The organism is Paenibacillus sp. GCM10027629 (assembly GCF_042676425.1).
GTDB classification, from domain to species: Bacteria; Bacillota; Bacilli; order Paenibacillales; family Paenibacillaceae; genus Paenibacillus_K; species Paenibacillus_K terrigena.
The window spans coordinates 519,043-631,220 of the sequence record NZ_JBHTGZ010000005.1 but is presented as its reverse complement, the minus strand read 5'-3'; the positions used below and the strand labels follow the sequence as shown (position 1 = coordinate 631,220).

Here is a 112,178-nt window from a genome sequence, read left to right as displayed (position 1 = left end):
CCTGAGCCAGGATCAAACTCTCCAATAAAGTGTTTGACTTGCTCATTTTGAAACTGACTTGCTTGCGAGAACCGAAGTTCTCGTTATACTTTCAATCATTCGTTGTTCAGTTTTCAAAGATCAATGTCTTTCTCGCGATCACCGCGTCGTTCTCTCGGCGACAACTTTTATAATATACCACGTTTCAACTTTATATGCAAGCTTTTTTTGAAATTAATTTTTGTCAATCTCATTCATGCTTACTTGTTGTTGAAGCGATAAATAAGACTTTACCACCATCGCCCACACAATGCAACTAGTAAAAAAATACAGTTAAACTCGACGAGGCATGTTTTCAAAAAGCTTCATTATATGTGCAAAAACAGATAGAAGTATTCCACTACGTATTAATATTGTTACTGGTAACTTTTAAATGGTGGTCCATTATCCGGATTCGTACTCGCTGCAGCGTTCTTGCCACGCGTTATATTCGGACTGCATCAAGCATTGATTTCGATCCACGCCGAGTTAATCGCGCAATTCGGCTATACAGCCGAATTGCCGATCATTTCGATGGCTGGTTCTGGTCAAGTTGGTGCAGCCATTATGCGCAATCTCATTTAAGGAGTTCTTCCTTCGAATTCTTAGGGATCGGCGCTTCGATCCTCGGTTACCTACTAGGACTTGTCGTTTCTTATATCGCTGGATTCCTGCTCACTTACTTCTTTGGCTTTACAAAAGAACTGATGTTAGAGCATAATAAAGACAACTAAGCCATAAAACAATACATGAAAAATAGGGCATCTTGGAGCATACTACTCCGAAGATGTCCTATTTTCTTCATCAATGTTATTGAACAAATCGGAGGGCTTTCGCGATGATGGGAAGTATCTTGACGCAAATTCAGGCTTTGTACAATAAATTACCACAATCGGAGCAGAAAGTAGCTCGCTATATTCTTGACCATCCGGAAGATGCGGCGAAAATCAGCATTCATGAACTTGCCGTAAAATCTGAAACAAGCGGCGCATCCGTCGTCCGATTCTGTCAATCGCTGCATGTCGATGGCTTCCCCCAACTCAAAATAAGACTTTCCTTGGATATGGCGAAGAATGAGCGGCCAACCTACTACGACTTCGATCCAAGCGATAAGACGGAATCGATCATTAAGAAGACCTTATCGAATAGCGTTCAAGCGCTGCAAGATACAGCCACTTCTCTGAACAGTCAAACCATTGATCAAATCGCAGAAGCGATGTCACAAGCGCCAGCCATCTATTCGTTCGGAATTGGTGCCTCATCCGTCGTAGCCGAGGATATTGCCCAGAAGTGGATGCGTCTTGGGAAAACAGCTTTCTCATTCCATGATCTTCATGTTCTGGCTGTCAATATTGCAAATGCCCCTCCAGGTTCAGTATTCATTGGCGTATCTTATAGCGGGAAGACGAATGAAGTCGTGCAATCTACGCGACTCGCGAATAAGTACAAGCTAACCACGGTCGGGATCTCCCGTTACGGAGATCACGAACTCTCCGCGACCGCTAAATACATGTTATCTATCGCCCATGCACCCGAGGCTGTGTTCCGAAGCGCTGCAACTAGCTCACGACTGGCGCAGCTGCTTGCCGTAGATACCCTATTCTTCGCGTACGCTTCTTTACAGCATGACGCGACGATTAAACAGCTTGCGGAGACAAGCGAAGCGATACGTATTTTGTATCAACAATCATAAACAAATTCCTAAATATATCCCATTCTATCTTTTCAAAAAAGCCGAGCGTCATCGTCACCTTCCTGACGATACGCTCGGCTTATTTTGAATCCATATGATCGATTTAGCCCTCTCCGCCCATGAACACGTAACGTGCAAGAACCAAGATGAACAAAATCCACATTAACCAATGAACCTTATGATTGCTCTTCCCTGTCAAGTTACCTACAAATGCGAAGATAACATAAGAGATGATACCTAACGATATACCGTTCGCAATACTGTATGTGAAAGGCATGAATGCAATCGTCAAGAATGCAGGAATACCAATCGTCATATCTTTAAAGTCAATTTCGCTTACCGATTGAACCATTAGCACACCAACAATGATTAATGCTGCTGCTGTTGCCGATCCTGGGATCAACGCAACCGCTGGTGCTAAGAACAATGCTGCTAAGAAACAAAGACCTGTCGTTACGGAAGTTAATCCAGTACGTCCACCTGCTGCAACCCCTGCAGAACTCTCTACGAATGTCGTTACTGTACTTGTACCTACAGCCGCTCCGCCTGCAACGGCGATCGCATCGACGAACATGGCCTTTCCTACACGTTTGTTGCCTTCTTCTTTGTCCTTCATGAATCCTGCGCGTGTTGCTGTACCTACGAGTGTACCGAATGTATCGAACAATTCAACGAATGTGAACGTAACAATAATGGATACGATACCTACACCCATCATCCCGGCGAAATCGAACTGCCAGAAGTTCAACTGACTAAAATCAGGCATCCAAGTTGCTTGCGTTGTGCTGACTGCTTTGAGATGATCATAAAATAATGCCCATCCGATCAAAGACGTTCCAATGATACCGAAGAAAATCGCACCTGGTACACGTAGCACCATAAGAATACCGATTAACGCGATACCAATGAGCGCAATCATAACATCGGGGTTTGTAAAGCTGCCCATCGAGAATATCGATTCGAATCCAAGAAGCGGCGTGAATGCTCCAGCCTTGATATCCTTCGTCGATTCAACGGCAACAGACAAGATACCGCTGTTCTTCAAGCCTACAATCGTAATAAAGAAACCAATACCTACCGTAATCGCATGCTTCAGTCCATCAGGAATAGCCACTAAGAGTAACTGCCGAAGCTTGGTAACCGTTAAGATGAAGAAGATAATACCGGACATAAATACCGCTGTTAACGCGATTTGCCAAGTCACCGGATGATCACTCGATGCTGTCGAAATAATAACCGATGCAAAATATGCATTAAGACCCATACCTGGTGCAAGTGCTACTGGAAAGTTAACGAAAATCCCCATTGCGATTGTGAATACGCCCGCCGCAATTGCTGTCGCCAAAAATACGGAGTACCATTCCATGCCTGTTTTACCGAAAGCTGATAAGATGTTCGGGTTGACCGCCAAAATGTAAGCCATGGTCATAAACGTTGTGATCCCCGCCAAAACCTCAGTTCTGACATTTGTTCCGTTTTCCTTTAACTTAAAGAAACGATCCATTGTAAAGACTCCTCCTAAAAGTTTTATAAGCGCCAAGCTTATGAAATAGGGAACAACAAAAATAACCTAGGATAAAATATCTCCTAGGCTCGCATCCAAAAGAAATCGAAGCACGCCAAATCAACAGGGCACACTTCTTCTCTCTTTTCGTAGCCAGATCATTTACGGTGACCTTGTAGAGACTCTCGGGCCGATTCCCAAGATTATACGAAAAATCGCAATCAATTTTGTTATTCATCTATATTGTAGAGGATCGGGTCGAATTTTGTCAATGGAAAACGCGAATATTCTTGTGTTCAATTAAAGTTAATGTTCGGGAATCGTTAAAATTCAAAACAAAAAGACGACCAGGAACTGCCCGTAGACAACCCTGATCGTCTGTAATTCCCTATCCTTTGATTCCCGTTGTTGCAATACCTCCGACAATATAGCGCTGTGCGAAGAAGAACAAGGCAAGCGGCGGGATACAGATGAGGAACGTAACTGCCATAATCGATACCATATCGACGCCGAACATCCCTCTGAACTGCGACAAACCAAGCGTAAGCGTGTATTTGCTCTGATCATTCAAGAAGATCAATGGACCTAAGTAATCATTCCAGCTGCTTAGGAAGTGGAACACGCCGACTAGGATTAGCGCTGGAGTCATGAGTGGAACGATTAATCGAATAAAAATCTGGATCGGGTTCGCGCCGTCGATCCGTGCAGCTTCCTCCAGCTCGACCGGGATTCCCATAATAAATTGGCGCAATAGGAAAATGAAAAAGGCCGATCCGAACCACGCTGGAATAATCAGCGGTTTCAGCGTATTGATCCAACCCAGGTAGTTAAATTCCATATACTGCGGAATCATCGTCACTTCCCACGGAATCATCATTGACGCGAGCAAGATCATAAACAGCATGTCTTTTCCCTTGAACCGAAACCGTGCAAACCCATATGCTACAAGGGATGAAGAAACGAGCTGACCTACCAAGGATAACCCTGTGACGAGCAAAGAGTTCTTCAAGAAGACATTGAAAGGCTGCGATTCCCAAGCGGTAATGAAATTGTCCCAATGGAATACGGATGGGATCCACTTCGGCGGGAATACGTACAGCTCCTCCGGCGACTTCACAGCCGTCGTAATCATCCAGAAAAATGGTGCTATGAACAATAGTGAAAAGAAAATAAGAACGCCATAAATTAATATTTTTCTCATCGGTATCACCCCGTTTATACGAATCAGTCTAATCTAGTACAATGCCACCGCATACCCGTTTATTTCTTGCCTTGCTTCATTTCCCCTTCATAGTAGACCCACGCGGATGAAGACTTGAAGACAATCAGTGTTAGCGAGAGTACAATCGCAAACATGAACCAAGCATTGGCGGAGGAATAGCCCATTTTGGAATATTTAAAGGCATTCTCATACATGTACATCGCGTAGAAATAGGTAGAGTTCAGCGGTCCGCCGCCTGTCATCACAAGCGCTAGGGTCAACTGCTGGAATGCAGCAATAATGGTCGTAATCAAGTTGAACAAAATGGTCGGGCTTAACATCGGCAATGTGATACGCGTGAACTGCTTCCATTTGCCAGCACCGTCAATTGCTGACGCTTCGTACATATCCTTCGGGATATTCTTAAGTCCTGCGAGGAAGATGAGCATCATGGAGCCTTGTCCCCATAAACTTGCGATAACCATCGCAACGGGCGCCCATGTTGGACTAATGAGCCACTTCGGCCCTTCAATTCCGAACACCGAGAGAATATAGTTCAAGATCCCGTATTCGCCATCGAATACCCAGGACCAGATCATCGCGAGTGCAACACCGGAAATAACGGATGGTAAGTAGAACGCTGTCCGGAAAAACCCACTGCCCTTCACGTTCTTGTTCAGCAGCATCGCGAGCAGCAAGGCAATAATGATATTCAACGGCACGAAAAGAACAGCGAATTTCATCGTCACGCCGAGAGATTCCCAGAACAACGGATCGTTCGTGAACATCTCTTTATAGTTGGCTAACCCAATGAATGTCTTGTCTCCAACAACAGGCCATTCATAGAAGCTAATTATGAGGGAGAAAATGAGCGGTCCCAGTGTAAAGGCAAGAAAGCCAATTATCCAAGGCAACGTGAACAAATAAGGAATACTCATTTGCTTGAATCGAGCAGGCGTCCGCTTTTTAATAGATTCCATTAATATCGTTCCTTTCAGGAGATGTTCGGGAAGGCCCGTTAGACATCGTTGGTGTGGTTTCATTGTAGTCTGAATGAAAGCGCTTTTACACGGTCATCTGTTTCCCAATAGGTGGCACTTTGTTCGAGAAAAATGTGGGACTTTTCAACGTGTGGAGGGAGATTGTTCGGATGGTTTCGTTCTTTTGTTCGGCGGGAAAATATGCCCTCTACAATGCAAATTTCTAACATAGAAGTCATAGGACAAGAGCCCGCTCCCTACGTGGTGCTAGCGAGGTGCCTGGTGATAACTTTATGCTTGGCTAACATGTTGCTTGCTACTAACGTAGTGCTTGCTGCATCACTCTGCCTCTGGCTCCCCTCTCCCCCCACTTTAACGAGAAAAAACCCGGCGAGATGCTCACCGGGCTTTAGATCCTATTTTTTATCGATATATTTCTTCGCATCTTTCACAGCTGCATTCAATGCATCCTGCGCATTCTCGCCGAGCATCACGGAATCGATCGCTGTTGACAGGTAACGATTCACCAGCTTCCAATTGCGGTTCAGCAAGAACGAAGGTGTGTTGTCCGAACGCTCCAGCATGTTGTAGAACGGTAAATACAGCGGGTTCTGATCGAACTTCATCTCTTGCACGAGACTCTTGCGGATCGGCAAGTCGGAATTACTGCGCATCTTGATTACTTCATTCGAGACGAAGAATTTCGTGAACTCCCATGCAAGATCCTTCTGCTTGGATTGCTTCGCCACCGAGATTGCGCTTAGTGCTACGATACCTTTGACCGGCTTGCCAGGGAAGACAGGCATTTCAACAGTACCAAAATCCACCTTCGCCGTCTTGAAGCCTTCCAACGGCCATACGCCGCTCTCCCACATGGCGATTTTGCCCGCTTTGAATACATCGTCGCCACTCATCTGGTTCTTGCCCCCTACGAGTGCAGCAGAACCATCCTTCAGCATATCGCCGAACTGCTGGATCGCTTGCGCCGTCTCTGGGCTGTTCATTTGACCTTCAATGTCTTTGCCATCGGCGCTTACGAAGCTGCCGCCGTTACTCCAGACGATGCCTTGTAGATCGTACGGGTCATTCGAAGTACGAATGCCGAATCCATATTGCTTCTTAGCTGGGTTGGAGAGCTTCTTCGCTGCTGCCTTGAAGTCATCCCATGTCCAACCGTCTTTTGGATACGGAACACCCGCATCATCGAACATTTTCTTATTGTAATACAATGCGCGAGTCGTAAATCCGCTCGGCAGACCATAGGTCTGTCCATCGACTTTCACGTAATTGAATAGACTTTCATAGATGTCATCGAGCTTCAAGCTCGCGTCTTTTGACATGAAGGAATCCAATGGCTCCAGGTTCGTGTAGTACGTCGGGAAATCCCACATCAGCATAACATCGGGCGGGTTCCCTGCTCCGAAGGAGGCAGCTAGCTTCTGATCAAAGCCGTCTGCATACGGTTCAATTTGCACTTTGACGCCCGGGTGCTGCTTCTCGAACAATTTTGCAATATCCTGTTGTACCTTCAGACTGTCCCCTGTATCCCATGTTGCAAAACGAAGTGTTTTCTCTGTGGCTTTACTTCCTGAGCCCTCTTCGCTGCCTTGGTTCGTTGCTGATCCCCCACCGCCGCCGCAAGCACTTACCGTTAATGCAATCAGCAATAATAGCGCTGTGACCATAGAACGTTTGTTACTCATGGATGATTGCCCCCTCAAACCATTTTTTCAATAAATTGAATACTCTCACTTTAAGAAAAATAAAGCGTTTTCAAAACGGCTTTTTGTTTCACGACAGGGGTTAATTTGTCTTAAATTTTAACAGGATTCTTCTTTTTGTTCGGCCCGATATTGCGAAGGAGTCATCCCGCAGTACCGCTTAAACCATTTGCTTAAGTACTTGCCGTCCACCATGCCGATCTGCTCCGCAATGCCTTGCAGGGTCATATTCGTATTCGCCAGCAAATCCATCGCCACCCGCAGACGCATCCGGTACAGCAGTTCAATGAAATTCTCCCCGGTGACCTTCTTAAACAACGTACTGAAATGGCTTCGGCTTAAGCCGATCCGATGCGCCACGTCACTAACAGACCACGGCTCCCGCAGATCCTCCGCAACAAGGCGTATCGCATTCGTAATCGTCTCCGGCCAAGAATGGACCTTCAGCTCGAACTTCTTCTCAAGCTCAGCTTCCTGATGCAGCTTCGTCACCGCCTCAAGCCAAGCGTCCATGCCTTGCAAAGGTCCCGTCCCGCTCCAATGGAACGAAGGAATACGGCTCTTCACGTCCTTGAACAACGCCTCAAGCGCCTCACGATCCTTATAGCGTATAAAATAGAACGTTCGATCCGTTCCGCACAAAATGCTCTCGCAACCGACTTGCAGCCGGCTCTCGATGTCAGACCAAATTAAATTTTCTTCTGTTGCAAAGGACTTCGCCAAATAGACGCTGTGCGGCTCTTCCATCCACGACCAGTGCGACCCCCAACGCGCCTGCAGCTCACTTCGGAATTCGTTGCGGAAGCCGCATAACCAAGCATAGAATGAAGCATTCCAACGTGCACGATCATCGAGAACAGACATGCTGCCTGCTTGCTCCGTATCAATGTCTTCTTGGAACTTGCGCAGGTACTCATTCAATTCTTCGTCTTCGAACGCTGTCTTGAGCAGATAGCCAGAGGCCCCTAGCGAGATCCCTTGCTGGGCAAATTCGAAATCACGATGGCAGCTAAGAAGAAGGATCCGGGTCGAGGGCGCTTCCTTTTTCACCAACCGAGCGAATTCGATGCCGTTCAGCTCCGGCATGACGATATCCGTAATGATCACTTCGGGACGCAGCTCCGTAAAAGCCTCCCAGCCCTTCTGACCATTCGGCACATCCGCGACGACCTGCATGTTATAGCGCGCCCAATCGACGGTTGCAACCAGTCCTTTGCGCACGATACTCTCATCATCAGCAATCAATACTTTAATGGGTGATTTGGTTGTCATGTTCGTCCTCCTCCTTCTTCGGCCAACGTATTGTGATGACCGTACCTTGACCAACAACAGATTGAATATCCAAGCCATATAACGGTCCAAAATGAAGTTTGAATTTCTGATCGACGTTGTTCACGCCTAGACCTTTGCCCCGCTTACTGCGATACGTCCCTTGGAGCAGTTTCTGCTTATTCTCCTCCGTCATGCCTTTGCCATTGTCCGTTAATCGAAGCACGAGATCCTCGCCTTCCTCTTCAACCGTAACTCGTATTGTTCCACAGCCATCCTCGAACGCATGGAAAAAAATATTCTCAAGCAGCGGCTGTAAGCTCATCCGTGGAATGACATAGTGCATCAGCGATTCATCTACCTGCTGCTCATAATTCACTTCATGCTCATAACGAATCCGCTGTATATGGAGGAAATGATCGATAATATCCAGCTCCTTGCGTATTGTAACCAGTTCTTGCGTGATATCCAGATTGCCCTCGAGCAGCATTGCCAGATGATAGAGCATTTTACGAATATCCTCATTACCTTGCAGCCTTGCTTTCCATTGGATCGAATTGAGCGTGTTGAACAACAGGTGTGGATTGATCTGATAATGAAATGCTCGCAGCTCTGCTTCTTTCTTCAACTTCTCTGTGATTGTAATCTCCTGAACCAAATCTTGAATTTGCCCGATCATGCGATTGAAGCTGTGTGCCAGCACCCCTAATTCGTCACGATCCTGTACGGGTATTCTCGTCTGCAATCTCCCTTTCCCTGCGAGGAACATCGATTCCTTGAGCCGTTTAATCCGGCCCGTTACACGGGAGGAGAATAGGAAGCCAAGCAGCAATGCAAGCAGACCCGAGAACAACAGGCCTACGACGGTATACGAACGAATGATATTCGAAGATTGGAAAAAGGACTTGTACGGCAGTCTCGCTTCTAGTGTCCAATCATTCAGGGATAAAGATTTGGACCATACAACATCATTCTCTTGCGGCTTAAAGGCATGTGCAGACTGATAGATCAGCTGTCCCGCACTGTTCTTGATCGTAAGCATCGCCTGTGTGCTCTTCTCGAACAAATGGAATAATTCATACATTTTATCCGCATTCATCTCGATGAGAATACGGCTATCCTTCAACGCCCCCTGCTGATTGCGAATCGGTACGACGAGGCCGAGCACCTTCTCATTTTCAGTAAATTCCTTGTAATGCCTTGGCGTGTAGAACCCTGGCCAATATTCCCCGGCATAATCGGCGGGAATTGCCTTCCACCAAGCCTGCTCCTTCAAGATCGTCGTATTAATGGAATTCTCCCCGTAGAAGTAGCCGGACTTGGTAATAATGAATAACCCCCGCTGTTTCACAGTTTTAAGCGCTTTCAGAAAATCTTCTAAATCACTCTGTTCATGCAAATCTGAATACGAGCGCGGGATTTCTCGATGTATAGCGATCCGTGACGGGTTCAACAAGTATGCGTGCACATATTCGGTCACGAGCTCCATTTGACTAAGTTCCGAATCCAGCTGGTATTGCAGCTGTGTCACCGCATTGCTCCCATACTTGCCTAATTGATCCTGAAGCAGCTCCGAGGATTTCGTAAATGACAGCCAGCCGAGCGTGAAGAGCGGCAATAGTGCAGCGATAAGGAATAGTATAACGAGCTTCAGCCGGAGACTCCGACGCGGCGCAAGTAGTCGATGAAAAATCATTTGTATCCGCTGATAGTGCATAGGTTGCCTCCTGCTCTGAGCATGTTCGTACCCTAAAGTAAATGAAGTTTATCACACACCTACTTCGCTGACAATCCAGAACATCATTCCAAAAATATCCCCACAAAATGCCAAGCATAAACGACTTCGTCGTCCTCTATATGACGATAAGCGTTTAAGCGAGAAATATAAGAACAGTTTATTCGTATAAAATCTCCAAAAGCGCACGATTCCCATAAGGCTTAGAAACGTGCGCTTCTTGTTATGCGTTCACATATTCATTCGCAAGCATTAGATAGACACTGGAGGTCCAAGTAAAGGCACGATCACGGAGTCCTGTACCATGAATGGCATCGAAATTCTCTGCCATACCATGGGTGTTCGCCATCCGGCAAAAGCGCTGCGCTGCAACACCAGCCAACTCGGTATATCCCCCGCGGCTGAGCCCATCAACGAGCAGCATCATGACCGGTGCCCAAATCGGCCCGCGCCAGTATCCATCCGGTTCATAATGCGGGCTGCTCATACTCTCCGTCGCGAACCCATTGGGCGATAAGAATCGTTCCTCATCAGACAGTGCTTGAATGAGCGTATCTTGAACCTCTTGAGGCAACCGTTGACCCAGGATGATTGGCATATAATTGATTAAACTCTCGCCCGCTAACCGCTCATGCGTACCTGTTCGAACGGCTCTAAGTTCACCATTCTGCCAGAAGTGCTCCAGCATACGATCGAGTGTCCGCTGTGCCAAGGCATGCCATTCGGTGGCTTCGTGTGTCTTTCCAAGCTCCTCGGCAATCCGGCCAAGCGTCTCACATTGCAGCACCAGATAAGCACATAGATCCGGGCTCTCCACAGCGCCACGCTCATGGAAAATCGTACTGTTATCCCAGCCGCTGTCATTACCATGGTTGTATTGTGGAACACCATCCCGGTCATCATCCCGCTCGTTATACCACCAACGGGTCCAGCGTGCGAGTGGTTCATAAACTTCGCGAAGCTGTGCTTCACCAATCCAATCGGTACGATCCATCATCCACGCTAACGTCCAACCGTGAATCGGCGGCTTATTGCAGTTCCACAAGGCATATTTATCATTCATAAAATCGGGCAGCAGCCCGCTCTCATCTTGACGATCAAAGAAGATCATAAATTGATCCCATGCGAGTGCTGGGTTGGAACGAACTAGTGCCATCGCATTGAAACAATGATCCCAGCTCCAAATGTTCGTCATCCAGTTCTTCGACATATACATCGCAGGCCGTGTCAGATATCCATCCGCAGGGACAACACAAGACCATGTTATATATGAAGCCAGCTCTCTGCCTGCCGCATAGGCATCATCGGACGGCAAAGTCGACTGCCGCCACACTTCATATTCTGCAGCGACATACTGCACCCCTTCATCGAATGATGGGAACTCCCGCTCAAGCCACGTCGTGCGGTACTCTTCCACACGGAACTCGGTGATGTTCGTCGCTGTATCAGGCACAAAATGCGCCTTCACATGTGTACATTTCGTCCGCACCCATGGGGCATCCATCTCGATCTGTCCTTGAACCGAGGTGAGCATGAACCGTACTTCATTCAAGAAGCTGTTCACTTCCCAGCGGTTGTACTTCATTTGCATGGCATAATCATAATCGCCACCGGATAAGGTAAGCCGAACGCCAACCCCCTCCGCCCGGAAGCCTACCGTTCGGCCATCGAAGATACAGATCTCCGCATACCCGCTGCTCGACTCCATTCGAAGGCGTGATGGTGTTGCATGCGTCGTGTAAGGAACATCCTCTCCTTGAGCAGTCAACTCAATACGAAAAGCTGCCCCGCTCGTCATATCTCCGCCGCGTACCGTACGTAGATAGACTCCCTCTGGACGATCTCCCGAAGCACGTAAATACGATATAGTTAGAAATGAGCCGTAACGGCTGAATGGAATAGTACGAATATCATAAGTGAAAGTCATGAGCTGCTCCTCCTCTATTGCGATAGCGCTTACAAGAATTCCGATAATACACCCATTGTAGGGCATGGAACGCGGCATTGCAGTTGCACACCCGTACGGATTTGCTCGTATGTCTGTTAGAAAGGTCACGCTTTCAAGTCATTTATTCGTCTATTTGTTTGGCGCATTTCGTCTATTTGTTCGATAAGGGGTAGTTCGTGGGGTAATGGCTAATAAAACCGGGTGTTGGGAGGATATGAGGATCAAGCAAATACAAACTACTGCTTTCTAGCAGTTATTTGCGATGCATGGAGCTCATACGAACCTTTTAACTGCTTTTTAGCAGTTATTTGTACTCCTGCGCAAAATGTAGCGTCGCCGACAAAAAAACCGCCGTAAGCTTATAGCTCACGACGGCCTTGTCCATTTCGTATATTATTCTATTCCCACTCGATTGTCGCTGGTGGCTTCGAAGTCACATCATACACAATGCGATTAACGTTCTCTACTTCGTTGACGATACGAACGGAGATTTTCTCAAGCACATCCCAAGGGATACGTGCCCAGTCCGCTGTCATGCCGTCGATCGATGTTACCGCACGAATACCTACCGTGTAGGAATACGTACGTGCATCACCCATAACGCCGACACTCTTCATGCCCGGAAGCGCCGTGAAGTATTGCCAGATCTCACGGTCAAGACCTGCCTTAGCGATCTCATCACGCAGAATCGCATCGGACTCGCGAACGATCACTAATTTCTCTTCTGTCACTTCGCCTAGCACGCGGATCGCAAGACCTGGACCCGGGAACGGTTGACGATGTACGATCGCATCTGGCAAGCCGCACTCTGTTCCGACTTTACGTACTTCGTCTTTGAACAATGCTTTGAGCGGTTCAATAAGCTCGAAGTGCATGTCCTCTGGCAAACCGCCTACGTTGTGGTGCGATTTGATTGTGTGTGCCGTTGCTGTACCGCTCTCGACGATATCTGTATAGAGCGTGCCTTGCGCTAGGAAATCGAATTGACCCAATTTCTTCGACTCTTCATCGAAGCAGTAGATGAATTCGTTACCGATAATTTTACGTTTCTGTTCTGGATCCGATACACCCGCTAGTTTGCCTAAGAAACGGTCGCGTGCATCGATTTTGACCACGTGCATATCGAACTTGCCAACGAACGTCTCCATTACGCTCTCAGCTTCATCCTTACGCAACAAGCCGTGGTCGATGAACATACAAGTCAATTGATCACCGATCGCTTTGTGGAGAAGGATTGCAACAACCGAAGAATCTACGCCGCCGCTAAGTGCGCACAGAACTTTACGGTCTCCCACTTGGTTACGGATATCGCGAATCGTATCGTCGATGAACGTCTCCATACTCCAGTTGCCAGTGCAATCGCAGACATTATACAAGAAGTTGCGAATCATTTCGTTCCCGTGTACCGAGTGACGCACTTCCGGATGGAATTGAACCGCAAAGAAATTCTTCTCCGCATGAACCATCGAAGCGATTGGCGCATGCTCAGAGCTTCCAGTTGTCATGAAGCCTGTTGGAAGCGCAACGACATGGTCGCCATGGCTCATCCATACCGTCTGCTTCGCATCAAGATCTGCCACTAAGCGGAAGTCTGCTTCGAAATCCACATCTGCTTTACCGTACTCGCGTTTGTTCGCACGTTCAACTTTACCACCAAGCTGGTGCGCCATCAGCTGCATACCGTAGCAAATGCCTAGAATTGGCAGTCCCAATTCGAAGATTTCTGGATCAACTTGCGGAGAATTCTCTTCATATACACTTGTCGGTCCGCCGGAGAATACAATCCCTTTCGGAGCGATCTCACGAATGCGTGCAGCAGACGTATTGTAAGGCAATAGCTCGCTGTATACCCCTAAGTCGCGGATACGTCTTGCGATAAGCTGGTTATATTGTCCCCCGAAATCGAGAACAACAATAATTTCATTCGGTTTATCCATTAGTAACGTGCCTCCCTCAATTCATGAAGTTAATTATACGAACCGAAAATCCCACCGTCAAGGCAAGTTCGCTTCGAAATACTGCTTTCGAGGGAGCATAGCGCTTATCTGTCAACCTCGATTCTTTCCCATGCAAAATTGAATCAGTCGATTCCTCGTTAACCGATCATACTGATGGGGGTGGAATGTGATCGCTTCCATAGCAAACACCGCTTGCATCAGCGAAACCTTCTTATTGTCAGCTTTGCCATCGAGCCGCTCAATATATTCACGCATCGTTAAATCTTGCGACTTCGCCCCATACTTCTGAATCCATGTCTGCCATAAGAGCCGCGCTACACGCTCTATTCGTCTTGGATCCTCATGGGATGTACGGAAGCGGAGGACCGCCCAGTGTAATCGGATGTACAAATGATATCGAAGCCAGAGCCATACCCCTAGAACAATGAAACCGAGAATCCATCCGCCTGTTAGGATCCAGCTTGCTTTCCAGTTCTGTGCAGCATCATAGAGCTCAGACAATATCACCTTCAGCCCTTGAAACACCTGAATTAGCAAACTAGAAGCTTGCGGTTCAGAACCCGACGTTGTCGCACCATCAACCGATGGTTGGTTTGAACCCGTCTCTGTCTGTGTGGAACTTGCTAGTGCGGGTGGTGTAGGCTGTCCTGCTGCGAGCTGCTCTGATCCAATGCCCTTTTCTTCATCGCCTGGCTGAAATCCTGGAGTAGGCTCAAATGGAATCCAACCCGCTCCTGGAAAATACACTTCAACCCATGCATGGGCATCGCTCATTCGCACGGTATACACATTCGCTGTATCTTCGGATGGTTCACCCGGCGCGAATCCTTTGACCCATCTTGCTGGAATGCCTTGCGTGCGCAGCATCACAACCATGGCGGTCGAGAAATGATTACAGTAGCCTTTGAGCTGCTTGAACAGAAAGTCATCGACGAAATCTGCGCCTTTGGGCGGTACTGCTGTATTCGTTAAGGTGTAGGTATAGTACGTCCGTAAATATTGTTCAATGGCTTTCACTTGATCATAGCGATTCGTCTGGCCTGTGATGATCTGCTTAGACAGCTCTGATACTCTGTTCGGCAGCAAAGCAGGCAGCTGAAGATAGTCACGTGAAATGGATGCAGGATCGGATCCTTTGATCTGCCGGAGCTTATCAGGAGCTGCCTCAGGCATTCGCACATCAAGCATATATCCTGTTAACAGCTTCCCTTGCCCGATCGTATCTACACGTAATGCGCCATCTTCCGGATGGACCTGAATCGCTGCCTCTGATGCATTCGCTTGACGAATGGCTGAAGTGGCATCGGATCCCGACGCCTTTACATGCAATTGACCCAAACCTGTTATCTCTCCCCCTGCAAATAAAGGCCACTTCTGCATCGATATCGGGTTAGAGGAAGTAAACCGAATCGACTGCTGAATCGATGGCAAGGTGCTGTCCTCCTGATCGGGTGTTATAGGCGCAATGGGATCCCATTGCTCAAGGGGTTCCCATATATCGATCGATCCCGTCCAGCCTCGACCATCATAGACGCGCTTCGTCTCACCGCGCCAATAGGATCGAACAGGAGATGTCGCTTCGAATACGATCGAAGGATCGGATTCGAGAGCTCCTCCCAGGGTCTGATCATTCTCACTATATCCCGTCTCTCCTGAAGTCTTCGCAAGGGAAGCGGTCTGTGTCTTCGCTGTATCCAGCCAATTCATAAGATCTGTCCCGATCGTCTCCGACGCCCATTGTTCCAGTCCAGCGAATTCCTGATCCCAAGCAACAGGCTTCACATTGGCTTGTTCTGCACGCCCGGCGAAGAGATATCCACTTCCTAAGCACAACATCACCGCAACGAGTGCGCCCCCCATCCATCGTCTCGGCCAGCCGAGCAGCATGGCTTGATTCCGACTCCAGCTCTTTGCAGCACGCTTCCCTTGTTCCAGGGTAATGATACGTAGAAGCGCAATAAGCAGCAGTGATTCCGCCACCGTTCGAATCATGCCCAGGGTGGTATCCATGCCGAAGCCCCAGAGCAGAATGATTTGATAGATCAAGGTGATGCTGATGAACAGCATACTGCTCTGGCGATGAATCGCTAGCGTTTGCACCGATGTTACGAGCATGGCCCATCCGATCAATAAGAGACCTGTACGGAGCTCGCCGCTATTCACGAACCCACCGCCGCTCATCTGCAACAGTAGACTCAAATTGGTAGCGAGTGAAGAAATCATGTTCCCCAGTGCTTCTAGCCAGGAACTACCCGTGGATGCGTAGATACTGATCCAAGTTCCGATGCAGACCAGCGCATACAACGACATCCGGATCGCCTTATGAAGCGTTAGGCAGCCGATCACGAGAAAGCACGCGAGTGCTGCGAATAGCGGTGAAATCCGGTAAAAATCAATATTCTCTTGCAAGTGATACAACGGAATCAACCATTCAGCGAACAGTCCGAACAATAATAATGAGATCATCGCACTTCGCATACGTTGACTTGTCTCATGCGCTGACATCTTCCACACCTCCTCGCGGGGTTGGCAGCAGACCTTGCTTCGGCCCGATCCGATATAGTGTCACTCCGATACGCTCCATGCGTTCGAGCCACATCTGTTCGTCCGGACTCACCTGATCGCGTTCCATCACCCACACCCATTCCAAGGGATGCCCTTGCGTGAAAAGCCACTGTGCGACCTCTGCTGCTTCCTGATCCATTCGTTCCGATACAATAGCAAATACCGCTCCACGCGGCTCACGCATTGCCGTATGTCTGATAGCTGTTAATAATGATGCTTGTCCCTTCGGCCCCACCTCAGCAAAATATTGCATGATCTCCGCTGTCATAAAGTTCTTCAGCAGCCACGTTCGACGTCCATCTAGCTGATGGCTGACGAGTGAAATTTCCGTTCCCATCGATAGGAGCTGCTCCAGCCGAGCGACACTCCAAGCAATCATTATTTCGAATCGTTTCCGCTTATCTGAAGCAGTATCCAATATAAAGCACACGTAAGGTTCCCCCACACGATCCGGCAATCGGAGCTGCCATCTTCCTTGCTTTGCTGAGCTCTTCCAGTGGATTCGCTTCCAAGGATCTCCCGGAACATATTCCCGCAGTTCGGTTCCGAGCGTTGACGACTCCATTCCCGTTCGAGGCAAGTTCTGCTCCTCCGTGATGGAAGGCACGGAATATCCTGTTAACGCCTGTGGCCAACCGATCCGAGCCGGATAGATCAGAATTGATTCATCCGTCTTCACCTGTTTCTTCTTCGTGAAAAATCCAAATATATCTCCCGAACAGACCTCCATATCCGCAAAAGCATACCTCCCCCGCGCTAGCCCACCGACGCGGTAAACATACGTGATCCGCGATCGAAAACCAGGCAAGCAGAGATGGGTATGGGTAAAGATTGGTTGCGGTTGTGTACCCTCTTGAGCGGATGTATGCACTGCACGTTCCGTGAGTGTCAGCCAGAACAGTGGGATCCAAGAACGAACCGTCACATCCATCGTCACCGTAAATGACTCACCGGCATAGAGATGATTTCGTTCAAGACGTCGAACGACTCGGATCTCTCGCAGTGTAAGCATCTGAATGAGGATACCGGATCCGATAACGCACGAGAACACGGTGAACAGGAACCATTCCACCGCACCATCTCGTAAGTTCGCTATAGCAAAGACGGCACCCCATAACGCAAGTGCCGCGAGTCCCTTCCCTATCGTTCTCATGCTCTTCTCGCCCCCGAATCCGACTTGAACATCGGTACCGGTGCTTGGCTGATGAGTTGCTTAAGCAGCTCTTCACACTGCACGCCCATCATTCGCGCCTGCGGCACGGGGGCAAGCCGATGCGCAAGAACGTCGACGGCGACGAGCTTCACGTCGTCGGGCACTACATAGGCGCGCCCATGCATATACGCATGGGCTTGCGCCGCGCGCATCCACATCAGCGATGCGCGGGGGCTCACACCGAGCGCAAGGTCTGCGTGCGCTCGTGTGGACTGGGCGATCAGCACTATATAGTGCTTGATCGCCTCATCGACATGCACCGCGCGGACTTCGCGCTGCATGCGAACGATGTCTTCGGCCATCACCAGTGGCCGAAGGTCATCAATGGGGTGGAGCTGCTGCATGCGGTTCAGCAGCTCCACCTCTTCCATGGGCTCCGGGAAGCCGAGCTTAATCCGGAGCAAGAACCGATCCAGCTGTGCCTCCGGCAGCCGGTACGTGCCTTCAAAATCTTGCGGGTTCTGCGTCGCCATCAGTACGAACGGCTCGGGCAGCCGGCGCGTGACGCCATCGACCGTCACCCGCCGCTCTTCCATCGCTTCGAGCAGCGCGGACTGCGTGCGTGGCGAGGTACGATTGATCTCATCGGCAAGTACGAGATTCGCAAGTAGCGGCCCTGGGCGATATTCAAACTGCAAGGTCGCAGGATTATAGACCGAGACCCCTGTAATATCAGATGGCAGCACGTCTGGCGTGAATTGAATCCGCTGGAATGAACCGCCGATCGATTGGGCAACCGCACGCACCAGCATCGTCTTGCCCACGCCAGGGACATCTTCGATCAAAACATGTCCGCCACACATCATCGCGAGGAATGTCTTCATAATGGCATCTCGCTTGCCAATCATCACGCTCTCGACGCGTGCAATCATTTGCTCCACTATTTCAACAGGGCGTTCTTGACGTGGTAGAATCGGATTTGAATAGGACATTTTAGCGAAACCTCCATCTCTATGAGAAAAGTTCATTTCTAATAGTTTCGCCAGTTCAAGCTCGATTTAGACCTCTTAATCATCGATTATTCTGCTGTTTTATCGCCCTATTCCACGACAACCTCCCGCTTCTGCCCATCATCTACATAGCTGACAACCTTCACATTCATAATGTCCATCAAATCTCGTAAATTCAGCTGAGTGCCCCCATCTTTCATCACATAGTCAAGCGATACTTCTTTATTCTCCTCTCCTGGTCGCTTAATGATCGCTACATGCTTGATCATGTTCATTTCAGCTTGCATATCACCAACCTTCAGAATTGCGGTCTGCACCTTGCCATCCCACTGAATTTCTCCGCCCATTCGGCTCGTCATCGTCCGCAGACTGACATAGAATTGATCGCGGATCATTTGATACTCTCCAGTATTCAACTGCCAAGTAGCTGAACCATAACGTACAAATAACGGCAAGGATCGATTCATGACTTCACTCAGCGAAGCGTCTGGCCACGAGGCCGCATCCTGCATCATTATTCGATCAGCCTCCTCGGGTGTCAATACTGCCTTCACCCATTTCGACTTCTGCGCTAGTCGGAATTGGACAGGTTTCACCTCAGACGTCAGTGCTGCGAACTGATATCCATTATTTTTGTAATATTTAATGATGATCGGTAATGCCTTCACGCTCTCACTATGACCGGTACCGTCATGCATCAACACGGTTACATGTGACTTCAGCGGCCCTGATTTCACGCCCTTAATGATCTCCGCTGCAGGAACATTGCTACGTTTCGAATCCCCGCTATCCACATCCCAATCATGAATGATGAATCCGGCCTGTCCGAGGCGTTCGAAATAACTGGCATCGAAATTTCCATACGTCCCTCCCGGTGCACGCAGCAGCGCCGGTCGCTGGCCGACGATTTGGTTCAGAACATTCTCGGTCTTGATGATTTGCCGCCAGAATTCTCGAAAATCGGTATATAATGGCTTGTACGCGTGATTGTATGAATGATTGCCGAGCTGATGCCCTTCTTGGACGATTCGCTTAACGAGGTCAGGATAACTTTCTGCCTGCTGGCCTAGAACGAAGAACGTTGCCTTGATCTTTTCTTTAGCCAAAATATCCAGCACTTCTGAAGTGTTTTTGCTCGGCCCGTCGTCAAATGTTAAATAGACCGTCTTCGTCTCAGATGCCTTCGTCGACTGTTCCGCATTGGCAATTCCTGCAAACAGTGTATAGTTAAAAAGGAGAAGCAGCACCATGGCCCAGCCTCTCCGATTCCATTTCATACTAACGTTCTGACGGTTATTTCGTTGATTCTTCATTCCATACCCTCCCAAGTGTCTATGAAATCATTCATTTGCTAGAGTATATGGGAAGGTATGAAGCTCTATGACTCGGTCTACAATATTAATTGCTAAACTCATAGTGATAGAGGTACAGGGACGGCTGAAAATGATTATTAAGTTGATTCATATAGGAGGATTCGCTGGATGCACCAAATTGAGCAGTTGTTCCATGAATACGGCTATCTCGTACTTTTTTTCGGACTCCTACTTGAGTTCATCGCACTGCCATTTCCCGGAGAGACGACGATGGCCTTTGCAGGGTATTTGTCCTATATGGGCAAATTGAATTGGATGATCCTCATCATTGTCGCATTTTTCGGTACGACGATTGGGATGACCATTACTTACTTCATCGGACACGCGGTTGGGATGCCCTTCGTTCGCAAATACGGTAAGTGGTTCTTCTTAAATACAGGGAAAATTGAAAAAACAGAGAAATGGTTCGGCAAATACGGCAATGGACTTATATTTATCGGTTATTTCATCCCCGGCGTGCGTCATTTCACAGGATATTTTGCAGGCATCATTCGATTGCCTTTCAGAAAGTTCGCGATCTACGCTTATACCGGCGCTTTGTTCTGGGTCATTGTATTCATCTGGCTCGGCAAATTTTTCGGACCTCAGTGGAACAGAATCTTCAAACTCGTCGAGCACAATGCGCTGTATGTTGCCATTGGCGTTATCGTCATTTTGGTGATTTTCGTATTGATCAAATACCGCAAGCGGCTGTTTAGGAAATAATTCGGAGGGGCGGCTAACGAACCCAGCAGACCTTATTCGGCGAAAAAATGGCGATTTTCAGCTGTAACGAATCTCAGCATCGCTATTTTAAGAAAATGAGCCGCAAAACGCCCGTATTTTGTCAAATAAGCACTCTGGGATTCGTTAGCCCCCAAGTAGACCCCACTTCTTGGGTAATAAGCACTCTACGATTCGTTAGCTACAAATCTCTCGACAAAAAACAGGGTATGTCGATGACGTCGACACACCCTGTTTTCTTTGGATCATTTATGATTTCATCTGCTTCACGGTGTCCAGTACCGCTTCCACATGCCCTTTGACGCGCACTTTGCGCCATTCCGCGGCAAGTCTTCCCTCTTCATCCACTACGAACGTCGATCGGACGATGCCTTCGAACTCATGGCCGTACAGCTTCTTCCATTGCCAGACGCCGAAAAGTCGACTAACCTCATGCTCCGTATCCGCAAGCAGCAGGAATGGCAGCTCATTTTTCGCGATGAATTTCAAATGCGCCTTCGTCTCGTCGCCGCTAATCCCGATGACCACCGTATTATGCTTAGCGAACTCCCCGCTGAAGTCGCGGAACTCACACGATTCCTGCGTACAGGCCGGCGTTGAGCTTTTCGGATAAAAGTAAATCACAAGCTTCTTCCCGCGATAATCATGCAGCGATACCTGCTCTCCGTTCGATGCGGGCAGTGTAAAATCAGGAATGCGTTGTCCTATTTGCAAATCTGCCATTCTATTCCCTCCTTACTCATTTGACCATTGCTTCATCATCCGCTCCGCACCTGAATCGTACTTCCGATCGGCTGTTGTCTTCAGATTTCTTGATTGAACTGAACCTCACAAGGGTGAAATCCGATGACAAAGGCGAACGCTATCGCTTCTCCAGTACGATTTCAGCTGCTCCGCTCCGAGCTCCTGAGATGCCGTCGTCCAAATCATTTTAACCTACCATTCCTAAGACCCTGCGCCGCGGTATTTCCGCACGCCATAGTTCCAGAACAAGATCCCCCCGGTTAGGAACACGATCCCCATCACCGGCGTCAGCAGCGCGAACGACTTCGTGATCTCCTGATCGAGGAAGTACGATGCCGGATAGACGCCGACGAAAGCAAACGGTGCGATCCAGGTCAACACGACTTGAATCAGACGATTATAGATCGTAATCGGGTAACGCCCGTACCCTTGGATGTTGAACATCAACGGCAGAATGCCTGTCGGCGCATCGGAGAAGAACGAAATCGCCGTTAATGCCGTATACACGCCGGTATAGATCATGACAGAACCGATGACCATAACGATGAGCACCAGCAGTTCCACGATTCCGAACGGAATATCGAGTTGCACCCAGCAGATGCCGAGAATGACCGCACCGACGAACGATCCAATGATGGAAGGCGGATCGATATTTTCCAAAATCACCTGAAAGAGACTATGTGCGGGACGCGTCAGAACGCGGTCCATCTCCCCTTTGACAATATAGCGTTCACTAAAGCCCCATAAATTAATGAATGACATGAAGATCCCATAAGGGATCATGAAGTACCCATAGACGAACACCACTTCTGCTTCCGACCAGCCACCGAGCGAGTCGGTATGCTGGAAAATGACCAGAATAAAGATCAGATTCGTCGCTTGGAACAATAAGTCCGACAGCACCTCGACCCAGAAATCTGCACGATACGTCAGCTTCGTCTTGATATAGTTCTTCATATATTCCCAGATTAACGATGTATAGAATATCATGCTCTAACCCCCCTGTACGAACAACCGATGCCGCGCGCTGCGCCACATGAGGAAGATCGGAAGAATTAGAATCGTAAACCATAACAGTTGGATCCCTAGAACTTGCCAGATGCCCGTCCCTTGAATCCGTCCCGTAAACACCGAGCTCGGCAAGAACGTAATCGCTTGGAATGGCAGGAACTTCATGATGCCGGACAACCAACCTGGGAACAAGCTGATCGGCACGATCACGCCGGAGAACAGGTCAACCAGCACGCGTTTCATGCGCATCATACCTTCATTGTTCTCCACGAAAAATGAGAGCAGTCCCGTAAAAATATTAATTTGCGAATTAATTAAGAAGCTCATTAATAACATAAACAGAAAGGCTGTCCATGCCGCTGGATCGGTCGGCAGCTTTACGGGGAACAAGATGCATGCAATGATCATCCCCGGTCCCATGAAGAGCAATAGGCGGAACAAGCCTTCGCCAAGACCTTGCATCATTTTGACGAAGACGTAGTTATAAGGCCGTATGAACTGAATCGCGACACTGCCATCCCGAATATCGTTCGCTATCTCCCGATCCAAGTTATTGAAGTAAAATGCACGAGCCATCCAAGACACTGCGACATAGGTCGTCATCTGATCAGCGGTGAACCCACCGAGCGTCTGCTGCGACCCGTAGATCGCCTGCCAGGTGAAATAATAGACACCAATATTGAGCGTATAAATCAGTATGCCGCTATAATAATTGACGCGGTAAGCCAGCATCATGAGGAAGCGAATACGGATAAAATCGAGATAAGCGCTAAACATTCGACACCTTCTCATCACCCAGCAAATGCAGCTTCGACTCCTCTGCAGACCCTGACTTATAAATCTCGCGAACGATATCATCAGTATTCGTCTCGATAATCTTAATGTCCGTAATCTCCGTCGTACCGACGACGCGGCTCAGCACATCCGATACGTTCACTTCGAGCGGAATCCATACTTTGGCGGTATATTCGTTCTCAATGGACCAAGCTACCTCAAGCCCAGCGGTCAGGAATTGTAGCTGCTCCAATTGGAACGGTGCGGCGAATTGGAACTGAACCTCGCGTCCTTTACCCCACTTCGCCTTCAGCTCATCCAGTCCTCCATCGTAGATAATTCGCCCATCATCGAGCATAATGACGCGCGAACAGAGGGCTTCAATATCTTGTAGATCATGTGTCGTGAGCAAAATGGTCGTCTCATAGCGCTGATTCATCTGCTTCAGGAATTCCCTAATCTCCGTCTTCACGACGATGTCGAGACCAATCGTGGGCTCATCCAAGAATACGATCGATGGGTTATGCAATAAGGAAGCAACGAGCTCACAACGCATCCGCTGCCCGAGACTAAGCTTCCGTACTGGGCGATTCAGCAAGTCCTGCAACTGTAGACGCTCGACAAGCTCATCTAACCGCTTCTTGAATTCCGCTTCAGGAACGCGATAGACTTTGCGAAGCAGCTGGAACGACTCGATCACACCGATATCCCACCATAGCTGACTCCGTTGACCGAATACGACGCCGATCCCGCGTACGAACTTCTCACGCTCTTGATAAGGAACGAAGCCGTTCACCCGAATATCGCCGGAGGTCGGTACGAGGATCCCCGTCAGCATCTTAATGGTTGTCGATTTCCCTGCACCATTCTCTCCTATATAGCCGCAAATTTCGCCCTTGGGAATCTGGAAGGATATATCTTTCACCGCACGGACTTTGGTATATTCACGACGGAACAAGTCCAACATCGCGCCCTTGACGCCTTCACGGTTCTTCTGCACATTAAATTCCTTGCGCAAATCTTTTACATCTATGGCTAACACGATTCTAGCAACCTCCTGGTACAATGCCTAAAAAACGACAATTCATTTGATTTTTCTCCAAAAAAAAAACTATAATGTAATGATACTTTAAATAGATCATCTTGCAAAACCATTTATTATTCTTAAAATTCATAGAGAAGAAAGGAATGAAGGCAACATTTTATGAAAAAGATGAGCAAACGGGCAAAATGGATTACCTACTCCAGCATTACAATACTTGCTATTGTACTGATTTTTGCCGGCATCTATGCGTACCGCATGTACAAAGGTCTCGACAATATGAACAAGAACCCAGAGGACTCTATCTTTAAAAATAATACGCAAGTCGAAGAAATCAAGCCTCCGGAATGGACAGGCACGGAGCGCGTTAACATATTACTCTTAGGCGGCGATTCCAGGGGGCTCGCGAAGAATGAGGTTCCTCGTTCCGACTCCTTGATGATTGCATCTGTTGATCCCGTAACGAAAAAAGGAACGCTATTCTCCATCCTTCGGGATACGTATGTTGATATTCCAGACCATGGCAAAGAGCGGATCAATGCCGCACTAGCGATTGGCGGACCGAACCTTGCGATGAAAACCGTCAGCGATGTCATGGGAATTCCGATTCAATATTACGTCTACGTTGACTTCAAAGGCTTCATTGCGTTGATCGATGCGATTGGGGGCATTGACTTCGAGGTCGAGAAAGATATGAAATACAGCAGTAAAGCGGATAAACACGAATACGATATTGATCTGAAAAAAGGGATGCAGCATCTCGATGGGAAATCAGCTCTCCAATATGTTCGATTCCGTCACGATGCGATGTCTGACTTTACCCGAACGGAGCGTCAACGCGAGTTCTTGAAAGCCGTCGCTGCGAAAATGCAATCGACATGGTCGATTATGAAATTGCCGGATATTCTCGAGCAAGTGAATCCGTTCATCGAGACGAATCTCACGATCGATGACATGTGGAAACTCGCAGCCCTTGGTTATGATACGAAGGTCGGCAGCAGCGTGCAGATTCCTCCAATGGATATGATTGCTGAAGAAAAAGCAGGCGGCGCAGCCGTCATTGGCGTCAAAGATTTCGATAAGTTGAAGGAGTTCGTTCAAGAGACCTTCACGAAAGACAATGCACCTGAGCCGCCAGCAACGACGGACGCAGGTGGAAAAACTACAGACACAGGTACAACGACGAACGGAACAACGGAGAAGACAGATTCGAATTCCAGCACATCTAAGAAGTAACACAACACAGACACTATATATTCGAAGTCTTAAGGAGAATATGCAATGAATCGAGAACGTTCAGAACATTGGTATCAAGAAGCTTTAACCCATATCGTCGGCGGGGTGAATAGCCCTTCCAGATCCTTCAAGGCCGTTGGCGGCGGCGCTCCCGTCTTCATGGAACGCGGTCAAGGCGCATATTTCTGGGATGTGGACGGCAACAAATATATCGATTACTTGGCGGCTTATGGCCCCATTATCGTTGGTCATGCACATCCACATGTTACGGAAGCCATTACACGCGCAGCACAGAACGGTACCTTGTACGGTACACCGACGACGCTTGAGGTCGAATTCGCGAAGATGCTGAAGGATGCGATCCCTTCGCTTGATAAAGTGCGTTTCGTCAACTCAGGGACAGAAGCGGTTATGACAACCATTCGTGTGGCACGTGCTTATACGAAACGGAATAAAATCATTAAATTCGCCGGGTGTTACCATGGGCATTCCGATCTTGTGCTAGTCGCTGCAGGATCCGGCCCGTCTACGCTAGGCATTCCAGATAGCGCTGGGATTCCAGCAAGTATTGCACAAGAGGTCATCACAGTGCCGTTCAATGATCTGAACGCCTTGGAAGCTGCGCTTGAGCGCTGGGGCGACGATGTCGCAGCTGTGATGGTCGAGCCAATCGTCGGCAACTTCGGAATGGTCATGCCTGCACCAGGCTTCTTGGAAGGCCTCTGCCGCATCACGCGGCAGTTCGGCGCGCTGGTCATCTATGACGAAGTCATCAGCGCGTTCCGCTTCCATTACGGCAGCACGCAGACGTTCGCTGCGTTCGATGATTTTGCCGCGATCGAGCCGGATTTGACGGCACTCGGCAAAATCATTGGCGGCGGCCTGCCGATCGGTGCGTACGGTGGCCGCAAGCACGTCATGGAGCAGGTCGCACCGCTCGGACCTGCTTACCAAGCCGGCACGATGGCGGGCAATCCAGCCTCCATCGCTGCAGGGATTGCGTGCCTGCAAGTCCTGCAGGCACCGGGCACGTATGAGCGCATGGATTCACTTGCCAAGGCGCTCACAGTCGGTCTCGAAGACGCTGCGCGCAAGCACGGCGTACCTTTGACCATTAATCGTATTCGCGGTTCATTCTCTACGCATTTTTGCGACCATCCTGTGACAAACTATGAAGAAGCACAGCAATCCGACGGCGAGCTATTCGCTCAATTCTTCCGCGGTATGCTGTCCCAAGGCATTTGCCTCGCTCCTTCAAAATATGAAGCCTGGTTCCTGACGACCGAGCACACAGAGGATGACATCGCAAAAACGATTGAAGCTGCTAACACCGCTTTCTATCACATGTCCGTCCGATAATCCGCCAATGTAACATCAAATTGTTATCTTTGGAAGATTGAAAAATCGTGGCTTGTGTGATAGGATAGAGACAATTCAATACGTCTCCAAAGGGGAGTAGCAAGTAACAGTAAAGTCGTCATTACGGGAATCGTCTTCCCCGGCTTTATTGGCAACGATCATGTTGTTTGCGAGACCTTTGCCACCTATGGTAAAGGTCTCTTTTTTATTGTCTAGATTAGACGCCGTTACCATAGAGGGTAACGGCGTTTTTTATTATATCTTATTGGAGGAGTTGGAATTATGGATTTTTTCTCAATGGAGTTCTGGTCAGCATTACTCGCAATCGTCATGATCGACCTTGTTCTCGCAGGCGATAATGCCATCGTTATTGGTCTTGCGGCGCGTAACTTGCCAAAGGATAAACAGAAGAAAGTGATTATTTGGGGGACCGTCGGTGCAATCGCCATTCGGGCCGCAGCAACATTAGTTGTCGTCTGGTTGCTCAAAATCCCTGGCTTGCTTATTGCGGGGGGACTCGTCCTTCTCTGGATCGCCGTCAAGCTGATGGTCGAGGAGAAAGAACACAACGTCGAATCTGGTCAGAGCCTCTGGGCCGCTATTCGAACGATCATTATCGCAGATGCTGTGATGGGTCTCGATAACGTTCTCGCTGTCGCAGGCGCAGCTCATAACAGCTTCTTGCTCGTCATTCTTGGACTCGCGATTTCGGTACCGATCGTTGTCTGGGGAAGTACGATCGTCCTAAAGTTCATGGAGAAGTATCCGATTATTATTACCATCGGTTCAGCGGTCCTCGGTTGGACAGCATCGAAGATGATCGTCGGCGAATCGTTCATGAAACCATTCTTCACGAATCCCGCCGTCAAATATGGATTCGAAATACTGGTCGTAGCCGCGGTCGTCATTACTGGGCTGCTCATCAAACGTCGCAGAGCTGGCGTCAAGCCGCATACAGAACCTCAAGCATAGGATTAGAAAGGCATCTCATGCACTAGAAAGTCTAGTCATGTGGTGCCTTTATTATGTTCGCTCATCTTTCTTGGTGAAGGTAGGTTCCGAATCCAACATCATAAGTGACTTGAATCCCTTCCCCGCTGCTCGCAGCAAAGTGCTGTTCATAATACGCACACATCGCTTGAAATAAAGCACGACTACCGCCTAAACTGTCCGTTTGCTTCACCGCATTTGATGCACCGACTCGCTTCACGCTATGCAAGAACGCCATGACATCTCGATAGGTGAGGATGTACTGCTGCTGATCCCAACGAAATAAGCCCTGATCGCCAAACATCTGCTGCCAATCTGATCCGTTCGGATAGGATTGCCCATGCGGGATCATTGGAAGACCAAGCTTGGATTCAGCTGCGGCGAAGGATCGGTGTAATTCATGAAATGTCTCGCCTGCGAACGTAGCAAAAGCGAACAACCCGTCTAGGGCTAACAATTGCTGCAATGATCTACAAGTTCGCTGCGGGTCATTGAACCATTGGAAAACCGCAGACGACACAATAACATCATATGTGATTTTTTGCGAAAGGTGAGCCTTCTGGTCTTGCAACATTTGTGCGCACGCCCACTCCTCCGCATCTGCGACGATGAAAGTTACATTGGATGCATCTTCCCCTAACCGCTTCCGCGTCTCTTCGACCATACGCTCGGAGAGATCAAGCGCCGTGATCTGCGCCTGTGGGAATAACCGGCTGAGCTCTGCTGTAACAATCCCTGTTCCGCAGCCGATTTCTAGGATTCGCGACACGCTTCGTCCCTTCGCCCAGTCCGACACATAAGCAAGCAGTCGTTCTGCCATCCACCGCTGAACGACGGCGTATTGGTCATATTGCCCGGCATGGCGGTCGAAGTTGCGGCGGACTCGCTCTTTATCCATTTGTAATGTTGTTCCCATCGCAAAGTCTTCTCCTTAATGTTGTTAAAAATAAACCCCGTTGAACATGAAAAGGCATATGCCCTGCATTCGATACATATGTGACCTGTTCAGCTGGAAGATTCGACGGTACAGCACCAACCGGACATACATCATCTTGCGTGCCGTGAATCCAATATAAATTCACCCGTTGCTGCATTAACTTCATCCAGTCTTCGTGCAAATCGGTATCTAGCAAATATTGCAGCCCCGAGACCAAGCCTGCATCCGTATAATCATGCGGCATCGTAAGACGATGACCATCTTCCTGCGCGTCGATCAGCTGCGCCCGTTCCTCATCAGTAAGCAGCGAAGCTTGAAAGGCCTTCACTGTCGCCTCCGGCTCCTCTGCCATCTTCTTGCACATCCGTTCGACGACGCGTCTTGGCCACCCTTGCTCTCGGTTCGCCGTAACGAACTGAAGCGACGAGGCAACAAGGATCATCGACCCGAGTTCCCTTGCCAGTCCATTCAGATCATCATGCGCTAACGCCTCAATCCCGAGCATGCCGCCCATCGACCAGCCGATGATATGCAGATCCGCGGGCTTCGTGGATTCGAGGATACCTTGAATGTCCTCCTGCACGGCCTTACGAAAGTCCTCAACTGTATAGCAAGTTTGGAAGCTAGCAAACGAATGATTGAACTCCGTTAACTCCGATACGACATCCTTCCACACCTCCGACGAAGTTCCATAACCATGAATCCAATATACATGCTGCTTCGTCATGTCATATCAACTCCATCTGCTGGCCAAGTTCAATCATGCAATGGGCTGCCCAATCCAAGTCTTGTTCCTTATGCGTCGCCATTAACGTAAAGCGGATCCGGGATGTCCCTTGCGGCACGGTAGGCGGCCTAATCGCTACAGCTGCTATTCCCTTCGATTGCAGCGCCTCACTATAGGCGATCGCCTGAGCATTATCTCCTATCATTAGCGGTATGATCTGGCTCTCACTTGCTCCCGTATCGAACCCTGCTGCCTGCAATGCGGTGCGGAATTGCTGTGTCCGTGCCAGCAGAGCCTTGCGCCGCCAAGATTCTTGCCTAGCACGCAACCAATTCGCTCGCACGGCATAAATAACCATTGGCGGTAGTGCAGTATTGTAAATGAACGTGCGTGCACGATTGAGCAGGAATTGAATCAAGATTGCATCTCCCGCAACATAAGCACCACAGCCCCCATAGGCTTTGCTGAACGTTCCCATCTGTACTTCCACGTGATCTTGCAGCCCCATCGCATGGACCAAGCCTTGCCCTTCGCTGCCATAGATCCCGCCGCTATGGGCTTCATCCACCATCAACATGGCTCCGTAACGATCCTTCAGCGTAACAAGATCATGAAGCGGTGCAAGCGTGCCGTCCATACTGAAGATGGTATCCGTGACGATCAATTTGCGTGATTCCTTCGGCGCTTTCTTCAGCTGACTCTCCAGCTGGTTCAGATCCCGGTGACGATAACGCACATGTTCCGCACGACTTAACAGAATCCCATCCACAATACTGGCATGATTCAGCCGATCGCTGAAGACGCAGTCATGCCTTCCTACGAGGGCAGGAATAATCCCCATGTTCGCCATATACCCGCTGCTGAACAACAGACATCGCTCTGTTCCTTTGAAGGCAGCAAATTCTTGTTCGAACTGTTCATAAATCGGATCATTCCCAGTAACAAGCCGAGAGGCGCCTGCTCCAGATAGGGAATTCATATTGGATGGTTCCGATCGATCTGCCGATTCGGACGCAAGGCCCAAATAATCATTGGAAGCCAAATTGAGCATTCGCTGCCCTTGGCGTTCCAGAAAGCCTTCAGGATTGAGCTTCGTTGCCACCAACTGCCGGCTCAGATGCTCCCTTTGCAATCGATCCAGTTCCTCCTGCATCCATCCCCACTTTCCAGCATTTACAGCGCACATAACTCAATCTCAAAGCCCATATCTTCGATCATGCGATGATCGTCTGTTGCCTCTTGACCTTCTGTCGTCAAGTAATCACCGACGAAGACCGAGTTCGCGGCATACAGCGCGAGCGGCTGCAGCGATCTTAAGTTGACCTCGCGACCACCCGAAGCACGAATCTCCTTATCCGGACAAATAAACCGGAACAGCGCAAGTACTTTCAGACAGTAGCGTGGATTTAAATGTTTAAGAGATTCAAGCGGTGTTCCTGGGATCGAATTCAAGAAGTTAACCGGAATGGAATCGGCATCGAGCTCACGAAGCGCGTAAGCCACATCAACGACATCTTCCTTCGACTCGCCCATCCCAACAATACATCCCGAGCAAGGAGACATCCCGGCTGCTTTGGCACTCTCAACCGTCGTTACACGATCATCATAGGTATGTGTCTTCGTAATGCTCGAGAAATGCCCCGAACTCGTGTTCAAGTTATGATTGTAGCGATCAACCCCCGCTGTCTTCAGACGATTCGCTTGATCCTGCGACAGAATGCCTAGGCATGCACAGATCTTCATCGGCATCGTGGATTTGATCTCTTCGACAGCGGCAATAACTTGATCTAATTCACGAGGCGTCGGTCCCTTACCGCTCGCTACGATACAGTAGGTTCCTGCCTGCATCTCCATCGCTTTACGCGCACCATCGATGAGGACATCCTTCTCAAGCAGCGGATATTTCTTCACCGGTGCTGTGGAGACAATCGATTGGGAGCAATAACCGCAATCCTCTGGGCATAGCCCGCTCTTTGCATTGATGATTAGATTCAGTTTTACTTTCTTGCCGAAATAATGCTTACGCACACGGAATGCTGCATGCATAATTGCGAGCAATTCCTCATCGTCTGCGGTAAGTACTGATAATGCTTCTTCTTTTGTTAACCGTTCCCCATTTAAAGCTTTGTCGGCATATGTATTCCAATCGATTTTTGTTAGTAATTCGCTCATTTTAATTCCCTCTCCAATCCAATAAGTTGATGCAAATTCACACGTTCAGCAACCGTTGCGGCCCAAGCCATTCGCCATGCATCGTCAGCCTCTTCAGCCATCCAAGGCAAAATCCCAAGCACATGAACATCCCCGAACGCTTCAATCATCATCGCGTTGTCTTTGACATTCGCTTCTTCCCCATCTTGATATCCATTCAGAATGATGCCTGCGATCTCGACCCCCGCCTGTCTTGCATACGCAATCGTCTGCAAGGCGTGATTCACAGTACCTAACCCCGCTCTAGCTACGATCAACAAGGGAAGCGCTAAATCCTTCGCCAAATCTAACATCAGATGCTGCTTGGTTAACGGAACGCCTAATCCACCAGCCCCTTCCACCAGCCACATGCCGCCTTGTGCAAGTCTTGTCTTGCCTTCCTCAACCAAGTGGTGATAGTCCAGCGTTAAACCGCTTCTCCGCGCCGCGATCCAAGGGGCTAAAGGATCTGGCAAAGTAACCGAAACGATATCTTCTTCCTGCTGATTCCCGATCCGGCTTCCATGCCGTAATCGATAGCTATCCGCATTCTCTTCCCCGACGCTTACCCCCGTCTGCACAGGCTTCCACAGCCTCACATCGTCGATGCCGAGATGGTGCGTTAATGCCGCAGCAACGCCGTAAGCCACTTGCGTTTTACCGACGTCGGTATCGGTTCCTGTTATGAATAATCCTCTTCTGCTGTTCATCGCTAATGCACCTCATATTGTCATCTATCATATTCTAATCGTCAACCAATTATAATATATTAGGTTAACAATTAGAATAGACAAAAAACTTCCGTTCACCACACGTACCCAGTGCAATGACGGAAGTTCTTCGGAATTATGGATTAATAAATACCGTATGTGCTTTAGTCCGATTCTCAATCTGGAAGCCTAATCCGTCAGCGAGCAGACGGAGTGGAACATAGGTTTTCTGTTCTTTCCCAACCTTGAGCAGGAAGGCAGGAGCATCGACGACAAGCGGTTGACCATTCACCGATGCAGATTTCGAGCCGATCGGCAGTGTCAGGACGTGGTCGCCATAGAAAATCGTTGCGGTTGACGTTTTGTTATCCCACTTGGAGGTTGCCCCCATCGCATCGACGATGTCTTTGATGGCCACGAATGTTCGATTATTCCTTACTGTTGGCAGATTTTTTGTTACGAGTTCTTGCCCTTTCACAACAATCGTCGTCGCTCCTGTGCTGTCTGGCTTCGGTTCACGATAGGATCCCCAGATCGACTCTGCAAACGACTTCGCCATCAACTCATACCCTTTTTGCGTCGGATGAATGTCTTGTTCCATCAAGTTAGTATGCGTTAACTCACCTTCTCTGCCTTTGAACAGTTCGGCAACATGTGCGACTTTGATCTCCGTCCCTTCATCCGAGAAGGCCTTCGCCATGCCGTCAATGGTGCTTGTAAATTGGTCTGCGACAGACATCAATTTCTGATACAACGCTTCACGCTGGTATTTCGGCAAAGGCTGATATTGATCTGCGATAATAATCGTCGCCTTCGGATTCATCGCCTTGAGCATTTTTACCGTTTCCGTGACATTCGTTGTGTACTGTTCGATCAGACCATCAACCAAACCTTTAGCTTTGTCATCTGCCAAATCACTCATTTCGTTCAGTAAGGCACCAAAATCATTGCCACCGATCGTAATCGTAATGACATTGGCTTGCTCAATATCAGCCTTGGCCTGTGCAATGCCTTGCTCGATTGAAGCTGCTCGCGGATCTGCTACGACGGACTTGAGATCGGCATACTTGAACGACTGACCGGATTGAATTGCCTTCACGTAAATACGCAGTCCTTCGCTCGTTAACCCGAGAATGCCATAATTGCTTAATTTCGCTCTACCCTTGTACAATGCTTGTTCCAAGACCCGATCAACGAAGCCATAAGGAACGGGGTTCTTCTCCTTGAGCAGCTGCGGCTCGAATCCTACGGTGAGCGAATCGCCGAGTGCGACATAACGCAGCTCAGACACAGCAGCTTGAGTATCCTTCGCCTCTACTGCACTTCCCGCAGGAACGGCCGCGTAGGCACCACCCGCCCAGCTCATGCAGAGCATACACGCCATCACTGTCGCCGCGATAGCTCTACGCTTCGTTCGTGGTTGATATTTCATTACATTTCACCTCGACACCAATCTATGAATCTATCGATTTATTATATCATAATCAGGTTCTGCTTTACTTATGGTCTGCCATGTATGACGCTGCAACATAGCCAAATGTCATCGAAGGCCCCAAGGTAGCTCCCGGCCCTGGATATGTCTCTCCCATGACGGCGGCAGAACAGTTGCCTGTCGCGAATAAACCAGGGATCGGTACCCCAGCCGAATCTAGGGCACGCGCATACTCATCTGTTACGATACCGCCTTTCGTACCAATATCGCCCGGATAAATCGGTAGAGCATAAAATGGACCGTTCTCAAGTGGAGCCAAGTTTGGATTTGGGTAGGTTGGATCGCCATAATAACGGTCATAAGCACTATCGCCGCGATGGAACACTGAATCTTTGCCCTGCCGCGCATCGCGATTAAATCGTTCGAACGTTGCTGTCAGCTTTTCGGCAGGCACCCCCATCGCTTGAGCCAGCTCAGCGGGCGTATTTCCTTGCTTGATGAAGCCATTATCGAACCATTTCTTAGGGAATGGCTGACCCGGGAATAATCCTAGGAAAATATACCGGCTCTTCGTCGTCTTATCGATAATGATCCATGACGGTGTCGTTCGTGCTTCCGGCTTATCGTTCTTATACATCTGATCCACGAATTCATGATAAGGCACTGCTTCATTCAAATAACGTTCACCCGCGCCATTGACGACCATCATGTTCGGTAGTGCACGCTCTGCGACTAGGAAATACGGTGCCTGACCCGGAGGTATAACCGAAGGCGCCCCCCATACCCGATCCATGAGATCCAGCGTAGCACCAATACGTAACGATGCCTCGATCAAATCGCCTGTCTGACCTTCCGAGGCTGAAGTCCATTTCTCTGACGTCGGAAGCGGAAGATATTGCTCACGCATTTTCTGGTTGTGAGAGAATCCGCCCGAAGCTAGGATCAAGCCTTTCTTCGCTTCAATTCGCATCTTCTTGCCATCCCGCACAGCAATAAGGCCAACAACACGCCCATCGTCCATCACATAATCTTGAAAAGCCGTCTTCACCCAGACTTCTCCCTGCACATCCATTAACGATCTACGCAGTCGGCCGATCAATGCTTCACCAAGTGAAGACAGACGAGCGCCTGTCACAACGCTTCGGATTAATCGTATACCGAGTTTCAACGAGGTTTTTTTGCCCACCCTTGTTCTTGTAATCATATTTACTTTATGAAATTCAAAGGCATTCATGACAATACCATACGTTGGCAGATTGGCGCGTCGCATATTCTTCCGTTCTTCACCAAGTTTGTTCAGATCGAAGATCAGCGGTTCTACAGAACGTCCTTGCGGAAATCCACCCGGCGCTTCTGGATAATAATCGGAATAGCCCGGGATGTACTTGAAGCGAACATGCTCCGTATTATCGTGCAGATAACGCACCATCTCCGCACCTCGTTTCACATAAGCCTCTTTCCGAACCTTCGGTACACGATCTCCAACCGTAGCATCCAGATAAGCTTGTGCTTTCTCCCACGTATCGCCTAGACCCGCTGCCGCCAAATAGTGATTCGTCGGTACCCAGATGGCCCCGCCCGATAAGGAGCTAGAGCCACCGAATAAAGCGGTCTTCTCAATAACAAGTGCAGACAGTCCCTTCAGTCTTGCTGTCAACGCTGCCGCTAATCCCCCTGCTCCTGAACCTACGACGACGACATCATAGCTTGCATCCCACGTATTGCCCATCGACCGATCTCCTTTCCAATAATGTATACGCTTACAAAAAATGATGAGATTCGACAGCGTTGCTGCTGAATCCGATTGAATCGCTAATCTTGATGTGCATCAAGCAGCTTCTTATAAATGCGAAGCAATTCTTGCACTTCAGACTCCGTCAAATCTTTCATGAGGTTATCGATCATGATGGTCCGCTGCTCTTGCAATTCGAATAGCACCGCTCTACCCTTCTCCGTGATTTCGAGCATAACGACACGCCGATCATCCTCTTGCATGACACGCTTCACCAGCTCGCTCTTCACCAGTTTGTCGGTCATCACGGTGACACCGCCAGAGGTAATCGCAAGCGTGTTCGCGAGTACCGTCGCACGTTGTGGCCCTTCCAGCTCCAATATTTCAAGCGCCATAAAATGCGTGTGAGGTACATTCATGGTTGTACGCTTATTCCAATCCGTCATCCATCGCCGTCCAAGGACGTTATACATGCTGTAAATGTGATGAATATCTTGCTTCTGGATGCGGTCCACCCTCTTTCTGTGAGTCAAAAAAATATCTTACTAATAAGAATTCTACTCGTAAGATAATTCGTTGTAAACCCATATTTTTCTAAATTTGATCCCATACGCAAAAAAGGCACCCACTCCATCAACGATGGTGGAGCATGTACCTTTTATCATGGGCTAAGCTTTCATATTTACCTGTCTCCCCTTGCCTTTTCCCCCCGTCCAAATCCAGATACTGATCACGACTAACACGGCCAGATAGAGATATGGTCCATACGGCAGCAGCGTACTGCCATAATGTACTACGACAAATGGAGCGATCATTAGCAGATACGGCAGGATCCCCCAACCTGCGGCTTGCTGGGACTCTGCGATAGGTTCCGAGAACGGCAGCGACTTCGTCATAAACTTATAACACAAGCTCGTATAGACAATCGCGTTCAGAAGAACGACGAAGAGGTCCGGAACGATGCGGCCTCCGAATAGCGCGATGAAGACGAGCGCTTGCACCAAGAACACAGGCATGAACATACGGAGCAAGACCGCTTTGGTCACAGCGCGGTGGAATGCGGTGATATCTTGAACCGGGGCTACATGATAGATCCAGGCACCCTTGTGCCGACCAGAGAACCTCGCCATTGCGATACAGGTCGGAATGATCATCAAGCAGAAATATATCGTGTAATACATCGAACTCGAGCTCAATTCCGTGAGCCCCCCGCTCCGCAGCGTATTGAAGAGCAGAATAAACGGCAGAATGAAGGCGATCCCGAGCGACGGATAGACTTTGAGCTTGAATTCCCGCTCGCTCCCGATCATTCGCAGTACAAAACGGAAAAAAGCCTGCTCTTCCCGCGATGTACAGAGTACCTTCGCCAGAGCTTGCAGACCTGGACGAGAGGCGCCTTTACCGTCTCCCCCATGGTTAGTTAACTTCATTAAGTGCTGTTCGAACTTCGGAAGTTGACGGGTATATACCGCCACGGCAAGGATCGGAGCGCATACGGCAAGTATCGTCATCGCGATCAAATACGGGTCTGTCATGCCCTGCAGCAGCGCGAACGGCGCCGCATACCAAATCGGCGGAAGCAGCATATTCCACCACGCCGGTACCCATTCGAAATCGATCTGCATCAGATCGAAGGATCGAATCACAATCTGATAGCCTATGACGAGTCCGATGGACAGACCAATTTGCACATAATTGATCATATCCTTCAGCTTCTCGCCATCATACAGCCGCAGCACCCCGAAATAGACAAGCGCAGTCAGAACAAGAATCAATAAATCCAGCAGAATGATCTCCACGAGGAAAATCAATCCAAAGAGGACACCATACCGAATGATCGACACAATCCACACCGGCGCCATCAATACGGCTGTGATGATCACGAGATAATTGCCAATATGAAGCGCCTTCGCCATACTAATCGTTCGCGGGTGGACAGCCTTCGTACTCAGAATGGACTTATCCCGAACATCGAGCAGCACCGAAGAGAAGTCGGAGATCATCGAAGAGGACATCATGAACATCATCATGCTGAAGATAATACTCATCTGAATCATCGGCTGGCTGCCGAGCATCAGAAACGGAATCATCATGCACCCAATAAATCCATACACTAATAACGATTTGCCAAAATAGTTCGTCTCCGTCAGCATATCGTCCTGCTGCTTCTTCTTGGACATCATCGTGAGCACCGTCGGAATTCGCCGACGATCCATCAGAAGCTTCACTTGTAAAATTTTACGCATGACAGGATAATCAACGCCTACCTTCGCGAATAACCCTTGGCAACGATCTAAGATCTTCAACACTCTGAACTCCTGCATCGCTACACCTCTTGCACGATGGATACGAAATCCTCGGCAATCGATTTGTGCTCGTGAAAGCCTGTCAGTTCATTGAAGATCTCTTCCAAGGTTCCTTCGTGATTGCGTTCCTTCAGCTCATCGAATGTCCCGTCTGCGACGATCCTTCCGCCATTGAGCAGCACAATTCGGTGGCTAATCTTCTCAACGACGTCCATAATATGCGAGGAATAGAAGATCGTCTTCCCCTGTGCCGCCAGCTGGGCCAGAATTTCTTTGACGACCATGACACTGTTCGCATCCAATCCACTCAGAGGCTCATCTAAAAATAACAAATCCGGATTATGCAGCAGGCTTGAGATAAGCATTACCTTCTGCTTCATGCCTTTGGAGTACGATGCGATCGGCTTGTGGAAGACATCCGCCCCTAGGCCGAACTGCTCCATCAATCTGCTTGCTTTGCGATTCGCATGCTCCCATGACATCCCGTATAACTCCCCAATAAACGTTAAATACTCACTTGCCGTTAGATTATCATAGATATCAACGACCTCAGGTACATAGCCGATCCGGTTCCGATACTGCAGATCTCCATTGGCAATATCCTGACCGAACAATTGAATATCGCCCAAATACCCCGTTACAAGGCCTAACATAATCTTCACCGTCGTGCTCTTGCCTGCCCCATTCGGCCCAATATAACCAATGATCTGCCCTGGATAGACATCAAGATCAATGTTCTGGAGTACGGTTTTGGTCCCATAAGCCATATACAAATCACGAATAGATACTACTGGTTGTTCTGTGTTCATCCCCAAATCCCCTCTCACGCCGTCCTCACAGACAAAAAAGCAAAGAAACGTAAGCCTCTTTGCTCTTCTGGTGCGCTATTCTTTGTCTTTCACATATCGATCATATCGACCGTCGACTTCCTTCGCCATGCTGCGGAACTTCTTCGTCTCTTCTCGAATGGGATCCAGCTCCGTCTGAATTCGAATTTCGTATTTCGGAGATATTTGTGCGCGTTCTTGCGCTTTGCGATCAACCGCTTCCATCTCGCCTTCAGTCAACATGTCGCTCAGCTGCTGTTCTAGTTCTTGAGCCGATTGGTTTTGACGTTGTTTATCCATGTTTCAGAACCCTTCCTTTGTCTACTAAATATGCGTTGTTCTGCAGCTTACTACGCATATAGTCTTCACCGGACTAGCTCAATCGATGTGTGAAATTAACGATCTAACCCTGTTACATTGGCTTCTGCCAGCACCTGTTGCAACTCCTCATGGATATGACCATTGGTTGCCAGGACATGACGCACCCCAAGATGATACGGATTGCCTGCGGTATCCGTCACCTTGCCGCCGGATTCCTGAATGAGCAATACGCCAGCCGCCAGATCCCAAGCATTCAAATTCAACTCCCAGAATCCGCTTAAGCGTCCTGTCGCCACGTAAGCAAGGCTAAGCGCGGCAGACCCAATCGTACGAATGTTGCGAACGCGTGGTGCAACCGCTTGAATACCTGCCAAATTGAGCGGCAGCAATACATCTCGGTCTGTTGGGAAACCTGTTGCGATCAGGCTGCTCTCAAGATTCTCTTCTTGGGAGACCTTCATTCGCACGCCATGAACATATGCTCCCTTGCCCTTCTCCGCGACGAACAACTCATCACGCGCCGGATCATAGATCACGCCTACAATGACTTCCCCTTTATGCGCTAACGCAATGGATACCGAATATAGCGGTAATCCATGCACGAAGTTCGTCGTTCCGTCGATCGGATCTACGATCCACAAATAATCGGACTGCTTCACTTCATTCAATGCGGAAGTCGCTGCAGCTGCGCCGACACCCGTACTCTCTTCACCTAGAAAAGAGTGATCGGGAAAATGTGTCATGATTAAGCGGCGAATGAGTTTTTCTGCGCCTTTATCCACTTCGGTCACTAAATCATGCGACGAGGTTTTTATATCCAATTTTTCATAGTTTCCTAATTTACTCTTAATCCATTCTCCTGCCTTCGCAGCGCAATTAATGGCCACGGCGGTAAAACTTTTACTGCTAACCACATACGGCTCTTGGTTCGTTTGATTCAAGGCTATCACTCTACTTTCCTATTGAATCTCCTATCCATATACAAAGTATACGCTCTAGGGATCAGCAAGTTTCGTCACGATTACGATATGCGCGCAAAATCCAACTCATGCACATCTCAAGTGATCATTATGGTTACGGCCTGTAGCCTGAGAGCAAAAAAGTCCGTTTCTCCTAAGCGTCTCAAAGGCGCTATGTTGTAGAAACGAACTCTTGAACTTGAATGGCGAAACGCTACACGCCTACGATGTGGAACCCACCATCGACATAGATTACTTCGCCTGTAATTCCGCGGGATAACGGACTAATTAAGAACATCGCCGTATCGCCAACTTCAGCCGTTTCTGTCGTACGACGAAGTGGTGCTTTCTCTTCCACTTCACGCAGAATCGAGTTGAAATCTTTAATCCCTTTCGCAGCAAGCGTACGGATTGGACCAGCCGATACCGCATTCACGCGAATGTTGTATTGACCGAGGTCATTGGCAAGGTAACGAACGGACGCTTCAAGCGCTGCCTTCGCAACACCCATTACGTTGTAGTTCTTCATGGCACGCTCTGCACCAAGATACGTCATCGTCATGATGCTACCGCCCTCAGTCATTAACGGATACAATCGCTGCGACACCGCAACAAGAGAGTACGCGCTAATGTCATGTGCTAACGCAAATCCAGCACGGGATGTATTCACGTATAATCCTTCAAGCTCTTCCGCTTTCGCGAATGCAATACTATGTACGACACCGTGAAGAACGCCGAATTCTTCTTTTAGTTGTGTTGCGAGGATATCAATTTCCTCATCCACCGTTACGTTGCATGGAAGTATAATTGAATTCGGGATTGTAGCTGCAAGTTTACCTACCCGTTCCTGTACCCGTTCACTCTCATATGTAAATGCTAGACGTGCACCTTGCGCCGCTAAGGATTGTGCAATCGCCCATGCGATACTGCGATCGTTAGCGACACCCATGACTACAATATTTTTACCTGCTAATAATTGACTCATTTCTTCCTTTTCCTCCTCTCACCGATTCCTAGCTTGTCCATCATCGAATGTACCAGCTAACAACCAGTCCTTTGTCCAAATTACCTTATTTACAGGCGAATTTCAAGTATTTTATACGTTATATGGCTATTTTACCAAATTATTCCTCAATTTCAACACTAGCTTGATCCTTTATCGTAACGCCATCATTCGTGTATTGCTTCAGATCGTCCATAAGTTTGAATAGTGCATCATCTTTCATCTTCGCTTCAATCATCACATCCAGATGCGTCGTGAGTGGAGCAATCGCCCGCAGAAAGTTAAGCAGCGGCTCGACTTGCACATAATCGGCATGTCCTCGAAGATCTTTATCACTCTTGGGGCTGGATACATGAATTTTGGGCGGCAGCACCATATGCTCCTCACGCCATGTCGCGTGAATACGCGGCCATAGCTCTTCAGGACGTTCACCTTCATTATTTACCCATTGATGATGAATATCGAGCACCATGGGCAATCGAAGCTTCTCACTGATCTGAAGGGTCTCTACCGCATTAAATGTCTTATCATCATTTTCTAATGTCACTCGCCGCTTTAGTGTAGGGTCAAGCTTGGAGAACTGATGAATGAACCGTGCACCTGCTGTCGCTTTGTCCCCGTATGCACCGCCAATATGAATATTATTTTTCGCGCGATCATCCAATCCCATTGCATCAAGCATCCTAACATGATGCGTTAGATCGCGAATTGAATGACGAAGAACCTCTTCTCGCGGGGTACTAAATACGGTGAAATGATCGGGATGGAAAGACAGACGCATGCCTGCTTGATTCGCATAGTCGCCAATGGCCGAGAACGCTGGCTTCAGATAGGGGAAAGGATCCCAATCCTGAAGGGATTGATGTGTCGCTAAGGGGATCAGCTTCGATGACATCCTGTAGAGATGAATGTCATGCATTCGGTTATGCTTCAGCAACCGCAGCGTATTGTGCAGGTTCTCTTCTGCTATTCGTTCTAATCGACGGTAACCCGCTTCGATGTCACCCAGCTTCTCAAACTGCTTGTAGGTCATCGTCCGCGAAGGCGATGCGTTCTTGATTACCGTAGACATCGCGACGTAGCCGATCCGAACCTGCATTGCCTTTTTCACCGCGTGGGCCTCCTTATCGTACGTTGAAATTCACATACTTCTAAGTGTGCCCATATCCGGTTACTTTTTACCAGGATCACCAAAAAACATCTCGTACGCGAGCGCTGTCTGCACACGCGCTTCTTCATCATTCAACTTGCGGATTAACTCCATCTCCACCTCGGTCACTTCTTCCCCTTGGAAGTTGATCTCTGCAATGGATGCGACGATCTTCACGATCGCAATGGCTTGGTTATCCGGTGTATATGCAATGACCTTCTGGCCTGTCGGGAATACGCGGAATCCGCTCTTCACCATTTTACCGCGGCCGTATTCTAACAGCTCGTACAATTCTTGCTCTGATTTGAACTTGCACACTGAATTAAACTCCGTCTGAAATCCCATTAATCGTTCCTCCTTTATATAGTTAAAAATAGAGCAGGGAAGCGAACACCTCCCTGCTACTATAAATCCGTTTATTTTACGACATGAACCTCTTAGACAACCGTCTGTGGTTTGTTATTGCCGAAATCGATCTGCTGCTTCTCTTCAAAGCGTTCAAGCGCAAGCTGGATCAATGTATCTAGCAGTTCCTGATACGATACACCTGTCTCACGCCACATGAGCGGATACATACTGTACGGCGTAAAGCCCGGCATCGTATTCACTTCGTTAATCATGATCTGGTTATCATGTTTCTGCACGAAGAAGTCAACGCGCGATAGTCCCGAACCATCAATCGCCTGGAACGCACGAATGGCAAGTGAACGAAGTTCCTCTGTGAGTTCTGGCGAAATGTTCGCCGGAATCATCATCGAAGAATTTCCGTCCGTATATTTAGCTTGGTAATCATAGAATTCACTTGAAGACGTAATCTCGCCCGGTACCGAAGCTCTAGGCTCCTCATTCCCAAGTACGCTAACTTCAATCTCACGCGCATCAATGAACTCTTCTACAATGACTTTACGGTCGTAACGAAGCGCAAGGTCGATCGCTGCTACGAGCTCTTCCCGGTTGCGCGCTTTGGAGATACCAACACTGGAACCCAGATTCGCTGGTTTGATGAAGCAAGGATAACCTAGCGATACTTCGATCTCCATCGTATGATAGCTCGCGTCTTTCTCCCATTGCTTGCGTGTGAAGTAACGATACATACACTGCGGTAATCCCGCCTGAGCGAACAATTTCTTCATGATGACCTTATCCATACCCACCGCAGAAGCGAGAACCCCTGCGCCAACGTATGGCACATTCGCAATCTCGAACAGACCCTGAATCGTACCGTCTTCGCCAAATGTACCATGCAGCAGTGGGAAGATCACATCAATACTCTGTACGCCGCTGCTTCCTGCTGGTTGCCTTGCATCCGTGAACAAGGGCATAATTGCTGCTCCTGCCGGTTTATTCTTATCTGCTTCATACTGCAACAATCCTGAATGCTCTACCGGCGCTTGTAGGAGTGGACCATTCCGCCATTCGCCGTCTTTCGTTATATAGAAAGGCACGATCTCATATTTGTCGTAATTAAATGCCTTCATCACTGCAAGTGCTGTGGATAAAGATACTTCGTGCTCGCCTGATTTGCCTCCGTAGATAAGACCTACGCGTGTTTTCTTTATGCCGCTCATGACTTTCCTCCGCAATAGAACATGTTTTGTAGCCCGATTGGGCCCTTTATTTCATTGTTTGTTAGACATTAGAACCAATCCATAATATGAAAAAAACGATATTGTGTACGCTCCGTATGCGCATAAGAATCCCGGTAATCCCAGTAGCGATGTCTGCTATTCGTCGTATGCGCATTAACAAGCGGCATTCCGCCTGCATCGAACGCTGTGACGATCGCACTATGTTGGTATCGACCATCGCCATCCCAATCATAGCTAATGATATCGCCTAGCTGTAAATCCGACGGCCGTTCTACGGGAGCAGCTTGCAAATACGAATCGCTATGATTCAAATAGTTGTTCAGTGCATTGGCGACAGCCCAGCTGTAACTCCAAGCTTCCTGGTTGTTCACCATGCCCCGGTACCACCAACCTGTCTCTCTTTTACCAGTATAGTGGATTGGTCCCCCCCCTGCAACGAGACATTGTGATATATAATTCGTGCAATCGACTTCAAAGGCTAGAAATTCTGGGTTATTTCCGTTCCACCACTGATCCGCATATTGCACCGCACGTTCCCTCGCATAAGACTTCGCACGCCAAGATTTGGACATCCCGAGAACATCTGTATTTAAGAGAGGGATTGATGGGATATGCTCGGATGTCTGCTGTTCAGGGTGACTCACAATCTCCTCCTTCTCCGTTCTTCGTTCCTCGGGATGACGCTCAGGAATGTTCTGCTCAATGCGGGTAATAATCCACGTGTTGCCATCCTTGTTCAGCGTAATACGCTCTTGTTCTAATCGTTCTTCGACGTGGGCAATATGGCGCTTCTCATAGATTCGGCGTGTCTGGAACTCCAGATCGACGACGACCTCACCTTCACCTTCACGTGTCCGCAGCAGCTTCGTCCGCGTCTCATTGCGAAGCGGCGTTGACTCCCGCGCCTGATACCATTCCTTTAGCATATGCATGCGGTTGCTTTTGCGCATTAAATGATCTAAATCTGTCACCACAACTTGATCTGCGGGCTGTCTATAATCGATTTCTGTGCGGTTGAATTGATTCACATAGGAATAAAGGACATTTTTCCAATCTTTTCGCATACCAAAGGACCTCCCCAAAGATTTTTTACCGTAAGCAAGGTTGGTTCAGTATATGACATGCTGGGGGGAAATATGAGGATGATGATGGGTGTGTTCAAAAGAGTGGCGAGGCCTGCAGCGTTAGCGCTCTGGGGAGGGGTGGATATGGGGTTCCAGCCGCTGTTGAAATTCGTGTGAATTGGATTGGACTTTTTATAGGTCTTCACACGAATTTCAAAGGCGAGCGCTATCGCTCCTCCACCCCATATCCATCCCCTCTTCGGAGCTACGGTGTGCGGGGTGCCACTTTTCAATTGAGCACACCCATGGAGGGGGTGCTGGGGGGAGCGGCGTGTCGTAAACAACTGCATTTCTGCAGTTGTTTACGGCCATCGGGGCAGCAGAGGACGAATTAACTGCGTTTTTGCAGTTATTTCATCCACTTGAAGGCGTAACGAGCGAAATAACTGCATTTCTGCAGTTATTTCAGCCACTTGGAGACGTGACGAGCTAATTAACTGCATTTCTGCAGTTATTCAACCACTTGGGAGCGTTATGAGCCGATTAACTGCTTTTCTGCAGTTATTTACGGCCATCGGGGCCGCAGAGGGCGAATTAACTGCGTTTTCGCAGTTATTTCAGCCACTTGAGGGCGCGACGAACGAAATAACTGCATTTTTGCAGCTATTTCAGCCACTTGGAGACGTAACGAGCTAATTTTTGCAACTATTTTAGCCACTTGGAGGCGCAACTAGCCAATTAACTGCTTTTTTGCAGCTATTTTAGCCACTTGGGGCCGCGACGAGCTAATTAACTGCATTTCTGCAGTTGTTTCAGCCACTTGGAGACGTGGACGAGCTAATTAACTGCGGATATGCAGTTATTTCAGCCACTTGGGGGGCGCGACGAGTCAATTAACTGCATTTTTGCAGCTATTTCAACCACTTGGGGGGCCTGGGGGGCCGCGACGAGCTAATTGTGCTGATAAATTGAAATTGTAGAGATACTTATCGAGCTCCTCTAAATTCTGATCAATTTGCCCCATATATGGCGGTGAGATTACTGAAGGACTTCGCGATTTGATTGCGGACCCTCGATCGCGTAGAAATTGTTGTAGAGCGAGAGCATGACGATGAGGAACCCGAAAATCAACTTGAAACGAATGGACTTGAATAGAAGCTTCTCGAAGAATGGCATATCAATGTCTCCTTCCTACCGCTTTGGGAGCCTTTGCGGGGTGTGGTATTATTCCCTTCATTGTAAACATTTTCATGATCGATTCATGGTAAAATCTTCAGGAATTATCGATGTTTTATTAAAAAAATCCTAGAGGATCCCCGGTGAAAAAACCCTTTACGACGAGAGATTATGCAGGTATACTTAAGGTAAATCAATAATTTGAAATTGCGTTTCACTAGATGAAACGAATATCATTTCAAATTGGACTCTTGATCGAAGGGAACTCCTTCGAGAATAAATTTAGGAGGCGCAGCATCATGTCCAAAAAGGATCACTACTCCGTAGCCCGCGACCTGCAAGTGAACGGGAAAAGCTACCGCTACTACAGTCTTCAGGGTCTTGAAGAGCAAGGTATCGGCAGCATTAACAAGCTTCCATTCTCCATTAAAGTGTTGTTGGAAGCTGCTGTACGTCAATTCGACGGCAGAGCCATTACAAGTGAACATGTGAAGCAAATCGCGAGCTGGGCGGAAGGCCGCGACGAGAACAAAGAGATTCCGTTCATTCCTGCACGTATTGTATTGCAAGATTTTACTGGCGTTCCGGTTGTTGTTGACCTTGCAGCTATGCGCGATACGGTCAAAAAAGCTGGCGGCGATCCAAAACAAATCAATCCGCTTGTACCGGTTGACCTTGTTATCGACCACTCGGTCATGGTAGATGCATTCGGATCTCCCGACGCGCTAGAGTACAACATGAATGTCGAGTTCGAACGTAATGAAGAGCGTTACCGTTTCTTGCGCTGGGCGCAAACGGCGTTCAATAACTTCCGTGCGGTTCCTCCGGGCACAGGTATCGTTCACCAAGTGAACCTTGAGTACCTTGCATCCGTAGCTGCAACGAAAGATGTTGACGGCGTGACTGAAGTCTATCCAGACTCCCTCGTCGGTACAGACTCCCACACAACCATGATCAACGGTCTTGGCGTTGTTGGTTGGGGTGTTGGCGGTATCGAAGCAGAAGCTGGTATGCTCGGCCAACCGCTCTACTTCGTTACACCAGAAGTTATCGGTTTCAAATTAACAGGTAACTTGGCTGAAGGTGCAACAGCGACAGACCTTGCGTTAACAGTAACGCAATTGCTTCGTAAGAAAGGCGTTGTTGGCAAATTCGTAGAATTCTACGGACCAGGTCTATCCAACATCAGCCTTGCAGACCGTGCAACGGTTGCCAACATGGCACCAGAATACGGCGCAACGATTGGTTTCTTCCCAGTCGATGATGAGACATTGAACTACATGCGCAGTACAGGCCGTGAAGAAGAGCAAATCGAGCTTGTAGCAAGCTACTATAAAGAGCAAGGCATGTATCGTACAGACGCGACACCAGATCCAATCTTCTCCGATGTGATTGAGCTGGATCTAGGATCGATCGTACCAAGCTTAGCTGGACCGAAACGTCCACAAGACCGTGTCGAGCTATCGAACATGAAAGAAGCATTCAACAGCATTATTCGCACACCAATCGATAAAGGCGGCTATGGCTTGTCCGACGAGAAAATCGCACAATCCGTTCCTGTCTCCCATCCGAATGGCGAGAAGAGTGAAATGGCTGCGGGTGCAGTCGTGATCGCAGCGATTACGAGCTGTACGAATACGTCGAACCCTAGCGTTATGCTCGGTGCAGGTCTTGTTGCGAAGAAAGCTGTTGCACGCGGATTGAAGAAACCTGGTTATGTGAAGAGCAGCTTGACGCCAGGTTCCCTCGTGGTAACCGAATACTTGCAAAAGGCTGGCGTACTGGAGTCGCTAGAGGCTCTTGGCTTCCACGTAGCAGGTTATGGTTGTGCGACTTGTATCGGGAACTCCGGTCCATTGCCGGATGAAGTCGGTCAAGCTATCGCAGATAACGATATGACGGTTGCGGCAGTCCTATCCGGTAACCGGAACTTCGAAGGACGCGTTCACGCCCAAGTGAAGGCGAACTATCTTGCTTCTCCGCCGCTTGTTGTTGCATACGCACTTGCAGGTACGGTGAACATTGACCTTGCGAACGATCCGATCGGCTACGATCAGAACGATGAGCCAGTGTACCTCAAAGACATCTGGCCAACATCGCAAGAAATCAAAGAAGCGGTAGCAACCGCATTAACACCGCAAATGTTCCGTGATAAATACGAGCACGTATTCACACAGAACGAGCGTTGGAATCAAATTGCAGCGCCACAAGGCGAATTATATGAGTGGGACGAGAAATCGACTTACATTCAGAACCCGCCATTCTTCTCGAACCTAGGCACAAGCCTGAATGATATTACAGACATCAGCAGCGCGAATGTGCTTGCATTGATGGGCGATTCCGTTACGACGGACCATATCTCCCCTGCAGGTAACATCAAAGCTGACAGTCCAGCAGGTCAATATCTTATCGAGAACGGCGTGAAGAAAGAAGACTTCAACTCCTACGGTTCCCGTCGTGGTAACCATGAAGTGATGATGCGCGGTACATTCGCGAACATCCGTATTCGTAACCAAGTGGCTCCGGGTACAGAGGGCGGAGTAACAACTTACTTGCCGAACGAAGAAGTGATGTCGATCTATGATGCATCGATGAAATATCAAGATGCAGGTAAGAACCTCGTCGTTATCGCAGGTAAAGAATACGGTACAGGTAGCTCCCGTGACTGGGCAGCCAAAGGTACATTCTTGCTCGGCGTCAAAGCGGTTATCGCAGAGAGCTTCGAGCGTATCCACCGCAGTAACCTTGTTGGTATGGGCGTCCTTCCGCTTCAATTCCAAGATGGACAGAGCTGGAAGACACTTGGCATTACGGGCCGCGAGACCTTCGATATCCTTGGCTTGTCCAACGATGTACAGCCAGGACAATCGGTGAAAGTTATCGCGACTCGCGAAGATGGCAGCAGCTTTGATTTTGAGGCTATCGTGCGTCTAGACAGCATGGTGGACGTTGACTACTACCATAACGGTGGTATCTTGCAGACGGTACTTCGTCAAATGATCGCGAACCAATAAAGAACGAACTCATATCATATGTTAAGAGCTCCGAGATGTCTGATTCATAGGACATCTCGGAGCTCTTCTTCATTCTCCCAACAACTCGTGCGCTGTCACTTGTTCTTCTGACTGGCGATCCAGAAAGCAAATATAATCAGCGGGATCAGAATAAACCAAGGGATTGTAATCCCCCCAACGAATATGGCTAGTATGAAGATAAGTACGAAGCCAATGATAATGTAAAGACAACCGCGGCCGAACGTCTCCATGTATACCGTCTCCCTTCAGGAAGATTGGATGGGTGTACTTCTAGTATACAAAGGCGATGCTCAGATATATGTTAACGAATTTGCCAAAGTGTCGAAGCGTGCATGGAAAGACGAATAACCGCCCATCCTAAAGGACGAGCGGTGCGCCTGAGCTAATGACGTGTTACAGATCACATAGATCAATGAGCATGAATCGTGCATCCTGACTCGCTTCAATCTGTAGCGTCGTGATATCGGAAATCCGAGCAGAATCTCGTGTGCCAAGCTTCGCCTCACCATTTAAGGTGACATCCCCTCCGAGAACAAAGACGAAGATTTTGCGATCGGCCGTCGATGTGTGAGAAATGGATTTCCCCGCATCCAGATCAGACAAATAGATCGTCATATCTTGATGGATCTTCGCAACGTTCTCTCCACCTTCGGTTGAGACTACAGGCAGCAACTGATTGCGCATTTGGCTCACATCGAATTTCGAAGTCTCATAGGACGGGTGTAGATTCGATTCACCGGGGATGAACCACATTTGCAAAAAATTTAAGGTTTCATCGCTCGAAGCATTGAACTCTGAATGGAAGATGCCCGTCCCCGCTGACATCCGCTGGATTTCACCAAATGAAGTAATCGCGTGATTACCCAGATTATCCCGATGCTCAAGCTCCCCCGATAGCACGATAGACACAATCTCCATTTCACGGTGAGGGTGCATGCCAAATCCCTCTTGTGGCGCCACAAAGTCATCATTCAGCACGCGCATTGCACCGAAATTCAAATTACTCGGATCATAATAATCTGCAAATGAGAAGCTGAAATTGCTCTTCAGCCAACCGTGATCGGCTGTATATCGTGATGCTGCTGGATAAATGTTAATCATCATAGACTCTCCTCACTCCGATGAAATTAGTTTATCAATGTATATTGCCCGCCGCCGATCAAGGCGATACCTACAGCAACAGCAATGAGAACCAGATTATATTCGTAACCGCCTGCGGTGATCCACAATCCATTCTTACCATGAACCGTAATGATCGAGACCAGCATCGTAATGACGATGAGTGCAGCACCGATCGTTAACCATACCCCAGATGCGAATAACAACCCGCCTACAAGCTCGCCGCCGCCAGCCATAAGTGCCATCAACATCCCTGGCTTCATGCCAATGGATTCAAGCCATCCTGCTGTACCGCGTAATCCGTGTCCCCCGAACATCCCGAATAATTTCTGAGCGCCGTGACCGATAAATAAAAGACCAATCACCAAGCGAATAATAAGAATACCTCCATCTAACATGTGTAACTCTCCCCTTAATACTTATTTTTTGTTTGTTACTTACTAAAATTAATATACACCCATTAACTAACTTTTGTCAAGCAACTAAAAATATTTTTAAATAACCTATTTTTCTGACATTAGATATGTTAAAATTATGACAAGGACATTGCACATTGCATTTGCCCGGAAAAGAGGTGTTACAATGGATTACTCTAAAATGTGTCCAAAATACGAGCACGCTTCTGAGCTGCTTGGCAAGCGCTGGACAGGTCTAATCATTCGCGTACTGTTAGGCGGTCCACGAAGATTCAAAGAAATTAAAGAGCAAATTCCGGAAATGAGCGATAAAATGCTGACGGATCGGATCAAGGAGCTGGAGAACTGCGGCATTCTCGTCCGAAATGTCTATCCGGAGACCCCGGTTCGCATCGAATATGACCTAACGGACAAAGGTCGAGATCTTGAACCCGTTATTGAGAAAATTCAATCCTGGGGCGAAAAATGGATGTGAACCTTGAACGACAAAAAAGAGCCGATACCATGCAGTCTGTACTGCAGTGATATTGGCTCTTTTTTGGTACTGTTCATTCCTATTTGGCGTTCTTCCTACCGTAACATCTTCCCCATGCGCTTCGCTGCTTCAATGACAAGCGGCGCTTGATCCTGCATCGCCTGCAGCGAGAAGCGGTTCACAGGTCCTGAGACGGATAAGGCCGCCGCCAAATGATGAGATCTGTCGAATATGGGTGCAGATAGGGCTGCAGCACCAGATTCCCGCTCTTCAAAACTCGTCGCATAGCCCTGCTCCCGGATCTCCGATAGCTGACGGATATAGTGCTCCTTCTCCATCTCAGACGTCCAGTCTAATGACTGGATTAACTCTGCTTGCATGGCCTCATTGGCATATGCAATCAACACTTTACTCGATGCCCCCACCGAAAGCGGCGCACGCATGCCCACAGGAGCTACCCTGCGTATCGCATGATTACTCTGTACGGCTTGAATTCGGATCCGCTCTTTGCCATCACGCAAGTACAAGCTGATCGTCTCTCCGATCAAATCACGCAGCCGCTCCATTTCCGGCAGCAGTATACTTGCTGGATCATCCTCTTGTGACAAGTTAGCAGTCAGCTCCCATACACGCATGCCGAGTCGATACTTCTCCGTCGCTTGATTGCGCGTGACAAATCCTTTTTCCTCCAGTGTCGTTAACAACCGATGCACGGTACTCTTATGCAAGCCGATCTTGCTGGAGATTTCCGTCAAGCCCAAATCCGTATCCGATGTAAAGCAAATCAGTATATCTAAAGCCCGCTCGACGGCTCGAACCGTTAATTTACGTTCTTCCAAGAGAGGATTCCCCCTTAAAATAGTTTCATAGAATGAAACAAAGTTACATCTAGTATAACGAAAATCTACACTTTCGTAAAGCTGAGATTACCTCTGTTACAGGTAGATTACAAGGACCTTACAAATTACGACCACCCATTGACCCTAGACCTATCTCATCATACGATAGAACTACCAAAGATTTATAAAACGCTTTCATAGATCTCTTAGAGGTAGTTCAAAAAGGCATCATTTGATCACGAAGTCATTCAAGAAGCATAATCGGCATCGAATCTTGCGTTCACCTTTGAATAGCGGATGCTTACGGAGTATGTTTCCTCCGGAAACATTTCAGGTACTCATTTAGGTTTCGCCTAAACTCCGTTCCTCCTAAAAGTTTTTCGGAGAAAAACTCGCTACGGAAGCATGGCTTCAGGTTCTCGCAACCTAAGCATATGCTTACGATGCAAGTTTTCTGCGAAAACTCACAGGTGCTGAAATGCCGACTTTTTGAACACTTACTTTTAAGGGAAGTTCAAAAAAATATATTTCAATATTCTATTTACACCTAAGATTCTAGAGGAGGTATACGCAATGACGACATCCACATGGACTGAACCTGTACTTCAAGGCGAAATTCTACAGCCTACTGCACCTGCGATACCTTATCGTCGTCTGCGTCTGAGACATGTCATGATCGCACTTACTCTATCACTTGTCACACTCCTCGTCTTTGCCTTTCTAGCATTGCATGGATATATTGCATGGGTGTTGTCCAATCCAACGGTTGCGGACATCACATCCAATCCCTATCAAGCCAAACGCTTGCATTACGAGAATATTACATTCCCTGCTTTAGATAACAGTACGAATTTAGAAGGTTGGTATATCCCCGCTGCGAACTCGAAGAAGACCATCGTATTCAGTCATGGATATGGCGCGAACCGCGAAGAGCTGTGGGTACCGATGTACGATCTCGCACAATTCGCACACCGATTGAATTACAACGTCGTTATGTTCGATTACGGATTCGCCTCCAAGACCCATAAGCTTGCCGCAACGGGCGGCGCCATCGAAAGTGAACAACTGCTCGGCGCCATTCAATATGCGAAGGAACGCGGATCGCAAGAAATTGTCGTATGGGGCTTCTCTATGGGTGCTGGCACGGCCTTACAAGCTGCGCTTAAGACAGATGACATCGATGCGATGATCTTAGATAGTACGTTCCTGCTCGAGCCGGATACACTGTATCATAATATCAGCCAACATATGAAGCTGCCTCGTGATGTATCGCTGCCGATTCTAAGATCCTTATTCCCTATCATTAATGGCACGAGCTTGCAGCAAATTCCTTATGAGGCCGTGAAAAATCATAACTATGAAATGCCGATCTTCTTCATTCACGGAACGAATGATGAGAAGGCTCCTTATCCGATTGCAGAGGAACTCGCAGCGAAGCAGAGCAATCTCAACTCCGAGGTTTGGATCTCGAATGGCGCCTTGCATGAGATGATCTATCGTCAACATCCCAAAGAATATTTGAAGCGAACCGCTTCTTTCTTAAATGCCGTATCTTAATCTTAGAGTCTATCCTGACAGCATGGCATAGGCATCAACAACTTGGAATATCTTGATTAAAGATGCTCTAAGGGAGGTGCTTATGACATGCTGTTTGTATATGGTACGCTCATGCCCGCGCGCGTACTCGAAGAAATTCTGCAATGGAAACGACAAGAGAAAGATAACATGGCCTTCATTCCTTCCGTGCTACCCGCACTTGAACCGCAATATGTCAATTGGCTTAACGAATGGGAACGACTCGTGCACCGAACCATTCACTATACACAGTTCTATATCCATCCATTTCGCCATACCCATCAGCCCTATGCCCCGGAACTTCAAGAACAAGTCGATCATTTATTGAACGCTTCCCTAGCCCATTCGCTAGCATGGGTCACACAGCTTCGCGAAGTGATTGCCGCAAGCCCTGCGATTCAACGAAATATTCCAGCGCAGCAGACCCTACGCCGTATCATTGAACAAACCGAGTCTTTCATCCATACCGCGCAACCGATGGTACATCCGGGGATCACTGCACCCGCAGTTACAGAGCAGTCTCCCATCACTTCAGAGGATTACCGAATGAAAACATGGTCCGATATGCTTCCCCCAAAACAACCGGAGCCCGTTCCTATCGGTGGTCATCTACTGCCGCCTCTCGCCTACCCTTACGATGCACTTGAACCTTACATCGATGAGACAACGATGCGAATCCATCACGACAAACATCATCAAGCGTATGTTGATGGTCTTAACCATGCAGAATTAGCACTTGCCAATGCACGCGAAGACGGGAACTTCGACCTCATTAAATTTTGGGAAGGCGAATTGGCCTTTAACGGTGCTGGGCACTATCTACATACCCTCTTCTGGGAAATCATGAACCCTGAAGGCGGCGGGAAGCCTGAAGGAGACTTAGCCGAGCAAATTATCCAGGATTATGGCAGCTTCGAGAAGTTCAAGGCCCAATTCAGTGCTGCAGCAGAGAAGGTAGAAGGCGGTGGCTGGGCGATCCTCGTCTGGAGCCCTCGCAGCGGTCGTACACAGATCTTACAAGCTGAGAAGCACCAGAACTTATCACAGTGGGATAACATTCCCCTCCTCCCACTCGACGTCTGGGAGCATGCCTATTATTTGACGTACCAGAACAATCGCCGCAAATATATCGACAACTGGTGGAATGTCGCCTATTGGCCTGCGGTAGCAGCCCGCTACAAGCAAGCTAGACAATTGAGATGGCAGCCGTGGTGAACGGCATCATAACAACCCGCGCAGCTTCGCAGCCGCGCGGGTTATGTTTTGTTATAAAGAAGTGATACCTCGCACGAACCGCTGTTAACGTATAGGCTTCACGGGCCGCTGCCACCAAATATACGCTTGCAGCTTCTTCGTATACGTTGCGAGATGCGGTGAAGAAGGAAGATCGATACCATAGGGCTGAAGCAGCGAGTTCTGTTCCACGGACACCTTAGCAGTCTGGACGGACCAAGGCGAGTGTTGAATGTCGGTGATGATCAATTCACTGCTCACAGCACCTTTCGCTTGAAGCGGCACGGGATGTAGTGTATCGCTATACTGGCAGTAACGCTCTGTAAGCCATTTGGTTAATGGATTGGTGACCGCGGGATAAGGACTCGAGACCGGCGCTGCACGCAGACGCAGCTTGGTATGGTCCGAAAGACTGCAATCGATACGTTGAATCGGCGGATGGCTCAATTGCGACTTGTCCGGATGCATCGGATCGATGCGAAGATCGGCATGAATGAACGGCATATGCATAAATGTCGAAGCTCCGAACACAGCCAAGCGACTGGTGGCACCGATACGTAAGAAATAGACGCCCGGTTTGCCTTCACTGGAGCGGACATAGGTGCGAATATTGATCTGATTGAAGTTCAACACACCCGGTATGGGTGGCATGAAGCGCAGTCTAAAGTGATGTACCTGTAGAACGACGATGCTGATCCAAGCTTGGTCATGATAGGTATCCAGTTCAAGTCCTTTCGGGATGAACGGGGACAGCATTTTCGGATCTATCGCGTAATGGACGAAGGTGAGGTCACGCCATTGCTGTGACATGATCCACGGCGCTTGCGGCAGCGGCCAAGGACGCGTGGGATTCAGCTCAGATAATTGCATGAATAAGTCAGTCCCTCCAATACGCGTATGATCCAGGATGGCAGGATACACCAAGTTAAACAGTATTGGAGTGTAGGATGCGATAATTTGATAAATCTATACCGTCTATTTTATCAAATACCGGAGCGCACACTGGGAATGATACGCAGCAAGATCTCTTGCAAATTGCTGATCCGGGAAACCGCGATGCAGCAGCTTCAGACCACCCGCCGTTAATGAGATGTGGTAATAAAATCGGTAAAAAGCCATTCGGTTCGGATCAAGCGTATCATGCTTAAGATACCGATAATATTCGCCGAAACGAAGTTCAAGGAAGCTATGTTCAAGCTCGACATCATAGAATTCCGCCCCCTCTATATCGATCAAGTAAGGCTCCAATTGCTGATTCACCAATATATGATCGGGACCCAATTCACCATGGATAAATCCATAACGGTTGCGAGGTGCTATGCGTGATGCGAGCACATGCAGCATTTCGAGCAGCTGGCTATAGTGGGCCTTGATTGGCTCAATATACTGGGAGGCATACAACAACTGATTTTCGGCATCCTTCTTCTGAAGTAAGTGGCAATTCTCTCTAGCTTCTTCCCGAACATTCACCTTCCCAAAAGTCTGTCTTACGTTCCCATGCATGCCTGCCAGCATATCGCCGATCTGATAGAACAATGCATCCTGTACTCGCGTATCCGACTCGTGAAAATAGACCTCCGCTTTCTGCCCTTCCATGTATTCTACGAGTGCATAATCGAACGGATACTTCGTTTGATCCTGATTCAAGTCGTACAGAGCAGGTGTTCGAATCCCCTGTTCCTTGAAAAATCTATTATTCATCGCGAATAAATCACTACCATACGATCGATGATCCGCACCATTGCTTTCGATTTCCTCTTGAAAATAATTCATCGTCAGATCCCACACATAGAGCACACAGGAAAATCCATTGCTACAGTTCAGCCTATAGATGACCTTCTGTGCACCGCCGTGCAATCTCACCATATCCGTAACCCAATAATTCGTTCCAAACACGTTCCCTACATAAGTTTGCAAATCAGATAAATCGAGGTGTAAATTCCGTTCCATCTTAGCAACACTCCATTTCTTCGGTTATTGCCGGCACTTCAACTGTATCGGAATTTCCCCCGAAAATATAGACTGTTTCTTCACGATTTGTTATGATGTTGAATAAGGTGTCGATACAATTAATAAGCCTTTGGAGCACGTACTCCAAAGGCTTTTTTTTATAGCCATATGTATCCCAAAAGGAGGAAACATGAGTGAAAAAAACATGGATCATGTTAACTTCTGTAGTCGTTTTTTGCCTCACAATAGCAATTCTAGTAGCTTTTTTAGTAAATCGTTATGACGATTATAAAGCACATATGTATTTAATCCCCGATGGTTATGTCGGATGGGTCGAAGTAGAATATGATCAACCAGGATATCCCGAGTTAAAGCAGGAGAAAAGTGCGCTCGTCTATGAAATTCCGCCATCAGGGAAATTAATAACATCTAGTCCGAATGCCTCAGGTCCCGTCACCTACTATTATGTCCTTGCGGACGGTACCAGGAAGAGTATCCCTTTGGGTGAAAACGCCATGGTTCATCACTTTGGCACATCGTCATCAAGTACACTTCACGGCGATGGAACGACGGTCCATACCCCTCAGACGGTCAAGTTCTTTGTCGGAACCACCGAACAATTGGATGAGGCGCAGCGCAGCAAGCCATAATCATTATGCAAAGAGCTGACCACGAGGTCAGCTCTTTTTTATCACCGTACAATCGTTCCTTATCCCCTACATCATCGCCTGTGGATCTTCCTTGCGCAAGAGCTCCTTCTTCTCCCAGCTGGCGAAGCAATCCTCCCAGATCACTTGGCATCGATCTTCTTCAATGCCCATTACAATCCCAACCGTCCCGTCCGTCACGAATACGACGCGATCCCCGACCCGGAACATGGCGCTCACCCTAACCGGAAGATGATCCCGTGACCACCTTTGGGGTATTCCCATTTGATATTCTCATGCGGGCATCCAATCCGGCAGCTGCCGCACTCATGACAGCCTTCATAGCCGACATGCATCCGAATGTCTTCCCACTTATACACTTCCGCAGGACAGAAGATCGTACAGATTTTATCCGGACATTTGGTCGCGCACGTATCATAGTCCAGCACATGCAGATGCGAATTGGTGTCGGCCTTGAATCGGATCAAATATTGCTTCTCTTCAATCGATTGCCCTTTCGTTCCATCACTCATTTCATCACCCTCCAAGCTTGAAACAAGTCACGAGCAATTTTGATTTTATCCCGGGCCGTACCGATGCCTTGCCAGATCTTCCGCTGCTTCTCCCGCTTCGAGGTTCCATCGACGGTAAACATCTGGCTCGCCGCTCGATTGATCATCGGGATATATTGCTCGAAGTAGTGCGGGTATTTCTCGAAATGATGCGTTGCATCCTTATATTTCTTCAGGTCTTCCCCAACGAACGAATCCATTAATCGCTGACGATAGACATCCAGGGACTTCTCGGAGAAGTCACCTGTCGACTGCGCCTCGATAATCGTCTCGGCCGCAATGACACCGGAGGTCATCGCCATGTTGGAGCCTTCCCGATGGATGGCATTCACCATCTGCGCCGCATCGCCAACGACGAGCACGCCATCGCCGACGATCCTAGGCATGGACCGATATCCACCCTCTGGAATGAGATGTGCCAAATACTCCTGCTGCTCCGTTCCTTGAATGTAAGGACGAATCATCGGATGCGTCTTCACATATTCCAGCAGTTCATAAGGCTTCAGCTTATGCTTGATAAGCCCAGATAGCATCGTACCGACGCCGATATTGAGACTATCCTTATTCGTATACAGCCAAGCCGTGCCGAGGATCCCTTTGGTTGAGTCTCCGAAAATCTCAATCGTACAGCCCTGATCCCCTTCCAAATTGAAGCGATCCTCAATGATTTTCTTATCGAGCTTCAGTACCTCCATCACGGCAAGCGCCACCTCATCCGGCTTGAATTCCTTGTGGAACCCAAGAGACTTCGCGAGGAGCGAATTTACCCCGTCCGCAAGGACTACGACATCGGCATAAATATCGCCTTCCGGCCGATCCGTTCGAACCCCGACGACCTTGCCGTCCTTCACGATACATTCGAGCGCAACCGTCTCATTAATGAGCAGTGCGCCCTGCTCTACCGCTTTATCAGCGAACCATTGGTCGAACTTCGCACGGAGCACCGTAAAGTTGTTGTAGGGCTCCTTCCCCCACTCCATCCCCTTGTAGCTGAAGGTCGTAGCAGATTCCTTATCCAGCATCATGAACCGCTGCTCCACAATCGGCCGTTCGACAGGCGCTTCCTTATAAAAACCTGGGATGACATCCTCCATCATCTTACGATAGAGAACACCGCCCATCACATTCTTCGATCCGGGATATTCCCCCCTCTCCAAGAGTAAAACGCTTACACCTTGCTTCGCTAAAGTATATGCGCATGCGGTCCCCGCTGGACCGGCGCCAACGACAATGACATCAAATTTCTCAGCCATGTTCCACCTCTTCTCGCAGCGCTTGATCGAAGGCCTTCGTTAACATCGGCACAATCTCGAATGCATCCCCCACAATGCCATAATGACAAGCCTGAAAAATAGCCGCATTCGAATCCTTATTGATCGCGATAATTAAGCCCGAGTTCTGCATGCCGACCAAATGTTGAATCGCTCCTGAGATGCCGATCGCAAAATAAATTTTCGGTGTCACCGTGGCCCCTGTCTGTCCGACCTGTCGACTATGTTCAATCCATCCCGCTTCCACCGCATCCCGGCTTCCGCCAACCGAAGCACCGATTCGCTTCGCGAACTCGCCGATCATCTCGAAGCCAGCTCGGCCTCCAAGCCCTTTGCCGCCCGCCACGATAATATCCGCTTCATCGAGTCGAACCTTCTTTACCGTATGCCTGACAATATCCAGCACCTTCGTGCGGATATCCTCTTCACGAAGCTCTACAGGCTCTTCGATGACCTCACCTGTTCGCTCAGGGTCCCGCTCCAGCGCCTTGACTACCTTCGGCCGCACCGTGGCCATCTGCGGGCGGTCCTTCTTACAGAGAATCGTCGCCATAATATTGCCGCCGAACGCGGGTCGACTCGCCTCCAACAGCCCAGTCTCTGCGTCGACATCAAGCATCGTCGTATCCGCCGTAAGGCCTGTCGCGAGGTCTGTCGCTACGGCACTGGCCAAATCCTTGCCCGTCGACGTGGCGCCATAGAGGAAAATTTCCGGTTTATACTTCTCAACACAAGCAATAACTGCCCTCATGTACGATTCTGTGCGGTAATGGTGGAATATCGGATCATCATACACATAGACCGTCTCCGCACCATAAGTGATTGCCTCCGCTGCTAGACCCTTCACGCCATCGCCAATAAGAATCCCTGATAACGGAACACCACGTTTGTCCGCAAGCCGTCTGCCCGCGCCGAGCAATTCAAGTGAGACTGGGACAATCGCTCCATCTTTATGCTCTAGAAACACCCAAATGCCGCGATATTCTTCAATATTCATTGCACGCCGCCTCCTTCCTCTGTGGCGCCTAACTTATGGAATAGTTCCTTCTTATTCATCAAAATGCTGAATAACCGATTCACCTGCTCCTCGCTGCTCCCTTGCAGCATCTCGCCGCCCTTTGGCTTCTCCGGCGGCCATACTTTGGCGACGATCGTCGGCGAGCCTTTAAGCCCAAGCTTCGTCCGATCCACGATCCCCAAATCTTCAACTGACCAGATCACAGGTTGGTACCGTGCGGCACGCATCATATTCGGTAAGGTCGAATACGGAATTTCGTTGATTTCTTTCTCCACAGACAGCAGACATGGCAGGGTCGTCTGAATCACTTCATACCCGTCCTCCAGCTTCCGATGAACGATCGCTTGGCCTGCTTCACGATCCATCTCCACAACCTTGTTCACACTGGTTAGCGGCGGAATATCTAACCGTCTTGCAATACCGGGACCTACCTGTCCGGTATCTCCATCAATGGTCATTTTGCCGCAAATTATCAGGTCAATCGGCTCCATCGTCCCGATCTTCTCGATCGCCTTGGTGAGTGAGTAGCTGGTTGCAAGCGTATCTGCCCCAGCAAAGGCACGGTCCGTAATGAGATAGCCTTCATCGGCCCCAATCTCAATACATTTACGAATGGCTTTGACCGCTGGCGGCGGACCCATCGTTACGACAGACACCTTCCCGCCATACCTCGCTTTTAAGCGGACAGCCTCCTCCACCGCATGCGCATCGTAGGGATTGAGGATGGCAGGGGCACTGGACCGATCCATGGTGTTGGTCTTCGGGTTCATTTTAATAATTTTCGTGTCAGGTACTTGTTTGATACAAGCAACAATGTGCAGCATTTGCAGCCACTCCTTTTCACGATACATCGTCACAACTCTTCTTATCACTTTATTGTTCAACAGGCGGTTCTATACCGTTCCGGAAACAAAAAAATCGCCCGCAAAGCCTCTATGTAAGAGCTTTACGAGCGATTCTTCTACCTAACAATGATTATGATTTGATTAACGATAAAAATTCGTTGCGCAGTGTCGAGCTGCGACGGAAGCTGCCGCGGACACCGGACGTTACCGTCTTGCTGCCCGGCTTCTTCACGCCTCGCGCGCACATGCACAAATGCTCCCCTTCCACAACAACCATTACGCCGTGCGGCTTCAGCACTTCTTCCATAATATCAGCAATTTCGGATGTAATCCGTTCTTGCACCTGCAATCGACGCGTCACCGCTTCAACGAGGCGTGCGAGCTTGCTAAGACCCGCAATTTTCCCACTAGGGATATAACCAATATGGATCTTCCCGAAGAAAGGCGCCATATGATGTTCACACTGACTGTAGTAGACAATATCTTTGACAATGACAAGCTCTTCATGCTGCTCATCGAACGTCACACCGAGCACTTCACGCGGATCGACTGCATATCCAGCAAAAATCTCCTCATACATCCGAGCGACCCGAGCTGGCGTCTCTAGCAGACCTTCCCGCTCTACATCCTCACCGATCAATTTCAGGATTTGCTGTACATGATATTCAATCTTCTCGTGATTCTGCTGTACGTGTTCATTCACATAATCCTTTACTCCTGACAAGATGCACCCTACTTTCAATTACTTAAATTTACGACCGCCTTTTTGACCCTTCATCATTTGCTGCGCTTGTTGCATTTGCTTATTGTTCAAGTTATAGCCCATTTGCTTCGCCATCTTAGCAAGCATTTGCGGGTCGCTCTGCATCTTCGTCAATTGTCTGCGTAGATAGAACACGCCGATAATAAACCCAAGAATTAACCCCACGATTAATGTCACAATTGGAATAACATAACTCATTCGATTAAGTCACCTCATCTATTTAGTAACATCCCAAAGCTTACGCAGTCTAAGTGAGCCTTGATCAGATGTATATTTGCAAATATCATAGCATGTCCACTATTCACTGACAAACGGTAAATCCGTATTTTCCTGCTCGAGTGCGAGCAAGATCTGCTTCTTATCCAACCCGCCGCCATATCCGACCAGCTTGCCGTTCATCCCTATCACACGATGACAAGGTACAATCACCGATACCGGGTTCTTATTGTTCGCGCCGCCAACGGCACGTACCGCCTTCGGCTGACCGATCCATTCGGAAATTTGCTTGTAGGACCAAGTCTCTCCATAAGGCACTTCGGTTAATGCTGACCACACCTGCAGCTGGAACGGCGTTCCCTTCATGTCTAGCGGGAGATCGAACGCCTTACGCTCGCCAGCAAAAAATTGTTGCAGCTGCATCACGATATCTTTCATCGCAGCATGATTGCGGATTAGCTTAGGGTCCGAATACCACCGACTTGCCCATTCCTGAATCGATGCCTCTTGATCTGCGAATGCACCGAATTCGATGCGGCATAGCCCTTGCATCGAACGTACTACCGTTAACGGCCCGATCGGCGAGTCCATCTCGGTATACAATAATGGGGTCGTATGCTGCCCTAGCTTCGCTCTGGCTTGCCCAATCGCTGCAATCACTTCACTGTCCGCTTCGCGGTGCAGCATATCCTCTAACGCTTCCATCGATGCTTGTCCTCCGATCTTGCCGAGTGCCCAGGCCGCTGTGATGCGAAGCTCCGGTCTCGGATCTTCCTTCATGAGTGCATGCAAATGCGGTACGGCCGTGATATCCTTGAAATTCCCCAGCGCAATAATCGCATTCCGCTGAATTGGCTTCTTCCCGCGCCAGGAGGATGAGTTATCACCGAACTTCGCCTTATACTCCTTGTTGCTCATCGAGAGCAGTGGAATAAGCAGCGGCTTCACAATCTCGGGATCTGGCTGTATCTCGGGATGCTGCGTCCAGTTCTTGCCCCGATTCTCCGGGCAGACGATCTGACAAGTATCACAGCCATAGAGACGATTCCCGATCTTGGTCATAAATTCGTCGCTGAGCACACCCTTCGTCTGGGTCAGGTATGAAATACAGCGCTGTGCGTTGAGTTGCCCTGGACCTACAAGCGCATTCGTCGGGCACGCATCGATACATTTGGTACATTCCCCGCATCCTTCCGTGACTGGCGTGTCCGGCTCGAACGGAATATTCGTAATCATCTCGCCAAGATAGATCCACGATCCCAATTTGGGTGAAATAATCGAACAGTTCTTCGCACTCCACCCAATGCCGGCACGTTCCGCAACAGCCCGGTCTGAGAGTGCCCCTGTGTCGACCATGCTCTCCATGCGGGCTTCCGGCACACGCTCTGCAATAAATGCCTCTAGACGTTGGAGTCGATCGCGTAGGACATGATGGTAATCCCGTCCCCAAGACGAACGCGCCAATATCCCTCGATAGGCGCCAGGCTCCGACTTAGGCGGGTCCACCAGCTTCGAAGGATAGGCCACGGCGATCGCAATGATCGACTTCGGACGATCGAACAGTAGGGCCGGCGTCGTCCGCTTGTCCAAGTCTTTCTCTTCAAAGCCCGATTCATGCCCTTTGGCTCGATGTGCAATAAGTCGATCTTTAAGCGTCGTGAACGGATCCGCCGATGCAAAGCCGATGCTGTCGATGCCGAGGGAGGTTGCTGCTTCTAGGATGTCTGACTTGAGCTGTGCCCAGTGCTGCGCTTCTGATGGCGCATCGGTTTTACGTGAATCCGTCACTTTCTTTCACCTCGTTGATTGTTTAAGTTATGGTTAAAGAATCTCATTTCAATAAAGGTATTAAAATTTCACTTTCAGAACCGAGAAGGTTGAATGAAACTAGAGATTGAGGAAACGGAGCGTAGGGAGAGCCTACGTGAGTACCGGAAATCTCGGTTGAATTCAAGATTCGATGCCGAATAATCCCACAGTCCTGCTCCGTTATCAAAGTGAGATTTTAATACTTCCTCTAAAGCCAGGTGAATTTATTGAAGGGCCATATGATCAGATCCGCCCTCCCAATAATAAGGTCCCGCTTCACCGGACCGAACCGCCGACTATCCTTGCTCTTCTCATGATGCCGGTTATCCCCCAGCACGAAATACTCATCCTTTTCCAAAAACGTATGCAGAGGCTTATCATCTTCAATCCAAATATCCGTGTAACCCTCTGATTGAACAACGCCGTTCACCAACAGCTTACGGTCACGAATTTCGACCTCATCTCCCGGAATCGCAACAACCCGCTTCACAAGGAACTGTCTGCCCACATCTGGTGAAGGATCTTGCAGAATAACGACTTCACCGCGCTTCGGCTCTGCGAAGGCGTATACAATTTTATCGACAAATAACCGATCTTGATCATGCAGCGTGGGCTGCATCGACTCCCCTTTCACCTTTGACAAATTAAATACATACGTCTGCAGCAGTACCACGAGCACAGCCGCAATAATTAAGGCATTGAGCCAATCCCTGACCACCAGCTTCCATCTGCGCGGAGGCTCTGTCAGCGTCTTCGGCGGCTCATTTCCCGTCGGTAACGAGTTATCCATAGGCTCTTACTCCTTGGCGAAATGTTGTCTCCATGCATTGTAATACGACACCACGAGACCGTCTTGAAAGGGAGCCTTCTTATTCTGGATGCGATCTAACAGCTGCGAGAGGCCCGTGGCCACTTTTTGATCTACGATCTCAGGGTAGTGATAACTTGCCTTATGCCGCTCATATTCATCACGGTCTACAATATCTATATGCCCGCTTGCGTAAAGTACAACATCCAAATCGTAATCGATATACGTCACGACGTCTTTGGCCAGATAAGGCGGTGAGGCAATATTGCAATAATAGCGCACACCCGTCTCTTCAATTAAGGCCACAATATTGTACCACGCACCCGGGATAAAAAAAGAAACCGCGGGAACCTTGCTCATCCACTGCTTACCGTCGGCTTCCTTAATAGGCGTCTGACAATTGATTAATACGACCATACCTTCGCGCTGATGCTCAGGATCGAGGAACTCCTGGGGTACAAGCCAATTCTCTAGCCACTGCCGATGTAAATGTCCATTGTGCTTGAAACTTTTGATTAATGTAGGAGTGTACGTTAGATTCTTCATAATAATAGAAAAGCATATCTTTCCACCATTTGCAATGGCGTGGAAAGATATGCCCTATAAAGGATGATTCCCGTAATTAACCCGTTACAATACGGAGTTTCTGAAATGCTTGAAGAACATTCGTTGCGTCAAATCCCATCGATGCGAACAGCGGTAATATCGGTTCGTTATGCTCGTCCCCCGCGATGCAAATTTTGGATACGTTGCGGCCTTGGAAACGCTGCTGCATCGAGGTAATCAGCGATTTGCCGACACCTTGTCCACGGTAAGAAGGATGAACAGCCAGTCTGTAATAGCATCCCTGGTTATTATCGATCGTTCCAATAATGGCGCCCTTGATTACATCGTCTTCTTGGTGGATCAGTACAAGATCGCTATCCCAAGATAACTGCCTTGCAAAAGCCTCCATCGTCTGCTCGTAACATAAATCCGACAGCGACTCTTCAAATAGCTGAGTCACACGCATATAATCCGACAACTGAAAGGAACGAACCTGCATACTTCAATCTCCTTTATTATTAAACTGTACTGCCCCGTGCTTCCTGAAAAAACATATTGTTATAATACAACAAAATTCGCGGAAAATCTTCTATTTTCTTAACAAAATCTACAATAAACTTGATAATACTCCGTATATCTCGTGAAAGCGCTTAAACTTAAGCGCTTTCAAAATATACCAAAAACCGACCTTGGATCTAGAGCCCCAAGGGTTTCCTCTTCATCCAAGTACACTACCGCTCACGGATCGTATTTTTTTCAGTGGAAGAAGTTCACAACGCCGTCTCGACTTTACATACATAAATGTTGATTTATTATGTTAAATAGGTTTTAATAAAGAAGTGAAACTACATATTTACGGGAGGGTATTTAACGATGGCACATCAATTACCAGCACTACCTTATGCAAACAATGCACTTGAGCCACACATCGACGAAACAACAATGATGATTCACCACGATCGTCACCATAACACGTATGTAACGAACTTGAACGCAGCACTGGAGTCTGCTCCTGAGCTTCAAAGCAAGAGCGTTGAAGATCTAATTGCTGATTTGAGCAGCGTTCCTGAAGCAATCCGCACAGCAGTTCGCAACAATGGCGGCGGACATGCGAACCACTCCTTGTTCTGGGAGACAATCGCACCAAACGCTGGCGGCGCTCCAACTGGCGCACTTGCTGATGCAATCAACAATGAGCTTGGCGGTTTCGATAAGTTCAAAGAAGATTTCGCAAAAGCAGCAACAACTCGCTTCGGTAGCGGCTGGGCATTCCTTGCACTATCCAAAGAAGGCAACTTGAAAGTATACAGCTTGCCTAACCAAGACAGCCCGATCATGGATGGCGAAACACCATTACTTGGTCTTGATGTATGGGAGCATGCTTACTACTTGAAATATCAAAACAAACGTCCGGATTACATCGCAGCATTCTGGAACGTTGTGAACTGGGAAGAAGTTGGCAAACGTTACACAGCAGCGAAGTGATAGCAATTCGCACATAAAAAGCTCGACCTCTGCGCTAGCGCAAAGGTCGAGCTTTTTATCATGTGATAAGAATTTCCTTGAAGTACGCACGCAGAATACGAATGAACACATTCGGGAATGCGAGCTCATCCATATCCTTCTCTTCAATATATCGATAAGATTCAGGCAGAGAAGCGTTATCGGGCAGCTTCGATGCACAACGGTAGACTCTCAAATGCCAATGAATATGGCTGAAGATATGATCCGCTTCCATCACGAAGTCATCTGGCACCATGGCGATACCTTCCTCATGCATCGCGCCTCGCAGCATATCCATCTGCACGGGGTCGTCGGCACCGGCAAGCGCGGCTTGCTGTGGGGCAAGAATATGCGGCAGCTCCCACATCCGGGCAAGCAATCCTTCCGCAGGACGCTGACGCACGATCACTTTGCCTGCATTCGCCCCCGTCCCTTCGATAATCGCGACAGATCGATACTCAGGACGCGGCGGCTTCGCCTTTGTCTTCACGGGCAACGATTCCTCCATGCCTGCGATCCGGCCCGCGCAATGCGCCATGACAGGGCAAGTCAGACACTGCGGTGATTTCGGTGTACAGACGAGTGCACCTAACTCCATCAACGCTTGATTGAAATTCGACGCTTCCCCTTCTGGGATGAGCTCGACGACCAACCCTTCCATAAAGGCACGCGTGCTCCCTTTCATAATGTCTTCTTCGATGAGGAAATATCGCGATAACACCCGCATGACATTGCCATCGACTGCAGGCTCTGGCTGATTATAAGCAATACTGAGCACCGCTCCAGCTGTATAAGGGCCTACGCCTTTCAGGCCTGAGATTTCTTTCTTCGTGGCAGGGACCTCTCCCCCATACTGCTCCTTCACTTCACGCGCTGCGGATTGGAGATTGCGAGCACGGGAGTAATAACCAAGTCCTTCCCAGCTCTTGAGTACGTCTTCTTCCGGCGCATCCGCTAACGCTTCAATCGACGGAAACCGATCAATAAATCGGTGAAAGTAAGGAATGACGGTATCGACACGCGTCTGTTGCAGCATAATTTCGGAGACCCAAATATAATAGGGATTGCGATGGCGTCGCCAAGGCAAGTCTCTTTTGTACAAGTTATACCATGCGAGCAGCTCGCGGCTAAAATAATGTTTGGCTTCAATAGATGATTGCATAATTTCTATAAAAACTCCTTCTATACGAGGTAAATGAATTTAGATTGAACAAGTGGTGTCATTTTCCTCAGTAGGCTTGTAGGGTACTCCCTACTAACCTATACTGATTGTAAGATCTATACATGGAGGGAAACCCTGTGACATTACATAGCAAATTACGTACGATCGGTGCATCCGCCATACTCTGTACGGCTCTCCTCGTCCTCTCCGCATGCGGCGCAAGCGGTGGAACAGCGAAGAACGAAGTGGCCCTTGAAGGACCTGAAGAGACCGTTACCCTATTCAAGCAAAAATGTATGAGCTGCCATGCAGCGGACTTGACGGGACGTATGGGTGCAGATACCAACTTAACAAAGGTTGGCGCGAAAATGACCAAAGATGAGATTGTCACTCAGATTGCCGAGGGCAGCAACAAAATGCCTGCATTTAAGAAAATGCTTGAAGAGCAGGAAATTGAACAGCTGGCTGACTGGTTATCGACCAAAAAATAACTGTGTGTTATTTCGGGTTCGGGCAGGCTCTCAAGCGTAAGCTTGACTGTCCTCCCGGCGTTCGACAATCGCCATGGCCGATGCAAGCGATCGCTGATGTGTAATACTAATATGAATCGTGTAGCAGGGCTCGTCCATCCATAGTCTGCTCCACGCTTCCTGCGAGAGTGTACAGCCAGGCTTGCCGAGCGCATCCGGTAAAATCTCAATATCCGTAAAACCAACCTTTTCTCCAATCCCGCAACCCAGCGCTTTGACGACAGCTTCCTTCGCAGCGAATCGACCCGCCACGAATTCAATGATCCTGCCTCCACGCTCCAATGCCAGCTCACGCTCCGCATCCGTTAGCACCTTATGCAAGAACCGTTCCCACGAGGACCGCTCACGCATATCCGCAATCCGTTCGATTTCTAGAATATCGTGACCCATTCCAACGATCATGCTGATCCCCCTTGATTTCCGACGTAATGAACTATTACATGCGTCTCATTATAGCAGAATGCGAATTCGATGCCTATTTGCAACCAGAAACGCCCCCTTTCCATTCTCATTTCCATCCGTATCCGATGCACAAGCGATCTTGCAAAGAACCGTACAGAGGATTAAGCTTGAACATGGACTCGTCATTTGTCTTGTATCATCGGTTAGGAGGGTATAACAACATGGATTCACAATATAAGAAAGAACTGCTCGCGAAGGATCGTCAATATGTATGGCATCCGTTCACGCAAATGAAAGATTATGCCGAGCAGGATCATCTATTGATCACACGTGCACAAGGTATCGAACTCTTCGATGCCGAGGGCAAAGCTTACTACGACACGGTGTCCTCATGGTGGTGCAACGTCCACGGACACGGCAATCCGCGTATCAAAGCAGCTATCCAGCGTCAGCTCGATCAATTCGACCACATCATGTTCAGCGGTCTGACGCATCAGCCGGGCATCGAGCTTGCAGAGAAACTGGTACATATCACACCTGAAGGACTAAGTAAGGTCTTCTATTCTGACAACGGCTCGACGGCTGTCGAAGTCGCCATCAAGATGTCCTTCCAGTATTGGCAGCAAATCGGTCGTACGTCGAAGACAGGCTTCGTCTTCATGGAGAACAGCTATCACGGCGATACGATCGGTGCCGTCAGCGTCGGCGGCGTCGATCTGTACCACGCGATGTTCAAGCCGCTGCTCTTCAGCGCGCATCGCGTGCCTTCACCGGACGTGCGCGTGCTCGGCAGCGCACGAACCCCTGAGCGCGAAGCCGCCCTCGTGGCGGACGCGCTGGAAGCCGTGCGCGCGCTGTTCCAGGAGCGCGCGGACACAATCGCGGGAATCATCGTGGAACCGATGATTCAAGCAGCTGGCGGCATGGTGATCTACCCCGCCGCCTATCTTGCAGGACTGCGCGAACTCTGCGCGCAGTACGATGTCCACCTCATAGCTGATGAGGTGGCCACAGGGTTTGGGCGAACCGGCACGATGTTCGCCTGCGAGCACGCGGGCATTAGCCCCGACATCCTTTGCGTCAGCAAAGGATTGACGGCGGGCATGATGCCACTCGCGGCGACTCTGTGCCGCGAAGAGATCTATGCGGCGTTCTATGACGATTACGCCACGCAGAAGACGTTCTTCCACGGCCACAGCTTCACGGGAAATCCCGTCGCTTGTGCCGTCGCCTTGGAGAGCCTTCGCTTGTTCGAAGAAGAAGGCGTCCTCGAACAATCCCATCGGGCAGCCACTGAACTATCTTCGCAGCTCCGTGCGTTCGCGGCATTGCCGCAAGTCGCCGACGTACGCCAGATCGGCATGATTGCCGCGATGGATTTGTATAAGGATGCGGCCAGCCGCACGCCTTTCGGATCCGGGACTCGTATCGGCAATCGCATCTATCAGGCAGGGCTCGAAGAAGGCTTAATCCTCCGCCCACTCGGCGATACGATCTATTACTGGCTTCCGCTCAGTACGACGCCAGAGCAAGTTGTAGAGATTACCGAACGCACCTTGCGCGTATTCCAACGTGTGTTGGGTTCATAATTCGAATATAAATTGTCATATTGAGAGAGAGTGAGGAACCAACCCATGATTCGTCCGCTTCAATTGGGCATCATGATTAGCTTGACGATTGCCGGACTATTGCTCGCCTATTTCATGCACATTCCGTTAGCGTTTGGCTTCCTGCTCGGCCTTGGATCGCTGATCTTCTTCACGATCCAGGCCGGTACATCCTGGAGCACACTGGGGCGTAGCATCAAGTCAGGCGTTCTGCACACCAAAGAGGTGGTCTGGATTCTCCTCTTCGTCAGTCTTATCATTCCGGCTTGGACGGAGAGCGGCACCATCCCTTACCTCATCGAGCAAGGCTTGCAGTTGATTGACCCCACATACTTGGTCACACTCTCCTTCGTCTTCTGTGCGGTTGTCTCGATGATTCTAGGCACGTCAACGGGCACGCTTAGTGCTATTGGCATTCCGCTCATCGGGATGGGGGCGGTGCTTCAAATCCCGCTTCCTCTGCTCGCAGGAGCTTTGGTCTCTGGCGTATTCGTCGGCGACCGGACCTCTCCCTTTTCCAGTGCCCATCAATTGCTCGCCAGTTCGACAGGCACGACGGTCCGCAAGCAATATCCGAAGTTGATGCCAACGACGATTGCAGCTGTGCTGTGCTCGCTAGCCTTTTATTGGATCTTTGACCTACGAGGGGATTGGAATGCACAGCATGTCACCATGCCGACGACGAATTTCAGCGCCCATTTTGAGTTGTCCCCCTGGCTCTTGATCCCTGTGATCATCCTGCTCGGAGCGAATGTATTCCGTCTCAAGACGAAGTACGCGTTCCTCCTGTCTATCGCAGCCAGCATCATCGTTGGTACCTGGCTGCAGCAGGTCTCCTTCGTCGACTGGCTCCATTCCTTATGGAGTGGGTACAATCTCGCTGAACTGCCTTCCCTTCATACCAAAGGCATGCTTCAAATGCTGGACTTGGTCCTGCTGATCGCACTAGCTGGAGCGTATAACGGGATATTGGAGAAAACCGGCACGTTACAACCTTACATGGAGAAAATATTAGGCACAGCACCATCCATGGCCTCAGGTACGCTGCGAACCGGTTTGTTCGGCATCATCTTAGGCTTGCTATCCTGTACCCAAACGCTGCCAATCATGATGACCGGACGGAATCTTCTCCCGCTCTGGGAGCGGAAATTCCCACGTGAGCACCTATCCCGAGTCATCGCAGACACGGCGCTCATTGCAGCCGCTTTGATTCCTTGGAATCTGCTCGCTGTGCTGTGCGGCACCATTATCGGCATCCCAATCGCTTCGTATGTGCCCTATGCGATTTTCCTATGGAGCTTGCCGCTCCTTACGGTTATCACTTCATGCATCATCGATCTGGTCAACAAGAAACGGATTACCTCATCACGCCAAAACGAGCTATCCCAATAAAGGATAGCTCGTTCTTTTTTCTTTCTCTATCATACAAAATTACTCAGCGCTCATTCCCGTCTCGCCCTTCCGATTCGGGGCTTGGAACTTGCTGTTGCCAATGCTTAGCGCGACAAGGACACCGATCACAGCAACGCACAGACTCAGAATGAAGCCTTGATTAATCGCAGATCCCATGGAATCGCGCAAGAAGCTTAAGATGGTCGCTGGAATTTTATCTGTCGCATGCATTAACACTTCCGGATTCGCTAGCGTATTAATTTGTCCCGCTGGAATATGATTCTGGGCTGCACCCTGCTCGATAAATCCCTTGAGCTGATGATTGACGATCACCGCCATCACCGATGCGCCCATCACGCCGCCGATGTTGCGCCAGAAGCCAACGATGGATGAGCTGACTCCCATATAACGTGGATCGACGCTGTTGGCCATCGCATTCTGCCCAATACTCATCATCGGGCCAATCGCACCGAACCCAAGTAGAATCATGATCAGAATCATCTCGAAGTTACCGATCTGACGCGATGCTGTAATAAGCAGAATTGACGTCGCTACGCCAAATAACATCGAAATCGTCATCAGCGTACGATATTTGAATTTCATCATGAGCATCCCGCTCACGATCGTCCCACATATCATCGAAGCCATCATCGGGGTTAAGACGCTATTCGTATTCGCATGATTGAGCACCGCGACCGAGAAGATCGGCAAATACGTAATCGCGCCGAACATCATCACGCCTTGGCAGAAGCTGATGATACTCGTGCCGAGCACCACTCGATTCCGGAAAATTTCAAGCGGAAGGACAGGCTCCTCTGCTCTCTTCTCTACCTGAATGAATGCGATTAAACCGATCAGTCCTACACCGAATAGACCAAGAATTTGCCACGAGCTCCATGCATAATCCTTACCGCCCCATTCCATCGCGAGCATTACCGAGAGACAAGTCATGACGAGGAGAAACGTCCCTAAATAATCGACTTTCGGCTTCCGTTCCGAACGCGTCTCCTTCAGCGCGAACAATAAGACGAGGAACGATGCAATCCCGATCGGCAGATTGACATAGAAGCACCATCGCCATCCCCAATGCTCGGTAATGAAGGTGCCAAGCTGCGGTCCTGCGACGGAGGACAGACCGAAAATCCCCGCCATTACGCCGCTTAACTTCGCGCCATCCTTCGGATCTTTGAAGATCGTGAATATAATCGTAAAGCTAATCGGAAAAATCGCCCCTGCGCCAATCCCTTGAAGCGCGCGAAACCAAATCAACTGATCCATGCTCTGTGCAACGCCGCATAATGCGGAACCCAAGATGAACAAGCCGATCCCAATGAGATAGAATAGCTTTCGCCCGAATAAATCCGACATTTTCCCGAGTACCAGCATCGTGCTCGTGGTCGCTAACATATAAGCCGTGAATACCCAAGATAACTGGCTGAAGCCTCCGAAATCGTCAAGAATTTTGGCAATGCTCGCCGATACAATCGTGTTGTCGAGGGAAGACATTAATAGTCCTAACGCCATCGCCAGAATAATGAGTCCTCTTTTTTGTTTGGAAAAATCCATCGGTTCTTCCCACTCCTCTAATTCTTTTTCTACGCTTCTAATGCACGAATTTCTCGAAGCCCTTTCTTCAGGAACTGAATCGCATGGGCGAGTGACTCCATCCCATATTCCGCACATAATCGCTTCGTAGGGCTGCACAACCTTGCAAACTCCTGATACCCGCAGCTAAGCTGCTGATACTGTTGTTCCTTCTTGTCAATTTCGCGTTCAAACCACCCAATCACCACTTCCTTGTCAACAAATTCACCAAAAAACATGCGCATCAATAAATCGGAACGGAAGCTCTCGGGCTCAATCTCGCTATGCATATACTGCATGAACGCAACACGCCCCTGCGCCGTAACCGCATAGACATTCTTGTTCGGCTTCCCCTCCTGTACGACACTCTCCTTCGTGATTAGCCCATCCTTCTCCATCCGACTGAGGGTAGGATAGATGGTTCCATAACTTGCATCATAGAAATAAGAAAATACACTCTGAAATACTTGCTTCATATCGTATCCCGACATTGGGCCCTTGAGCAGCATCCCGAGAATGACATCCTGACTGTTCATTTCTGTCCCTCCGCATACATGATCTGTAATTTATTTCCTTCCTGCTGGAGATAATATATCATTTCGATATATATCAAGTCAATACATATAAAATGACACAACAAAAAAACCACCGACCTGAGGTCGATGGTTCATATGCCAATCTTATTCGTTTAAATCCCCGGAATCGCAGAGCGCTTGTGCTCGGTCTTCAAATACTGCTTCTCCAGCTTTTCGCGCGCCGCTTGCGGAATGTCCTTCCCTTCGAGGTAATCGCTGTTCTCATCATACGTGATCCCAAGCTCGCCCTCGTCTGTCTGGCCTTCCCATAGTCCTGCTGTCGGTGCTTTATCCAGTACACTCTTCGGCACACCAATGTGAGCAGCAAGCTCGCGAACTTGACGTTTGTTGAGCGTGCTCAGCGGCGTAATATCAACCGCGCCATCACCCCACTTCGTATAGAAGCCGGTAATCGCCTCCGAAGCATGATCCGTTCCAACCACGAGCAAGTTCAGGTCAAAAGCAAGCGCATATTGCACGACCATCCGTGTCCGCGCTTTAACATTGCCTTTGCCAGGAATGCTAATATGACGATGGATACTTAACGCTTTGAACGCATGCTCCGTCTCAAGCGCGATCTCATTGACGGCATCTTCAATATTCGTCTCCACCGTATGCTTCAGGTTGAATGCCTTCGCCACTTCATAGCTGTGGTCGATGTCTTCCTGTGTGCCATAAGGCTGGAATACCCCGAGGGTCATATATTCGCGCCCTGTCTCCTGGCTGAGCTCGTCTGTTGCTTGTTTACATAGTCCTGCAACCACGGCACTGTCGATCCCGCCGCTAATCGCAATCAGAAGCCCTGTTACGCCTGACTTCGTTACGTACTCCTTCAGAAAATCTACCCGTTTCCGAACTTCTTCCTCTACTCGAATGGAAGGCTTGACTCCAAGCAGTTCAATGATCTCCTGCTGCAAACTCATATCGACACCGCCTTATTCTAAGTTAAGTGTTCTTATGTACTTCATTAACCATATTAAAATCCCCGCCGTTCACGAGTAACGACGGGGAAGCATCTTATTTGCAGAAACGATCAAATGCTGCCGTCAATTCAGCCGCAATGTCATCTGCACCACGGTTCTCAATGCTATGACGTTCAACGAAATGAACCAATTCGCCATCCTTCAATAGCGCGATCGAAGGGGATGAAGGAGGATAAGGCAATAAGTACTCACGTGCTTTGGCAGTCGCTTCTTTATCTTGCCCTGCGAATACCGTGAATAAGTTATTCGGTGTTACCTCATGCTGCAACGCTTTTGCAACACCTGGTCTACATTGGCCTGCTGCGCAGCCGCATACGGAGTTAATCACGAGAAGTGTTGTACCTTTCGCAGTCGGTAATTTCTCTTCAACCGCCTCCGGTGTTGTTAATTCTTCAATTCCAACGCGAGTAAGATCGTCTCGCATCGGTTGAACCATATCTTTCATATATCGATCAAAAGACATTGACATTTGCTTTCACTCCTTACGAATTCTTAGCAACAAACTTATTATTGCTACCCTTTATTATACATTCATAAAGAATGAAAGCAAGGGAAAACCCTTGCTTCATAAGGCTGAGATACGCCAACTGGCGCTCCCTCTTCATGTGATTAGGTAGCCGGACGATTTGGGCTGTCCACGTCCGTTTTCTTATCCATTCCATCTTGGGAAGGTTTGTACGGACCTGCATTCCGATTTTTAGATTTTTCCTTATCTTTTGCCACAAAATCGGCCTCCTTTCCTTGAGCTCCCTCCTATTATGTTCCGCATCAGGAGGGATTATCCGGCTTCATCCGCCACTTCAAGTTCAGGAGCCACATACCGATCAGGGCTACGCCGACCCAGCTGTACTGGGCTTTTGTTAAGCCAATCCAGGTGGTGATCTTCCCTAGAGATCCGCCCAGATGTGGCTCCACGATGGACAGTGCCATACCGCCGATCCCAAGCCCCACAAGAAATATCGCCAGATGATTTCCTTCTCGCAATGTACTGCGCTGGAGCAGGAGCACGATCAAGAGACCGAGCGGCAGCAGAAGGCGTACCGCAATCAGGAGCGATGGATCCCAGAACCATTGCAAGGCATACGCGGAAATCCCCATCACCGCGAAACCATAGGGCAAGATATTCGCGAGGACGCGAAAAGACAGTAAGCCTCGACTCATCCCTCGATAGGTGAATGCCAGCATACAGAAGACCCCGATGACCCATCCCCCAGTCGATCCGCCGCTCATGAACAGGATAACCCGAGGACTTCGAAGCAGAATCCCTGGGTCATCGAATAAGAAACCAAATTTATAACATAGGACAACGATCATCAGATAGGTTGCGAAAATATCCAGCCATACCCGGACCTTCTCACCATCCAAGTACAGTCTCCAAAGCATGACAGCAACCCCTACGAACGTCGATATCACATACAAGAGTGTCGTTTGCGTTAGAATAAAGGGACCTAGGGACCACGCATAATTCATCTTCGATGCTTCCCTCCAATCTCTTGTTATGCAACATCTGCTTGGAAGGTAACGACGAATGTCGTCCCATGTCCCTTTACAGACTCAACGGCGATCTTGCCTTTATGCCGCTCTACGATACTCAGACACAGTGGCAGACCAAGGCCCGTACCCTTGGATTTCGTCGTATAGAACGGTTCGAACATTTTGTCCAGCGTGTCTTGCGGGATGCCTTCCCCTGTATCTTGAACAATGAGCTGAACCGCATTCTTCACCCGCTTCGTCTCAATCGTTAACGTCCCCTTGCCATTCATCGCTTCCATGCCATTACGCACTAGATTCAATATCAATTGCTTAATTTCCTTCTCATTCAAATACAAATGTGGAACATCTGATGCAAAACGCATCTCAATCCCAAGTCCGCGCAAATTCGCATCCGCCCACAGGAGAGGACTTAAATCGTTTACAATATCGTGCAGATGACTCTCTTCCGTCTCCACAATGCGATTCTGCGCCAAGGAGAGGAAGTCATTTATAATCATATTCGCGCGATCCAATTCTTCTAACACAATGCGATAATAATCATGCAGCGATTGATCGCTCTTCTCGCGCATCAATTGGACGAACCCTCGTACAACGGCCATCGGATTCCGAATCTCATGGGTAATACTCGCCGCCATTTGCCCAACTAGACTAAGTCGCTCCAAATTGCCAATCTCCGTGCGCAGCATTTGAAGCTCCGTCACATCATGCGCCATCCCTACCGCACCTACAACTTCATCTGTCTTCGGATTACGAATACTCGAGATCGTGGAGATGAGTATTTTCTCGTTATATTGGAGCACTTCTGCATTGGTCTTCTCGCCTTGCAAGGAACGTGCCAACTGAATATCCGGATACTCCATGCCATAATGCTTGCGCAAATAATTGAACGGCTTCCCAATCAGGTCTTCGCTTCGTACTTGGCCTTGCACTTGGAATAGTCGCAGCATCATATCATTAATCGCCGTCACATTCCCCATCTTATCGACCGACATAACGCCGAGCGGTGTGGCATCGATGAGCTGCTTCATTTTCTGCGCTTCTTGATGGTATTGGCCCGATACTTGGTGGAGCTGCTCTTGCAATGACATCTTCTCTAGAATACTTTCAATGAAAAATAGCAATAAATAGGCTGTAAGCATACAAATCCCGCTAAACAGCACTTCAAATAGAACTTTAGAAAAATCCAATTGAACCATCATGCTGCGAACACTAACTATGTAGTCGACATAAGAAAGAATCATCCCAACAACAACGATATACGTGACAATGCGGACACGCTTGGATGCATCACCTACTCGAAATTGAGGAATAAAATACATAGCGATAGGAATGAGATAGAGGCCAACATCACTTGGAAGATTCCATAACATCTCATGGTCAAAGAACAGAAAGTGCGCACCGATATAAACCGCAGCCATCGCAATACTCGATCGAAATCCAGTGTACAGAATGCCAATCAATAGGGGGACAACTCGGAAATCATAGTAAAAATCATCGGGCGTACAATACGTGAAAGCCATGGATAATAGATAGGCAACCATGCAGAAAAACGCAAACAATATTCTGAAATTACTAAGCAGACCGGATAATTTGGGTTTCATTGTCCATATTTGAAGCATAAATGCAGGTAACAATGCAATGAGTTCTTGTAAGAAGGTTTCTTTAATTGGCGTAAAAATCACAGAAACGATCACCGGCCTCAGGAATATATAATTACAAGAATTAAATCACAAGTTACAGGTTTTTACAATATATGCGTTTTAGAGTTTAGAATTTTAAACAAGAACGAAACACGTTACAATAGAGTCATGAAAATGAATTAAAGGAGCACATCATCATGAAATATGACGTCATCGTCATCGGCGGGGGACCTTCGGGACTTATGGCCAGCATCGCAGCCGCGGAGCACGGAGCTTCGGTGCTATTGATCGATAAAGGGGACAAGCTCGGACGGAAGCTAGGGATTTCAGGCGGCGGTCGCTGTAATGTGACCAATGCGAAGGAGATCGACGAGCTGATTCAATATATTCCGGGGAACGGCCGATTTTTGCACAGTGCATTCGCACATTTCAGCAATAAAGACATCATTCGATTCTTCGAAAATTTAGGGATTGCCCTTAAAGAAGAAGATCGTGGGCGGATGTTCCCAGTCTCGGATAAAGCCAAGACCGTTGTGGATGCTCTGATTGGCAAGGCGCGAAAGCTCGGGGTAGAGATTCGCACCAACCGTCCCGTCGACAAGGTTCAATATCGCGACAATGTCCCCGTCGGCGTACGGCTCCGGTCAGGGGAGACAGTAAGCAGCCGCACCGTGATCATCGCGACAGGCGGAAAGTCTGTTCCACAGACCGGTTCGACAGGTGACGGTTATCCTTGGGCGATGGAAGCCGGTCATACCATTACAGAATTATTTCCCACGGAAGTCCCGATTACTGTCCAGGAGCCATTCATTCGCAGTAAGGAGCTTCAAGGCTTGTCGCTTCGGAATATTACACTCTCGGTGTGGAATCCGAAGGGCAAGAAAATCATTGAACATGAAGGAGATATGCTGTTCACCCACTTCGGCATATCGGGTCCCGCAGCGCTTCGCGCAAGCCAGTTTGTCGTCAAAGCACAGAAAAAATTCGATACCCGCTTGATACGCGTGACCGTTGATTTATTTCCCAATATGTCCGTTGATGAACTCTATCAAGCATCCTTGGATTTAGCACGAAAAGACCCGAAGAAAGCGATTAAGAATGTCCTTAAACCTCTGCTTCCTGAACGGATGATTCCCTTGCTACTTACACTTGCAGTCCTTCAGGAAGATACAACCTTCGACAACATTCCGAAGCAGCCTTGGCTTACACTCGCGAATCTGATGAAGGAATTCCCGATGCAGGCGAACGGGACGCTCTCCATCGAAGAAGCCTTCGTCACCGGCGGGGGCATACATCTGAAGGAAATCGATCCGAAGACCATGATGTCCAAGCTCGCGGCAGGCCTCTTCTTCTGCGGTGAAGTGATGGATATTCACGGTTATACGGGGGGCTATAACATTACTGCGGCCTTCACAACAGGCTATACGGCTGGGATGAGCGCAGCTGAGCGATGTAAATAAAACAAAGAGGTGGCGGATCATTACGATTCGCCACCTTCTTCTTGTGTGTACACTTTTTGGGGTATTTTCGCTATATTTTTACTTCGCCTGAGAAATGATCCGTTGTCTCATCAACATAAGCCAAATGATCTTCATCTCGCAGATCTAGATTCTCATAATGATCGGCTTCGCGAAATGCCGGACCGTCTGCGTAGCCATCCACCCAATCCTCGTTCACCACATGGGCAGGAACGGGGATGAAATGGTCCAAGCCGTAGGCTTCGTCATGAACAGCCATTTCCGTCATCTCAGCTTGCTCCTGTAACTCGCCGCCATACGCTTGAGCAATCTCTAGCGCCGATGTTAAATCGGTATGTTCCACATGAATATGCAACTGCGTCCCTACAGCATTGTCGAGCATCGGCTCGTAGCCAAGTTCTTGCATCATATCATAAGCTAGCTTCGCGCTGTGAGGGTCACGGAATTGAAACGAAATTGCTGTGTGTTGCATCGAATCCCCCCTTCTCATCAAAATTCAATACCTACCCGTTACTATACCCTTTTCTAGGAAGATTCATGTTCACAAGAATCATTAGATGTGATAAAAGTTATTTAAATTTAACCTATTTATCCCGTAAGATAATCGCATAACCGATCGTATAAAGGGGGTGCAGAGTTTGCAGGAACTTGAGGAAAGACGATTAGATCCATCCGTTCAATTATTCCACGTATTCGCCAAAGCGTTCAAAAGCGTATCTGAGCATTTCAATCTAAGCAGCAAAACACAAGGCTTCAACCCTACCGCATTCGCTGTATTAGAAGTATTGTATCTGAAAGGATCTCAACCCGTCCAACAAATTGGTTCCAAGCTGCTCCTCCAGAGCGGTAACGTAACCTATGTCATTGATAAACTCGAACAGACTGGACTCTTACGGCGCAAGCATTGCTCCAAAGACCGCCGTGTCATCAATACGGAACTCACAGATGAAGGTAAAGCCGTGATGGACAAGATATATTCCGAACATACCCGTGCGATTGCTACAGCAATGAGCGGTCTAACGGAAGAAGAGAAGGCATTAACGATGCGCCTACTCAAAAAATTAGGTACCACAGCGGATCGAACAACTCCGTCTACAATGAAAAGAACCTGACCTCTTGGGTCAGGTTCTTCCTGTCAGTGCTGCGGTATAGATGGACGCAAATACATCCGCTTCTATTGGTTTACTGAACAAATAACCTTGGAATTTATCGCAGCCGCTGTCTCGCAAGAACGCAAGCTCCTCTTCTGTCTCAATTCCTTCCGCTGTCACCGCAACCTCAAGACTATGGCCGAGCTGGATTACTGTCTTTACAATAGAAGCATTCACCTGATCAGATGGCAAATGGCGAACGAACGATTGATCCAATTTGATCATATGGATCGGTAGATTCCGCAACCGGCTTAATGAAGAATATCCGGTACCAAAATCATCAATCGCAATCTGGATACCACGCTCTTTCAGCTGTCTCAAGACGTCAATGGCACGTTCCATATCGTGATGTACATAACCTTCCGTAATCTCTAGTATTAGATACCGCGGATCAAATCCCGTCTCTTGCAATACACGATCTACCGATGCAACAAAATCATCTTTGGAAAATTGCCGCAGGGATACGTTCACACTCATCTGAATTTTGGAGAGGCCCTCCGTAGCCCACGCTAAATGCTGTAGGCATGCGGTCCGAAGCACCCACTCCCCAATCGGTATTATGAGTCCGGTCTCTTCAGCTAACGGAATGAACTGCGATGGCGAAACGCAGCCATGAATCGGATGATTCCACCGAATCAACGCTTCTGCGGCAATCAATTCCCCACGATCGTCGAGTAATGGCTGATAATGCAGCAGCAATTCGCCGCGTTCCTGGGCCTTGCGTAATTGATTCTCCATCATCATTCGCTCCGGGATATGCTCCGTCGTCATCTCATGATAATACTGATAACAGGAGCCACCCTTGTCCTTTGCAACATACATCGCCGTATCGGCATTCTTCAGCATGGATGTTAGACTATCGCCGTCCTGCGGATATAGACTGATCCCGATGCTTGCCGCTACGAACAATTCATGAGACGAAATTAGGAAAGCCTTTGATATTTTCTCAATAATCACTTCGGCATAATGGTCAATTTCACTCCGCTTCACGTCTTGCAAGACGACGACGAACTCATCCCCACCTAGCCTTGCACAGCTGGATCGCTGCATCCGGTCATGGAAGATGCTGGACAATCGTCTGGATACATCGGCGATCAGCATATCCCCGACATCATGACCGAGCGTATCATTCACATGTTTAAATCGATCCAAATCCATAAACATCACAGCGAGGTCCTGCCCATGCAATGAAGCATCGGTGATCGCCTGCTCGAGATAGACCGTGAATTGATAGCGGTTCGGCAACCCTGTCAAAGAATCGTAGTACGCCAGCTGCTCCAGACGTTCCTCCGACTTCGCGAGCATCTCGGTCTGTTCGATTAACTGACTGTTCATATGCTGCATTTCATGGAACATCTCGACTACGCGATCCGACATGATTCGGAAATTCGTCACCAAGGATCCAATCTCGTGGATCGCCGTTCGAGGCCATGCGAATACTTGCTGACGCTTCAATTTCTCAGGTAAGTCTGTCGTCATCTTCATCAATTGATTAAGCGATAACATCAGATATGAATTGAAGAACAGCGAGACAATCGCCGCAACCAAGCAAAAGGTGAACATCACAATAAACTTATTGGTATAAGCTAGAATCGTTCCCTGCTGATAATACGATATCGGGATATAGGCAACGACCTTGCTCGGGTTCAAGCCCTGCAACTCCGTAATTAACACATAATAACCATGGTTCCACCGCCATGTCTCATAGCTGTAATGCGTATTGACCGGAATCCATTGATAGAAGTAGCTCTTCGTCTTCAATTTGGTGCTTACCGCGCCTAGCTCTTCCAGCGAAGCTTCTGATTCAATCTGCGTCATTTCCTCGGCCTTCATGCGATTGTAGTGCTGCAGGAATGTGTTGCCGTCCGTCGAGCCCGCAAGTTGGCCGTTCGAGTAGAACAATCCAATCGAGATCGGGCCATTCGCCGATTTATTGACCAATTCTTGTACGAGGCCGCCTGCAAGAATTGTTTTTTGAAGTGTCGTGCGTTTAACTCTCGCTTCTTGCTGGAGACGTTCGATCTCATTCAGCATATGCTGCGTCTGCGTCTGCACCAGCAACCTAGAATCGTGTTCCACCCGATTTCGAATTTGAAAGCTATCCATATACATATTTAGGAGAAAGGGTCCGATGACTGCCGCAATGGAGAGATGCGTTAATAGCTGATTCAAATATATTGTTCGTTTCTTCAGCTTCGGGAATAATCGCCTCCATGGGAGATAGGTAATCATGACATCCCCTAATAAGCCGTTCAATAATCCGCTCATTGCAATCATAAAAACTTGCAGATACATCTCTGAAGCATATGTGCCCATCTGCAAATAATAAATTAACCCTGCTAAAGGCGCCCCCAGGAAAAGCCAAAACAGCCCATCCCATATGAACAGGAATCGCTTCTTCTGCGTAAATACGGTACTGACAACGATGACTTCAACACAAATTAAGAGCACATATATCGAGCTTTCCAGCACAAAATAGGACACCATGCTCACGACAATCGCAGATGCGCTTGCCCAGTAAGGTCCGAATAAATACAAGATAATAAATAGAAATGCGCTACTGAAGAAAATTCGCGCACCATACGAAAAATCAATGACCCATTGCGTCCCGAGCATCGCTAATCCAATACAACAGACAAGTGCAATCAATGCGCGATAGGTAGAAAGCGGATTCAGCTTGCGAGACAGATCGAACACCCTCTATAGCAAAATTATGGAAAAACCTTACTTTAATAGGTTCGACAATTAATTTGTTTTTCCTACTTATTGGTTGATGAATCCCTATATTTTTCGCTTTTGATCGCTTATGAACTAAGTTGCATCGTCCGGGTCACCCACGATTCGATCCACCGCTGATCATGTGTAACGATGAGGATAGATACTCCTTGCTCCGCCATATCCGTACAGAGTTCGAACATCCTCTGTGTATTCGCTAAATCCTGGCCGCTCGTCGGCTCATCCAGAATGAGCAGCTTCGGATCAGTCAACCACATCGAAGCAACACTCAAGAGCCGCTTCTCCCCTTGGCTCAACTGGAACGGGTGCCGATCCCGCTTCTCATACAATCCAATACGCTTGAGCATCTGCTCGCCTTGCTCCTCTATCAAACTCTGATCTGATGTCAACTCTGGACGGCGCTCTCGCATCATACGTAAACTATAAATACACTCTTCCATGACCGTATTCGCAATAAACTGATGTTCTGGCTGCTGATGCACATAACTAAGCCATTTCGCACGATCATAGATTGAGGACTTGCTAATATCCTTACCCTGCATACGAATTGTCCCTTTAGCTGCCGGGAGCAGACCCATAAGCAGCTTCGTCAGCGTAGACTTTCCACACCCATTCGGGCCTGTGAGCGCCGCAATCTCCCCAGGGAATAAATCGAATGAACAAGGCTTCAGACCAACATGACCATTCGGGTATCGATACGTAAGCTCACGCACCTCGATGATCGGTTCAACGGCAATATGTCGCTTGGATTCCGCTGTCTTCACGGATTCTAGAGATGATAGGAATACGGGTAATTGCTTCACATTCGTAATGGACTCGTCCGATTGAATCTCACCCGATTTCATCGTGATTAATCGCGTTGTCCCGCGTGGAATCGCATCGAATCGCGATGCAGTCGCAATGCAAGTGACCCCTTGTTCATGCAGGGCATGCAGTAGCTTGAAGATGGATTGCTTGCCTGCTGCATCGAGACTCGAGGTGACATCGTCTAAGATTAGAATAGGTGTCTTCATGGTTAGTACAGCGGCGATAGCAATCCGCTGCTTCTGTCCGCCAGAGAGTTGATGCACATGGCGATCCCGATAATTCTCCATTGCAACCTGACGAAGTGTTTCTTCCAATCGCCGGATGATCTCCGCTCGCTCTATACGCAAATTCTCTGGAGCAAAGGCAAGCTCATCTTCTACGCTGCCCACGACTAACTGCGCATCTGGGTCTTGGAAGACAAAACCGATCTGCGGTGACAACTGATGGACTTCTTCTGCATGGCCTTGCAATTCGTACTCCTGTACGGTCATTTTACCTTGCATCTGTCCGCCCATTTGTCCGGGAATTAAACCATTCATCATCTGACATAAGGTCGATTTCCCGCTGCCATTCGGCCCGTAGATCGTTACGAATTCTCCTTGTCTAATCGTCAGCGACACATCCCGAACAGCAGGGCGCTCCTCCCCCTCATAGGTATATGTCACCTGATCACATTCGATCAGAACATGCTCTCGTGTCATTTGACATCTCTACCAATATTGAAAGTTCGGAGTAACCCCGTACGCACCATCGCATCCCCAATCATTTTGCTAAGCCATCCACACAAAATGATCCCGCTAATACAGCGTACGATGAGTGCAATCGTCAGTTGCGGCAGGCCCCATTTCAGATAGCCGAACATATTCGCGGCGAAAATAAACCATAGCGGTACAGCACAGAAGCCAATGGTCATCATTACACCCACATTCCATCGTCTATAACGGAAGAGCATGCAGATCAGCTCAACCGCCAGTGCATAACATAGCGCAGCCACTACAGATGCAGCCATGCCATAAGAATTTCCGAGCAGGGTCTGAACCGTCGCACCTATCATGAACGTAATAAATGCTGTTCCTGGCTTACGAATGATATACATCGCAAGTACACCATAAATCATATAGATGCCAACGATGGTAGAGGTTGCAATCGGTCCTCCAAGTGTCGTTAAGAATTGATTCACTGAAGATAGGAATACGGTTAATACCGCATTCGCCATAGCCAATATCGCCATCAATACAATCTCAATCGTTGTAAAACGTTGAAGTTTGGTTGTCGGAGTAGACATGCTTTCATCTTCCTTTGCTTGTAATTTGATATGATAAATAAAATTAAAAACGATATAAACAGATCGCCGTTGCTGCTACGTATACCCCCATGGCAACATACGAAAAAATGGAAACGGGATTCTCTCGCCAATATGTCCGTTCCGGGTATGCACCGAACCCTTTGGTATCCATCGCACTTGCTGTCATCTGCATGCGGCGAACTGAATTCGTGAAAATCGCGATCGAAAATCGCTTCCATGCCTGAACATGCTCCCGTACACCCCTAGGTGGCTTCATCCCACGGATCTGATGGGTTGTGCGAATGGTCTCCGTTTCTTCGGACAAGATAGGCAGAAACCGTAGGGCAAGCGATACTGCGTAGGCAAAGCGGTACGGCACACGAAGCTGCTGCGTCAACATCAGCACGACATCCCGGGGCTCGGTCGTTGCCATGAACATCGCCGAAGTAAGAAATAACGTCATCAGTCGGAACGTAATCGCAGCGGCATAATTGAGTGCTTCATAGGTAACCTGCAGAGGCCCCCATGTGAACCAAGGCGTGCTGCCAGGAAGCCAAATCAATTGGATGAAAAAGAACGGAATGGCGAATACGAGCATATAACGTGCCATTTTACCAAAAACACGTCTTACATGCTTCCTAAGCGATAACCCTATGGCCACAACTACAAGGAAGATGACCCCTTGAATCATAGCAGTGGAGTACGTGAGTACGAGAATCGTAGTACAGAGAACAGCAATTAATTTAGCGAGTGGGTGCATCAGTACAACTCCGTCGTTCATTTTCTGTGTATCAGTATGGGGGAAACCTGGACAAATGTCTATCCCCATGAGAAAAACTTCTATCGATGTATTCTCGAAGATGAGCGACCGCGTTCAGCGGTTGTTTTTATCGCCAATCAAAAAGAAGTTTTCGCTACATTTGCGAAAACTTATACTTTCTGATGTGGTAAGAAAAAAGCCAATCCCCCTACACCAGGGAGATCGGCTTCTTCATTTTGCGAATCACGACTTCATAGTAACGAATCGTGAGCCAATTGCTAATCCATATCGCTCCAATCATGATGAACACCGGCATCATGAACTGAAACCAAGTCAGATCCTCTGTACTTAGACGAATAATCATAAAGAACGGCGCCGAATAAGGGAACATCGACCCTACTTTGAGCAGCAACTCATGATCTACACCAGGAATGAAGAAACACAACATGATCATTGCGATAAATAGAATGGTTACGATGAACATCAACAACAGCATATAGCTTTTTTTCTGCACCGAACCGATCGTGACATATAATCCTACATACTGCGCATAACCTAGGACGAAAAATAACAGCATATATGCGAATAAGGATGGCGTCAAATGACGTAAATCTAGCCAAATTTGCGAATTCAGCATCACGGCCTCAAGCTGCCAATAATCCAATAACACCAGAGATAAAATGATGATAACCAGGAGTTGGATCACACCTGCGGTACCAATCCCGATAATTTTCCCCGTAAATATCAAGGCAAAGTCCTTATACCGTTTATGAACTTTTATCTTAAATAGCTCGCGATCACGATAGATTGATTTCCCAGCCGATACCCCACATTCCACGATAATGACGAATAATACGGCGAGTAAAATATAAATAGGCAGATACACTTCCCCTTTGGAAATAGGAAGTTCGGCAAGGGATTGTCCGTCGGCCGCATAGCATGTACCAATGACGAATAGACTCATGAAGAACGTTGTAACGAGATAGAATCGCGTACGGATTTGTTCTATGAAAGCCCGCACGATCACGCTCCCAATCAATCTCATAGTTCTTCCTCAAAACAAATCATCATATCCCCCGTCTCTATATCCATTATCAACGTTCGTTATCTACATAAACTCTTGAATATGAATCAGTCCAAGCCGTTTGGCTACAATAATCGCCTCAGATCTTGATCGTACATTCAACTTCTCAAATATCCTTGTTAAGTTATATTCGACCGTCCGCTGGCTCATAATGAGCAATCCTGCGATCTCTTTATTACTTAACCCGTTGGCGACTTCTTGCAAAATTTCTTGTTCCTTCTCATTGATCGAGACATCTTCAACTTTCTGGCTGAGACCCGTTCCAGAACGAATGTCATTGCGCCTTAGCTGCTTCAAGAGCGAAATCGGAATGACGGCTTCACCCCGCAGCGCACATCGAATCGCCGCAATCAACTGCTCACGAGACGATGTCTTGCTGATGAATCCTGCCACGCCAGACTCGATTAATATATTGTAGTGTGCGCTAATATCGTAGCCAGAGTAGATTAGAACCGTGAACCCCGAATTGATCGACATCACCCTGCGCGTCAACTCGAGTCCACTAATTCCAGGCATATTCAGGTCGAACAACATAATATCGTATTTATTCTCTCGAATCAGTTGAAGCGCTTCGAGACCTGAGAAGACAACCGTGACATTCATATCCGGCTCTTTCTCGATCATAATCTTCGTGCCTTCTCCAACAGATGGATGGTCATCTACCAACAAAATTTCAATCATTTACGACCCCCCTGGCAATGGCGTACTGGCTGCTCGGCACGGTCTGATAAGGCAGCGTAATAATGACCTCGAATCCTTCACCGACGGCAGAATGGAACATCGTCTCCCCTTCGAACCCAGATACTCGTTCACGAATTCCGGACAGCCCCATATGGCTGAAAGAAGACTGCAGTTGGACCATATCCATCCCAACGCCATTATCACGATAGACATACGCGATATGTTCATGATTCTGACGCAGTAATATTTCGACATTTGACGCTTTGGCATGCTTGGTCGTATTCCGCATTAACTCTTGCGTAATCCGATAGATCGTCAACACATATTCATCATCAAGTTCTAGATTAAAGCCATCATAGTTAAAATCAACCGAATAGTTCGAATGGAATTGTGCGTAGTTGCATAGATTCTCAATCGCTTCAACAATTCCCATTTCCTTCAGGAACGGTGGGCGCAATTCATTGCACGTCTCACGAATCTGGTGCACGACATCCAGCAGGCCTTCTTTGATCTGGGTGAGTCTTTCCTTAACTTCTGTATCGAACGCCGTCTCTTCCAGAATCATCTCTAACTTGCGATACCATAACAATTGATCTTGAAGCGCAGAATCATGTAGATCCGCAGCGAGCCGACGTCTTTCCTTCTCAGTTAATTGAAATAGCATACGGAGCACCCATGCAGGAGCCTTTCCGTGTGAACGCACTTCTAAGTCCATAATGACTCCTTCAATTAGTTGTAAATTCTCGTACACCATGCTGACATAATTGGAAATCGTCTGTAACCAAACAAGTTCATCACGGTTAAACTGCACACGATTCTCTTTGCTGCTAATCCATAACAGGTTGTGCCCTCTCTGATGCTTACCGATGACACAGCAGAGTCCCGAATCAATCTTAATGCAATCACCAACTGCATAATCATGAATCTTGCCTTGTAATTCCTCCGTCAGGCGCGCTTCTTGCTCCGGAAGCAAATCTCCTTGCGAACGGATGAAAACAATGCATCCCTCATCATTCTTCATCTCTAGCAGCGCTGCTGACTTTACGGGAAGTACGTCGAGCACTTCGCGAAGCAGACGCTCCTCCAGATCGGGAACCTTCATCATCTTGCTAATCTGACTCGAGAATCGATCGAGACTCGATTGAAAATTATAGGTACCGATGAACAGCTTTTTGCGGAACCTGAAATCGAGCATGTCTTTGACATATAAAAACAAAATAACACCGATATATATAAATAAGAACATCTGAGCCCATTTGATGAATACATCCTCACTCTGCCTGACTAAAAAATAGACTCCAATGAGAATAAACGAAGTTGGAATGACAGCTAATAGACAATAATAGCGCAATCGATCGAGCACAAACTCAATATCAAGCAAATGATTGGCAGCCATCAAATATACATAAATAATGGGTAATAGAAACAGAAAAATCGCTGCCGTACTCGCCGAGATAATCTCGCGATGGATCAAGATCCACGGGAGCGCATACAAAAAGACAAAAGGAAAAAACGACATAAAATTACCGAATAACATGAATTTAAACAGCGGACGATACGTCGTGTTACGATATTTGCGATAACTCGTAATCAAGATGAGAATGCTAATGGCCGTCCCAATCGAGAATGAGAGTAGCAGCAATTGCATCGCTAACCCATCGAAAAAGTATTGTCCTAGACTCGTAAATACGATTAGACTATTCATTGCTAGAATAAGTCCATTAACGCAATACATAGTAACAATGACATGGAATTTCACAATTTCCAGATTTCTCTGGTTGAAATACCGGTATAGGAAATGAAGAAAGATGACCGGAATCTGCAAGATAGTCACCCATAAGGTGAGCATACCGATATAATCTTTACGGGCGGATGCCCCCGCACTTACATAACTTATCGATACAGCGAGAAAAAAGAGGATCAGCAGATGTGCCGCAGCATCCTCTCTTTTCTTATACAATAGGAACATCGATAGAAACAGTAATACCGTATACAAACAGATGGGTAAGATAGTCTGCTCCATGGATACAGGCTGACCCAACTTAAGATCGAACTGGTACCGTGTGACTTTTCCGTCACGCTCCGTCTCAATGGAATCAATGGAAGACAACAGTCCTACGTTAGGGTAAAACTCGACATCCGCATGATCGATCGAAATGACACGGTCACCCTGCCGGATCCCCAATTTATAGGCTTGGCTGTTCGGTTCAACATTGCGTATGACCCAATGGCTGTCATTTGTTTTTCTCACTTCCAAGCCGATGTACGCAACTCTCAAATCGGTGTACAAAAAGTACAGGACAAGCAGTGTTGCGGCAATCAACACGAAGAACATTCGATTTTTCCTAACGTAACCCATCTTTTGCTCCAATCAGAAGTTTTTTACCCGAAGAACCAGTAGCTTCTTCTTACGCCATCAATTTCAGTCCATTTGCCGCCAGTTATTGTGTCGACAATTGTCTTTTGTTGCGCAGGTGTTACACCAACAAGACTAGCTTGTCCATTCATAACAAGTTGTGGTACTTGCGGGTTATTCGTGAGGTAGTTGATCATTTGTTTAATCATTTACAACTCCACCTTTTCGACTATTTTTTCACTACATTTTTACTATACCATCATCGTCTTCATTTGAGTTCGCAAACGTTATTGCGGTTTTCCGCAATGCACGTTGCGGTGCTTGCGCGATTGGTAGTTTTATATAAAACTTTCCAATTCTTGCTTCCAATGAAGATCAATGGATAGGCCCTCGATATAGGTATGACATTCTTGCTGAAGAAATTGTATATGTACCTGGGTATATGGGATGCAGCCGCCGCGCTCAATTTGGTCCATAATGATGTGTTTGTTCGCGTATAGCTGGTCGACAGTTGCTTGTCCTGCATAATAATCCCGAAGGACTTGAAGCTCCGGCGCTGAATCATCTAGCAAATAAAGAACAGGTAGCGTCCGCTTCCGATGAATAAGATCATTCCTGGTATCCCATCGCAGGATACCTTCCATATCATTGCGAAGCTGCGCGGACATGCCGAACAACTCTCCATAAGCGCCAACTTGATCATTCATTTCTCCTGTCGCAAGTACGCTGCCTAATTGGCAAGCGCAAGCCACAAGTGCACCCGACTTCGCTCGCATCATTGCAAAGCATTCATCTTCTTCGGTAATGGCATTATCGACATCGATGTATTGCCCTCCGACAGATTGATTCAATCGATGTTGGAGTAGTTCGACTGCGATCGACTTGCGGGCCTCATCGAACTTCGTATCTATAATGGCCTTCGTGCTAAGTGCTAGAAATCCGATCGCAGCATTCATAGATTGCGCATTATCGTGCTTCATCCATGGGACACGGTCATTATCTTGATCCTGTAGATCGTCAAAGATATCCAGCGCAAGAACAAGGAATTCAATCGCTGCTGCCCCTGCATACCGTTCTTCTGAAGTCCCTCCGAACATGCTGTAGTGCAATAATGTCAGTTCCCCGAACACGGTAGATTCCGTCATTTTGTATGCAACATAAGATTCCATCAGATCCCGTAGTGCAGGTGGCGTAACATGGCGATGTATGACCTGCTTCATTGCTGATTCCATATGCAATCTGTCCACAAAGATAGCCCCTAACCTCGATATAATTAACCCCATTTTATCGCGTATGTCACAATTAGGCTAGAACAATTGCAGATTTTGGATTATTTTTGCCCTGCATATTCGACAAAAACGGGCTTGCCTTGCGCTGCATAAGCCATGAAGCTCTTATTCATACGATGAATGACCTTGCGATAGGCTTGCGCATCGTTCGAGCGAACATTGAAAGTGCCGTGCCCTTCCTCGAGAACTTGAAACATCAATCGACCGGAGAAAACATATCCATCGACATTCACACAAATGCTGCCATGCGTCTGTCCAGCGGTATGAATAACTTCTAGTGTCTTGCCTCCAAAATGCAGCAGGTCACCATCCTTTAGACCGATATCGATATCAGCGTACGACTGGCGATACTCCATTAAGAAGTTATCCCGATAAATTTGCTTCGAGACGGCCCATTTGTCGTATTCATGCATCGCTACCTGTGCACCTGTCGCTCTCTTCAATTCTTCCAATGCGATCATATGATCTGCATGCGATTGTGTAACTACAATATATTTAATCTCTATCCCGATCCGTTCAACAGCCGCCCAAATTTTCTTAAATCGTGAACCGGGGTCAATAATGACACCAACCCCTTGGCTATGAAGAATGTATGTGGCAGATCCTGTGATTCCTTGCGGGATATAGACAACGTTGACTTCTGCTTGATCGGTTTCGCTCGCAGCCTTCGCCGGTGCAATATCTGAGCGCACACGAACTTGGTTCCAGAACTCACGTGGGACGGATAGATCGCTTGCCGGATGTTTAATCCGAATTGCTGGCTCTTGATGTATGACCGATCGCCGCTGCCCAATGATAAACCGATAAACATTCTCTTTTCTCATGATTGCCCCTTCTTCCTATATGCTCGGTGCTTATCTTTTCACTACTCTAAGCATAAAAAAAATATAGGACTTCTGCACCGAAAACTATTTGTGAAACACCCTAATTTTTCTTTGCGGGACGAACCACAAACCGCGCAAGATTAAATTGCGGAGACCGCAAGAAATTTGTCGAAAAATCCCAAAAGTACCTTTTAATGCGTCTATTTTCCCAGATAGAACTATCCTATACATCCAGTACACGACTAGAGAATTCGTTCTCCGAACAAGGAACAGATCAATTCCATGACTAATGTCGAAGTTTGTTGATTTACGTCTAACGCGGGATTCACTTCAACGAAATCCGCAGAAGTAACACAATCGGATTCCGACAGCAATTCAAGTGCCAAATGTGCCTCGCGATAGCTTACACCACCACGTACAGGCGTCCCGGTTCCAGGAGCTTCCCTTGGGTCTACACTGTCGATATCGAAGCTTAAATGTACGCCGTCCGTCCCATGACTCGCGATGCGAATAGCCTGGAGCATGACGGCCTCCATACCCATACGATCGATCTCATGCATCGTATAGCAGGCGATGCCCTTACTGCGAATAAAGTCCTTCTCGCCAGGATCTAAGTCCCTCGCCCCAACAAACACGACATGCGATGGATCGACCGGGGTGTATTGGCCTTGCGCATCTTCAATGCGCCAATCGGTCCATCCTAGCGCCGCCGCAAGTGACATGCCATGCACATTCCCCGAGGGACTCGTTAGGACCGTATTTAGGTCCGTATGCGCATCGAACCAAATGATACCCAGCTTGGGGCGCATCCGTGTCGCCCCTGCGATACTCCCCGCTGCAATGCTGTGATCTCCGCCCAGAATCAGTGGAAACGTCGAATCGGTTATCGCCTTAGCAACCCGATCTGCGAGTCTTCCGCATACATCCATCACTTCAGGAAGATACCTCGCCTTCGGGTTAACTGCCGCTGATATGGTTGAAGGCGGCGTGATTTCGCTTACAGCAGCTACTTCGATACCATCCTGTTCGAGCCGCTCCAATAACCCTGCTTGTAAGATGGCTTCTGGCCCAAACTCCGCACCCGGGCGTCCTGCCCCCAGTCCGAACGGCACACGAATGATCGTTACTTTTGGATTAGCCATACTCAGAACCTCCTCTACCTGTTAGCACGTTTCTTCATGACTTGCTCAATTCTTATGAGAGCCCAGTCGAGCTGCTCCTTCGTAATGATGAGCGGCGGGGCAAAACGAATCGTCCGTTCATGTGTCTCCTTGCAAAGAACGCCTAGCTCCTTCAGCGCTTCACAGTAAGGTCTTGCCGGGACCGTTAATTCCATGCCAATGAACAAGCCTCGACCTCGAATCTGGTGGATGTGCGGTGATTGGAGCTTAGTGAGTTCATTCATAAAATAAGACCCAAGTGCTTCGGATCGCTCTGCAAGATGTTCCTCCTCCAACACATCCAGAGCGGCGATGGCTACAGCGCAAGCGAGTGGATTACCGCCAAAGGTAGAACCATGTGAACCGGGTTCGAAGACACCCAGAATTTCTTCGTTAGCTGCGACAGCCGAGATCGGCATGACGCCTCCACCTAGCGCTTTACCTACAATATATACATCGGGAATAACCTGCTCCCAATCACATGCGAACTTGCGTCCCGTGCGGCCAAATCCGGTCTGAATCTCGTCCGCGATGAATAAGACGTGATGCTGCCGGCAGCATGTATAGGCCTGCTGCAAATATCCAGCTGGCGGCATCAGAATACCTGCTTCCCCTTGGATCGGCTCGACAAGGAAAGCAGCTGTATTGGGCGTGATCGAGGCCTCCAACGCCTCCAGATCACCGTATGGAATCACCCGGAACCCCGGTGTGAAGGGACCAAATCCTTCGCGATAGGAATCCGTTGAGCTAAACGACGTTACCGTTACGGTACGCCCATGAAAGTTATCGCTGCACACGATGATTTCAGCTTGATCTGCCGGTATTTGCTTGTGCCGATACGCCCAGCGTCGCGCTGCCTTGATCGCCGTCTCTACCGCTTCCGCCCCCGTGTTCATCGGCAGCAGCATAGGTTTCCCCGTATAAGCGGCAAGCTTCGCATAGAATTTCCCTAATGTCTCACTATAAAATGCGCGGGACGTAAGTGTAACTCTATCCGCCTGATCCTTCAAGGCCTGAATAACTTTCGGATGGCGATGGCCATGGTTCATCGCTGAATACGCGCTTAGCATGTCCATGTACTGCCGCCCTTCCATATCCTCTACCCATACGCCCTCCGCTCTCCCAATGACGACAGGCAAAGGGTGATAATTTTGCGCGCCATATCGGTCCGTCTGTGCCATGATGAAATCTGATTGTGACATGGACATTCCTCCCTTTGGGCTGATTTCTTATCTCACTCCTACAGCATATTCACTTGAGCTACTTAAAAGTGCACAACAAATACCCCAGGGAGCATCTCCTGAGGTATAATTGTCGTTCACAGAACATGGCAAGATCACCACTATATTTGGATAACACCCATGCCGAGGCATAAGCAATTTTCAATCATATTGAGCCATTCAATCATTTCAACCGTGTACAAGCCCATGCAACCCTATTTCTAGGGCTACATGGGCTTGTCTCACAAGAGCTATGTTATTTTTTCACCGCTGCTTTCAGAATTTCAATCTTCTGCTTCCTGGATAAATCCGATGAAGTCGAAATACTGTATCCGAATTTACCGCCATCGTGCCAGAACACGTATTTAGGAAAAATGTGCGCAGGGAAGTCATCGTCAAAGAACCCTTTATCCTTGCTGCCATCCTTGTCCACCGTATACTTCGATAACGTCAACGTGTCTTCTCCGTTCGTATACTTCAGTCGGATCGTTGCAGCCTCTTTCCAATCCAGCTTTTTCGTGTAAACCGGTTTGCCGCTCTTTTTCCCTTCATTCCTTAGATCATCAATGAACTTTCCTTCTGTCGGACCTTCAATGATCGCTTTGGTAAACGTATAGCCCGTTGGCAGGTTGGAAGGCTGCTGCATGATGGAGCCCTCCAAGGTCGAAGCTTTCTTCAAGTAATCCTCGTAAGAAGAAAACTCATGGTTCGGCCCCCAAAAGCTAAGATCCAATCCGCTGTTTAAATCCTTATATTTATGATAAATGACATACGTATCACCAGTCTCTTTAACCAATTCCTTCACGCGGTTGATCTCATTTTCGATATACGTTTTTTCCTCTGCAGTTAGAGCCTTGGCTGCATCAGCTGCTTTTTTTATCGCTTTATCCATTTCTTGTTTGTACAACTCACGGTTCACCGAAGAACCCATAACTTCATCGGGATAGATGATTTCGGCGTCCTTACGATCCTGCCCCGATTGTACGGTAGTTGCTTGTGGTATGCTCCCTGCATCTTTCCCCTTAGCATTGACCAGCGTCACGCAGCCAAGCGCGAGAATGATTGTCATCCCTAAAATGGATAGACGATAGGATTTTTTGTTGAATTGTTTGATCATGATAAGTCTCCTTTTCATTTGTTTATGCGTCGCGGACAGACCGGCAATCCCCGGCTGTTGATGTTTGCCTGCGAAATGCTCCAGCACATGGATGATCGTCTGCCCGTATGCACTGTTATGCTGCGGTCTCATCCGATTCAACGCACATGCGTCGCAAGCCATCTCTTGATCCTGTCTTGCTCTTCGTATTGCAAACCATACTAGCGGATTAAACCAATGGAAGATCAGGATGATGTGCATGATCCAATTCACTGCGACATCCCAGCGGCGGATATGGGCGAACTCATGCGCCAGAATATATTGAAGCTGATCCTTTTTCAGTGTCATAAGCAAGCTTGGAGAAATGACGACAACTGGATTAGTAAATCCAACCACTGCAGGTCCGGGAATGCCCTTCGAAGCTATAAACCGTACTTTACGCTTCACACCCATAAGCTGCTTCGTCTCGTGAAACACAGCGGATAATAAAGGTGTCTCAATGGATTTGCCTGCACGAAGGACTTGTCTCAATCGAAGCTGGTCGTATACCGTTTTCGCGGCAAGAAGTAGTACACCTGCAAGCCAAACCAGTGTCAATACATTGGCGAGGCTCATAGACTTCATTTCATTCCACCACAAAATGCTCTGCACAGTTCCCGGTTCAGGTGGATAACTCGCCCCTTCCGCGCTCCCCCCTACCATGCTTCTCTCCAGTGTCAATGTATCTTCGTGACCCATCTCACGATTACTCCCCAGTCCTCTCCACCATTCATGCCAAGCCGAAGGACTTGATGTTTGCTGTTGCATTCCGGGCATGAAAGACTCCAGAGATATGAAATTGTACAGGCTAAGCGAAGATTCCGGCGCCCATGGGAGTAATAAGCGAACTGCTACAGGTATCCATAGTAGATATTTCCACCTGCCTTCAAGCCTATTTTTCAATAAGAATTGCAGGATCAAGACCAATACGATCAGGATGCCGGCCATGAACGATCCACGGATTACCCAACCAAAAATCGAAAATAAACTTGTATGCAGTGAGGGGCTCATTACGTCTCTCTCTTTTCTTCATCGTTGTTGCGGTTATTGTCAAATAACTCCTTCAGATCTTCGATTTCCTGCGCATTCAGCTTTTTGTCTTGTAAAAAATTCGCCAGCATCGGCTTTAATGCCCCGCCATACAGCTTTCTCATAAAGGATGTAGTTTCGAATTGCAGGTACTCCTGTTCACTGATGAGAGGGTAGAACAGTTGCGTGCGCTTCGAACCCTTCTCCAACTTCGCTCCCGCCGCTTCCTTCTGCACCAATCGATTCAGGAGCGTCCTGGTCGTATTTGGGCTCCATCCCATTCGATCTGTCATTTGTTGTACAACCTCGCTGGAAGGGCAATCCGGATTTGCCCACAATACCCGCATAATTTCGAGCTCAGCATCCGTAATGGATGGTATTTGGTTCATGCATGAAACCTCCTAAATCAAATTGCTCAGACGTTATAGAAAACGAGTTGCAATGAATCGTGCAACGCGAGTTCAAAATATTATTTTTTTAACGCAGCTTTCAGAATTTCGATTTTCTTTTCTCTTGAAATATCCGATGAGGTTGAAATATAGTAACCGAACTTGCTACCATCCTGCCAGTAAACATACTTTGGAAAAACATTCGCCGGGAACTTATCATCAAAATAACCTTTATTTTTTCTGTCCTTTGTTTCTACGGTGTATTTATTAAAGGCCAACGTATCATCCCCGTTCGTGTACTCCAGTCGGATGTCTTCCGCCTCATTCCAATTCATCTTTTTCATATAAATGGGTTTTCCACTCTTCTTGCCTTCTGCTCTCAAATCATCAATGAACTTTCCTCCCAATGGACCTCCAATTCTAGCTTTGGAGAACGTATATCCCTCGGGTAAGTTGGAAGGCTCCTGCAAGATGGTACCCTTCAAGGTCGTAGCTTTTTTTAGATAGTCTTCATATGTGGTGTATTCCTGTGTCAGTCCCCAATAGCTAAGATCGAGTCCGCTATTAAGCGCCTTGTATTTATGGTACAGGACATATGTATCGCCCGTCTTCATCACCAGCTCCTTCACTCTTTTGATCTCTTGTTCGATGAATTTTTTTTCCTCTGCCGTTGGAGCTTTGACGGCTACTTTTTGGGTAGCTGTTTTTGGGGATGGCTTGGAGGATGCCGCCTCCACCGTGATGTTCATAGAAGAACCCAACAATAGAATACTGCTAAGGGTTGCGATTGCTACTTTTGATGCTACTTTCATTTGAAATACTCCTTACACATTATTATTTTAAGATACATCTGCAGTTGAACTTTAATACTACAATTGTAGTTCTATTTAATACTACAACTGTAGTTTTGTATTGTCAACACGTTTTTTGCTACATACGAATCCAGCTAAAAAAACAGCAGACCATCACTCGCCTAATCGGCAAACGACAGTCTGTGCATCAAATCTATCTATTCCTCGATGAACCTCAAGCATTCCAAAGGGCCTGTGAAGATAACACCGATTGCCTCATAAGCTGTTAAGCTTAACGAAATACCCTACAATAAAAAGAATCCAAATGTGGACCGGATAAAACGTGTAAAACATATATTTCGTAAACTTCGTATTTGGTCCACGTCCCCCGTTATACATGAGGATAGGGATAATCGCGAAGATCATCATCCACTGCGCATCGAAGAGAAACAGCGCATCGTAGGTGAAATTCATTCCGAGCCCAATCGTCAGGACGAAGCATACACCCACATACAATGCAGCCATAAGCCCTTTTCGGTTACGGCAGAAATAGAATACCAGCGTCATGACCACGCCATATAGTGATGCTTCGGAATATAGAAAAGCAATCGCGGCAGCGACAACAGCAATCGGCACACCAAGGAATAGTCCCTTACGATCCCACTTCGCCCATTCCAATCCCATCATCATGACAACCGCAAGTGCAAGCGATAAGAAAATATTGTTATGAATCGGGGTACTCTGCGGAAAGCACCATGCTAGCCATTGAGACCCGCCGAACATTACGGCAGCCCAGCCGAACAGTCTGCCTGCATATCGCATGCGATTTCTCGTATAGAAGAACCCTTCGACCACAAAATAGAAGAAAATCGGGGATACCAATCTACCAAAATAATTAAGCCACATCGGCGTACCCGGTATAAATTGATGAACATGATCGAAGACCATGAAGACCATGGCGATGATTTTGAGTTGAAATGCATTTAATCTTAGGAATTGCATGTTGTCTTGCCTCCTGTCTGTCCTACTCTATGTTTTTAGACGTGTGACTAGGACAGATCCCCTGCACAATCATATTGGGAATGAATACCTTCATGTTTCTTACAATGAGCTGACATGAGCTCATTCATCTTCTCCCCTGCCCTCAACGGCCATCCGGAGTCTTTGCAGTTGGCTTCTTTGTGCTTGATGAATCGTATCAGGGAGGAGGGGTGTCTCTTGGAGGAGCCTGCGTTCGGCATTTGGTAGCCCATTCCTTCCTTCATGTCTAATCAAAGGAATGGGCGAACAAGAGCCGACCGGAAAGAGATACCCCTCCCCGACCCTTCGATTCATCCTCTAGCACAAAAAAGCCATCAGGAACAATTCCTGATGGCTCTCATTTAAAACTCAAATACGAAGTCTTCGTCGCGAAGCGGCTCCACATTCGTCGTCCGAACGTAGCCGTTCCCTTTCTTCGAGAAGAAGTCATGCTGCTTCGTCTTCGTGCTCAACCCGTTCAGCACGATCGGGTTCACTTCTTCCTCGGCGAACTTCGGCTCAAGACCGAGGTTCATGAGGGCTTTGTTCGCGTTGTAACGTACGAACGATTTCACATCTGCCGCCAAACCGATCGTGGTGTAGATCGAATCCGTATAGGATTCCTCGTTCGCTTGCAGCTGCTCAAGCAGATCATACAGCTCGCGCGTGCATGCTTCCTGTTCTTCAGCTGTTAGCTTCGCAAATACTTCTTGTGCCAAGACGCCCACGTAAACCCCGTGGATACTCTCATCGCGAATGATCAAGTCGATGATCTCGCCGCTGCTCGTCATTTTACCTTGGCCGGCAAGGTAGAGCGGATAGAAGAATCCGCTATAGAACAAGTAGCTCTCGAGCAATACGGAAGCTGCCATCGCCATGTATAGATCGCGTGGCGTTACGATCGATGTGTAATACCCGGAGATCAGCTTCGCTTTCTTCTGTAGATGCGGCTCATTTTCCACCCATTTGAACAGTTGATCGATTTCCTCACTGTTTGCCAGCGTTGTGAAGATGCTGCTGTAGGACTTCGCATGGATTTGCTCCATCATGCCCATGAACGCGAGTACCGCTTTACGCTGCAAACCATCCACATGCTCAAGGATCTTCGGCATTCCCACGCCGCCTTGAATCGTATCCAGAAGCGTTAGGCCGCCGAGCACTTTCATATACGTATCACGTTCTGCCGGCTTCAGCGCCACCCAGGACATTTTATCATCCGAGAGTGGAATCTCTTCATCCGTCCAGAACTGCATAATATTCTGATTCCAAAACATTGCTGTAAAATCGTCATCCGGACGATTCCAATTGACTGCTTTCATGTCTTTCTTCCCCCTAGTTCATGAACCTATGAACCTCTATTATACTGAACAGCTAATGCATTCTTCTACAGATAAATGATTGGTTCTTGTGTAATAGAGCGACTTCAGCCCTTTACGTGCCGCGTAGAGGTAGTATCTAGCTAGCTCACGTGTTGTTACATTACTATTCACGTGCAGAACCGTCGAGATCCCTTGATCCACGTGCTGCTGAATTTCTGCAATGATATCGATAACCTTGAACTGATCCATTTGATACGCGGATTTATAGTAGAAATAGTTATCCTTTGCCAAGTACGGCATTGGGTAGTAAGTTGTTGAGTTCGCATACGTCCGTGTCTCGATGTGCTCAACGATCGGCATAACGCTCGAAGTAGCATTCTGAATGTAAGAGATACTTTGCGTTGGCGCAATAGCCAAGCGGTAAGCATGGTACAGACCGTGTGCTTGAACTTTGGCTTTGAGCGCCGTCCAATCCTCAGGTGATGGAATCTCCATGCCAGCGAATAGCTTCAGAGCCTTTTCTGAGCGTGGGCGGAAGTCTGTCTCTTCATATTTTGTAAAGTAATTCCCGTTCGCATATTCCGACTTGTCGAAGTCACGGAATGTCACGTCGCGATCGCGGGCGATTTCCATACTTTTCTCCAAGGAATAGTAATTCATCATCATGAAGAACGCGCTCGCGAATTCCTTCGCATCATCGCTGTCATAGGCGATCTTGTTCTTCGCTAAATAACCATTCAAGTTCATTGCGCCTAGACCAACGGAATGCATCTCCGTGTTCGCTTTACGTACACCTGGTGCATTCGGAATACTCGTCATGTCGCTAACCGCCGTTAGTGCTTCGATACCTTCATGAACGGATTCTTTGATCTTGCCGTGTTCCATTACGTTCACGATATTTAATGACGCTAAGTTACAGCTAATATCGCGGCGGATCACATCACCTTCGCCATAGTTGCCGATCTCGGATGTCTCTTGCAGTTGGAAGATCTCCGTGCAAAGGTTGGACATCTTAACCGAACCGATGCCTTTGAGGGCATGCGCTTCATTCGCATTGGTTTTATTCATAATGTACGGGTAACCGGACTCTAATTGAATCATCCCGATCTTCACGAGCATATCGCGCGCGCTCATGATGACTTTCTTCTTCACTTTATCGTTCGCCAGTAATTCATCATACATCTGATCTAGATCCATGTCATCCAGATGAATGCCGTATTCTTTGTAGACCGAATAAGGTGCAAATACGTGCAATGGTTGGTTCTCTTCCGCTAGACGGTAGAATTTGTCCGGAACGATCAGCCCGATCGAGAGCGTCTTGATCCGCAATTTCTCGTCCGCATTGATTTTTTTACAATCAAGGAACTCGACAACGTCCCATCCGAAAATATTGTAGTACCCTGCGCCAGAGCCCTTACGTTGACCCATTTGGTCCGCATAGGAGAATGCATCCTCCATTAGCTTCAGGACAGGCATGATGCCTTTCGCTGCGCCTTCGACGCCTTTGATCGCCTCTCCGCGACCGCGAAGCTTCGAGAGGTTCACGGCCACGCCGCCGCCGATTTTCGATAATTGCATACATGTGCCAAGCACATAATTAATGGAGTTAAGTGCATCATCCATCTCGAGTAGGAAGCACGATACCATCTCACCGCGGCGCTTCTTACCAGAGTTCAAGAATGTTGGTGTTGCAGGCTGTACGCGCTGCTCCATCATCGCAACCGCAAGACGTTTGGCTTTGTCGAAATCGCCATCACCTAAATGTAGAGATACCATCGATACGCGATCTGAATACTGCTCAAGGTATTGCGTGTGGTCATTGCTCTTCAAGGCATAGTCGACATAAAATTTAGAAGCTGCCATGTAGGACTGGAATTCGAACCCCGATGCTCTCGTTAGTTCAAAAAGTTCCTCGACCTGGGCAGCCGTATATTTCTCATAAACATTCTCGTAGTATTCATGCGCAATCATATATTCAACTTGCTCATGGATCGTCTCGAACCGCAAGCTCTTACTTTCTACTTCTTCCATAAATGCTGTTACCGCCTCATGGTCACGATCCAATCGGAAAAATCCGTCCGCGTCACGAAGCATCAACTGGTTATTTAACTCAATATGCCGCAATGCTATTCACTCCCTCTACAAACCGTTGCACATCATTTGTCGTGCCCGATAGTTCAAATTTCGAAATGACTGGTACATCATACATCATCGCAATCGTATCTGCGCTCTTCGCAAAGCTGGTTCCCCAGTTACGATTCCCGCTTGCCGATACGCCTCTCATATACGAACCGTTCTTCTGTAGAAAAGATTGTACCTTCTCTGGAACTTGACCGAACCCTGTCGTATACGTAATCAGCACGAATGGCTCATCCATCTGTGTCTGCTCGTCGATCTCCACAGTCCTCATGTTCAATTTATGTACAAATCTTTTTACGTTCCCGGTCTTAGAATCAAATGCGATGACCATTTCGTAACTCAGTCCTCTCTCTTATGCTCATAAAATACCCCCACAAAGTGACACACTACCTTCGAATCCGACTCAGGTATTTTGTGGGGACCTCAAAAATTATACATTCTACTCATTAAAAAAAGCGCATCCGGCACAATGAACCGAACGCACCTTAACGATAGTTCACTCATTAAGACGACGCCAGCACGTTCCTATCTCCGTAGGGATGACATGTGCAGATGACAGGCAGGTCTCCTGACTCAAGGATCATCGTGATTGCCGCCTTCCCGATTTGTACTAATCAGTGGCTCTCTAGCAACCGCTCCTCTATTACAGTGGCGGGACCGCGCCGGATTTCAACCGGACTTCCCTATTAATCTTTGCACTCTAAGACTAGAGGTGCAAAAAACCTGTACATCACGATATGTAGTTGTGCTTAATCAATTTACATCAATATATTGTGCTTGTCAATACAATGACATGCCTATATTTTGCGTTGGAAAGGGATACAATCGGCGTAAAATAAGGGTTTCTATTCAAATAAAAATATTATATTTTAGATAAATTTAAGATAAAAATAGAGAAGAGCCTTACACCGTCACCAAGACGGAAGCAAGACTCCTCCACGTGATCGTCATTCCTACAAATCAACTTCAACATCTACATCTTGTGTGTTAGAGAGATATTCATTACAATTCTTATTCCGTTAAAACACTGACCTTTTCGATCCTTTCTTTATGCCCGTACAACTCCTTGATCACCTGTTCAATCGGCAGCGCATCGATCGTCATATCTTGCAGCGTGCAGCGCTCGTTCATCAGCTGAATGAACCGCTTGAGCGGTAGACAATCCGTGTCGAGCTCCAACTCCGCATCTTTGGCTGAATGCAGCTTAAGCACGGTAACACCCTCAATCCCATACCAATCCGCAGGCTGCTCGGTGACGATCCGAACTTTCTTCTTCGCGCCGAGAAAATTGCGCAGCGCCATGATCGAGTCATCAAACACGATTTCGCCATTATTAATGACGATAACACGACGTGCAAGCTGTTCAATATCCTCCAGATCATGTGTGGTTAAAATAAACGTTACGCCTTGCTCATTCATCTCCTGAATAAAGCTGCGAATTTTCTCCTTCGCGATGACATCCAGCCCGATCGTAGGCTCGTCGAGGAACACCACGGATGGGCGATGCAACATCGCCATAATGAACTCACATTTCATTCGTTCTCCGAGCGACAGCTGCCTTGTCGGCTTCCGCATAATCTCCTCGACCTCAAGCAGCCTGGATAGTCTGTGCAGTGTTCCTTCAAATGCGGCATCATCGATCGCATAAATGGCTTTGTTCATATAGAACGCGTCAAGCGGGGGAATATCCCATAACAGTTGGGACTTCTGCCCGAATACCGCTCCAATGTTGCGCACATATCGCTTACGTTGTTTCCACGGCGTGCATCCTAAGATACGGACATCCCCTGAGGTAGGGTGCAGGACCCCCGTGAGCATCTTCAGTGTCGTCGATTTCCCCGCACCATTCGGTCCGAGAAAGCCAACGATCTCTCCAGGTTCTACCTTGAAGGTTAGCCCTTTGACTGCAGGTACGAGGACGGTCTCCCGCTTAAATAGACTGCGCAGCGTTTCCTTAAACGACGACCCACGGGTATACGTTGTATAGGTCTTATATAAATTGTGGACTTCAATCATTTCGTGTCACCCCCCTGCGCTCGTATAATTGCGAAGCATACTATGCCAGAACATAAGACCTGCTCCACAGAAAATAATGCTCGTCCCCATCGATAGCCACGCCCCATCCGCACCTTTTCCGAGCAGCGCAGACGCTGGCAGGAAACCTATCATGGCAATTGGAATGACATACGTGAAGAGTTGCTGAAACAATTTCGAGAAGATCGTTCCCGGATACATTCCAAACATCGACATGGAATCGAACATATCATAAACACGACTGCTGCCGACCCATTTGAACAGTAGTCCCGACAAGAACAACGAGAACGCAAATAAGACAAGCAGTGAACAGAGGAACAGGACAGCGAACTGAATCCAATGCAATGCACTAGGTACAGGCACCCCTGACAAAGCGAGACCAAATAATACACCACCGCTAATTAGACGACCGAAATCGTCCAAATCAAAAGCATTCATCATCGCAAGAAATAGAATTGGTCGCGGCTTCAGCAGGAAGACATCGAACGAACCTTCACGAACATGATAGAGCGTCGTCGATACAATCCCAAAGAAAAATGGAAATGCGACCCCCTTGGCGAGTGTAAACACGGCCTGGATAAGCAGTGCCTCCTGCAGTGTCCATCCCGGAAAGCTTGCTCCCGAACGATAGACAAGCAGAGTGACCAATGGGATCATAAAATCACCTAAGAGCATGAGCAGCACACTAATGGCAAAATCCGTTCGGTAAGCCATTCGCTCTGCCAGCTTCGTCTTGATTACCGCTCTGTAGCAAGCGAGCAATGACTTCATACCCCCACCCCCGTAAATTTCCGGGCACCCAGGTGAACCAGGAGCTGACATACCCCCCACATGCAGAGCACTGCGAATGCCTGCAACCCGACGACCTGCGGAATCGACATCGTGATCCCAGCAAGCTCATAGCTGCCAATATAGACACGTACAGGGACATACTGCATGAACTGAAAGGGCAAGTAAAAGAGTACATGCTGCAATCCTTCTGGAAAAAAGGAAAGCGGCACGAATACACCTGCGGTAATGTCACGCATCAGCAAGAATACACGCCTGACTCCTTCCGCATTCGTCAGCCAGAAGGCGGTTAATCCAATGGAGTAATTGACGAAAAACGTCATCAAGAAACCTAAAATAATTGAGAGCACTGCCCAGAACGGCTGCGGAGGCAGCAGCTTGATTTTGAAAATAAAGAGATAAATCAGAAAAACCGGAATAAATTCCATCCAGAACCCGAGCGTGCGATGACCAACCTTCTGAGCCAATGCGAAACCTACATGAGAGACTGGGCGTAAAATAAACGTGACATATTTCCCTGTACGGATGAGCATCTGTAGATTCCAATCGGCGAAATCGAACGTCAAATAGGTAATAACAGACATGACACCGTAATATGTCAACATTTCTGACAGAGTAAATCCGTTCAATATATCTTGCGATGCATAAACCGCATGCCAGATGAAATACTGTACTAGAAAGTACACAGGACCGATGAAGATAGAAACCGCCATATGCGAGCGATAAGCCGCCCATTCTTTGTACGTCGCGAAGGCTACCGCACGTACGAACCGTAAGGCTTGCATTATTGCAAGCCCGACCAGATCATATTTTTAATGCTAACAATCGATTCGGGAACCCAGCCATTCGCTGTCGGCACGAAGAACGAGACGACGAAATCTTCCTCTGCATCGACCATTAGTGCACAGCGTCCTGCCCCTTCATGATAGAACGTCCCAGACTTGAACGGATCGAACACGCGTCCTAGCTGGCTGCTAAGTCCATAGGGCATATCCTTCAACCGGTCCCCCCAATTGAAGGCTGGAATACCTGCCGAGAATTGATTCTGTGCAAGACGCTCTACGGACCTTCGGCTAAGAATACGCGCTCCTTGATAGGTTCCTTGGTTCAGCATCATCAGTCCGAAGCGATTCATATCTGCAAGGGTCGAATACAGCCCGCCACCCGCTCGAGGCGGTGACCAGCCCCCATCCTCTGTTCTTGTTAATCGATTTAAATCCCAGTCGTCAACCGTGCATACTTCATGGTGAAGCTCCTCAGGAACTTCGAAAAACGTCCGATGCATCCCGAGCGGCTCCAGAATCGTCTGACGCACATAATCATTGTAGGACATCCCCGTGATCTGGCTAATGATATCCCCCAAGATCGAAAAGCCGGTCGAGGAATAGTTCCAATTCTCCCCTGGCTGACAGACCAATGGTCCAGCTAGTACGGACTTGATCCATCTAGACCTGCGATAAGCAATATCCTCCGCTTCTGTACGTTCTGGCTTCGAAGCATCCGAATCATCGCCAAATGCAAATGCAATATCCCAAGGACCAGACGGGTAGGGCTCGGTGAAATAACCCGGGTCCGGCGCGAGCCCCGATGTATGTGTTAATAAATGGGTAATCGTAATCCGTTCATAGTGGCGATGATCAAATTCTGGGTACCAATCCTTCACAGGCTGTGTTAGATACAGCTTCCCTTCCTCCATTAACCGCATGATTGAGACGAGTGTGAACCATTTCGTGACCGAAGCGATCTTCCGGATCGACGTCGGCTGCAATTCACTTGCAGGGTCTGTGTGCCGAAGCGCGCCTAGCGCACGTACCGCGAAAGTCTGTCCGCCGCGCGCGAGCATATAGGAAGCGCATTGCAGCTTCCCTTCATTAATTAATCCCATTAAGAATGTGTCGAGCTGTTGCAAGGTACTCTCTCGGTACCCTGCTTCCGAAGGTGAAATATCGGTCAGTCCATGATGTATACCAAGGCTCATATCGTTTCCCCGCCCTTTCTTTCTTCCATTTCAGATTTATCGTCGCTCACTACAATAATGCTGACCAAATAATCGCTCGCGGATTAATGATGGCTTGCGGCACCCAACCCGTTTGGCTAGGCACCATAAATGCATAGACAAGCCGTTCAATAGGATCAACGAATAGACCGCAATGTCCTGCACCCTCATGCGCATATGTTCCTGGTGAGCAAATATCTTGATGACTCAGACTCCAGCCGAGCCCCATCTGAAAATTAGGATTTTTATCGCCCCAGCACGTCGATGGAATGTTATTTAGCTGATTCGAGACCATCATCCGTACTGTTTTGCGTCCAAGAATGCGTTGTCCATGAAGTTGCCCATCATCTAACATGGCTTGTCCAAGTCTCCACAGATCCTCAAGGGTTGAGAATAGACCATTGCCAGCCGCTGCTGGAATTCCTGTCCGGTCAAATGAATTTTGCACTTCTTTTTCTTGCCAAGGATTCACAATACACGTCTCTGCTCGCAAATGTTCCGGAACATGCAGGAATGTACGTTCCATCCCTAGAGGCTCCGTAATCCGTTCGCGAACATACTGCTCATAAGACATGCCTGACGCACGTTCGATAACCAGACCGAGCAGCGCAAACCCTGCCGTACAATAATTCCACTGTTCACCGGGCTTACAATACATCCGTCCTCCGACAATCGTCTTTATCCCGTCTTCGAGTGTCCAATCATCTGCACTAGACTTCTTCTCATGCAGCCACCACTCGTACCATGGAAGCGTGTAAGGCTCTGTCTGGACGCCAGGATCGCCCATAAGACCTGATGTATGGGTTAACAGATGCCAAATCGTAATACCGCGATGCTGATCCGTATTCAGCTCAGGGATCCATTCACTCACACTCTGTTGATAGAAGAGCTTCCCTGCTTCTGCTAATTGTGCGATTGCAATTGCTGTAAATACTTTCGTAATCGAATAGACTTTACGGATCGAGTTCGGTAGAAGTGCTGAACTGTTCTCTTCGTATGTCAGATGACCTTGGGAACGATGGACGACAATTTGGCCGTCACGGGCAACCAAGTAACTTGCCCCTTGAATGTGACCCGCTTCAATAAGCCCACGGAAATGCTCATCAAGCAGCTGCAGCCGTGCTGCATCAAGACCTACCGCGTCCGGTGCAGCATCGGTTCTGCCTTCATGGATGGATAGCGTTGTTGCGATCAATGCGAATTCCTCCCTCAACTGCGAATTTAAAATTGAAAATACTGGTATCATTCTATCGAATCCCTCTATTTCCGTAAATAGGAAATATCATATATGTCGGTATACTCTCTAAAAAAACGTATTTTGGCGACTGGCAGCTTCTTCGAGCATATTAGCTGCATTTTTGCAGTTATTTCGGCGTCTAGCAGCCTCTTCGGGCATATTAGCTGCATTTTTGCAGTTATTTCGGCGTCTAGCAGCTTCTTCAGGCATATTAGCTGCATTTTTGCAGTTATTTCGGCGTCTAGCAGCTTCTTCGGGCATATTAGCTGCATTTTTGCAGTTATTTCGGCGCCGGACAGCCTATTCGGGCATATTAGCTGCATTTTTGCAGTTATTTCGGCGCCTGGCAGCCTCTTCGGGCATATTAACTAAAATAACGCCTGAGTCTGTCTCCTTCACAGACCCAAGCGTTATGCTCTTTTTTTACAATTGAATTAAGCCTGAATCGTGGTACCGACCTGACGCTTATGATCCAGATCGCGAATCGTTTGCTTCTCGACACGATCGATCTTATAGAACATGAACAGAACAATTGAAATCACGAAACAGACAAGCGGCAGCCACACAAAGTTGAATTGAATGGAAGCGAGCGCCGAGCTGGATTGATCTTGGTTCGGCACATAATGGCCAATATTCAGAATCCATGCTGCAAGTGCACCGCCGATGCCCATACCGAACTTCACCCCGAACGCGCTTGCTGCGGTTAACAACCCTTGCGCACGTACACCAGATTTCCACTCCCCATAATCTATGGTATCCGGCAGCATCGCGAATAGGATCCCCGCTGCAAATCCTAGACCCACATTACCGATCACAATAGCGGTAACAATCAATGGGATGGAGCTCATGCCCGCCGCAATAAATGCGATAAGCTGTCCCACCGTACCGATACCAAAACCGAGCACAGCTGTCTTCGTCTTCCCTAACCGCTTCGTGAGTGCAGGCGCAAACGCAATCCCGACAAGCGGCATAATATTAAGTCCATTAACTAATGGAATCAGGTCTTCATGAGCGAAGTTATATTTGAAGAAATAAATCGTCGATTGGCCTTTCCCCGTCATTGCAAGCCACAGAAACACGTTAATGACGAGCAGCAACCACCATCAAACAACAAAAAAGACACCTTCGAAACCCATCGAAAATGTCTTTCCTTTTGCATTGAGAAAGCCCCTATCGAGACCTTCTCAAAAATGTCGCAACGGCCTCAGTTCATAGAATCGAACCTCATGCGGACTCAGTGTATACTTGAATGTCGCTGTAGTGCCGTCTAGTTCAATGATCTTATATTCTTGCAAAGGCACGGCCTTCTGGTTCAAATAATCGACCATCCCCCGCGACAGTTCCGCTGGCGCCCCCATAGCAAGCCACGTGTCATAAGCGCTTCCATGTTCACGATTGACATGTATGCTGCGAAGTTCATAGGTCCCCGCTGGGATCCCTTCACAAGTGAAGCTCATCTCCAGATCGTTCATATCTTGGAAGACATGATACCGGTTCAGTGAATCGATCCCAAGCGAATCCTGCATCTCATAGAGCTTGTCGTAATGGCAGTAATGATACATCAACAATTGGTAGCAATCCCCCCGCTGGGTCAGGCAGTAACCTTTGCCTCGGTCCCGCAGTTGATCGCCGAGTTGGCTAAGCATCTGATAGACATAATACCCCGGCTTCTTGATCCCGTTATTCGTGATTAGCCCGAGTCCCCCATGGAAGGTCTCACGTGGAGGCGGCAGCTCTTCCAGATGATCCGTAAGGGTCCAATACGCAAGCCCTGTTATATCCTCCATGTTCTCGACAATATTCTTCGCGATATAAGCTGCTTTGAAGACAGTATCGTTCGTCAGATCCCGATGATCCCCCGTTGCATTCCATTCGGTAATATAGATCTCAGGCATCTTGATCTTCTCTTGTCGAAGCTTCTTCTTCAAGACAGCCAGCGTCTCGGCCAGATAGTCATTCGCCCTGCTGGCTTGTAACCACTTGATTTCCCCACTCTCACCTTGAACACCTGTCGGATAACTATGGAAGGAAAAAAAGTCCGGCATACAATCATAACTCCGGCAGAAGTCCCAATACGATGTTAGCCAATCCTCTTGGTAGATCGTATCCGAGATGATCTCAGGACCCCCGAACTTCAAATCAGGGCAGATCGACTTAACCGTACGGTAGGTCGCTTCATACATCGCATAATAATCTTCCACCGTGTCCGTCCAGAACAGGTAGAGATCCGGCTCGTTCCAGCATGTATATTTCCATGTGCGAAGCGTCTCAAGTCCGTACCGATGCTCACAATGCATCATAAATTGCCTGATAAGCTCTGACCATTTGTCCAAATCCTTCGGTTTGCTCACGTTACTCTTCTTATAGAAGATGCTCTGATCACCGCTCGCCAGATCCGCTGGCATAAATCCGAACTCGATATAAGGCTTGAGCCCGAGGCCCTGGAGGAAATCGAATAATTGATCCACATAGAAAAAATTATACAACGGATTCCCATCCTGATCTTCACGGTATACCATCATCTCATCATCAAATATGCCGTGGAATCGAATATATTCGAACTTCATCATCGACTGAATCGACTGTAGATGCTGCTGCACCTCGTAATAGAGCCCTTCCTTCGCTTTGCCGATCGTGCAGATTTTCTGCCAGTAGGGCTTCATCAGTTTAGGGCTTCCGGTCAGCTGGAGTTGAATTTCCCGTGTAACAACACCCTTGTCCGATGTCCGATCGACCCGCTCCCGATTACGATCCGGCAAATATTTGAACAACGCCCCATAAGCATTGTCGCGATCAAACTCCAAATAGGAAGAGATTTTCTGGCCTGTGGTCACTTTCCGTTCCATATGATGCTCGTCCTGCAGCTCTTTCCGATACTGGTTCGGTGTTATATTATAGACATCCTTGAAGGCTTTGTGAAAAGACTTCAGATTCGGGAACCCATGATCCATCGCAATCTGCGTAATCGAATAATCGGTATAAGCGATATCCTTCACCGCATGGTTGAGACGAATCTGATTCACATATTTCGTGAATGACTGACCCATATGCTTCTGAAAAAAATTCGACAGATAGGGCACAGACAGATATTCGTGCGCAGCGAGCTCGTTCAAATTCAAAGGTTTCATGTAATTTACTTGAATATAATTCGCAATGCGAAGCATTCGTTCCATGTGCTTCGGACTAATCCTCGCGCTGTCTTCGCTCTCGCCCTCTTTGAATTTCCAAATAAGCAAATAGAGGAGCTGGAATAACAGCGATTTCATCTTAAGCTCATAACCGTAGCTTTCCTTATTGTAGACCCACATCATTTCGGCGAGAAGCATCCGT

General features: G+C 48.1%; 106 protein-coding genes and 2 riboswitches (1 of these 108 running past the window's edge). Of the genes, 20 read left to right on the top strand and 86 right to left on the bottom strand.

All coding sequences use genetic code 11. The annotated features are described in order from the left end of the window. Window positions 1–353 precede the first annotated feature (353 nt). Entirely contained in the window at window positions 354–752 is a 399-nt protein-coding gene (locus tag ACFQZR_RS08820; RefSeq protein ID WP_379344900.1) for a hypothetical protein, read from the top strand. A 104-nt stretch (window positions 753–856) separates the two neighbouring features. Then, window positions 857–1,711: a MurR/RpiR family transcriptional regulator gene (locus ACFQZR_RS08815; RefSeq protein WP_379344898.1), complete on the top strand. Its 855-nt coding sequence runs from the start codon at window positions 857–859 to the stop codon at window positions 1,709–1,711. 103 nt (window positions 1,712–1,814) lie between these two features. Here ACFQZR_RS08815 and ACFQZR_RS08810 read toward each other — a convergent pair whose 3' ends face one another. The 12 genes from ACFQZR_RS08810 to ACFQZR_RS08755 all read right to left on the bottom strand — a co-directional run bounded on the left by ACFQZR_RS08810 (window position 1,815) and on the right by ACFQZR_RS08755 (window position 20,068). Continuing rightward, window positions 1,815–3,215, bottom strand: a complete 1,401-nt coding sequence (locus ACFQZR_RS08810; RefSeq protein ID WP_379344896.1) for an NCS2 family permease — start codon at window positions 3,213–3,215, stop codon at window positions 1,815–1,817. A gap of 130 nt (window positions 3,216–3,345) precedes the next feature. Further along, a riboswitch (purine riboswitch) is annotated at window positions 3,346–3,446 on the bottom strand. Window positions 3,447–3,603: 157 nt separating this feature from the next. Then, the gene (locus ACFQZR_RS08805) at window positions 3,604–4,416 is read right to left on the bottom strand and encodes a carbohydrate ABC transporter permease (RefSeq protein WP_018754937.1); all 813 of its coding nucleotides are present in this window, start codon (window positions 4,414–4,416) and stop codon (window positions 3,604–3,606) included. A gap of 59 nt (window positions 4,417–4,475) precedes the next feature. Then, on the bottom strand, window positions 4,476–5,396 hold the full coding sequence (locus ACFQZR_RS08800) for a carbohydrate ABC transporter permease (RefSeq protein WP_018754936.1): 921 nt from the start codon (window positions 5,394–5,396) through the stop codon (window positions 4,476–4,478). 416 nt (window positions 5,397–5,812) lie between these two features. Continuing rightward, a complete protein-coding gene (locus tag ACFQZR_RS08795; RefSeq protein WP_379344892.1) occupies window positions 5,813–7,099 on the bottom strand; it encodes an ABC transporter substrate-binding protein in 1,287 nt (428 codons plus the stop codon). Window positions 7,100–7,216: 117 nt separating this feature from the next. After that, window positions 7,217–8,389 (bottom strand): response regulator, encoded by a 1,173-nt coding sequence (locus tag ACFQZR_RS08790; RefSeq protein WP_379344890.1) that lies wholly within the window; start codon window positions 8,387–8,389, stop codon window positions 7,217–7,219. Further along, the gene (locus ACFQZR_RS08785; RefSeq protein WP_379344888.1) at window positions 8,367–10,103 is read right to left on the bottom strand and encodes a sensor histidine kinase; all 1,737 of its coding nucleotides are present in this window, start codon (window positions 10,101–10,103) and stop codon (window positions 8,367–8,369) included. The genes ACFQZR_RS08790 and ACFQZR_RS08785 overlap by 23 nt, the downstream gene beginning before the upstream one ends. Window positions 10,104–10,344: 241 nt before the next feature. Further along, window positions 10,345–12,048: an amylo-alpha-1,6-glucosidase gene (locus ACFQZR_RS08780; protein WP_379344886.1), complete on the bottom strand. Its 1,704-nt coding sequence runs from the start codon at window positions 12,046–12,048 to the stop codon at window positions 10,345–10,347. 419 nt (window positions 12,049–12,467) lie between these two features. Beyond that, a complete protein-coding gene (gene guaA / locus ACFQZR_RS08775) occupies window positions 12,468–14,006 on the bottom strand; it encodes a glutamine-hydrolyzing GMP synthase (protein WP_379344884.1) in 1,539 nt (512 codons plus the stop codon). Window positions 14,007–14,117: 111 nt separating this feature from the next. Continuing rightward, a complete protein-coding gene (locus ACFQZR_RS08770) occupies window positions 14,118–16,532 on the bottom strand; it encodes a transglutaminase-like domain-containing protein (protein WP_379344882.1) in 2,415 nt (804 codons plus the stop codon). Beyond that, window positions 16,519–17,745 (bottom strand): DUF58 domain-containing protein, encoded by a 1,227-nt coding sequence (locus ACFQZR_RS08765; protein ID WP_379344880.1) that lies wholly within the window; start codon window positions 17,743–17,745, stop codon window positions 16,519–16,521. The genes ACFQZR_RS08770 and ACFQZR_RS08765 overlap by 14 nt, the downstream gene beginning before the upstream one ends. Then, window positions 17,742–18,737: an AAA family ATPase gene (locus ACFQZR_RS08760; protein WP_379344878.1), complete on the bottom strand. Its 996-nt coding sequence runs from the start codon at window positions 18,735–18,737 to the stop codon at window positions 17,742–17,744. The genes ACFQZR_RS08765 and ACFQZR_RS08760 overlap by 4 nt, the downstream gene beginning before the upstream one ends. Window positions 18,738–18,844: 107 nt before the next feature. After that, on the bottom strand, window positions 18,845–20,068 hold the full coding sequence (locus ACFQZR_RS08755; protein WP_379344875.1) for a polysaccharide deacetylase family protein: 1,224 nt from the start codon (window positions 20,066–20,068) through the stop codon (window positions 18,845–18,847). 168 nt (window positions 20,069–20,236) lie between these two features. On the opposite strand from ACFQZR_RS08755, the gene ACFQZR_RS08750 reads away from it, so the two are divergent. Continuing rightward, window positions 20,237–20,833: a DedA family protein gene (locus tag ACFQZR_RS08750; protein WP_379344873.1), complete on the top strand. Its 597-nt coding sequence runs from the start codon at window positions 20,237–20,239 to the stop codon at window positions 20,831–20,833. Window positions 20,834–21,100: 267 nt separating this feature from the next. Here the strand turns inward: ACFQZR_RS08750 and bcp are convergent, their stop codons facing one another. The 4 genes from bcp to ACFQZR_RS08730 all read right to left on the bottom strand — a co-directional run bounded on the left by bcp (window position 21,101) and on the right by ACFQZR_RS08730 (window position 24,422). Further along, entirely contained in the window at window positions 21,101–21,574 is a 474-nt protein-coding gene (gene bcp, locus ACFQZR_RS08745) for a thioredoxin-dependent thiol peroxidase (RefSeq protein WP_379344871.1), read from the bottom strand. Between the two features lie 222 nt (window positions 21,575–21,796). Beyond that, window positions 21,797–22,585 carry an ABC transporter permease gene (locus tag ACFQZR_RS08740; RefSeq protein WP_379344869.1) on the bottom strand — a complete coding sequence of 263 codons (789 nt, stop codon included), beginning with the start codon at window positions 22,583–22,585 and terminating at the stop codon, window positions 21,797–21,799. A 3-nt stretch (window positions 22,586–22,588) separates the two neighbouring features. Beyond that, window positions 22,589–23,383 (bottom strand): ABC transporter permease, encoded by a 795-nt coding sequence (locus ACFQZR_RS08735; RefSeq protein ID WP_018754922.1) that lies wholly within the window; start codon window positions 23,381–23,383, stop codon window positions 22,589–22,591. Beyond that, window positions 23,376–24,422 carry an ABC transporter ATP-binding protein gene (locus tag ACFQZR_RS08730; RefSeq protein ID WP_379344866.1) on the bottom strand — a complete coding sequence of 349 codons (1,047 nt, stop codon included), beginning with the start codon at window positions 24,420–24,422 and terminating at the stop codon, window positions 23,376–23,378. Before ACFQZR_RS08730 ends, ACFQZR_RS08735 begins: the two co-directional genes overlap by 8 nt. A 162-nt stretch (window positions 24,423–24,584) precedes the next feature. Here ACFQZR_RS08730 and ACFQZR_RS08725 point away from each other — a divergent pair, with 162 nt between their 5' ends. The 3 genes from ACFQZR_RS08725 (at window position 24,585) to ACFQZR_RS08715 (ending at window position 27,989) form a co-directional block, all read left to right on the top strand. Further along, on the top strand, window positions 24,585–25,658 hold the full coding sequence (locus ACFQZR_RS08725; protein WP_379344864.1) for an LCP family protein: 1,074 nt from the start codon (window positions 24,585–24,587) through the stop codon (window positions 25,656–25,658). 45 nt (window positions 25,659–25,703) lie between these two features. Further along, window positions 25,704–27,017, top strand: a complete 1,314-nt coding sequence (locus ACFQZR_RS08720; protein WP_379344862.1) for a glutamate-1-semialdehyde 2,1-aminomutase — start codon at window positions 25,704–25,706, stop codon at window positions 27,015–27,017. Window positions 27,018–27,299: 282 nt separating this feature from the next. After that, the gene (locus ACFQZR_RS08715; RefSeq protein WP_379344860.1) at window positions 27,300–27,989 is read left to right on the top strand and encodes a TerC family protein; all 690 of its coding nucleotides are present in this window, start codon (window positions 27,300–27,302) and stop codon (window positions 27,987–27,989) included. A gap of 61 nt (window positions 27,990–28,050) precedes the next feature. On the opposite strand, the gene bioC is transcribed toward ACFQZR_RS08715, so the two are convergent. The 17 genes from bioC to ACFQZR_RS08630 all read right to left on the bottom strand — a co-directional run bounded on the left by bioC (window position 28,051) and on the right by ACFQZR_RS08630 (window position 44,954). Continuing rightward, the gene (gene bioC / locus ACFQZR_RS08710; protein ID WP_379344858.1) at window positions 28,051–28,923 is read right to left on the bottom strand and encodes a malonyl-ACP O-methyltransferase BioC; all 873 of its coding nucleotides are present in this window, start codon (window positions 28,921–28,923) and stop codon (window positions 28,051–28,053) included. Continuing rightward, window positions 28,898–29,671, bottom strand: coding sequence for an alpha/beta fold hydrolase (locus tag ACFQZR_RS08705; RefSeq protein ID WP_379344856.1), 774 nt, complete (start codon window positions 29,669–29,671; stop codon window positions 28,898–28,900). Before ACFQZR_RS08705 ends, bioC begins: the two co-directional genes overlap by 26 nt. A 1-nt stretch (window position 29,672) precedes the next feature. Continuing rightward, the gene (gene bioF, locus ACFQZR_RS08700; RefSeq protein ID WP_379344854.1) at window positions 29,673–30,857 is read right to left on the bottom strand and encodes an 8-amino-7-oxononanoate synthase; all 1,185 of its coding nucleotides are present in this window, start codon (window positions 30,855–30,857) and stop codon (window positions 29,673–29,675) included. Further along, window positions 30,845–31,843, bottom strand: a complete 999-nt coding sequence (bioB, locus tag ACFQZR_RS08695) for a biotin synthase BioB (RefSeq protein WP_379344852.1) — start codon at window positions 31,841–31,843, stop codon at window positions 30,845–30,847. Before bioB ends, bioF begins: the two co-directional genes overlap by 13 nt. Continuing rightward, window positions 31,840–32,571 carry a dethiobiotin synthase gene (gene bioD / locus ACFQZR_RS08690; RefSeq protein ID WP_379344850.1) on the bottom strand — a complete coding sequence of 244 codons (732 nt, stop codon included), beginning with the start codon at window positions 32,569–32,571 and terminating at the stop codon, window positions 31,840–31,842. The genes bioB and bioD overlap by 4 nt, the downstream gene beginning before the upstream one ends. Window positions 32,572–32,707: 136 nt before the next feature. Further along, a complete protein-coding gene (locus ACFQZR_RS08685; RefSeq protein ID WP_379344848.1) occupies window positions 32,708–34,003 on the bottom strand; it encodes a stalk domain-containing protein in 1,296 nt (431 codons plus the stop codon). Between the two features lie 64 nt (window positions 34,004–34,067). Further along, window positions 34,068–35,732 carry an FAD-dependent oxidoreductase gene (locus ACFQZR_RS08680; protein WP_379344846.1) on the bottom strand — a complete coding sequence of 555 codons (1,665 nt, stop codon included), beginning with the start codon at window positions 35,730–35,732 and terminating at the stop codon, window positions 34,068–34,070. An 83-nt stretch (window positions 35,733–35,815) separates the two neighbouring features. Continuing rightward, the gene (locus ACFQZR_RS08675) at window positions 35,816–36,250 is read right to left on the bottom strand and encodes a MarR family winged helix-turn-helix transcriptional regulator (RefSeq protein ID WP_379344844.1); all 435 of its coding nucleotides are present in this window, start codon (window positions 36,248–36,250) and stop codon (window positions 35,816–35,818) included. Window positions 36,251–36,403: 153 nt separating this feature from the next. After that, on the bottom strand, window positions 36,404–38,059 hold the full coding sequence (locus tag ACFQZR_RS08670; protein WP_379344842.1) for a hypothetical protein: 1,656 nt from the start codon (window positions 38,057–38,059) through the stop codon (window positions 36,404–36,406). A 2-nt stretch (window positions 38,060–38,061) separates the two neighbouring features. Further along, window positions 38,062–38,850, bottom strand: a complete 789-nt coding sequence (locus ACFQZR_RS08665) for an ABC transporter ATP-binding protein (protein ID WP_379344840.1) — start codon at window positions 38,848–38,850, stop codon at window positions 38,062–38,064. A gap of 75 nt (window positions 38,851–38,925) precedes the next feature. Next, a complete protein-coding gene (locus tag ACFQZR_RS08660; protein ID WP_379344838.1) occupies window positions 38,926–39,168 on the bottom strand; it encodes a hypothetical protein in 243 nt (80 codons plus the stop codon). Between the two features lie 95 nt (window positions 39,169–39,263). Beyond that, window positions 39,264–40,130: an inositol monophosphatase family protein gene (locus ACFQZR_RS08655; protein ID WP_379344836.1), complete on the bottom strand. Its 867-nt coding sequence runs from the start codon at window positions 40,128–40,130 to the stop codon at window positions 39,264–39,266. 232 nt (window positions 40,131–40,362) lie between these two features. Further along, window positions 40,363–41,133, bottom strand: coding sequence for an enoyl-ACP reductase FabI (gene fabI, locus ACFQZR_RS08650; RefSeq protein WP_018754905.1), 771 nt, complete (start codon window positions 41,131–41,133; stop codon window positions 40,363–40,365). A gap of 139 nt (window positions 41,134–41,272) precedes the next feature. After that, window positions 41,273–42,250, bottom strand: coding sequence for a UV DNA damage repair endonuclease UvsE (uvsE, locus tag ACFQZR_RS08645; RefSeq protein ID WP_379344952.1), 978 nt, complete (start codon window positions 42,248–42,250; stop codon window positions 41,273–41,275). 72 nt (window positions 42,251–42,322) lie between these two features. Continuing rightward, window positions 42,323–42,646: a hypothetical protein gene (locus ACFQZR_RS08640; protein ID WP_018754903.1), complete on the bottom strand. Its 324-nt coding sequence runs from the start codon at window positions 42,644–42,646 to the stop codon at window positions 42,323–42,325. Between the two features lie 92 nt (window positions 42,647–42,738). Further along, the gene (locus ACFQZR_RS08635) at window positions 42,739–43,869 is read right to left on the bottom strand and encodes a D-alanine--D-alanine ligase (RefSeq protein ID WP_379344833.1); all 1,131 of its coding nucleotides are present in this window, start codon (window positions 43,867–43,869) and stop codon (window positions 42,739–42,741) included. A gap of 68 nt (window positions 43,870–43,937) precedes the next feature. Beyond that, window positions 43,938–44,954, bottom strand: a complete 1,017-nt coding sequence (locus ACFQZR_RS08630) for an amidase domain-containing protein (protein WP_379344831.1) — start codon at window positions 44,952–44,954, stop codon at window positions 43,938–43,940. Between the two features lie 358 nt (window positions 44,955–45,312). Here ACFQZR_RS08630 and ACFQZR_RS08625 point away from each other — a divergent pair, with 358 nt between their 5' ends. Next, window positions 45,313–45,447, top strand: coding sequence for a hypothetical protein (locus ACFQZR_RS08625; RefSeq protein WP_379344829.1), 135 nt, complete (start codon window positions 45,313–45,315; stop codon window positions 45,445–45,447). A 41-nt stretch (window positions 45,448–45,488) separates the two neighbouring features. After that, window positions 45,489–45,650 (top strand): hypothetical protein, encoded by a 162-nt coding sequence (locus ACFQZR_RS08620; protein ID WP_379344827.1) that lies wholly within the window; start codon window positions 45,489–45,491, stop codon window positions 45,648–45,650. Window positions 45,651–45,992: 342 nt separating this feature from the next. Here the strand turns inward: ACFQZR_RS08620 and ACFQZR_RS08615 are convergent, their stop codons facing one another. Then, a complete protein-coding gene (locus tag ACFQZR_RS08615) occupies window positions 45,993–46,130 on the bottom strand; it encodes a hypothetical protein (RefSeq protein WP_379344825.1) in 138 nt (45 codons plus the stop codon). A 299-nt stretch (window positions 46,131–46,429) separates the two neighbouring features. Between ACFQZR_RS08615 and acnA the strand changes: the two genes are divergently transcribed. After that, on the top strand, window positions 46,430–49,144 hold the full coding sequence (gene acnA / locus ACFQZR_RS08610) for an aconitate hydratase AcnA (protein ID WP_379344823.1): 2,715 nt from the start codon (window positions 46,430–46,432) through the stop codon (window positions 49,142–49,144). Between the two features lie 95 nt (window positions 49,145–49,239). Here the strand turns inward: acnA and ACFQZR_RS08605 are convergent, their stop codons facing one another. The 3 genes from ACFQZR_RS08605 to ACFQZR_RS08595 form a co-directional block, all read right to left on the bottom strand. Then, entirely contained in the window at window positions 49,240–49,395 is a 156-nt protein-coding gene (locus ACFQZR_RS08605; protein ID WP_018754897.1) for a hypothetical protein, read from the bottom strand. A gap of 163 nt (window positions 49,396–49,558) precedes the next feature. Beyond that, window positions 49,559–50,266 carry a pirin family protein gene (locus ACFQZR_RS08600; RefSeq protein ID WP_379344950.1) on the bottom strand — a complete coding sequence of 236 codons (708 nt, stop codon included), beginning with the start codon at window positions 50,264–50,266 and terminating at the stop codon, window positions 49,559–49,561. Window positions 50,267–50,292: 26 nt separating this feature from the next. After that, window positions 50,293–50,682, bottom strand: coding sequence for a DoxX family protein (locus ACFQZR_RS08595; RefSeq protein WP_379344820.1), 390 nt, complete (start codon window positions 50,680–50,682; stop codon window positions 50,293–50,295). Window positions 50,683–50,866: 184 nt separating this feature from the next. Here ACFQZR_RS08595 and ACFQZR_RS08590 point away from each other — a divergent pair, with 184 nt between their 5' ends. After that, the gene (locus ACFQZR_RS08590; RefSeq protein WP_152396488.1) at window positions 50,867–51,175 is read left to right on the top strand and encodes a winged helix-turn-helix transcriptional regulator; all 309 of its coding nucleotides are present in this window, start codon (window positions 50,867–50,869) and stop codon (window positions 51,173–51,175) included. 95 nt (window positions 51,176–51,270) lie between these two features. Here ACFQZR_RS08590 and ACFQZR_RS08585 read toward each other — a convergent pair whose 3' ends face one another. Next, entirely contained in the window at window positions 51,271–52,014 is a 744-nt protein-coding gene (locus ACFQZR_RS08585) for an IclR family transcriptional regulator (RefSeq protein ID WP_379344818.1), read from the bottom strand. 573 nt (window positions 52,015–52,587) lie between these two features. Between ACFQZR_RS08585 and ACFQZR_RS08580 the strand changes: the two genes are divergently transcribed. Then, a complete protein-coding gene (locus tag ACFQZR_RS08580) occupies window positions 52,588–53,571 on the top strand; it encodes an alpha/beta hydrolase (RefSeq protein ID WP_018754891.1) in 984 nt (327 codons plus the stop codon). Between the two features lie 87 nt (window positions 53,572–53,658). Continuing rightward, window positions 53,659–54,804: a Fe-Mn family superoxide dismutase gene (locus ACFQZR_RS08575; RefSeq protein WP_379344815.1), complete on the top strand. Its 1,146-nt coding sequence runs from the start codon at window positions 53,659–53,661 to the stop codon at window positions 54,802–54,804. Window positions 54,805–54,888: 84 nt separating this feature from the next. On the opposite strand, the gene ACFQZR_RS08570 is transcribed toward ACFQZR_RS08575, so the two are convergent. After that, window positions 54,889–55,692: a YqjF family protein gene (locus tag ACFQZR_RS08570; protein ID WP_379344813.1), complete on the bottom strand. Its 804-nt coding sequence runs from the start codon at window positions 55,690–55,692 to the stop codon at window positions 54,889–54,891. 105 nt (window positions 55,693–55,797) lie between these two features. Continuing rightward, the gene (locus tag ACFQZR_RS08565; RefSeq protein WP_379344811.1) at window positions 55,798–56,772 is read right to left on the bottom strand and encodes a phosphotransferase; all 975 of its coding nucleotides are present in this window, start codon (window positions 56,770–56,772) and stop codon (window positions 55,798–55,800) included. Window positions 56,773–56,966: 194 nt separating this feature from the next. On the opposite strand from ACFQZR_RS08565, the gene ACFQZR_RS08560 reads away from it, so the two are divergent. Then, complete coding sequence (locus tag ACFQZR_RS08560) at window positions 56,967–57,422, top strand: DUF6843 domain-containing protein (protein WP_379344809.1); 456 nt, start codon at window positions 56,967–56,969, stop codon at window positions 57,420–57,422. A 66-nt stretch (window positions 57,423–57,488) separates the two neighbouring features. On the opposite strand, the gene ACFQZR_RS08555 is transcribed toward ACFQZR_RS08560, so the two are convergent. From ACFQZR_RS08555 to ACFQZR_RS08505, 11 genes are all read right to left on the bottom strand, one after another. Then, complete coding sequence (locus tag ACFQZR_RS08555; protein ID WP_379344807.1) at window positions 57,489–57,650, bottom strand: hypothetical protein; 162 nt, start codon at window positions 57,648–57,650, stop codon at window positions 57,489–57,491. Window positions 57,651–57,655: 5 nt separating this feature from the next. Continuing rightward, window positions 57,656–57,952 carry a ferredoxin family protein gene (locus ACFQZR_RS08550; protein WP_314587353.1) on the bottom strand — a complete coding sequence of 99 codons (297 nt, stop codon included), beginning with the start codon at window positions 57,950–57,952 and terminating at the stop codon, window positions 57,656–57,658. Next, window positions 57,949–59,244, bottom strand: a complete 1,296-nt coding sequence (locus tag ACFQZR_RS08545; RefSeq protein ID WP_379344804.1) for an FAD-dependent oxidoreductase — start codon at window positions 59,242–59,244, stop codon at window positions 57,949–57,951. The genes ACFQZR_RS08550 and ACFQZR_RS08545 overlap by 4 nt, the downstream gene beginning before the upstream one ends. Next, entirely contained in the window at window positions 59,237–60,259 is a 1,023-nt protein-coding gene (locus tag ACFQZR_RS08540) for an electron transfer flavoprotein subunit alpha/FixB family protein (protein ID WP_379344802.1), read from the bottom strand. The genes ACFQZR_RS08545 and ACFQZR_RS08540 overlap by 8 nt, the downstream gene beginning before the upstream one ends. Next, the gene (locus ACFQZR_RS08535; protein WP_379344948.1) at window positions 60,256–61,104 is read right to left on the bottom strand and encodes an electron transfer flavoprotein subunit beta/FixA family protein; all 849 of its coding nucleotides are present in this window, start codon (window positions 61,102–61,104) and stop codon (window positions 60,256–60,258) included. The genes ACFQZR_RS08540 and ACFQZR_RS08535 overlap by 4 nt, the downstream gene beginning before the upstream one ends. A 151-nt stretch (window positions 61,105–61,255) precedes the next feature. Continuing rightward, a complete protein-coding gene (folE, locus tag ACFQZR_RS08530) occupies window positions 61,256–61,849 on the bottom strand; it encodes a GTP cyclohydrolase I FolE (RefSeq protein WP_026263705.1) in 594 nt (197 codons plus the stop codon). Window positions 61,850–61,867: 18 nt separating this feature from the next. Then, window positions 61,868–62,086, bottom strand: a complete 219-nt coding sequence (locus ACFQZR_RS08525; protein ID WP_379344800.1) for a YneF family protein — start codon at window positions 62,084–62,086, stop codon at window positions 61,868–61,870. A gap of 99 nt (window positions 62,087–62,185) precedes the next feature. After that, window positions 62,186–63,892 (bottom strand): tRNA epoxyqueuosine(34) reductase QueG, encoded by a 1,707-nt coding sequence (gene queG / locus ACFQZR_RS08520; RefSeq protein ID WP_379344798.1) that lies wholly within the window; start codon window positions 63,890–63,892, stop codon window positions 62,186–62,188. A 229-nt stretch (window positions 63,893–64,121) separates the two neighbouring features. Then, the gene (lepB, locus tag ACFQZR_RS08515; protein ID WP_379344796.1) at window positions 64,122–64,703 is read right to left on the bottom strand and encodes a signal peptidase I; all 582 of its coding nucleotides are present in this window, start codon (window positions 64,701–64,703) and stop codon (window positions 64,122–64,124) included. 6 nt (window positions 64,704–64,709) lie between these two features. Continuing rightward, entirely contained in the window at window positions 64,710–65,267 is a 558-nt protein-coding gene (locus tag ACFQZR_RS08510; RefSeq protein WP_379344793.1) for a DUF402 domain-containing protein, read from the bottom strand. A gap of 76 nt (window positions 65,268–65,343) precedes the next feature. Beyond that, on the bottom strand, window positions 65,344–65,766 hold the full coding sequence (locus ACFQZR_RS08505) for a GNAT family N-acetyltransferase (RefSeq protein ID WP_018754875.1): 423 nt from the start codon (window positions 65,764–65,766) through the stop codon (window positions 65,344–65,346). A 374-nt stretch (window positions 65,767–66,140) separates the two neighbouring features. Between ACFQZR_RS08505 and ACFQZR_RS08500 the strand changes: the two genes are divergently transcribed. Next, window positions 66,141–66,752, top strand: a complete 612-nt coding sequence (locus ACFQZR_RS08500; RefSeq protein WP_018754874.1) for a superoxide dismutase — start codon at window positions 66,141–66,143, stop codon at window positions 66,750–66,752. A 58-nt stretch (window positions 66,753–66,810) separates the two neighbouring features. On the opposite strand, the gene mutY is transcribed toward ACFQZR_RS08500, so the two are convergent. Continuing rightward, window positions 66,811–67,932 carry an A/G-specific adenine glycosylase gene (gene mutY / locus ACFQZR_RS08495; RefSeq protein ID WP_379344790.1) on the bottom strand — a complete coding sequence of 374 codons (1,122 nt, stop codon included), beginning with the start codon at window positions 67,930–67,932 and terminating at the stop codon, window positions 66,811–66,813. Between the two features lie 137 nt (window positions 67,933–68,069). Between mutY and ACFQZR_RS08490 the strand changes: the two genes are divergently transcribed. Then, window positions 68,070–68,423, top strand: a complete 354-nt coding sequence (locus ACFQZR_RS08490) for a c-type cytochrome (protein WP_379344788.1) — start codon at window positions 68,070–68,072, stop codon at window positions 68,421–68,423. 30 nt (window positions 68,424–68,453) lie between these two features. Here ACFQZR_RS08490 and acpS read toward each other — a convergent pair whose 3' ends face one another. Then, window positions 68,454–68,864, bottom strand: coding sequence for a holo-ACP synthase (acpS, locus tag ACFQZR_RS08485; protein WP_018754871.1), 411 nt, complete (start codon window positions 68,862–68,864; stop codon window positions 68,454–68,456). 221 nt (window positions 68,865–69,085) lie between these two features. Here acpS and bioA point away from each other — a divergent pair, with 221 nt between their 5' ends. Together bioA and ACFQZR_RS08475 are read left to right on the top strand one after the other, a co-directional pair. Next, on the top strand, window positions 69,086–70,453 hold the full coding sequence (gene bioA, locus ACFQZR_RS08480; protein WP_379344785.1) for an adenosylmethionine--8-amino-7-oxononanoate transaminase: 1,368 nt from the start codon (window positions 69,086–69,088) through the stop codon (window positions 70,451–70,453). A gap of 45 nt (window positions 70,454–70,498) precedes the next feature. After that, window positions 70,499–71,863 carry a Na+/H+ antiporter NhaC family protein gene (locus tag ACFQZR_RS08475; protein WP_379344783.1) on the top strand — a complete coding sequence of 455 codons (1,365 nt, stop codon included), beginning with the start codon at window positions 70,499–70,501 and terminating at the stop codon, window positions 71,861–71,863. 39 nt (window positions 71,864–71,902) lie between these two features. On the opposite strand, the gene ACFQZR_RS08470 is transcribed toward ACFQZR_RS08475, so the two are convergent. The 6 genes from ACFQZR_RS08470 to ACFQZR_RS08445 form a co-directional block, all read right to left on the bottom strand. Beyond that, the gene (locus ACFQZR_RS08470) at window positions 71,903–73,429 is read right to left on the bottom strand and encodes an MDR family MFS transporter (RefSeq protein WP_379344781.1); all 1,527 of its coding nucleotides are present in this window, start codon (window positions 73,427–73,429) and stop codon (window positions 71,903–71,905) included. A gap of 29 nt (window positions 73,430–73,458) precedes the next feature. Beyond that, window positions 73,459–73,983, bottom strand: a complete 525-nt coding sequence (locus ACFQZR_RS08465; RefSeq protein ID WP_379344779.1) for a helix-turn-helix transcriptional regulator — start codon at window positions 73,981–73,983, stop codon at window positions 73,459–73,461. A 152-nt stretch (window positions 73,984–74,135) separates the two neighbouring features. Continuing rightward, a complete protein-coding gene (gene nadE, locus ACFQZR_RS08460; RefSeq protein ID WP_379344777.1) occupies window positions 74,136–74,945 on the bottom strand; it encodes an ammonia-dependent NAD(+) synthetase in 810 nt (269 codons plus the stop codon). A gap of 94 nt (window positions 74,946–75,039) precedes the next feature. Further along, entirely contained in the window at window positions 75,040–75,474 is a 435-nt protein-coding gene (locus ACFQZR_RS08455; protein WP_379344774.1) for a BrxA/BrxB family bacilliredoxin, read from the bottom strand. A gap of 299 nt (window positions 75,475–75,773) precedes the next feature. Then, complete coding sequence (locus ACFQZR_RS08450; RefSeq protein WP_379344772.1) at window positions 75,774–76,475, bottom strand: hypothetical protein; 702 nt, start codon at window positions 76,473–76,475, stop codon at window positions 75,774–75,776. Between the two features lie 26 nt (window positions 76,476–76,501). Next, entirely contained in the window at window positions 76,502–78,118 is a 1,617-nt protein-coding gene (locus ACFQZR_RS08445) for a two-component system sensor histidine kinase NtrB (protein WP_379344770.1), read from the bottom strand. Window positions 78,119–78,336: 218 nt separating this feature from the next. Between ACFQZR_RS08445 and ACFQZR_RS08440 the strand changes: the two genes are divergently transcribed. Further along, window positions 78,337–79,599 (top strand): BaiN/RdsA family NAD(P)/FAD-dependent oxidoreductase, encoded by a 1,263-nt coding sequence (locus ACFQZR_RS08440; protein WP_379344768.1) that lies wholly within the window; start codon window positions 78,337–78,339, stop codon window positions 79,597–79,599. 70 nt (window positions 79,600–79,669) lie between these two features. On the opposite strand, the gene ACFQZR_RS08435 is transcribed toward ACFQZR_RS08440, so the two are convergent. Further along, window positions 79,670–80,089, bottom strand: coding sequence for a DNA/RNA helicase (locus ACFQZR_RS08435; protein ID WP_379344766.1), 420 nt, complete (start codon window positions 80,087–80,089; stop codon window positions 79,670–79,672). Between the two features lie 166 nt (window positions 80,090–80,255). On the opposite strand from ACFQZR_RS08435, the gene ACFQZR_RS08430 reads away from it, so the two are divergent. Beyond that, entirely contained in the window at window positions 80,256–80,729 is a 474-nt protein-coding gene (locus ACFQZR_RS08430) for a MarR family winged helix-turn-helix transcriptional regulator (protein WP_018754859.1), read from the top strand. A 9-nt stretch (window positions 80,730–80,738) separates the two neighbouring features. Here the strand turns inward: ACFQZR_RS08430 and ACFQZR_RS08425 are convergent, their stop codons facing one another. From ACFQZR_RS08425 to ACFQZR_RS08310, 24 genes are all read right to left on the bottom strand, one after another. Continuing rightward, window positions 80,739–83,465, bottom strand: coding sequence for a putative bifunctional diguanylate cyclase/phosphodiesterase (locus ACFQZR_RS08425; protein WP_379344764.1), 2,727 nt, complete (start codon window positions 83,463–83,465; stop codon window positions 80,739–80,741). 107 nt (window positions 83,466–83,572) lie between these two features. Next, complete coding sequence (locus ACFQZR_RS08420; RefSeq protein WP_379344762.1) at window positions 83,573–85,012, bottom strand: ABC transporter ATP-binding protein; 1,440 nt, start codon at window positions 85,010–85,012, stop codon at window positions 83,573–83,575. After that, window positions 85,009–85,596 (bottom strand): ECF transporter S component, encoded by a 588-nt coding sequence (locus tag ACFQZR_RS08415; RefSeq protein WP_379344760.1) that lies wholly within the window; start codon window positions 85,594–85,596, stop codon window positions 85,009–85,011. Before ACFQZR_RS08415 ends, ACFQZR_RS08420 begins: the two co-directional genes overlap by 4 nt. 43 nt (window positions 85,597–85,639) lie before the next feature. Then, complete coding sequence (locus ACFQZR_RS08410; RefSeq protein ID WP_379344758.1) at window positions 85,640–86,377, bottom strand: energy-coupling factor transporter transmembrane component T family protein; 738 nt, start codon at window positions 86,375–86,377, stop codon at window positions 85,640–85,642. A gap of 187 nt (window positions 86,378–86,564) precedes the next feature. After that, entirely contained in the window at window positions 86,565–87,377 is an 813-nt protein-coding gene (locus ACFQZR_RS08405; RefSeq protein ID WP_379344756.1) for an ABC transporter permease, read from the bottom strand. An 87-nt stretch (window positions 87,378–87,464) separates the two neighbouring features. After that, window positions 87,465–88,121, bottom strand: a complete 657-nt coding sequence (locus ACFQZR_RS08400) for a response regulator transcription factor (RefSeq protein ID WP_018754853.1) — start codon at window positions 88,119–88,121, stop codon at window positions 87,465–87,467. Beyond that, window positions 88,114–90,456: an ATP-binding protein gene (locus ACFQZR_RS08395; protein WP_379344754.1), complete on the bottom strand. Its 2,343-nt coding sequence runs from the start codon at window positions 90,454–90,456 to the stop codon at window positions 88,114–88,116. Before ACFQZR_RS08395 ends, ACFQZR_RS08400 begins: the two co-directional genes overlap by 8 nt. Before the next feature lie 47 nt (window positions 90,457–90,503). Beyond that, window positions 90,504–90,686 (bottom strand): competence pheromone ComX, encoded by a 183-nt coding sequence (comX, locus tag ACFQZR_RS08390; protein WP_379344752.1) that lies wholly within the window; start codon window positions 90,684–90,686, stop codon window positions 90,504–90,506. Between the two features lie 129 nt (window positions 90,687–90,815). Next, entirely contained in the window at window positions 90,816–91,697 is an 882-nt protein-coding gene (locus ACFQZR_RS08385; protein WP_379344750.1) for a polyprenyl synthetase family protein, read from the bottom strand. A gap of 110 nt (window positions 91,698–91,807) precedes the next feature. Next, window positions 91,808–92,590, bottom strand: a complete 783-nt coding sequence (locus ACFQZR_RS08380; protein ID WP_379344748.1) for an MBL fold metallo-hydrolase — start codon at window positions 92,588–92,590, stop codon at window positions 91,808–91,810. A gap of 242 nt (window positions 92,591–92,832) precedes the next feature. After that, on the bottom strand, window positions 92,833–93,732 hold the full coding sequence (rocF, locus tag ACFQZR_RS08375) for an arginase (RefSeq protein ID WP_379344746.1): 900 nt from the start codon (window positions 93,730–93,732) through the stop codon (window positions 92,833–92,835). Between the two features lie 14 nt (window positions 93,733–93,746). After that, window positions 93,747–94,952, bottom strand: a complete 1,206-nt coding sequence (locus tag ACFQZR_RS08370; protein WP_379344744.1) for an ornithine--oxo-acid transaminase — start codon at window positions 94,950–94,952, stop codon at window positions 93,747–93,749. 274 nt (window positions 94,953–95,226) lie between these two features. Then, a complete protein-coding gene (locus tag ACFQZR_RS08365; RefSeq protein WP_379344742.1) occupies window positions 95,227–97,116 on the bottom strand; it encodes a M56 family metallopeptidase in 1,890 nt (629 codons plus the stop codon). Beyond that, window positions 97,116–97,523, bottom strand: coding sequence for a BlaI/MecI/CopY family transcriptional regulator (locus tag ACFQZR_RS08360; protein ID WP_314587410.1), 408 nt, complete (start codon window positions 97,521–97,523; stop codon window positions 97,116–97,118). The genes ACFQZR_RS08365 and ACFQZR_RS08360 overlap by 1 nt, the downstream gene beginning before the upstream one ends. Before the next feature lie 80 nt (window positions 97,524–97,603). Next, complete coding sequence (locus tag ACFQZR_RS08355) at window positions 97,604–98,335, bottom strand: hypothetical protein (protein WP_379344739.1); 732 nt, start codon at window positions 98,333–98,335, stop codon at window positions 97,604–97,606. Window positions 98,336–98,590: 255 nt separating this feature from the next. After that, the gene (locus tag ACFQZR_RS08350; RefSeq protein WP_379344737.1) at window positions 98,591–99,316 is read right to left on the bottom strand and encodes a TraX family protein; all 726 of its coding nucleotides are present in this window, start codon (window positions 99,314–99,316) and stop codon (window positions 98,591–98,593) included. A gap of 380 nt (window positions 99,317–99,696) precedes the next feature. Then, a complete protein-coding gene (gene nrdF / locus ACFQZR_RS08345) occupies window positions 99,697–100,653 on the bottom strand; it encodes a class 1b ribonucleoside-diphosphate reductase subunit beta (protein ID WP_379344735.1) in 957 nt (318 codons plus the stop codon). Between the two features lie 39 nt (window positions 100,654–100,692). Continuing rightward, window positions 100,693–102,777, bottom strand: a complete 2,085-nt coding sequence (nrdE, locus tag ACFQZR_RS08340; protein WP_379344733.1) for a class 1b ribonucleoside-diphosphate reductase subunit alpha — start codon at window positions 102,775–102,777, stop codon at window positions 100,693–100,695. Next, a complete protein-coding gene (nrdI, locus tag ACFQZR_RS08335) occupies window positions 102,764–103,123 on the bottom strand; it encodes a class Ib ribonucleoside-diphosphate reductase assembly flavoprotein NrdI (protein WP_379344731.1) in 360 nt (119 codons plus the stop codon). Before nrdI ends, nrdE begins: the two co-directional genes overlap by 14 nt. 210 nt (window positions 103,124–103,333) lie before the next feature. After that, a riboswitch (cobalamin riboswitch) is annotated at window positions 103,334–103,534 on the bottom strand. Window positions 103,535–103,803: 269 nt separating this feature from the next. Continuing rightward, the gene (locus ACFQZR_RS08330) at window positions 103,804–104,808 is read right to left on the bottom strand and encodes an ABC transporter ATP-binding protein (protein WP_379344729.1); all 1,005 of its coding nucleotides are present in this window, start codon (window positions 104,806–104,808) and stop codon (window positions 103,804–103,806) included. A 6-nt stretch (window positions 104,809–104,814) separates the two neighbouring features. After that, entirely contained in the window at window positions 104,815–105,597 is a 783-nt protein-coding gene (locus tag ACFQZR_RS08325) for an ABC transporter permease (RefSeq protein WP_379344727.1), read from the bottom strand. Continuing rightward, window positions 105,594–106,400 carry an ABC transporter permease gene (locus ACFQZR_RS08320; protein WP_379344725.1) on the bottom strand — a complete coding sequence of 269 codons (807 nt, stop codon included), beginning with the start codon at window positions 106,398–106,400 and terminating at the stop codon, window positions 105,594–105,596. Before ACFQZR_RS08320 ends, ACFQZR_RS08325 begins: the two co-directional genes overlap by 4 nt. Beyond that, window positions 106,400–107,593 (bottom strand): serine hydrolase domain-containing protein, encoded by a 1,194-nt coding sequence (locus ACFQZR_RS08315; protein ID WP_379344723.1) that lies wholly within the window; start codon window positions 107,591–107,593, stop codon window positions 106,400–106,402. The genes ACFQZR_RS08320 and ACFQZR_RS08315 overlap by 1 nt, the downstream gene beginning before the upstream one ends. Before the next feature lie 49 nt (window positions 107,594–107,642). Then, entirely contained in the window at window positions 107,643–108,806 is a 1,164-nt protein-coding gene (locus ACFQZR_RS08310) for a serine hydrolase domain-containing protein (RefSeq protein ID WP_379344721.1), read from the bottom strand. Between the two features lie 93 nt (window positions 108,807–108,899). Here ACFQZR_RS08310 and ACFQZR_RS08305 point away from each other — a divergent pair, with 93 nt between their 5' ends. After that, a complete protein-coding gene (locus ACFQZR_RS08305) occupies window positions 108,900–109,220 on the top strand; it encodes a hypothetical protein (RefSeq protein ID WP_379344719.1) in 321 nt (106 codons plus the stop codon). Between the two features lie 62 nt (window positions 109,221–109,282). On the opposite strand, the gene ACFQZR_RS08300 is transcribed toward ACFQZR_RS08305, so the two are convergent. Both ACFQZR_RS08300 and ACFQZR_RS08295 read right to left on the bottom strand, forming a co-directional pair. Further along, window positions 109,283–109,945: an MFS transporter gene (locus ACFQZR_RS08300; protein ID WP_379344717.1), complete on the bottom strand. Its 663-nt coding sequence runs from the start codon at window positions 109,943–109,945 to the stop codon at window positions 109,283–109,285. Window positions 109,946–110,032: 87 nt separating this feature from the next. Then, window positions 110,033–112,178 carry the 3' portion of a GH39 family glycosyl hydrolase gene (locus ACFQZR_RS08295; protein WP_379344715.1) on the bottom strand. Its footprint extends 356 nt past the window's final position, so the window shows 2,146 of its 2,502 coding nt (coding positions 357–2,502); its start codon lies beyond the right edge, outside the window — the gene reads right to left on this strand; it ends in the stop codon at window positions 110,033–110,035.

Excerpts from the sequence above, each read along its gene's own strand:
- ACFQZR_RS08815 (WP_379344898.1), top strand. The coding sequence starts at position 857 with ATGATGGGAAGTATCTTGACGCAAATTCAGGCTTTGTACAATAAATTA.
- ACFQZR_RS08810 (WP_379344896.1), bottom strand. The coding sequence starts at position 3,215 with ATGGATCGTTTCTTTAAGTTAAAGGAAAACGGAACAAATGTCAGAACT.
- ACFQZR_RS08805 (WP_018754937.1), bottom strand. The coding sequence starts at position 4,416 with ATGAGAAAAATATTAATTTATGGCGTTCTTATTTTCTTTTCACTATTG.
- ACFQZR_RS08800 (WP_018754936.1), bottom strand. The coding sequence starts at position 5,396 with ATGGAATCTATTAAAAAGCGGACGCCTGCTCGATTCAAGCAAATGAGT.
- ACFQZR_RS08795 (WP_379344892.1), bottom strand. The coding sequence starts at position 7,099 with ATGAGTAACAAACGTTCTATGGTCACAGCGCTATTATTGCTGATTGCA.
- ACFQZR_RS08790 (WP_379344890.1), bottom strand. The coding sequence starts at position 8,389 with ATGACAACCAAATCACCCATTAAAGTATTGATTGCTGATGATGAGAGT.
- ACFQZR_RS08785 (WP_379344888.1), bottom strand. The coding sequence starts at position 10,103 with ATGCACTATCAGCGGATACAAATGATTTTTCATCGACTACTTGCGCCG.
- ACFQZR_RS08780 (WP_379344886.1), bottom strand. The coding sequence starts at position 12,048 with ATGACTTTCACTTATGATATTCGTACTATTCCATTCAGCCGTTACGGC.
- guaA (WP_379344884.1), bottom strand. The coding sequence starts at position 14,006 with ATGGATAAACCGAATGAAATTATTGTTGTTCTCGATTTCGGGGGACAA.
- ACFQZR_RS08770 (WP_379344882.1), bottom strand. The coding sequence starts at position 16,532 with ATGTCAGCGCATGAGACAAGTCAACGTATGCGAAGTGCGATGATCTCA.
- ACFQZR_RS08765 (WP_379344880.1), bottom strand. The coding sequence starts at position 17,745 with ATGAGAACGATAGGGAAGGGACTCGCGGCACTTGCGTTATGGGGTGCC.
- ACFQZR_RS08760 (WP_379344878.1), bottom strand. The coding sequence starts at position 18,737 with ATGTCCTATTCAAATCCGATTCTACCACGTCAAGAACGCCCTGTTGAA.
- ACFQZR_RS08755 (WP_379344875.1), bottom strand. The coding sequence starts at position 20,068 with ATGAAGAATCAACGAAATAACCGTCAGAACGTTAGTATGAAATGGAAT.
- ACFQZR_RS08750 (WP_379344873.1), top strand. The coding sequence starts at position 20,237 with ATGCACCAAATTGAGCAGTTGTTCCATGAATACGGCTATCTCGTACTT.
- bcp (WP_379344871.1), bottom strand. The coding sequence starts at position 21,574 with ATGGCAGATTTGCAAATAGGACAACGCATTCCTGATTTTACACTGCCC.
- ACFQZR_RS08740 (WP_379344869.1), bottom strand. The coding sequence starts at position 22,585 with ATGATATTCTATACATCGTTAATCTGGGAATATATGAAGAACTATATC.
- ACFQZR_RS08735 (WP_018754922.1), bottom strand. The coding sequence starts at position 23,383 with ATGTTTAGCGCTTATCTCGATTTTATCCGTATTCGCTTCCTCATGATG.
- ACFQZR_RS08725 (WP_379344864.1), top strand. The coding sequence starts at position 24,585 with ATGAAAAAGATGAGCAAACGGGCAAAATGGATTACCTACTCCAGCATT.
- ACFQZR_RS08720 (WP_379344862.1), top strand. The coding sequence starts at position 25,704 with ATGAATCGAGAACGTTCAGAACATTGGTATCAAGAAGCTTTAACCCAT.
- ACFQZR_RS08715 (WP_379344860.1), top strand. The coding sequence starts at position 27,300 with ATGGATTTTTTCTCAATGGAGTTCTGGTCAGCATTACTCGCAATCGTC.
- bioC (WP_379344858.1), bottom strand. The coding sequence starts at position 28,923 with ATGGGAACAACATTACAAATGGATAAAGAGCGAGTCCGCCGCAACTTC.
- ACFQZR_RS08705 (WP_379344856.1), bottom strand. The coding sequence starts at position 29,671 with ATGACGAAGCAGCATGTATATTGGATTCATGGTTATGGAACTTCGTCG.
- bioF (WP_379344854.1), bottom strand. The coding sequence starts at position 30,857 with ATGTGCGCTGTAAATGCTGGAAAGTGGGGATGGATGCAGGAGGAACTG.
- bioB (WP_379344852.1), bottom strand. The coding sequence starts at position 31,843 with ATGAGCGAATTACTAACAAAAATCGATTGGAATACATATGCCGACAAA.
- bioD (WP_379344850.1), bottom strand. The coding sequence starts at position 32,571 with ATGAACAGCAGAAGAGGATTATTCATAACAGGAACCGATACCGACGTC.
- ACFQZR_RS08685 (WP_379344848.1), bottom strand. The coding sequence starts at position 34,003 with ATGAAATATCAACCACGAACGAAGCGTAGAGCTATCGCGGCGACAGTG.
- ACFQZR_RS08680 (WP_379344846.1), bottom strand. The coding sequence starts at position 35,732 with ATGGGCAATACGTGGGATGCAAGCTATGATGTCGTCGTCGTAGGTTCA.
- ACFQZR_RS08670 (WP_379344842.1), bottom strand. The coding sequence starts at position 38,059 with ATGCAGGAGTTCAGAGTGTTGAAGATCTTAGATCGTTGCCAAGGGTTA.
- ACFQZR_RS08665 (WP_379344840.1), bottom strand. The coding sequence starts at position 38,850 with ATGAACACAGAACAACCAGTAGTATCTATTCGTGATTTGTATATGGCT.
- ACFQZR_RS08660 (WP_379344838.1), bottom strand. The coding sequence starts at position 39,168 with ATGGATAAACAACGTCAAAACCAATCGGCTCAAGAACTAGAACAGCAG.
- fabI (WP_018754905.1), bottom strand. The coding sequence starts at position 41,133 with ATGAGTCAATTATTAGCAGGTAAAAATATTGTAGTCATGGGTGTCGCT.
- uvsE (WP_379344952.1), bottom strand. The coding sequence starts at position 42,250 with ATGCAGGTTCGGATCGGCTACGTCGCGATGTCTACGGTAATCAAGAAC.
- ACFQZR_RS08640 (WP_018754903.1), bottom strand. The coding sequence starts at position 42,646 with ATGGGATTTCAGACGGAGTTTAATTCAGTGTGCAAGTTCAAATCAGAG.
- ACFQZR_RS08635 (WP_379344833.1), bottom strand. The coding sequence starts at position 43,869 with ATGAGCGGCATAAAGAAAACACGCGTAGGTCTTATCTACGGAGGCAAA.
- ACFQZR_RS08630 (WP_379344831.1), bottom strand. The coding sequence starts at position 44,954 with ATGCGAAAAGATTGGAAAAATGTCCTTTATTCCTATGTGAATCAATTC.
- ACFQZR_RS08620 (WP_379344827.1), top strand. The coding sequence starts at position 45,489 with ATGAGCCGATTAACTGCTTTTCTGCAGTTATTTACGGCCATCGGGGCC.
- ACFQZR_RS08615 (WP_379344825.1), bottom strand. The coding sequence starts at position 46,130 with ATGCCATTCTTCGAGAAGCTTCTATTCAAGTCCATTCGTTTCAAGTTG.
- acnA (WP_379344823.1), top strand. The coding sequence starts at position 46,430 with ATGTCCAAAAAGGATCACTACTCCGTAGCCCGCGACCTGCAAGTGAAC.
- ACFQZR_RS08605 (WP_018754897.1), bottom strand. The coding sequence starts at position 49,395 with ATGGAGACGTTCGGCCGCGGTTGTCTTTACATTATCATTGGCTTCGTA.
- ACFQZR_RS08600 (WP_379344950.1), bottom strand. The coding sequence starts at position 50,266 with ATGATTAACATTTATCCAGCAGCATCACGATATACAGCCGATCACGGT.
- ACFQZR_RS08595 (WP_379344820.1), bottom strand. The coding sequence starts at position 50,682 with ATGTTAGATGGAGGTATTCTTATTATTCGCTTGGTGATTGGTCTTTTA.
- ACFQZR_RS08590 (WP_152396488.1), top strand. The coding sequence starts at position 50,867 with ATGGATTACTCTAAAATGTGTCCAAAATACGAGCACGCTTCTGAGCTG.
- ACFQZR_RS08580 (WP_018754891.1), top strand. The coding sequence starts at position 52,588 with ATGACGACATCCACATGGACTGAACCTGTACTTCAAGGCGAAATTCTA.
- ACFQZR_RS08575 (WP_379344815.1), top strand. The coding sequence starts at position 53,659 with ATGCTGTTTGTATATGGTACGCTCATGCCCGCGCGCGTACTCGAAGAA.
- ACFQZR_RS08570 (WP_379344813.1), bottom strand. The coding sequence starts at position 55,692 with ATGCAATTATCTGAGCTGAATCCCACGCGTCCTTGGCCGCTGCCGCAA.
- ACFQZR_RS08565 (WP_379344811.1), bottom strand. The coding sequence starts at position 56,772 with ATGGAACGGAATTTACACCTCGATTTATCTGATTTGCAAACTTATGTA.
- ACFQZR_RS08555 (WP_379344807.1), bottom strand. The coding sequence starts at position 57,650 with ATGTTCCGGGTCGGGGATCGCGTCGTATTCGTGACGGACGGGACGGTT.
- ACFQZR_RS08550 (WP_314587353.1), bottom strand. The coding sequence starts at position 57,952 with ATGAGTGATGGAACGAAAGGGCAATCGATTGAAGAGAAGCAATATTTG.
- ACFQZR_RS08545 (WP_379344804.1), bottom strand. The coding sequence starts at position 59,244 with ATGGCTGAGAAATTTGATGTCATTGTCGTTGGCGCCGGTCCAGCGGGG.
- ACFQZR_RS08540 (WP_379344802.1), bottom strand. The coding sequence starts at position 60,259 with ATGAATATTGAAGAATATCGCGGCATTTGGGTGTTTCTAGAGCATAAA.
- ACFQZR_RS08535 (WP_379344948.1), bottom strand. The coding sequence starts at position 61,104 with ATGCTGCACATTGTTGCTTGTATCAAACAAGTACCTGACACGAAAATT.
- ACFQZR_RS08525 (WP_379344800.1), bottom strand. The coding sequence starts at position 62,086 with ATGAGTTATGTTATTCCAATTGTGACATTAATCGTGGGGTTAATTCTT.
- lepB (WP_379344796.1), bottom strand. The coding sequence starts at position 64,703 with ATGGATAACTCGTTACCGACGGGAAATGAGCCGCCGAAGACGCTGACA.
- ACFQZR_RS08510 (WP_379344793.1), bottom strand. The coding sequence starts at position 65,267 with ATGAAGAATCTAACGTACACTCCTACATTAATCAAAAGTTTCAAGCAC.
- ACFQZR_RS08505 (WP_018754875.1), bottom strand. The coding sequence starts at position 65,766 with ATGCAGGTTCGTTCCTTTCAGTTGTCGGATTATATGCGTGTGACTCAG.
- ACFQZR_RS08500 (WP_018754874.1), top strand. The coding sequence starts at position 66,141 with ATGGCACATCAATTACCAGCACTACCTTATGCAAACAATGCACTTGAG.
- mutY (WP_379344790.1), bottom strand. The coding sequence starts at position 67,932 with ATGCAATCATCTATTGAAGCCAAACATTATTTTAGCCGCGAGCTGCTC.
- acpS (WP_018754871.1), bottom strand. The coding sequence starts at position 68,864 with ATGATCGTTGGAATGGGTCACGATATTCTAGAAATCGAACGGATTGCG.
- bioA (WP_379344785.1), top strand. The coding sequence starts at position 69,086 with ATGGATTCACAATATAAGAAAGAACTGCTCGCGAAGGATCGTCAATAT.
- ACFQZR_RS08475 (WP_379344783.1), top strand. The coding sequence starts at position 70,499 with ATGATTCGTCCGCTTCAATTGGGCATCATGATTAGCTTGACGATTGCC.
- ACFQZR_RS08470 (WP_379344781.1), bottom strand. The coding sequence starts at position 73,429 with ATGGATTTTTCCAAACAAAAAAGAGGACTCATTATTCTGGCGATGGCG.
- ACFQZR_RS08465 (WP_379344779.1), bottom strand. The coding sequence starts at position 73,983 with ATGAACAGTCAGGATGTCATTCTCGGGATGCTGCTCAAGGGCCCAATG.
- nadE (WP_379344777.1), bottom strand. The coding sequence starts at position 74,945 with ATGAGTTTGCAGCAGGAGATCATTGAACTGCTTGGAGTCAAGCCTTCC.
- ACFQZR_RS08455 (WP_379344774.1), bottom strand. The coding sequence starts at position 75,474 with ATGTCAATGTCTTTTGATCGATATATGAAAGATATGGTTCAACCGATG.
- ACFQZR_RS08450 (WP_379344772.1), bottom strand. The coding sequence starts at position 76,475 with ATGAATTATGCGTGGTCCCTAGGTCCCTTTATTCTAACGCAAACGACA.
- ACFQZR_RS08445 (WP_379344770.1), bottom strand. The coding sequence starts at position 78,118 with ATGCTTCAAATATGGACAATGAAACCCAAATTATCCGGTCTGCTTAGT.
- ACFQZR_RS08440 (WP_379344768.1), top strand. The coding sequence starts at position 78,337 with ATGAAATATGACGTCATCGTCATCGGCGGGGGACCTTCGGGACTTATG.
- ACFQZR_RS08435 (WP_379344766.1), bottom strand. The coding sequence starts at position 80,089 with ATGCAACACACAGCAATTTCGTTTCAATTCCGTGACCCTCACAGCGCG.
- ACFQZR_RS08420 (WP_379344762.1), bottom strand. The coding sequence starts at position 85,012 with ATGACACGAGAGCATGTTCTGATCGAATGTGATCAGGTGACATATACC.
- ACFQZR_RS08415 (WP_379344760.1), bottom strand. The coding sequence starts at position 85,596 with ATGTCTACTCCGACAACCAAACTTCAACGTTTTACAACGATTGAGATT.
- ACFQZR_RS08410 (WP_379344758.1), bottom strand. The coding sequence starts at position 86,377 with ATGAACGACGGAGTTGTACTGATGCACCCACTCGCTAAATTAATTGCT.
- ACFQZR_RS08400 (WP_018754853.1), bottom strand. The coding sequence starts at position 88,121 with ATGATTGAAATTTTGTTGGTAGATGACCATCCATCTGTTGGAGAAGGC.
- ACFQZR_RS08395 (WP_379344754.1), bottom strand. The coding sequence starts at position 90,456 with ATGTTCTTCGTGTTGATTGCCGCAACACTGCTTGTCCTGTACTTTTTG.
- comX (WP_379344752.1), bottom strand. The coding sequence starts at position 90,686 with ATGATTAAACAAATGATCAACTACCTCACGAATAACCCGCAAGTACCA.
- ACFQZR_RS08385 (WP_379344750.1), bottom strand. The coding sequence starts at position 91,697 with ATGAAGCAGGTCATACATCGCCATGTTACGCCACCTGCACTACGGGAT.
- ACFQZR_RS08380 (WP_379344748.1), bottom strand. The coding sequence starts at position 92,590 with ATGAGAAAAGAGAATGTTTATCGGTTTATCATTGGGCAGCGGCGATCG.
- rocF (WP_379344746.1), bottom strand. The coding sequence starts at position 93,732 with ATGGCTAATCCAAAAGTAACGATCATTCGTGTGCCGTTCGGACTGGGG.
- ACFQZR_RS08370 (WP_379344744.1), bottom strand. The coding sequence starts at position 94,952 with ATGTCACAATCAGATTTCATCATGGCACAGACGGACCGATATGGCGCG.
- ACFQZR_RS08365 (WP_379344742.1), bottom strand. The coding sequence starts at position 97,116 with ATGAGCCCCTCACTGCATACAAGTTTATTTTCGATTTTTGGTTGGGTA.
- ACFQZR_RS08360 (WP_314587410.1), bottom strand. The coding sequence starts at position 97,523 with ATGAACCAAATACCATCCATTACGGATGCTGAGCTCGAAATTATGCGG.
- ACFQZR_RS08355 (WP_379344739.1), bottom strand. The coding sequence starts at position 98,335 with ATGAAAGTAGCATCAAAAGTAGCAATCGCAACCCTTAGCAGTATTCTA.
- ACFQZR_RS08350 (WP_379344737.1), bottom strand. The coding sequence starts at position 99,316 with ATGCAATTCCTAAGATTAAATGCATTTCAACTCAAAATCATCGCCATG.
- nrdF (WP_379344735.1), bottom strand. The coding sequence starts at position 100,653 with ATGAAAGCAGTCAATTGGAATCGTCCGGATGACGATTTTACAGCAATG.
- nrdI (WP_379344731.1), bottom strand. The coding sequence starts at position 103,123 with ATGGTCATCGCATTTGATTCTAAGACCGGGAACGTAAAAAGATTTGTA.
- ACFQZR_RS08330 (WP_379344729.1), bottom strand. The coding sequence starts at position 104,808 with ATGATTGAAGTCCACAATTTATATAAGACCTATACAACGTATACCCGT.
- ACFQZR_RS08325 (WP_379344727.1), bottom strand. The coding sequence starts at position 105,597 with ATGAAGTCATTGCTCGCTTGCTACAGAGCGGTAATCAAGACGAAGCTG.
- ACFQZR_RS08320 (WP_379344725.1), bottom strand. The coding sequence starts at position 106,400 with ATGCAAGCCTTACGGTTCGTACGTGCGGTAGCCTTCGCGACGTACAAA.
- ACFQZR_RS08315 (WP_379344723.1), bottom strand. The coding sequence starts at position 107,593 with ATGAGCCTTGGTATACATCATGGACTGACCGATATTTCACCTTCGGAA.
- ACFQZR_RS08305 (WP_379344719.1), top strand. The coding sequence starts at position 108,900 with ATGTCGGTATACTCTCTAAAAAAACGTATTTTGGCGACTGGCAGCTTC.